Origin of the sequence: Actinokineospora xionganensis, assembly GCF_014323725.1 — a bacterium.
Classification (GTDB): Bacteria; Actinomycetota; Actinomycetes; order Mycobacteriales; family Pseudonocardiaceae; genus Actinokineospora; species Actinokineospora xionganensis.
In genome coordinates this window covers 109,172-224,514 of the sequence record NZ_JABVED010000012.1, presented here as the reverse complement: position 1 = coordinate 224,514, position 115,343 = coordinate 109,172, and the positions used below count along the sequence as shown (strand labels likewise).

Genomic DNA, 115,343 nt, shown 5'->3' with positions numbered 1-115,343 from the left:
TTTACGGGCACTGTGTTGCACGCCTCTGACTACCGCGAGCCGGCACCGTTCGCAGGGCAGCGGGTGGTCGTGGTCGGCGCGGCGAACTCGGCGGTGCAGATCGGCGCGGAACTCGCCGGTCATGCCACGGTCACTCTCGCCACCCGCAAGCCGGTGAAGTTCGCGCCGCAGCGCCCGCTGGGGCGCGATGTTCACTTCTGGTCGACGGTGACGGGCTTCGACGCCCTGCCGGTCGGCCACCTGCTGCGAACCCCGCCGCACATGCCGGTCAACGACGACGGCCGGTACCGCCGCGCCCTCGCGGCCGGGCGCCCGGACCAGCGGCGGATGTTCACCGGTGCCGATGGCTCGCGGCTCACGTGGCCGGACGGCGCCCGCGAGCACGTGGACACGATCATCCTGGCCACCGGCTACCGTCCGGACCTGTCGTACCTCGTCGACCTGGGCGCGTTGACCGTCGACGGCGCACCGAGGCACCGGCGCGGGCTGTCTGTCAGCCATCCCGGTCTTGGATTCGTCGGTCTGGAGTGGCAGCGCAGCTTCTCCTCGGCGACGTTGCGCGGTGTGGGGCGAGACGCCCGTCATGTGGTGCGGCACCTGCTCACCCGGCGTCGGTAGGGGCCCTGTGTGGGGCCTCGCCGCAGAGGCGCCGGCATGTGGTGCCCTCGGCAGGAGTCGACTCTGCATCAGCGGTACCCCATGCGCATGCTCTGAGCTGAGGTTCCTGCATCCAGGGCTCGAACCTGCGCGGTCGTCGGGTGCGCTGTCGGTAGATGAGTCTTTGGACTCCGTGTGTCCGCTACGTGCTTGCGTGCCAGGTCGACTTGGTGAACCAACGTCGGTAGTCGATGTGCGGGCGCTACGTGGCGGGCGTGCGGCCAGTGTTTTGACCTACGCCCAGCGCTCTCACGCGTTCGCCGATGCTCTCTGAGTGGATGTTGTCCGCTAGACAAGTGCGGTGGGAAATGATTGTGCTGCTCCCAGGACCATCGTTGCTGCGGATGTCGAGGACCAGGCCGTCTCCTGGTGCGCTGAGCGTCGTGAGTTGGCCGCAGAAGTCGCAGGGCCACTCAAAGCTCTCCAAGTCGGCTGGCCTGATGCTGAGTCGAACCCATGCGGGTGAATTCCAGCGGCGAACGTGTTGCACCACGGCGTCGATCTCGGTGCCGACCTTCGGGAACAGCGCCAGAAGGTCCTGGTCGACCCCGATCATCTCCCCGAACTGGGCGATCATGTCGATCGACGCGCCCACATCCTCGTGGCCGACAATCTGGACGATCACGCCCCAAGGATGATGGCTGGTGACCTTGGCGAGGACTCGTTGACCAGGGATGAGCGCCAAGGACGCTGTCTCGAATCGACGCATGTCGACCGAATCCTCTCGGGTCGGCCGAGGTCTGGCAAGAGGTGACGATACCCAACCCCGAACACCCAGCGGACGAACATCCACTTCTGGCGCTATACGTGGCGAGACTGCCTCGCAAACGGCACCACTCTGTATCAAGCCGTGGCCAGAGAGGAACCTGAGATAGACCCACGGGCGCGCTCGACCGGTAACTGTGCTGACGGGTAGGCGGCCCGCCTGCGGCCGAGGCAGAATCCGGAATGAACGGCAGCCCGTGCCCCGGCAGGACTCGGGCCTGTGGCCCAGTGTTCGGTGAAGACTCCTGCTGCGGAGCCGGTCCCGTCGTTGTAGTGCCCCCGGCAGGACTCGAACCTGCGGCCAAGAGCTTAGAAGGCTCCTGCTCTATCCGCTGAGCTACAGGGGCGTAGACGGTGACCCCGCCGGAGCAGGGTAACCGTCTCGATTGATCTGATCGTTCGGAACGGCTCGACTGTTTCCGGATCTCACCAGTCGAGTGACGAAGAAAACGCTGACGGGTCACATGGGGGCTGTCGACGCCCGTTCGACCAGGGTCACCGGCAGGGTCGTCGGCGGTCCGGGTCTCGTGCCGTCGAGCAGGCTTAGTGCCAGCTCAGCGGCCATGCGGCCCTTCTCGCCGAGGTCTTGCCGGACTGTTGTCAGCGGCGGGTCGGCCCACTGTGCGGCCGGGGTGTCGTCGAAGCCGACGATGGAAACATCTTCCGGCACCCGCAGCCCCAGATCGTGTGCCGCCCGGATCGCGCCGAGTGCCAGTTCGTCGGACAGGCAGAGCAGCGCGGTCGGTCTGGGGTCGAGCCCGAGCAGCCACAGGGCGCCTTCGCGGCCGTGGTCGCGTCTACAGCCCGGGGCCTCCCAGATGGGCACGTCCGTCTCTTCGAGACCGATCAGCGCGCCCTTCACCCGGTCGCGGGTCACCCGGAATCGCGCGTCGCGCAGTCGTTCGGGTGCCGCGGGTCCCTGTGCGCCGTCGGGGCCCAGCGCGAAGCTCAGGATCGCGACGCGGCGGTGTCCCAGGGCGCGCACGTGTCGGGCGGCCAGGGTCGCCCCCGTCTCGTCGGCGGTGTCGACCCGGGCGGAACCGGCCACCACGGGCTGGTCGATCACCACCAGCGGCAGCCCGCGCGCGGCGACCTGGGCCAGCGCGGGGGAGTCGTCGGGCAGGGAGTAGGCCACGGCGATATCGGCGTGCGCGCGGGCGACGCTGTCGGGTGTGGGGCCCGCGCCGGTGCCGGGCATCAGCAGCAGGCTGCGCTCGCTGTCCAGGGTGGACGCCATGCTGTCGAGCACGATCGACAGCGCCGGGTCCGAGAACGCCGCCGACAGCCCGCCGCCGAGCAGTACGGCCACGGCGCCGCCGCGCCGGGTCGCGAGGCTGCGGGCGACCGGGTCCGGGCCGGAGTACCCGAGCAGGTTCGCGGTCACGATGATGCGCTCGCGCAGCGCGGCGGAAAGCTGGTCAGGACGGTTGTAGGCGTTCGACACCGTCGCCCTGGACACGCCGACCTCCTGGGCCACGGTGTCCAGGGTCGGTCGCCTGACCCGGTCCTGTTTCACACGACCAGAGTAATCCGCGTCTCCCCGAGCCCAAATTCGATGGCGATCACTGAAGCGCTTCAGTTAGCGTTGTGGGTATCCGGGAGGGGAGTGGGCATGCTGGTGGGAGACCGGGCGGACATCAACGCCGTGCTTGTCGTGTTCGCCCTCAACGGGGTGATTTTCGGGTCGTGGGCGTCCCGGGTCCCGGCCCTGGCGACCCAGGTGGGCGCGGCCGAGGGCACGCTCGGCCTGGCCCTGGTCGGGGCCAGTGTCGGCATGATCTTCGCCGCGTCCCTGACCGGTCGCCTCGCCGCCCGCCACGGCGCCCGCGTGCTGGTGGCCTCCTCCGGCGTGGCGGCCTGCGTGGTAGTGCCGCTGCTGGGCCTGAGCCCGAACATCGCCGTGCTCGGCCTGACCCTGGCCCTGCTCGGCGCCAGTGTCGGCACGCTCGACGTGGCCATGAACATCGCCGCCGTCACCGTCGTCCGCCGCACCGACCGCCCCCTGATGCCGATCTTCCACGCCGCCTTCAGCTTCGGCGGCCTCTTCGGCGCGGCGGGCGCCGCCCTCGCCGCCTTCGCGGCCTGGCCACCCCTGCCGCATCTGGCCGTCGTCGCCGTGATCGTCACGCTGAGCCTGCTCGCGGTCATGCGCGCGGTGCCCGTGGAGGTCATCCCCGAAGACGCCCCCGCGGCCGCCGCGCGAACTCCGATCCGCCGCCCGGTCCTGTGGCTGCTCGCCGCCATCGCCCTGTGCTCCGCGGTCGCCGAGGGGGCCAGCGCCGACTGGTCAGCCCTGTTCGCCGTGGAGTACCGGGGGATGCACGAAGCGTCCGCGGCGTTCGTCTACGGCACGTTCTCGGTCGCCATGGCCCTCACGCGCCTGCTGGGCGAGAGCGCCGAGCGCCGCTTCGGCCCTGAGCGCCTCCTGATCGGCGGCGCCCTGGTCGCGGGCGGCGGTCTGCTGTTGGCCACGACGGTCCACACGACGTTCGCGGTCTTCGCGGGCTTCGCGCTCGCCGGCGTCGGCCTCGCCTACGCCTTTCCCATCGCCCTGAGCCTTGCGGGCGACGCGGGTCGCCGGGCCGACGGGACGGGTGGGGAGCGCGAGATCGGCTTCGTCACCACGATCGCCTACAGCGGCTTCCTCGCGGGTCCGCCGCTGATCGGCGGTATCGCCCACCTCACGGACCTGTCGGTGGCGCTGTCGCTGGCCGGTGTGGTCGCTGCCCTGATCGCCCCCGCGGCACTCGCGGCGGCAGCGGCGGGCAGGCGGGAACGCCGACTGGTTCCCGTGCGCGCCACTGGGCCAGGGTCACACTGAGATCAACACTGTTGCTCGGGATTACTGGTAATTCCGCCGCAACCAGACCCCGCGGGACGCCTACTAGGCTGTTGCTGTGTCCCAGGCCAGCCCCCCGGAAACCAACGCCCCCCGCCGCGCCGCGGGCATCGCGCCCCTGCTCATCGTCGGCGGCCTCCTGGCCGCGGTCGTGGCGGCCGCGCTTGTCGTCATAGCCGGGGGCGACCGATACGTCATCCTCGGCCTGCCCTCGCCGGACGCGTTCACCCAGCACGGCCTGACCGTCGTGCGCGTCCTGTCCGAGATCGGCGCCGTCGTCACCGTCGGCTCGCTGCTCTTCGCGGCCTTCCTGGTCCCGCCCCGCGACACCGGCGTCCTCGACGTCGGCGGGTACGCGGCGCTGCGCACGGCCGGGTGGGGCGCCGCCGCGTGGTTCGTCGGCGCGCTCCTGTCCGCCCCCTTCACCGCCGCCGACGCCGTCGGCAGGCCGATCGGCGACGTCCTCCCCGCCGACATTCTGATCACCCTCGTCGGGACGCTCTCGCAGGCGAAGGCCTGGCTGCTGACCGCCGCCATCGCGCTGCTCGTCCTCGTCGGCACCCGCATAGTCCTGACCTGGGGCTGGACCACGGTCCTGTTCGCCCTCGCGCTCGCGGGCATCGTGCCGGTCGCCGTCACCGGACACTCGTCGAGCGGCGGACAGCACGACCTGGCCACCAACAGCCTGCTGCTGCACCTGCTCGCCGCCGCACTCTGGGTCGGCGGCCTGGTCGCGCTGCTCGCGCACGGCCGCCGCCGCCACGACCACCTCGGTCTCGCCGCCTCCCGGTTCTCCCGGATCGCGCTGGTCTGCTGGATCGTCATGGCTGGATCCGGCGTGGTGAACGCCCTGGTCCGGCTGCCGCTGAGCGACCTGTTCAGCACGTCCTACGGCCTGCTCGTCGTGGCCAAGATCGTCGCGCTGCTCGTCCTCGGCGTCTTGGGCTACCTGCAGCGCGAACGCGGTGTGAAGGGGATCGTCGAACGCGGCACGGGCGCCCCGCTGCTTCGGCTGGCCGCGAGCGAAGTGTTGATCATGCTGGTCACCTTCGGCATCGCCGCGGGCCTGGCCCGCACACCCCCGCCGCAGACCGCCTACGTCGAGCCCGGCCGGGTCGAGCTGCAACTGGGCTACCCGATCGACGCCGCCCCCACGGCCATGCGGCTGCTCTTCGACGTCCGCTTCGACCTGATCTTCGGCACCCTCGCCCTGGTCATGGCGGCGCTCTACCTGAGGGGCGTTTTCCGCCTGCGCCGCCAGGGCGTCGCGTGGCCGGTCGGCCGGACGATCGCCTGGCTCGCGGGCTGCTTCGTCATCCTCTTCGCGACCTCGTCCGGCTTCGGCAAGTACTCGCCCGCCATGTTCAGCATCCACATGCAGACCCACATGATGCTGAGCATGCTGGCACCGGTCCTGCTGGTCCTCGGGGGTCCGATGACGCTGGCCCTCCGCGCGATCAAACCCGCGGGCAAAGACGCTCCTCCCGGTATGCGCGAATGGATCCTGGCGTTCGTGCACTCACCGATCTCCCGCGCGCTGACGAACCCCGTGGTCGCCCTTGTGCTGTTCGTCGGGTCGTTCTACGGCCTCTATCTTTCCGGCCTGTTCGACTCCGCAGTGCCCGAGCACTGGGCGCATCTGCTGATGAACGCCCATTTCCTGTTGGTCGGCTACATCTTCTACTGGCCGGTCCTCGGGGTCGACCCGTCGCCGCGCAAGCTGCCGTACCTGGCCCGACTCGGGCTGGTGTTCGCCTCGATGCCCTTCCACGCCTTCTTCGGCGTGATCCTGATGAGCATGCAAACGGTGGTGGGCCAACAGTTCTACCGGTCCCTCGCACTGCCGTGGAACACCGACCTGCTCGCCGACCAGCGCCTTGGCGGCGGCATCGCCTGGGCGTCCGGGGAGATCCCGCTGCTGCTCGTGCTGATCGCCCTGCTCGTGCAGTGGGCCCGCGCCGACGACCGCGAGGCCCGCCGCACCGACCGCCGCGTCGACAGCGGCGACAGCGACGACCTAGACGCCTACAACGCGATGCTCAAGCAACTGGCCGACCCGAAGCCCTAGGCGCTGGGCCGACATCGCCGGTGTTTGCCCCAACCGGGCTCCGGGCACTCCTTGGACTGCTCATGGAAGGAGTGCGGAACATGCCGAACCCGAGCATCAAGAACGAAAAGCTGTACCGCGAGCTGCGCGACGACGGCGAATCGAAGGAGAAGGCCGCCCGCATCGCCAACGCCTCCGCCAAGGAAGGCAAGTCCAAGGTCTCCTCCCGCGGCGGCAAGTCGAAGTCTTACGACGATTGGTCTGTCGACGACCTGCGCAAGCGCGCGAGCGAGGTCGGAATCGACGGGCGCTCGTCGATGTCGAAGGATGAGCTGGTCAAGGCCCTGCGGAACCACTGACTGGCGCTCCGGCGTCTCGGCCGAACGGCCCGGCTGACGGGTAACGGGGCGACCGCGCTCAGGCGCCGGAGGCGACCGCTCTACGATCGCGAGCATGGCCGAGTTCATCTACACCATGAAGAAGGTGCGCAAGGCGCACGGGGACAAGGTCATCCTTGATGACGTCACCCTCAACTTCCTGCCCGGCGCCAAAATCGGCGTCGTCGGTCCGAACGGCGCTGGTAAATCCAGTGTTTTGAAGATCATGGCGGGCCTCGATCAGCCGAACAACGGCGAGGCTTTCCTCTCGCCCGGCTACTCGGTGGGCATCCTGCAGCAGGAGCCGCCGCTGAACGAGGAGAAGACGGTCCTGGGCAACGTCCAGGAGGCCGTGGGCGAGATCAAGGGCAAGCTCGACCGGTTCAACGAGATCGCCGAACTCATGGCGACCGAGTACTCCGACGAGCTGATGGAGGAGATGGGCAAGCTCCAGGAGGAGCTCGACCACGCCGACGCGTGGGATCTCGACTCCCAGCTCGAACAGGCCATGGACGCGCTGCGGTGCCCGCCGCCGGACGCCGACGTCACGGTGCTCTCCGGTGGCGAGCGCCGCCGGGTCGCCCTGTGCAAGCTGCTGCTGTCCAAGCCCGATCTGCTGCTCCTCGACGAGCCCACCAACCACCTCGACGCCGAGAGTGTGCTGTGGCTCGAACAGCACCTCGCGCAGTACCCGGGCGCCGTCCTCGCCGTCACACACGACCGGTACTTCCTCGACAACCTCGCCGAGTGGATCCTCGAGATCGACCGCGGCCGCACCTACCCGTACGAAGGCAACTACTCCACCTACCTGGAGAAGAAGGCCGAGCGGCTCGCGGTGCAGGGCAAGAAGGACCAGAAGCTGCAGAAGCGGCTCAAGGACGAACTGGCGTGGGTGCGGTCCAACGCCAAGGCCCGGCAGACGAAGTCGCGTTCCCGACTCGACCGCTACGAGGAGATGGCGGCCGAAGCGGAGAAGACGCGCAAGCTCGACTTCGAGGAGATCCAGATCCCGCCCGGCCCGCGCCTGGGCAACATCGTCGTCGAGGTGAACAACCTCAAGAAGGGCTTCGACGACCGGGTCCTGATCGACGGCCTGTCCTTCGACCTGCCGCGCAACGGCATCATCGGCGTGATCGGGCCCAACGGCGTCGGCAAGACCACGCTGTTCAAGACCATCGTCGGCCTGGAGAAGCCGGACGCGGGCGAGGTCAAGGTCGGCGAGACCGTGCTGTTGTCCTACGTCGACCAGAACCGCGCGAACATCGACCCGAAGAAGACGGTGTTCGAGACCGTCTCCGGCGGGCTCGACTACCTCAAGGTCGGCCAGGTCGAGATGCCGTCGCGCGCGTACGTCAGCGCCTTCGGCTTCAAGGGGCCGGACCAGCAGAAGCCCGCGGGTGTGCTGTCCGGCGGTGAGCGCAACCGGCTCAACCTGGCGCTCACCCTCAAGCAGGGCGGAAACCTGATCCTGCTCGACGAACCGACAAACGACCTCGACGTCGAGACCCTCGGTTCGCTGGAGAACGCGCTCGAACAGTTCCCCGGCTGCGCCGTGGTCATCTCCCACGACCGGTGGTTCCTCGACCGGACGTGCACGCACATCCTGGCGTGGGAGGGAACCGACGAAGATCCTTCCAAGTGGTTCTGGTTCGAGGGTAACTTCGAAGGCTACGAGAAGAACAAAATCGAACGGATGGGTGCTGACGCCGCTCGACCGCACCGGGTGACTTACCGCAAACTGACCCGGGACTAGACGGAGGACCGGCGACGTGGCGGCTTGGAACGAGTTACCCGTGGACGGCGGCTCAGTCGAGTGCGACGCACTCGTCGAGGTGGCCGACCGGCTGCGGTGGAGCGCGCCTGAGCTGACTGTCCAGTTCGCGATGCGTGCCCTCAAGGCCGACGCGGAGCAGGCGGTCAGGACGCGGGCGCACTCGTTGCTCGCACCGTCACTCGTCACCCTCGGACGGCACGCCGAGGCCGTGGAACCGGCCTTGGTGGCACTGCGCGCCGCGACGGCGGGCGGCCAGATCGAACGGTCCGCCCGCCTTCGGGTCGCCATCGCGGCGTGCGCGCGCGCCCTTGGCGAGCCGTTGACCGGCTGCGAGATCCTGCGGCCGGTGCTGCAGACCAAGACGGCCAAGCCCGCCACGCGCGCGGTCGCCCTGGGCCAGTTCGTCACCTGTGCCGCGCACGTCGGTGGCCGCGACGATCTGGAGGACGCGCTCGCCGAGGCCGAGCGGCTGCTCGCCTCCGATGACGGGCTCTCCCAGGACGCCCGCCGCGTCGAGGGCGCCCTGCTCGCGGTGCGATCGGCGTCCTACCACCGCCGCCACGGCGATACGGAAGCCGCCGCGGACACGGCCCGCGCCGGGCTGGCCATGCTCACCAAGCTGCACGACCCGATCTCCGAGGGCGGGCGGGTGCGGGCCCGGCTCACCTTGGAACTGGTGTGCGCGCTGCTCGACGAAGGTCACCTGGACGAGGCCGTCCAGGCCGCTGAACCTGTTCTGTCCGAAGCGGTCCGCGCCGCCGCCGCGCCCGCCATCGGGCGGCTCCGGCTGGCGCTGGCCACTCGGGTCCACATCCCCGCGGGCCGCACCGACGTCGGCCGGACCTTGCTCTGCGACGTCGTCTACACCGCGGACCGGCACGGTCTCGACTCCCTGCTCGCCGACGCGTGGACGTTCCTCGCGCACGCCGACGAACAGGCCGACCACCCGACCGAGGCGCTGCACGCCCTGCGCTCCGCGCGCGCCGCCGAATACCGGCATATGCGGGCGGTCGACCTGGCCCGGCACCGGCTCAGCACCGAGTTCGGGCTGGAACAGCGGCCCGAGCGCATCGTCTCGCAGCTGCGCTCCATCGTCCGGTCCGGTGCGCCCACCCGCCCGCAGCCGGTGCACCTGCCCGAACAGGCCGCCCGCCGCCAGTCCGCCGAGGACAAGCAGCCGCGGACCACCCGGGGCGGCACGTTCGCGCTGACCCTGGTGAGCGTGGCGCCGGTCGGGACGGCGCCCGCCATCGAGCCGCCCGAGCCGCCGGTTCCCGTCGGCGGCGACGTCGCCCTCAACGCGCTGGCCTCCCACGTTCGCGATCTCGCGCCGGACAAGGCCGAACTGCTCCGCACCGACCTGGGGGAGTTCGCCGTCCTGCTGCCCCAGACCACCCACGCGGAGGCCGAACACCTCGCCGCGACCATCCGCGACCGGGCCATCGAATCCGCCTGGCTCGTCGACGACCAAGGGCGCGACCTCGCCATCCGAACCGGTGTGGCCACGCAGCCAGCGGCGGGCGACAGCCCACGAGACGGGGTGGACGCGCTCCTGGACGCGGCCAGGGACGCGCTGTCGCGCCCCTTCGCCCCGCGCACGGAGCCGTCGAACCCGGACGTGGCGGAGCCTGCCGACTCCGAGCATCCCGACTTCGAACGCCCGGGATCACCCCGGCTGGCTTCCGCCCGCGCTGACCTCGACCACCCGAACCCGCCGCCCGGCAGACCCGAGACCGAGTTCCCGGACTTCGGACTGCCCGATCTCGGGCTCCCCGACTTCGCCTTGGTCGACTTCCCGTTCGGCGAGTTCGGCAGCCGACCGTTCGCGGATACCCCGGCGTCGAGCCAGGACCAGACGCCTGAGCAGGTCAAGCCCGCCGCAACGCCCTCGGCGGCCGAGCCTGCGGTGTCCTCGGCTGCCACTTCCGAGCCTGCCGCACCCACGCCACCGGACCCCGCGGTTCCCGCGACGGCGGAGGAGCCGCAGGGTGTGAGCGCTCTCCTGGAGGCTGCCCGGTCGGGGATGCAGGAGCAGCTCAGCGAGGCCATCGCCCCCGACGCGCCGCTGCCTCGGCGCAGGCGCCGCGCCCCGGACCCGGAGCAGGAGGGAACCGACACCGCCCCGAACCGTTCCGCCCAAGCCACGTCCGGTCCCGCGACCGGGCTTCCCGAGAACCCCGCACCCTGGCCCGTGTCGGCTGACCTGGTCGCCGACGCGAAGGCCAAGCCCGAGTCGGCGGCGGAGAGCCCGGCCCCCAGTCGCCGCGACCGCGGCGCGGCGCGGTCCGAAAAGCCGGTCACCGCGCCGGTTTCCGACGCCCAGGCGCTGCTCAGCCGGTTCGGCATCGAGCCCCGCGGCGGTGGCGGCCGCCGCCGGGCCCCGGACGAAGACCCGTACGAGTCGATGTTCGACACCGACACGGCGACGACTCCGCCGATGCCCGAGCCGGACAACGTGCCGACCCCGCCCGAGGGCCCGAACATCCCGACCCCGCCCGAGCGCCCGCCGCTTCCGGTCGAGCCCAAACCCGCTCCGTCCCAGACCCCGACGCCCGACGAGGTGCCTTCGCCGGAGCCCGATCCGGACGTCGAACCGCCGCCGTCGACCGCCGACATGCTCGCCCGGCTCAGCGCACTGGTCGCGCCTGCCGCCGAGCCGTCGCGGGTGGACGCCGAGACGGCACAGTCGGGCGCCCTGCCACGCAGACGTGCGGCGCCCACCGAGCCCGCCGCGTCCCCGGCCGCCGACGGTCTTGCGGAGGAGGGTCTTGGCAGGCGCGGCCGTGCTCGGGCGGAAGCCGAGTCCGCCGCGTCCGCGACAGCCGGCAGTCCCGTGGAGGACCGTCCCGGCAGGCGCAGCCGTGCCCGTGCGGAAGCCGAGGCCGCCGCCGCGACCGGCCACGATGGCTCGGCCGTGGACACCGGCACCGCGCCGCCCGCGCCCACCCTGGCCACGCGGAGCGCCGAGGGGGAGCGGGAGCCCGCGACGCCCGACGTGTCCCGGCGTTCGAGACAGCAGACTCCCGAGCGGTCCACCGCGGGCGAAGCGGTCGCGGATGTCGTGCGCCCGCCTGCCGAAGTCCGCTTCCCCACCGCGGGCGAAGCGGCCGCCGGTGCCGAGCGTCCGCCCGCCGCACCCGACTTCCCCAGCGCGGACACCGGCCTCGCCGACGTTGAATCCGATGAGGAACGTGCCATCGCGGTCTCCAGCGAATGGCTCGGGTTCTCCGCGCTTCGCGGTGTCGGCCTCTCGGGCGGTGCGCAGCCAGGCGAGCGTGCCGGGACCGACCTGACGCCGGCGGAGTCGGTGGTCGCCCCCTTTCCGCCCGCCGACGCCACCGCGTCGGTTATCGCGCCCCCAAGCGGTGACCGTGCCGCCGAGACAGGTCCGCGCGGCGCAACCACCGGACCGGGCGCCGCGCCCAAGACGGAGCCTGCGGCTGCGGATCACCCAGCAGGCCCGGCCGTGGCCGACGCTTCGCCGACCACGCCGCTTACCCGACGTCCTGACACGTCTCCCGCTGCCCTTCCCGACACCGCCCCTCCCGCCGCTGCGCCCACTGCGCCTGCCGGAGTAGCCCCCGAGCCCGTGACACCGACCGGGCCGCCTAACACGACCGAGGACGCGGGCCGGTACACCGAGGCCTCCCGTTCGAGCGGGGTCTTCGACGTCCACGACTCGGGCGCCCCCCAGTCCACCGCGCCGGCAGGCAGGTCGGAGAGCGCCGCCTCAGCCGTCGTCGCGTCGTCGCGCGCGGCCCGCAGGGCGGCGGCCGACAGCGCAACCCCGTCCGAGGACCACTCCGCGATCGCCCACAACACGGGCGCCCTCGAACCGACCGCCTCCACCGCGAAACCGTCCCGCGCGCAGCGTCGGGCATCCGCCGAATCCGCTGGGCTGGACCCCACGTCCGATCAGGGGGACTCCAGCGGCTCGCGGGCGGAACCGTCCGTGCGATTGGCCCGCGAGGCGTCAGCGGAGCCGCTGGACCCCGCGCCGGAGGTGTCCAGGCGCTCGGACTCGCCCGACTCCACCGAACCCGCGGAGGCAGGCTCGACGGAGCCCGTCGGTCGGAGGTCGAGCGAAGAGACTTCCACCCGACCGGACCCCGCAGGCAGTCCTGCGGAGCAGGCTCCCGCACCGTCGGAAATGGTCGCGACCGCGCAGTCGCCTTCCCGGGCGTCCCGCCGCGCCGCCGACCCGCCCGTGGTCGACGCGCCGTCCGCCCCCGAACCCGCACGGGAGACGACGGCGGCGAACGCGCCAGCCGCCGTCACTCAGGATCCGCCCGCGGCCCAAGAGCCCGCCGCTGCCAGCGAACCCGCTGCCCGAGAATCCGCTGCACGGGAATCCGCTCGCGTGACCCAGGAGCTCGATGCCCCCCGGGAATCCGCTGCCCGGGAACCCGCTCGCGTGGCCCAAGAGCCCGCCGCGCCCGCCAAGGAACCCGCGGTAGCCAAGGAACCCGCACCCGTCGACGTGATCCCCGGAGCGGCTCGCTCCGCGGCCGCCGCCGCCTGGGCCCGGCGCACCGCGGGCAAGACCGACGAGGAACGCGCCCGCCGCCTCTCCGCCGTCGATGGCGGCAGCCAGGCCTCCGCGGTCCGCCGCACGGCCCGCCGCGAGCGGTCCTCCAGCGGTCTGGCCGAACTGCTCGCCGAAGCGATGGTGGCCTACCAGGAGACCACCCAGCCACCGCCGACCCCGTCGGGAACCTGGGCCGCCGACGCCCGCGCCGTCGACGACATCCCCGCCACGCCGCAAGAGCAGCCCGCGGGTGGCCGCCGCCGAGCTCCGGAGGACGCCCCGCCACCCGCGGCGGGCAACACCCGCTCCAACTTCCGCGGCAGGCACCGCTCGTCCGAATGGGCGCCTGCCGACATCGACAGCGGCTGAGCCTTACCGGGCACCCAGCCACACGCCGCTCTCCGCGAGTCGACAGCCCTCGGCGGAGCCGTCACGCTGTACTCACCGGTAAGCCCCCGGGCCTGCGACCGAACGGCCCACCCGTCCAAACCGGACACACCGACCCCGTGAAACCCACTATCGGCAACAACTTCCGACAGCATCCAACGACCGCCCCCGGTGCTGCCCGGCCCGCCCCACGGCGGCACTAGTGTGTGGGTTGCATGTGGCACACCGGCGTGCCACCTAGCGTGGAGTCGCCTGAAAATGACCTCGACTGGAATTTCGTCCCGCACCGACGGAGCCGTCAGCGTCGACGGTTCGGCGTCCGACGGACGGCCGGTCAGCCCCGAACAAATCCGAGACGACCTCATCGAGCGGGCGGCGGAGCAAGCGCCCGACATCGCTGACCTGATTCGCCTCTATTACCGGTACATCCCACCGGAAGAGGTGCTCGACGACGATCCCGTGGACCTCGTCGGCGCCGTGCGGTCGCACGCGCAGCTGGCTGAGAAGCGGGTCAAGGGCCGCCCTGCCGTGCGCATGGTGAACCCCGACTCCGGCCAGGACGGCTGGAGCACCCCCGGCTCCGTCGTGCAGCTCGTCACCGACGACATGCCCTACCTCGTGGAGTCCGTCTCCGCCGAGCTCGTGCGCAGCGGCGTGCAGGTTCAGCGGGTCGTGCACCCGATCGTCGTGGTCCGCCGCGATGTCGCGGGCGGGCTGCGGGAAGTCCTGCCCACCTGCGACCCGGACGACCCGCCGGAGGGCACTTTCGCCGAGTCGTGGATGTACATCGAGGTCGACCTCGTCTCCGACGCCGACCGCGCCCGCGACATCGAGAACAGCCTGCTGTCGGTGCTCAACGACGTCCGCGAGGTCGTCGAGGACACCGACCGGATGATCAGCACCGCCCGCGCGCTCGCCGACCAGCTGGAGGCCGACCCGCCGTCCCTGGAGGCCGAGCAGATCGCCGACGGCGCCGCGCTGCTGCGCTGGCTCGCCGACGGTCACTTCACCTTCCTCGGCTACCGGCACTACGAGCTGGTCGAAGCCGAGGGCGACCCGGCCCTGCGCGCCGTGCTGGCCACCGGGCTCGGTGTCCTGCGCCAGGACAGCCTCGCCTCCCGCAGCCTCACCGCCGGTCCCGACCGCGCGGAGCGGGCGCTGGCGCCGAGCCTGCTCGTCCTGACCGAGGCCAGCGCGCCGTCCACGGTGCACCGCTCCACGTACCCGTATTTCGTGGGCGTCAAGACCTTCGACGCCGACGGCAACGCCACCGGCGAGCACCGCTTCCTGGGTGTGTTCACCACGAACGCCCTGCACGAGGACGTCCTCGACATCCCCGTGGTCGAGCGCCGCGTCCGCGAGGTCATCCACCGCGCCGGCTTCCCGATGGAGTCGTACTCCGGCCAGCGCATGCTGGAGCTCATCCAGAACTGGCCGCGCGCCGAGCTGTTCTCCACCACAGCGGACTCGTTGTACTCGACCGCGACCGGTGTCATCGCGCTGGCCGACAGACGCAGGCTGCGCCTGTTCCTCCGCAAGGACCCGTACGGCCGCTTCTTCTCGTGCCTCGTCTTCCTCCCGCGTGACCGCTACACGACCACCACCCGGGTGGCGATGCAGGAAGTGCTCCTCGACGAGCTCAACGGCACCAACCTGGAGTTCAGCACCCGCGTCGGCGAGACCCCGCTCGCGCAGGTCTACTTCATCGTCCACACCGACCCGGGCAGCCAGGTCGACCCGGACGTCGCGCGCATCCAGGACCGGCTCACCGAGGCCGTCCGCAGCTGGGACGACCGGATGGTCGAGGCCGTCTTCAGCGAGGGCCGTGACAGCACCGACAGCGAGTCGCCCACCGAGCTGGGCCAGCGGTTCGCGAGCGTGTTCCCCGAGGCGTACAAGGAAGACTTCGACGCCACCGACGCCCTTGCCGACCTGCGCAAACTGCAGGGCCTGCGGGACGATCAAGACCTCGACATGTCGTTCTACGTCCCCGGGGACGCCGAGCCGGGGGAGCGCCGCTTCAAGCTCTACCTCGCCGGCGAGGGCGTGACCCTGTCGAAGGTGCTGCCGATGCTGCAGCAGATGGGCGTCGAGGTCATCGACGAGCGCCCGTACGAGTTGCACCGCGAGGACGGCGAGCGCTGGTGGATCTACGACTTCGGCCTGCGCATCGAGCCGAGCGTGCTGGCGAGCCGCACGGCCGAACAGATCGACGCGCTCAAGGTCGACTTCCAGGAGGCGTTCGCCGCCACCTGGCGTGGGGACGCCGAGTCCGACAACTTCAACGCCCTCGTCCTGCGCGGCGGTCTGACGTGGCGGCAGGCCTCGGTCCTGCGCGCCTACTCGCGCTACCTGCGCCAGGCGGGCACGCCCTACAGCCAGGAGTACATCGAGGACGCCGTCCTGGCCCACACGCAGGTCGCGACCGCGCTGGTCGGCCTGTTCGAGGCCAGCTTCGACCCGGCATCCCCGGAGGAGGAGCGGCGCACCCAGATCGAGCACCGGATCGCCGAGATCACCACCATGATCGACAGCGTGACCAGCCTCGACGAGGACCGGATCCTGCGCAGCCTGCTCACGCTGATCCGGGCCACCCTGCGCACGAACTACTTCGTCCGCGACGCCGAGGGCAGGCTCCGGTCGTACCTGGCGATCAAGCTGGAGCCCCGCGCGGTCCCCGAACTGCCCGAGCCGCGCCCGCGGTTTGAGATCTTCGTCTGCTCCCCGCGCGTCGAAGGTGTCCACCTGCGCTTCGGTTCCGTGGCTCGCGGTGGTCTGCGCTGGTCCGACCGGCGCGAGGACTTCCGCACCGAGGTGCTGGGCCTGGTCAAGGCGCAGGCGGTCAAGAACGCCGTGATCGTCCCGGTCGGCGCCAAGGGCGGCTTCTTCGTGAAGAAGCCCGCCGTGCCCACCGGCGACCCGGCGGCCGACCGCGAGGCCTTTATGGCCGAGGGCATCGCCTGCTACCGCATGTTCATCTCCGGCCTGCTCGACCTGACCGACAACCTGGAGACCGGCAAGGTCGTCCCCGCCAAGGACGTCGTCCGTTACGACGCCGACGACACGTACCTGGTCGTCGCCGCCGACAAGGGCACCGCGACGTTCTCCGACATCGCCAACGAGGTCGCCAAGAGCTACGGCTTCTGGCTCGGCGACGCGTTCGCCAGCGGCGGCTCGGTCGGCTACGACCACAAGGCCATGGGCATCACCGCCCGCGGCGCGTGGGAGAGCGTGAAGCGGCACTTCCGGGAGCTGGGCCTCGACACCCAGACCCAGCCGTTCACCGTGGTCGGCGTCGGCGACATGTCCGGCGACGTCTTCGGCAACGGCATGCTGCTCTCCGAGCACATCCGCCTGGTCGCCGCGTTCGACCACCGGCACATCTTCATCGACCCGGAACCCACCACGGCGGCGGCTTTCGCCGAGCGCAAGCGCCTGTTCGAGCTGCCGCGCTCGTCGTGGGACGACTACGACCGCACGCTGATCAGCGAGGGTGGCGGCGTGTGGCCGCGCAGCCTCAAGTCGATCCCGATCAGCCCGCAGGCGGCGCGCGCGCTGAGCCTGCCGGTGGGGGTCGAGAAGCTCTCGCCCCAAGAGCTGATGAACGCGATCCTGCTCGCCGAGGTCGATCTGCTGTGGAACGGTGGCATCGGCACCTACGTCAAGGCGTCCACGGAGTCGCACGCCGACGTGGGCGACAAGGCCAACGACGCCATCCGGGTCGACGGCTCCGCGCTGCGGGTCAAGGTTGTCGGTGAGGGCGGCAACCTGGGCCTGACCCAGCGCGGCCGCATCGAGTTCGCCCGGTCCGGCGGCAAGGTGAACACCGACGCCCTGGACAACTCGGCCGGAGTCGACTGCTCCGACCACGAGGTCAACATCAAGATCCTGCTCGACGAGCTGTGCCGCGACGACGATCTGGACGGCCGGCAGCGCAACGCCCTGCTGGCTGAGATGACCGACGAGGTCGCCGACCTGGTGCTGGCCGACAACTACCGGCAGAACGCGGTGCTCGGCGTCAGCCGCGCGCACGCCGCGCCGATGCTGTCGGTGCACGCGCGCCTGGTCGAGTCGCTGGAGCGCGATAGCGGCCTCGACCGCCGCCTGGAGGCGCTGCCCACGCGTGAGCAGTTCAAGGCGATGGACAAGGCGGGCGACGCGCTGAGCTCACCCGAACTGGCCACGCTGTTGGCGCATGTGAAGCTGTCGCTCAAGGAGAAGGTGCTCGCTTCCGAGCTGCCCGACCAGGACGTGTTCGCCCGCAGGCTGCCGGAGTACTTCCCGACCCAGCTGCGCGACCGGTTCGGCAAGGCGATCGGCAGCCACCCGCTGAGCAGGCAGATCACCACGACCCTGCTGGTGAACGAGGTCGTCGACGGCGCGGGCATCTCGTACGCCTACCGGCTCGCCGAGGAGATCAGCGCGAGTCCGACCGACGCGGTCCGGGCGTTCGCCGCCGCGACGCGGATCTATGACCTGCCCGCGGTGTGGGAGGAGATCGCGGCGCTCGACAACGTGGTCCCGACCGACATCGCCGACCAGATGGTCCTCGCCACCCGCCGCCTCCTCGACCGCGCGTCGCGCTGGCTGCTGACCAACCGGCCGCAGCCGCTCGCCGTGGGCGCGGAGATCATCCGCTTCCACGACGCTGTCGGCAGTTTGAGCCAGCATGTCAGCGGTTTGCTTCGCGGGAGCGCGCGCGAAGAGGCGGAGGCCGAAGCCGAGCAGATGATCGCCGGGGGAGCGCCCGCGGACCTCGCCAAGAGGATCTCGGCGATGCTCGACTGGTACTGCCTGCTCGACATCATCGAGGTGGCGGAGCTGGCGGAGCGCGACGAGGGCTACGACGAGCGAAGCGCGTTGGAGACGGCTGATCTCTACTTCGCCCTGTCGGACCACCTCAACATCGACGCGATGCTGACCGCCGTCAGCGCGTTGGAGCGGGGCAACCGCTGGCACGCGCTGGCACGGCTCGCGTTGCGGGACGACTTCTACGGTTCGCTGCGCGCGATCACGTTGGACGTCCTGCGCCAGAGCGACCCGGGCGACTCGGCCGACGCCAAGATCGCCGCCTGGGAACACGGGAACGCCTCGCGCCTGTCGCGGGCCCGCGCCTCCCTCGCGGAGATCTACAACTCGGGCACGTTCGACCTGGCCACCCTCTCGGTGGCCGCCCGCCAAATCCGCAGCATGGTCCGCTAACCCCCGCGCGAGTCCAACGTTCAGAACACTGAGTCCAACGTTCAAAACATCGAGATCAACGTTCCGGCAATCGTGAACGTCACCCATNCCGCAGCATGGTCCGCTAACCCCCGCGCGAGTCCAACGTTCAGAACACTGAGTCCAACGTTCAAAACATCGAGATCAACGTTCCGGCAATCGTGAACGTCACCCATGATGTTTTGAACGTTGGACTCAGTGTTCTGAACGTTGGACTCGCGACCGGGTTGGGTAGGGTTTGGGAGTTGGTGGCTGAGAGGGTGGCGCTGTGGGTGTGTTCGTCTCGGAGATCCGGCCGCGCTGGTCGGACATGGATGCCTTCGGGCACGTGAACCACGCGAGCACGGTGACGCTGCTCGAAGAGGCCCGAGTCGACTTGCTGTTCCACGAAGCGGGCCTGCGCGGCGCCAACGACATGGCCGCCGGGGTGGTCATCGCGAAGCTGTCGGTGGAGTACCACGCCCCGTTGTTCGCCACGGGTGGCTCGGTGCGGATCGAGTTGTCGGTCCGGGAGATCCGCGGCGCCTACTTCATCCTCGATTACGTGGTCCGCAGCGGCCCGAAGGAAACCGATCCCGTGGCGGTCACCGCGACCACCACACTCGCGCCTTATGACCTGGTGAACGGCAAGCCCCGCCGCATCACCGACGCGGAACGCGATTTCCTCGCCGCGTGGCACAACGGCGGCAACGGTGGAGTCCTGCATGTCTGAGCTTTCGTTCGCAGACCCGTCGGAACGCGCCGACCTCGGCGCCTTCGTGGCCCGCGCGGTCCGGTTGGACCCGCAGGCCGTGGTCCGGTTGAAGGGCCGCGAAGGCGGCCTGATCGACGCCTGGGTCGCCACCCCGTTCGACGTCCTGGCGACTCGCACCGCGCGTGGCTCCATCGAGCCCAACGACATGACGGTGTTCGGCAACGAACTCCTGGCGGGCCTGGCGGTTGTCCAGGGCGACCAGATCGACCCGGGCCCGTCCCGCGACATGCAGTGGCGCTCGGCGCTGCCGCCCACGCAGCACTGGCAGATCGTCGACCGGATCCCGGCCCGGCAGGTCTCGGAGTTGGCGGACAAGGGCTTGGCGGTCGCGCGCGACAACGTGGGCCCGCAAGGGACCCCACCGGCGTCGCTGCTGGACCAGCCGGTGCTCACGGTGAAGGGCGACGGCCTTGAGGTCAAGGTGCCGCTACGGTGCCTGTTCGCGCTGTCGGGAATGGGTTTCCTGGCGGAAGGCGATGAGGACAGCATCCGGGTGACGGCGACGGACGCCTGGATGCGTCTGGACGCTCGGTATGGGGCCGTGGTGCGCCGAAGGCACGCGTTGTTGCCGCTGTTGGTCTGACGGGCGTTTCAGGGGCCGGAACGGTGCGGCTGATCATGCGGTGGCCGGTGACGGTGTCCGCTGGTGAGATCGCAGGATGACGAAGCACGGCACAGCTCGTAATCGGGGTCTAGCGGCGGAACTCAAGGCCCTACGCGCCAGGGCGGAACTGACCACCCGCCAAGCAGCGAAACGCGTCGGCATGTCCATCGCGACCTTGAACCGCATCGAGAACGCGATACGGGAGATCACTCCCGAAGATGTCGCCGCGTTGTTGGCGGTCTATGGGGTCACGGGACCGGAACGGGCCAGAATCCTTGTGCTGGCAAGGAATGCGAACATCTCCGGCTGGCGCGAGACCGACGAAGGCCCGTTGCCTGTGCACCTGCGTGCACAGAGCGGCTTGGAATCGGAAGCCGTGCGGGTCATCGACGTGGCGATGTTCGCGGTCCCCGGCCTGCTGCAGACCGCCGACTACACCCGTTCTGTCCTGATCGCCATCAAGTTCCCCTCCACAACCCACAAGGCGATGGTCGAACAGCGCGCGCAGCGGCAGGCGATCCTGAGCCGTCCGGTTCCGCCGAACTATTTGGCGCTCATTGATGAATCGGTCTTCCGCCGGCCGACCGGCAGTCGTGAACTGATGGCACAGCAGTACCGGCATCTGGCCGCGATGGCTGAACGCCCCAACATCGACATCAGGATCATCCCGTTCGGGATGCATCTCGGCGTGCAGGGCAGCTATCAGCAGTTGGAATTCGCCAAGACCGGATCCATCGTCCACGTCGAGCTACCGCAGTCCTCGATGTTCCTCGATGCCGAACACGAGACCCGAGCGTTCCGCGATACGACGAACGGCCTCTTGGAGATCGCGATGAGCTCAGCCGATTCAGTGAAATATCTGTGCCGCCTTGTTTCAGAATCGGCGCTTTGTGAAACAAGATAGATCTTGGTCACGCACAGTGGGGTAATCATCTCCCCGCAATGGCTTGCGGGCGGTTACGGCGTCAAGCTCCTGATCACCATCGCGGCGGTTCGGTCCGCCCGCGAGCAGTCGGGAGCCGACGCACTGCGCGTCCGCACATCGTTGATCATGATCACGGCCTGGTCGGAGATCCCGAGGAACTCCTTGCACGCCCCGTGCTTCGCCTCCAGCTCCCCGTTGGCCCTGATCACCGGATACCCCTCCACCGAGTCGACCATCCACCCCTCGCACCGGGCAGCCTCGGAGGTGCCGCACTGGGCGGTCAAACCTTTCAACCCCGGCGTGGCCATGATCTGCACCCGCAGGAACTCCAGCGGCTTCTGTCCAGCCGTCCCCGCATGCAGGTCGCAGGCGGCCCGGCCGAGTTCGTCGTTCTTCTCGGCGGTGGGCAGCCCGAGTTCGGCGCGGTCCGCCTCGGTCAGCATGGCGCAGGGGTCGCCGGTGAATCCCTTGGTGTCCAAGGGTTTGGTCACCGAAGGAACATCCACTGTGGTGGGTGACGCGGGTGTCGCCGCAGGTGGGCTGGAGCAGCCGGCCACGAGCGCCAAGGCAGCGAAGAAGAGCGTTCCTTGCCGAATCCCCGCCATGCCCCGTCCTGATTCCTCGCAAGCGTGATCAACCAGGCTGACGCTATCCCAGCCCAAGTCCCCGCGCGCGGGGAGCGATCACACCAGCCAGACCGACGTCTCCGGCGGCAGCTGGTTCCCATCCATCGGCCCGCTGGACAGCAGGATCTCCCCAGGCGGCAACGGCACCGAAGCCGCCGACGTGTTCAGCGCGCAGATCAACCCGCCACCCTTGCGGCGGAACGCGAAGCACCCGGGCGGCGCGCCGTACCACTCAAGTTCGTCGCCGCCGAAGCCCTGGGCCGTCTTCCGGATCTCCAAAGCGTGCCGGTACAGCGACAGCATCGACTCAGGGTCCTCCAACTGCTTCTCCACCGTCAGCGCCCCCCACTGCGGCGGCATGGGCAGCCAGGCCGCCCCGGCGCGGGAGAAGCCGTACGACGGGATCTCGCCCTCCCACGGCAGCGGCACCCGGCACCCGTCCCGGCCGCGCTGGGTGTGGCCCGAGCGCTCCCAGGTCGGGTCCTGCAGCGCCCAGTCCGGCAAGTCGACGTTGGGCAGGCCCAACTCCTCGCCGTTGTAGATGTAGGTGGTCCCCGGCAGCGCCAGCTCCACCAGAGCCATCGCACGTGCCCGGCGCGTCCCCAGCTCGCCCCCGCCGTAGCGGGTCACATGACGCACCACGTCGTGGTTGGACAGCGTCCAGGTGGCCGGTGAACCGGTCGACTCCACAGCGGCCAGCGAACGGTCGATCGCCCGACGCACCGAGTCGGCGTCGAACTCCGCTTCCACCAGCTTGAAGTTGAAGCCCAGGTGCAGCTCGTCCGGGCGCACGTACGCGGCGAACCGCTCCTCCTGGTCGACCCAGATCTCGCCGACGGCCATGGTCCCCGGGTAGTCGTCGAGGACCTTGCGGATCAGCCGGTGGATGTCGTGCACCTCGTCGTTGTCGAAGCGCAGGTCGACGAAGTCGGGGGCGTTCGACCCCGCCATGATCGTGACCGCCCGCGGATCCATGTCGGGCAGCCCCGGGGGCTTGGCCATGCCGTGCGCGACGTCGATGCGGAATCCGTCGACACCCCGGTCGAGCCAGAACCGCAGGGTTTGCACGAGGTCGGCGCGCACATCGGGGTGTTCCCAGTGCAGGTCCGGCTGCTGCGGCGCGAACAGGTGCAGGTACCACTGGCCGTCGCGCACCCGCGTCCACGCGGGCCCGCCGAACACGCTGGTCCAGTTGTTCGGCGGCGTCGAGCCGTCCGGGCCGAGGCCGTCGCGGAAGTGGTAGCGCTCGCGCTCCCGGCTTCCCGGCCCGGCGCGCAGCGCCTCCTGGAACCACGGGTGCTGATCGCTGGTGTGGTTGGGCACCAGGTCGATCGTGATCTTCATCCCGTGGTTGTGGGTGTCGGCCACCAGCCGGTCGAACGCGGCGAGGTCGCCGAAGAGCGGGTCGACATCGCGCGGGTCGGCGACGTCGTAGCCGTGGTCGGCCATCGGGGAGCGGAAGAACGGGGTCAGCCAGAGAGCGTCCACGCCGAGCAGTTCGAGGTAGCCGAGTCTGGACCTGATGCCCTCCAGGTCGCCCACGCCGTCACCGTCGGAATCAGCGAAGGAACGGACGTAGACCTGGTAGAAGACCGCGTCCTGCCACCACGGGGACACCGGGGGACCAGCTTCGGGGGAGTCCGCGGTACGTCGCACGATCGTTCATCCTGCCATTCGCCAGTGTCGGACTCCGCCGTAATCGATCAGTCCGAGCCGTTGTCTTTCCGGGACCGGTCAGACCCAGCTGTTGAGCATGCTGTTCGCGGCCATCTCCAGGTACTGCCAGAGCTGGTCGCGGTGCTCGGGACGCAGCCCCGCCTCGTCCACGGCTACCCGCATGCACCGCAGCCAAGCGTCCCGTTCGATCGGGCCGATGGTGAAGGGCTGGTGACGCATCCGCAGCCGAGGGTGCCCGCGCTGTTCGGAATACGTGTGCGGGCCGCCCCAGTACTGCATGAGGAACAGCCGCAGCCGCTCCTCCGCGGGGCCGAGGTCCTTCTCCGGGTAGAGCGGGAGCAGCACCTCGTCCTTGGCGACCTCGGCGTAGAACCGGCCGACGATTTTGCGGAAGGTCTCCTCGCCACCGACGGCGTCGAAGAAGTTCTCGGGTGTGGCCACGGCTCCATCCTCGCTTACGGTCGGCTAGGCGGGGGACGGGGGGAACAGTCTGCCCAGCGGTGGCTGGATCCCGGCCTCCTCGACGGCGGCCATCGCGCGTGCGCGAAGCGCCCGCTGCACGGCGTACTGCCTGCCCGGACGCACTTTCACGGTCATCCGCATGGTGATGCTCTCCGGCGTGACCTTCTCCACACCGAGGACCTCTGGTGGCTCGATGACGTCCTTGGCGAACGTCTCGTCGGCTGCCACCTCGGCCGCGACCCGGCTCAGGATGGTCGTGACCTGGTCCACATCGGCGCTGTAGCCGACCGGCAGGTCGAGCACGGCGACCGCGAAGCCCTGGCTGGAGTTGCCGACGCGCAGGATCTCGCCGTTGCGCACGTACCAGACAGTGCCGTTGACGTCGCGCAGCGTGGTGACACGCAGGCCGACCGCCTCGATCGTGCCGATGGCCTCACCGAGGTTGACGTTGTCGCCGACCCCGTACTGGTCCTCCAACATCATGAAGATGCCGGACAGGAAGTCCTTGACCAGGTGCTGGGCACCGAAACCGAGCGCGACCCCGACGATGCCCGCCGAGGCGATGATCGGCGCCAGGTTCACCCCGAGTTCGCCGAGGATCAGGATGAACGCCAGGCCGTAGATGGCGAACGAGAGGATCGAGTTCAGCACCGATCCGATCGTCTTGGCGCGCTGCGCCCGCCGCTCGCTGAGCATGGTGAGCGCCTGGGGCGCCCGTTCGCGCAGCGGCCGCAGCAGCTTGGGCATGTTGCCGTTGCCCGAGGTCAGTCGCTCGATCAGGCGCCTGGCGATCAGCCGGATGACGAACGCGATGAGCAGGATCATCGCGATCTTGACCGGCTTGGCGATCAGCCAGTTCGCGGACGCGGCCAGCCACTGGTTCTCGGTCAGCTTGTACACCTGCGTGCACCAGGAGTCGTTCTCGAAGCACTTGGGCGGTTCGAGGGTGAAAGGCATCGGATTCATCGGCGCCGACGATAGCCACGATCGTGTGGTCCGTCGAAGGCGGTCCGGGTGGATCGTTCATCGCCTTTTCGCGTCGTGATGAGAGACACGTCATGTAACACACGTGCGTTCCAGGGTCGTTCTGTGGTCGACTTAGGGGGCACCGGTGGAGGTGGTCGAGTGCACGACCGACAACCGACTCCTATCGGCGCGTCACTGCACGCGCCGCGGACAACGCTGTGCCCGTCCAATACGGGCCCCGCGCTGGCTCCCGCGCGCGCGCCCACAGCGTCATTACCGTCGTGGGGCAGACGCCGAGTTCTCCTGCTCAACACCACTTTCGAGCCCCTCACCGCGCTCCCGCTGCGGCGCGCGGTGGTCCTCGTGGTGTGTGGCAAGGCGGAGGTCGTCCACGGCGACCCGGCGGGTCTGGTGGTGCACTCGGCGACGTCGAGCGTGATGGTTCCGTCGGTGATCCGGCTGAGCAACTACGTGCGCGTGCCCTACCGGGGGCGCGTTCCGCTCACCCGGGCCGGGCTGATGCACCGCGACCGCTACCGCTGCGCGTACTGCGGGGGACGGGCGGAGACGATCGACCACGTGATCCCACGGAGCCGGGGCGGCCCCCACACCTGGCAGAACTGCGTGGCCTCCTGCGCGAAGTGCAACCACAAGAAGGCTGACCGGCTGCTCAGCGAACTCGGCTGGCGCCTGCGGGTGGTGCCCAACGCGCCGCGAGGGACGCACTGGCGGCTGTTGGCCGGTGTCACCGACGCCGACCCGCTGTGGCTGCCCTACCTGGGCGAGCCCGCTGCCTAGAACTGCAGCGTAGAACGTTGGTGCGCGGAACCGCTGCGGAGAACTTGAGAAGACCGATCAGGCGCAGGTGACCCGGGTGCCACCGGTGACGCGAGTCCCGGAGGTGACCCGGGTCCCGCGCGTCACGCGGGTGCCACGGGTGACGCGGGTGCCACGTTCCTGAAGCGTCACGCGGGTGCCCCTGGTGACGCGGGTGCCACGGTGCTCGGCGGTGACGCGGGTGCCACGCGTCACGCGCGTTGCGCGGGTCACGCGAGTGCCGCGCTCCTGGCTGGTGACGCGGGTGCCCCTGGTGACTCGGGTTCCGCGGGTGACCCGGGTGCCCTGCTGCGCGGCTGTAACGCGGGTGACACGGGTTCCGCGCTCCTGGGCGGTGACTCGGGTGCCACGGGTGACACGGGTTCCGTGCTCCTGGGCGGTGACTCGGGTTCCGCGGGTGACGCGAGTGCCGCGCTCCTGGCTGGTGACCCGGGTGCCACGGGTGACGCGGGTTCCGTGCTCCTGGGCGGTGACTCGGGTTCCGCGGGTGACGCGAGTGCCGCGCTCCTGGCTGGTGACCCGGGTGCCACGAGTGACACGGGTTCCGTGCTCCTGGGCGGTGACTCGGGTTCCGCGGGTGACGCGAGTGCCGCGCTCCTGGCTGGTGACCCGGGTGCCACGAGTGACACGGGTTCCGTGCTCCTGGGCGGTGACTCGGGTTCCGCGGGTGACGCGAGTGCCGCGCTCCTGGCTGGTGACCCGGGTGCCACGAGTGACACGGGTTCCGTGCTCCTGGGCGGTGACTCGGGTTCCGCGGGTGACGCGAGTGCCGCGCTCCTGGCTGGTGACCCGGGTGCCACGAGTGACACGGGTTCCGTGCTCCTGGGCGGTGACTCGGGTTCCGCGGGTGACGCGAGTGCCGCGCTCCTGGCTGGTGACCCGGGTGCCACGAGTGACACGGGTTCCGTGCTCCTGGGCGGTGACTCGGGTTCCGCGGGTGACGCGAGTGCCGCGCTCCTGGCTGGTGACCCGGGTGCCACGAGTGACACGGGTTCCGTGCTCCTGGGCGGTGACTCGGGTTCCGCGGGTGACGCGAGTGCCGCGCTCCTGGCTGGTGACCCGGGTGCCACGAGTAACGCGGGTTCCGTGCTCCTGGGCGGTGACTCGGGTTCCGCGGGTGACGCGAGTGCCACGCTCTTCGGCCGTGACGCGGGTTCCACGCGTCACGCGGGTGCCCCTGGTGACTCGGGTTCCGCGGGTGACGCGAGTGCCACGCTCTTCGGCCGTGACGCGGGTTCCACGCGTCACGCGGGTGCCCCTGGTGACTCGGGTTCCGCGGGTGACCCGGGTGCCCCGCTCTTCGCTCGTCACTCGAGTGCCTCGGGTGACCCTCGTGCCCCTGGTCACGCGCGTTCCGCAATTGATCTCGTGCACAGGCTCATCCATTAGGGTGACCATGGTTGCGTGGACGAACGAAGAATTTGTGTACATGGAGTGTCCTCCCGGAGGCGGTCGCACTACAGAACGATGGTCGATCGACTGCGCAAGAGCCGTATAGGTGAAAGCTATGACCCTGCTGCGTAACCGACAAGACGTCAACCCGCTGGAAGCCGTCACATATCCCCAGTTGGGGCTGTTCGCTCCACTTCAATAGGCTCAACGAGCTAAGTGCTGGGACGTCACTCGGGGGATTGGCGTTACCAGGAGAGCACCAACCGCTCACACGGAGCAACATTCGCTATAGCGGACGCTCCATTGTGGGACACCTGACCGGGTATGGGAGTGGGCGGCGGAGCCACCCGGTCGTCGGATACCGTATCGCCCGTGACGCTTGTCGAGACACTTCTCGTCTTCGCGGGGATTCCGCTGGTCATCTACGGCGTGATCGCCCTGATGACGCTGCGCGAAAACTTCGCCAAGACGCCTCGTTACCGCCCCGGCCAGGAGTGGGAGCACCCCCCGGTCTGGTGGACGGCCAACCCGGCGGGCCTGCACGCGGGCCACACTTCCGCGGCCCCCGCCCACGACGACGACACCGCGCTCCGGCGCACGGCCAAGGGAGGTGCCCGTGGCAGCTGGTGAGCTCGTCCGGCAGGACAGCACTCAGATCGTCGAGGACGTCGACCACGGCTACGGCGCGGTCGTCACGAACTCCGGTCGGGTGTCCGTCGCCCGGGCCAAGGAACCCGCCGCCCCGGGCCTGCCGTTCACCCCGGTGCAGCTGACCCGCCTCGATGAGGCGCTCACGCTGTCCGCGCGCGCCACGGGCCTTGGCTTCAGCGTGTACCTCGGCGACCTTGGCGCGGACCCGCGCGCCCGCGCGGAGGAACTGCACACAGCCATCGGCGCCGCGTCCACCGACTCGGTCCTGATCGCCGCGTCGCCCGGGCAGCGCAAGGTCGAGATCGTCACCGGCGAGGAAGCCTCCCGGCGGGTCTCCGACCGCGGCTGCAACCTCGCGGTGATGAGCATGGTGGCGTCGTTCAAGGAGGGCGACCTCATCGGCGGCCTCGTCAGCGCCCTGCGCATGCTGAGCGACCAGGCAGGTCGCAAGCACTGAGCCAACACCGAAGAAGGCCCGGGCCAAGTGGTCCGGGCCTTTCTCATCTTGGCGGCAGCTTCGGCCACAGCAGCCCAGCGACCGCCTGCGCCGACGCACACGAGTCTCCGGATGACCAGACATCGACTCGCGCCTGCTCATGGCCGTTGGGGATCACCGCTGTGCCCAGCGACACATGCTCGGTGAGAACCGAGCACCCACCGTCCTGGATTTCCACCAGGGAGGTCCGGCCCGCGATGGTCGGCTGGCTCGGGTGGCCCGGTCGTAGAACCACGGACCTGTCCGCGGTGAACGAGACCATCAACCGCGAGTCTTCCGACCTACCGACCTGGCAGTGGTGACGAGACGGTTGGGATTGCGGTGTGCCGGTGACAGGCACAGCGGCGATCATGTCCGGCGTGATCAGCGTGCAGGGATCGATCGCGCGCACGGAGCCCTCCCCCTGATGGGCACGCGCCACCGGATTTCCGTGGCTGATCCGTTCCGCGATCGTTCGGGCGGTCGCCGCCCCCACCGTGCACGCCTTGCCGTCGAGCTGGTCAGGAAGTGTCACCGCGATCTGGATCGTCTCCCCGCCGACGAACCTCAGTAGGACGCCGCATTCCCGCTCGCCGGGCCGATACACCGCCATGTCCAGGCGCTTGGGAAGCTGGGTGGGCTTCCACTCGGCGAGCTGTTCCTGGGTGACCATGGTCAAGTAGCCGAACTCGACCAGCCCCTCGTCGAGCGTGTACGTGCAGCCGTCGAGCGCGTTGGGCGTGGTCCTGACCGGCGTCCCAAATGGCAGCAGGTCGGGTACGGACACCAGGTCGCAGGCGTCGAAGGTCGCAAGATTCCCGAGTGCCTGGGTCGCGGTGATCGGCTCGGACATAGCCGGGTCCGGCACGGGCGAACCCGCTTCGTGAACCGTGCAGCCCGCGAGGACCAAGGCGGCGGCCAGCGCTCGGACGGCGTTGGTGAGCATTCATCCCCCAGGATGCGGCGGCCGGAGCCGCGTGACGGCGGTCAGTCTCGCATTCACCGGACGGCGGTGGTCGGCCGGTGCCGGGCGAGTTTCACCGCCGAGAGCAGCAAGATCGCCGAAGTGCGCACCGCCCACGCCGTGCCCGATGAGGGCGGTGCCCAGGAAGACAGGCGGGCGCTGGGGCACCGGACAAAGAAGCGGCGGCGGCCATGAAGCCGCCGCCGCTCTCAAACCGAGACTACGAGCCGTCGAACTCCCGGGCGGCCAGGGCGCGGAGGATGCCCGCCCGACCTTCCGAGACCAGCCTGCGCAGCGCGGGCGGGTGCTCATCGGCCAGCCACGCGTCCGAGGCGTCCACTGTGGACTTGGTGACCGCCCACGCCGGGTACAGCCCCAGCGCGACCGACTGCGCGCGCTCGCTCGACCGCCGCGCCCACACGCCCGCCACGTCCGCGAAGTACCGCGCCGCGTATGGGGCGAGTAGCTCGCGCTGGGCCGGGTGGGAGAAGCCCCCGATGATGGCCTCGTTCACCGCGTTGGGCAGTTCGTCGTCGTGGACCGCGCGCCGCCAGGCCTCGTCCTTGGCCTCCGTGGTGGGCCGCAGCGCCATCGCGCGCTCGGCCTGCCGGTGACCGGTCGCGGTGGAGTCGGTCTTGAGCTCCGCTTCGATCTCCGAGTCGTCCGCCGCGCCGTGCGCGACGAGCGCGTGCAGCAGCCGCCAGCGCAGGTCGGTGTCGACGAGCAGACCCTCCAGCGGCGCCGACCCGTCGAACCAGCCGCGCAGGATCGCGACCTTGGCGTCGTCGAGGACCGACCCGGCCAGCGAGTTGACGAACGCCAGCTGGTGGTCCGAACCCGCCTCGGCGGACGTCGCCAGCTCCAGGATGCGGTCGGTGAACATGGCCCAGCCCTGCGGCACCCACGCGGTGTCGGCGTAGGACGCGATCGCGGTCTGCGCCTGCAGCAGCAGCCGCTGCACGACGCCGACTTCGCTCTCCGCGGCCAGGCCGTGGCACACCAGGCTGACGAAGTCGCGGGCCTTCAGCTCGGCCTCGCGGGTCATCTCCCAGGCCGCCGACCAGCACAGGGTGCGCGGCAGCGGCTCGGTGATGTCGCCGATCCGGTCGATCAGCGTGGTCAGCGACCCGGTGTCGAGCCGCATCGTGCAGTAGGTCAGGTCGTCGTCGTTGACGAGGACGAGCTTGCCCCGCGGCACACCGACCAGCTCGGGCACGACCGTGCGGTCGCCCTGGACGTCGATCTCCACCCGGTGCGTGCGCACGAGCTTGCCGTCGACGTCGTCGTACACCCCGATCGCGACCCGGTGGGTGCGCAGCTCGCCCTTGCCGGGCTTGGCGCCGCCCTGCATGACCGCGAACTCGGTGAACCTGCCGTCGGCGTCGACGTCGAAGCGGGGACGCAGCGAGTTGAGGCCGGTGGTCTCCAGCCACTGCGCGCTCCACCACGACAGGTCGCGCCCGGACGCCTGCTCCAGCGCTCCCAGCAGGTCGGCCAGCGTCGCGTTGCCCCACGCGTGCTTGTCGAAGTACACGCGCAGCCCGGACAGGAAATTATCCAGCCCGACGTAGGCCACGAGCTGCTTCAGGACGCTCGCGCCCTTGGCGTAGGTGATGCCGTCGAAGTTGACCTCGACCGCCTGCACGTCCGGGATGTCCGCAGCGACCGGGTGCGTCGACGGGAGCTGGTCCTGCCGGTACGCCCACGACTTCTCGATGTTGGCGAAGCTGGTCCACGCGTACTTGTACTCGGTGGCCTCGGCCTGCGCGAGCACCGACGCCCAGGTCGCGAACGACTCGTTGAGCCACAGGTCGTCCCACCAGCGCATGGTCACCAGGTCGCCGAACCACATGTGCGCCATCTCGTGCAGCACGGTCTCGCAGCGGCGTTCGTAGGCGTAGCGGGTGACGCGGCTGCGGAAGACGTAGTCCTCCAGGAACGTCACGCAGCCCGCGTTCTCCATGGCGCCCGCGTTGAACTCCGGCACGAAGCACTGGTCGTACTTGCCGAAGGGGTACGCCACACCGAAGTTGCGGTGGAAGAAGTCGAAGCCCTGCTTGGTCTCGACGAACAGCTTGTCGGCGTCCATGTGCTCGGCGAGCGAGGCGCGGCAGTAGATGCCGAGCGGGATGGTGCCCGACTCGTCGGTGAACTCGTCACGCCATTCCGCGTACGGCCCCGCGACCAGCGCGACCAGGTACGTCGACATCCGCTCGGTGGTGGTGAACACGTGCCGGACGGCGCCACCGGCGTCCTCGGTGGACTCGGCGGCGGCGTTGGAGATGACCTTCCAGTCGCGCGGCGCGGTCACGTCCATCGTGTAGACGGCCTTGAGGTCGGGCTGGTCGAAGCAGGCGAACATGCGCTTCGCGTCGGCCGTCTCGAACTGGGTGTAAACGTAGACGCCCTTGTCGACGGGGTCGACGAAGCGGTGCAGGCCCTCACCGGTGTTGGTGTAGGCGCACTTGGCGACGACGGTCAGCTCGTTGGACTCGGCGAGGTCGGTGAGCGCCAAGCCCTGCTCCTCGTCGAAGCCGGACACGTCCAGCGCGACACCATTCAGCTCGGCGGACTCGACGGAGCCGACGAGGTCGACGAACGTCGACGCGCCCACCTCCCGGCTGGTGAAGCGGACCGTCGAGCGTGACGCGAAGGTCGACTCGCCAGGCTGGCCGGTGCCGTCGGTGAGGTCCAGCTCGATGGAGTACGACTCCACCTCCAGCAGCGCTGCGCGCTGTTGGGCTTGGTCTCGGGTCAGGTTGGGCGCGGCCACTAAACACCTCGGTCGACTCGTTGGCGGGAACTGCGGAACTCGGCACTGACAATCGCATCCAATCACGCGGGACCGCGTCAAGGTGGCGAGGAGTGCACGGGAAGCTTTCCGGGTAGTGCTGTGTTGGAGCCGACGGGGGGCACCGTCCTCCGCCGAACAGGCGCTGACATCCGATGGGGAGATCCCGAATGAGTTCGACGAAGGTCGACTTCTACTTCGATCCCGCCTGCCCGTTCGCCTGGATCACCTCGCGGTGGATCCTCGAGGTCGAGCGGCAGCGCGAGATCGAGCTGAACTTCCGAGTGATGAGCCTCTCGGTCCTCAACGAGGGACGCGATCTCGAAGACTGGTACCGGGAACTGATGGGAAAGGCGTGGGGTCCCGTGCGCGTGCTCATCGCCGCCGCGCAGGCCCACGGGGACGGCGTCCTGCGCGACCTCTACACCGCGATGGGCAACCGCATCCACAACGAGGGCGAGTCCGACTACACCCTCGTCATCGCCGAGGCACTGGCCGAGGTCGGTCTCCCCGCCGAACTGGCGGCGGCGGCCACGAGCACCGATTACGACGAGGCGCTGCGGGCCAGCCACCACGAGGGCATGGACCCGGTCGGCGACGATGTCGGCACTCCCACGATCCACATCGACGGCGTCGCGTTCTTCGGCCCGGTGCTCAACTCGATCCCGCGCGGACAGGACGCCCTCGACGTGTTCGACGGCGCCCGCCTCCTCGCGGGCTACGCGGACTTCTTCGAGCTCAAGCGCACCCGTACGGGCAAGCTGAACTTTGACTGAGTCGCTGTTGTCGACCGGACCCGGCCACTAGTTTCACAGTGATACGAAAGGATCAACCGTGAAGCGAGTGGCCGGTTCTTTGTTCGGGTTGGCGTACGGTGACGCGCTCGGAAAGCCGACGGAGTTCATGACCGTCGAGGAGATAGACCGCGAGTACGGCCCCACCGGTCCTCGCGACCTGGTGGGCGACCCGGCGCTGGTCACCGACGACACCCAGATGGCTCTCGCCGTCGCCTGGGCGCTCCACGGTGTCGATCACCTCACGGCCGACGTGCTCGAGCCGCGGATCCGGGAGCGGTTCGTCGCGTGGTCGATGAGCCCGGAGAACAACCGGGCGCCGGGGATGACGTGCCTGCGGGCCGTCGCCGGGCTCGCCGACGACCGGCCGTGGGTCGAGGCGACGATGACCGGCTCGAAGGGGTGCGGCGCGAACATGCGCGTCACCCCGGTCGGCGTGCTGCCGGGCCTCGACCTGGACACCCTGGCCGCGGTCTCCCAGTTGCAGGCCGCGATGACCCACGGACACCCCACCGCGCTCGCCGCCTCAGAACTGACCGCTTACGCGACCCGCCTGCTTGTCAACGGAGAGCCGCCCGCGGCCCTGGTGGCTTCGCTGCGCGAGCGCTGCGACAGTCAGCGGACGGTCTATCGCACCGACTGGCTCGGCTCGCTCTGGCAGCAACCGGGCGCGACCGACGAGCGCGACTACCTCGCCCGCGGCTGGGACGAGTGCGCAGCGGTCCTCGACCGACTGGCCGCCGCGCTGACCGCGCCCGACGACGGCGGCGACGCGTGCCTGGCGACCGGCGCGGGCTGGATCGCGGAGGAAGCACTGGTCACCGCGCTGTACTGCTTTCTGCGGCACGTGGACGACCCGGTCGAGGCCATCGTCCGCGGCGCCCGCACGTCCGGCGACTCGGACTCCATCGCCGCGCTGGCGGGCGCCTTCGCGGGCGCGGCGCACGGGATGGACGCGTGGCCCGCGCACTGGGCCGACCGGATCGAGTACGGAGATCAGCTGTCCGAGTTGTCACAGCACTGGTCCGCGGCGGATGTGGAACAGTTGCGTTAAACGTGCCACGGCTTGGAGGACTCATGGCTGCACCTGTCACGACCCGCACTGGCCACGTCATCGGCGGCAGGCTCACCGAGGGCGCGGGCGAGCGGATCGACGTGGTCAACCCAGCCACCGAGGAGGTCATCGCCTCGGTGCCCGCGGGCACTGCCGCTGACGTCGACGCGGCGGTCGAGGCCGCGACCGCCGCGTTCGCCGCCTGGTCGGCGACCAGCCCGACCGACCGCGCCGCCGCCATCCGCCGGGTCTCCGAGGGCATCGCCGCCCGCCGCGACGAGCTTGCCGCGACGATCACCTCCGAGATGGGCTCGCCGCTGTCGTTCTCGACCAAGGTTCAGGCGAGCCTGCCCGCGGCCACGTCGGCGGGCATCGCGAGCCTGATCGAGGACGGCTACTCCTTCGCCGAGGAGATCGGCAACTCGCTGGTCCTGCGCGAGCCGGTCGGCGTCGTCGGCGCGATCACGCCGTGGAACTACCCGCTCCACCAGATCGTCGCCAAGGTCGCCCCCGCGCTCGCCGCTGGCAACACCGTGGTGCTCAAGCCGAGCGAGGTCGCCCCGCTCAACGCCAACCTGTTCTTGGAGATCCTCGCCGAGGCGGGCATCCCCGCGGGCGTCGTCAACCTCGTGCATGGGACGGGCCCCATCGTCGGCGAGGCGATCTCCCGGCACCCCGGCATCGACATGGTCTCGTTCACCGGATCGACGAACGCGGGCAAGCTGGTCACCCAGGCCGCGTCCGAGACGGTCAAGCGGGTCGCGCTGGAGCTGGGCGGCAAGTCCGCCAACGTGGTGCTCGACGACGCCGACCTGGCGCGCGCGGTCAAGATCGGTGTGGCCAACACCTACATCAACGGCGGCCAGACCTGTACCGCGTGGACCCGGATGCTCGTCCCGGCCGCCCTGCACGACCAGGCCGTCGAACTGGCCGCGGCCGCCGCCGCGAAGTACACCGTCGGCGACCCGCTGGACGCGGCGACCCGGGTCGGCCCGATGTCCTCCGCGGCCCAGCGTGACCGGGTCCTCGACTACATCAAGGTGGGTCAGGAGGAGGGCGCGACTCTCGCGTACTCGGCCGCGGACCTGCCCGAACGCGGCGCGTACGCCCCGCCGACGGTGTTCGCGGGAGTGCGGCAGGACATGCGGATCGCGCAGGAGGAGATCTTCGGCCCGGTGCTGTCGATCCTCCCGTACGCCGACGAGGACGAAGCCGTGTCCATCGCCAACTCCACCATCTACGGGCTGGCGGGCGCGGTGTTCTCCGGCGACCAGGACCGGGCCATCTCGGTGGCGAAGCGGCTGCGCACCGGCCAGGTCGACGTCAACGGCGGCGCGTTCAACGCACTGGCGCCCTTCGGCGGCTACAAGCAGTCCGGCAACGGGCGCGAGCTGGGCAAGTACGGCCTGGAGGAGTTCACCGAGGTGAAGTCGATCCAGCGATAACGGCGCGCTGGGCCACGACGAACCCGGCGTCCACCGGTTCGCCGTGGCCCGGCACCACCACGCGCGGGTTCAGGGCGAGCAGGACGTCGAGCGCGGCGGGCCAGTGCTCGGGATGGCTGTCGCTGCCCATCGACGGCGGCGCGCCTTCCTCGACCGTGTCGCCCGCGAAGACGACGGCGGCGTCGGGGATGTGGACGATAACGTCGTTGTCGGTGTGGCCGAGCCCCGGATGGATCAGCTCCGCGACCCGGCCGCCGAGGTCGACCGTGGTGTGGTCGCCGGTGTCGTGGTCGGGTAGGACCAGTCGCGCGCTCTCCAGCCGTTCGGCGAGTTCCGGCTTCCCCTGTTCGCGGTACTTCGCCGCCCACGACTCGACCTGCGCTCCCGTCGAGACGGCCATCTCGGTGCGGCAGCGGGCGTGCGCCCAGATCGGCGCGGGCAGGAACGGGCTGGTGCCGAGGAAGTGGTCCCAGTGCGCGTGGGTGATCACGATCGTCCACGGCAGGGGAGTGATCCGCCGGATCGCGGCGGACCACTCGAGGCCGTGCGTCTCGTCCGGGCCGGTGTCGATCACCAGGCAGCGCTCCTGGCCCACGACGAGACCCAGGGTCTGATCGAGTTCGGGGTAGCGCCGGGCGAAGACCCCGTCAGCGGTCTCGATCCACCTCATGACTCGAACACTCCCTCGACGAGCCGCGGGACGGTGGTGCTCACACCGTGTCGCGACGCCAGGTCCACATCGCCCGCGTGTCCGCCCGCGATCAGCTCACGGCCCGACGAGCACTCCCGCAGGATCGCGGGAAGGTCGTCGGCGAAGGCGAGGAACGCCGCCTCCGCCAGCCGCGCCTCCGGCGAGAGCGCCCCGCCCAGGGCGTGCGCGATGGCTCCGGCGCCGAGTTGGTCCTCCACGCACGGCCGAAGGGCGCCCACGTGCCCCCAGCGTTCGGCGGCGGCGATGATCCCGACCGGGCCGTTCGTCGCGGCCTTCGCGACTGCCGGGGCGTTGCGCAGGCAGCCCGCCAGCACGGGCACGCCGGTCTGCGCGGCGGCCGCGCTCAGGGTCGCGCCGTTAGGGGAGGGGAGGGCGAGGAATGTGCCGTCGGGCAGGTCGACCAGCGACGAGGGCCGCAGCGTCCACGGGCCGTCCCCGGGCAACGCCGCGCCCGCCGCCCGGGCCTGCGCCTCGGCGCGTTCGTCCCGGAACCGGACAGGGAGCACGCGGCCCCCGCGCGAGACCGCGATGTCCACGGAGGTGGAGAAGGACAGGACGTCGACGACCACCAGGACCGCGCATGTGCGGGCCAGCACGGCGACGCCGTCGAGTCCCCACTCCACGCGCACGTCGAAGCCGGCCTGGTCGAATGAGGGATCCGTCACCCGGTCAGCTTTCCAGACCGCCTCGACAGGGCCGAACGAGTGACGGGATGGCACACTTCCGCCCGTGCGTGTCTACCTGGGTTCAGACCATGCGGGCTTCGAGCTGAAGGCCCACCTCATCGACCACCTCACCGCCGCCGGGCACGACGTCACCGACGTCGGTCCGCATGAGTACGACGCGCAGGACGACTATCCGCCGTTCTGCATTGAGACCGCCCGACGCGTTGTCGCCGACGAGGGCAGCCTCGGCGTGGTGATCGGCGGGTCCGGCAACGGCGAGCAGATCGCGGCGAACAAGGTCAAGGGCTGCCGCGCGGCCCTGGCCTGGAGCGTCGACATCGCGAAGCTGTGCCGCGAGCACAACAACGCCCAGGTCATCGGCCTCGGCGCGCGTCAGCACAGCACCGAGGAGGCCACGGCGATCGTCGAGGCGTTCCTCGCGACGCCGTTCTCGACCGACGAGCGCCACGCCCGTCGCATCGGCCTGCTCGACGACTACGAGCGGACCGGCGAGCCGCCCGTCCTGCCGTAGTGCCCGAGGGCCACACGCTGCACCGCCTCGCACGGGCGCACCAGAAGCAGTTCGCCGGTGCGCCGGTCGAGGTGTCGAGTCCACAGGGGCGCTTCGCCGCCGGAGCGTCCCTTGTGGACGGACACGTCCTTGTCCGGGCCGAAGCCCACGGCAAGCACCTGTTCCACGTCTACGGACCCGAGACGATCGTGCACGTCCACCTCGGGCTGTACGGAACGTTCGACGGCGCGATGGTTCCGGCGCCGCCCCCGGTGGGTCAAGTGCGCCTGCGCCTTGTCGGCGCCACGCACTGGGCTGATCTTCGTGGCCCCAACACCTGCGAGATCCTGACCCGCGCCGAGGTGAGGGCCCTCCGCGACCGCCTGGGCCCAGACCCCCTGCGCCGCGACGCGAACCCGGACAAGGCTTGGGACCGGATCTCCCGCTCACGCACCCCGGTCGCGGTGGCGCTGATGGACCAGTCGGTGATCGCCGGCATCGGCAACGTCTACCGAGCGGAACTCCTCTTCCGCCACGGCCTCCACCCGATGACCCCGGGCCGGTCCCTGGACCGTGCACTGTGGACAGACATGTGGTCGGACCTGGTCACCCTGATGCGCCAAGGCGTCCGCCGCAACCGAATCGACACGGTCCGCGACGAGGACCTCCCCAAGGCCACCGGCCGGGCCCCGCGCAAGGACCGCCATGGCGGCGAGGTCTACGTCTACCGCCGCGCAGGCCAACCGTGCCTGGTGTGTGGGACAGAAGTTGCAGCCAAGGTCCTGGCCGCCCGGAACCTCTTCTGGTGCCCCACCTGCCAACCCACCTAACCCGCGAGTCGCCCGTTCCCGACACTGAGTTCACCGTTCAGGACGATGAGTTCGCAGTTCGCGACGTCCGACTGCCCTGAGGCAGATGCGATCACAGACAGTTGGCTGCCGCGAAACGAGAACTCGGTGTCCTGAACGGTGAACTCAGTGTCGGGAACGGGCGACTCGCGGGCTAGAAGTCGAAGCCGCCGCCCATGTCGCCGAAGCCGCCCATGTCGCCGCCACCGAAGTCGCCGCCCATGTCCCCACCGGCATCGCCGCCCATGTCACCCTCGCCGCCTCCACCCATGGCGTCCTCCTGCCCAGCGTCATACCCCGACTCCCACGCCTGAGCCCCCGCGATCCCAGCCATGCCGGAGAACATCGCGCTGAACAGCAACACCGAGCCCATGCCCCAAGCTCCCGCCACCAACGCGGGCTTCCACCAGGGCTCGCTGTACCAGCCCTGAGGCACCGGCCGCCCGACCACACGCCCACCCGGAAAGTAGTGCGGTGTGTTCCGCCCAGGCGCCGGAGAGGCCTCGTAGTCGTGCCCCTCCACACTCACCCGCCGGTCCTCGGTGACCTGCCCAGCGCGCTGAGCCTCCGGGTCCACCGGCAGCTCCGGCCCCGGGTCGAGCCCCATGGCCCCGCGAGCGGCGCGGACGTAGTACAAGCCTTCCAAAGCCGTCTTCGTGACCAGCCGACACTGCTCGACCGTCTTCGCCTGCTCCATCTGCGACCCGGCCGCCGTGTACCGCTCGGAGGCGTCCGCCATCGCCTGCTTCGACGGCTCGTTGGTGCCGGTCAGGTTCATCACCTGCCCGCCGAGGCGCTCCACCCAGCGCCGGGCGTCGGCCTGGGCGTCTTCCAGCTGGGTGCGGCGCGCGCCCGCGCGGCCACGCATGGAGAACAGCGCGACCGCCACGACCACGACGATGAGCAGCAGCAACACGGTCGATTCGGTCATCGCGACCCTCCAGGTGGCCTTGAACGCGTCTCACAAGGCTCAACGCCGGACGGTACCGCCGGGGTTCCCGCGGTGCCGCTCAGAACACCTCAAGGCACGCGGGCGGCCGCTCGGCCAGGAACGCCGTCGACAGCGCCGCCACCGTGCCCGGCGTGTGCTCCCGGACCCGGCCGGCCGCCGCCAGGGTGGCGATCCGCGTGCCGCCCAGGAAGGCCGCCGCGAGATCGGCGGAGCTCGTGGACACATCGGGCGAACCGGTGTCGCGCGTGACCTCCGCCGTGCCGTCGGTGTCCACAGTGAACCGCCAGCGGCCCGCGTTCCACGGGCAGAACTCGTCGGCCACGTCCAGGACGACATCCACCGCGCTCGCATACCCACGTGCGCACAACGCCCGGTCTAAGTCCACGAGCCGCATGTACAGACCGTCGAACCGGTGGCACAGCGCGGCCCGGGGTGTCTGCAGGAGCAGCGCCAGCGGCTCGTCGACGCCGCCGTTGATCTCCACCTGTCCGACGAGGTCGATGTCCAGCAGGTGCCGGATGATCGACGCGTAGGCCTGCGGCGTGGTCGCCACGAAGTCACGCACGACCACGCGGCCATCAGGCCCACGGTCCGACCATCCACCGCGCACCCGGTAGGCGACGTAACCGTCCGGGTGCACCGCGAACCGTAGCGACGACATGCCTCGACGCGCGTACGGAAGGTCGAGGTAGTGGTAATCCCAGTTCCCGTCCCCGCGACCCATCGCCCCGACCCGGCCCGCCGCGTACCGGTCGTAAATCGGCCGGATCAGCGGCATCGCCTCATCCCGCGCCACCTCGCGCACCCGGTCGTCGCCAAGATCCACGCCTGGCCGGAAGGGGGTCTTCGCGGTGATCTCATGCCGGATGTAGTCGGTGGCCAGGCCGTAGCCGAACCGTCCGTAGATCGCGGCCTCGCTGGCCCACAGCGCCGCGATCGGCTCCGCGCCCGACTCGTGCATGCCGTGCAGTTGCTCGCGCATGAGCCTGGTCAACACACCGCGCCTGCGATGATCTACCGCCACGCCGACAGAGGTGACCCCACCGACCGGTGTCTGCCCCCGACCCGGCACACAGACCGATCGCGTGAGGATCTGCCCGACACCGGCGAGTCGCCCGTCGGCGACCACCCCGGTCGCCCGCTCCGGCTCGAACACCGTGCGCTCGGCTTCCACCACGCTGTCGAAATCGTCGTCGGAGAGGAAGGCCTTGACGATCACCCGGGAGAACTCCGGGAGATCGTCTGCGGTCAGCTTGCGAACGGAGTAGTCGTCGTTGGCCACACCTTGGTGTCTACGCCGAACGCGCCCACCGCGCCACAGGATTTCCCTGCTGTCAGGCGAAGAACGGCTCGCTCACGTCGAGCCCGTGCTCGACCCGACGGCGAACGGACACTGGCACATCCAACTCGTCGAGCCGCTCCGGCTCGACCCACACCGCGTCCGCGCCGAGCCTGCCGCCCACCGGCCTGCCCCGGAAACAAAGCGCGAGTTGCTCGGCCGACGACGGATCGTCGTAGATCCCGACCAACCCGGTGATCTCGATATCCACCCCGGTCGCCTCCGCGACAACCCGGCTCGCGGCGTACACGACCGACTCGCCCGAGAACGCCGGGCCCTGCGGAAGGTGATATCTGACGGAGCCGGAGGAATCCCGGCGACTGAGCATCAGCAGCAGCCCGGCGTCGTCGAACACGACGGTGCTCGTCGCGACGACAGTGCGCTGAGCCGATGGCACGTCCTGAATGAAGTGGTAGCCGGATTGCGACATAGCTACTGGATACCGAGTCGATCATGGGAACGCCATGACCTGGCACCGAATGAGGGCCTATATCACCCAACTGGATGTGGTGCATGACACTCGCGAAAAATATTGCCACGAAGTATCGGGAAATGGTGCCCCATAAGGAAGTGGCGGCAAGATCCACGAGGACCTCACCGCCACCGAAACGAGCGGGCGACGGGAATCGAACCCGCGTAGCTAGTTTGGAAGACTAGGGCTCTACCATTGAGCTACGCCCGCACGTGCCGGGCGACCCGGCAACGATGACCAGCTTAGCGGTACGGCTAAGCTGATCGCGCACGACCCCGGGATGTGGCGCAGCTTGGTAGCGCATCCGCTTTGGGAGCGGAGGGTCGCAGGTTCAAATCCTGTCATCCCGACGAAGGCCCCGTCTCCACTGGTGACGGGGCCTTTTGCCGCCGAAGCGGTGGTCATCCCCGATCCACCGCTTCCCTCGGCTCCCTCGTCCCGCTGGACGAGGGAGCCTCCCGAGGTCTAGCAGTCCCGGAGTTCCGGGGACTGGTTCAGCAGTTGGCCGCGCGGCGAGATGAAGGCCCGGTAGCGCTCGCTGTCCACCGCCGACGGGGCGAAGCCGCCGACCCGGTGGCAGTTCTGGAAGGCCAGCTTCATCCCGAAGTGGCGCTCCAGCCCACCCCGGATCGAGTCGGACGCCAGAGCCCGCAGCAGCTGTCCGCGCTCGGCCTCACTCGGCGGCGGGACCTCGTGGTCGGCGAACCCGTCCACACTCTTCGACAACCCGTCCGCGACCGACGAGATCACCTCCCAGGCGTACGGAAGTGAGGTGCGCACGCACTCCACGAACTCGGCGTCGGCGACAGGGCCACGTTCGGCGGCGGCCAGCAGGTCGGCGGGCACATCGAGAGACATCGAACCTCCAAGTAGTGCGGTCCCTCCCTCCCTACCGGCGACTTGAACGCTGAACAAGAGAACCTGATCAACATCACCGATTCGGGTCAAATCGGGTCACCCGGACGCCGGTATCCACCGGCACACGCGCCAGGTAGAGCCATGAGGGGTGATCTTCGGACTGTTCATCCTCGCCCCCCGCTTCCCCCACCAGAGCGACCACGAATCACTCGACTGTGCCCATCGCGCGATCCTGGCCGCCGAACACGTCGGGTTCGACAGCGCGTGGATCGCCGAGCACCACTTCATGCCCTACGGCACGTGCCCGGACGCGCTGACCTTCGCCGCGCACGCGCTGGGCGCGACGACTCGGATCGCCGTGGGCACCGCCGTGAGCGTGCTCAGCACCGCCCACCCGGTCGCGCTGGGGGAGCGGACCCTGCTGCTCGACGCCCTGTCCGCGGGCCGCTTTCGTCTGGGCGTCGGCCGCGGCAGCCCGCTTGTCGACCTGGAGGTCTTCCAGGCGGGCCTGCCCCGCTACGAAGAGGGCTTCGCAGACGGCCTCGATCTGCTGCTCCGGACAATGACCGGCCCCGCGGTCTCCGGGGATCGCTGGTTGCCCTTCCGGGAGGTCCCGGTCGTCCCGGCGCCGACGACCAGACCGCACCCGCCGCTCACCGTCGCCGCCACGTCTCCCGCGACCGTCGACCTCGCCGCCGCCCGCGGCCTGCCGATGCTCCTCGGGATGCACATCGGCGACGACGACAAGCGGGCCATGGTCGAGCGCTACCGGCAGTCCGGCGGCCCCCGGGACGCCCCGCACGTGTCCGCCGTCGTCGCCCACATCGCCGAGAGCCGCGAGCAGGCCGTGGCCGAGGTCATGGCCGCCATGCCCGGCTGGCTCCGCGCGGGCCTCGCCGCGCACGTGCCGGTCGACGACCGGCCCCGCACGGGCCGCGATCCCGAGACCTACGCGCGGCTGCTGTGCGACCTGCACCCGGTGGGAGACCCGTTGTACTGCGCGGAAGTTTTAGACCGCAGTGCGCGCCGAACCGGGATCGGGCACGTCATCGCGATGGTGGAGGCGACCGGTGATCCGGAGCGCACCCTGAAGACCGTCGAACGCCTCGGCGTCGAGGTGCTGCCCGCACTGCGCACCCCGGCCGTCTCCGACCTGGGCAAGCTCGCCTAGACTCGGGGATCGACCCCGGCCGCCGTTTCGTGCCCGGGACGCATCAGCTGTCACAGTCGTCAAGGAGATCACGTTGAAGAGCACCGTCGAGCACCTGAGCCCGACGCGGGTACGGATCAACGTCGAGGTGCCGTTCGACGAGCTCAAGCCGAACTTCGACCGCGCATACCGCAAGCTCGCCAGCCAGGTCCGCATCCCGGGCTTCCGTCCGGGCAAGGCTCCCGCCAGGGTTATCGAGTCGCGCATCGGGCGCGCGCCGATCCTCGACGAGGTCGTCAACGAGGCCATCCCGGCCAAGTACATGGAAGCCCTCACCGCCGGTGAGGTGAAGGCGCTCGGTCAGCCGGACATCGAGGTCACCAAGCTCGAGGACGGCGACCACCTCGCCTTCACCGCCGAGGTCGACGTCCGCCCCGACCTCACCATCCCCGCCTTCGGCGAGTTCGCGGTCACCGTGGACGACCTGGAGCTCGCGGACAGCGAGGTCGACGAGCAGCTCGACGAGCTGCGCGCCCGCTTCGGCACCCTGACCGGCGCCGACCGTCCCGTCGAGACCGGCGACTTCGTCTCCATCGACCTGTCGGCCACCGTCGACGGCAAGGACGTCGACGAGGCCAAGACGAGCGGCCTGTCCTATGAGGTCGGCTCCGGCGAGCTGATCGAAGGCATCGACGAGGCCCTGCTCGGCGCGGCCGTCGGAGAGACCAAGCACTTCACCACCACCCTGGTCGCGGGCGAGTTCGCGGGCAAGGAAGCCGACGTCGCGGTCACCGTGCAGTCGGTCAAGGTGCGGGAGCTGCCCGCGGCCGACGACGACTTCGCCCAGCTGGCCAGCGAGTTCGACACCATCGAGGAGCTCCGCGCCGACCTGCGCGAGCGCCTCACCCGGGTCAAGAAGATGCAGCAGGGCGTGCAGGCCCGCGACAAGGTCCTTGAGGCTCTGCTCGAGACCGTCGATGTGCCGCTGCCGGAGAAGGTCGTCGAGGCCGAGGTCGACTCCCGCCAGCACGACGCGGTGCACTCGTTCGACCACGACCAGGACAAGCTCAACGAGTTCCTGGCCACCCAGGACCAGACCCGCGAGGACTTCGACACCGAGGTCCGCGCCGACGCCGAGAAGGCGGTCCGGACCCAGCTCATCCTGGACTCGATCGCCGAGTCCGAGCAGGTCCAGGTCAACGACGGCGAGCTGACCGAGCGGATCATCTACCAGGCGCAGCGCTTCGGCGTGAGCCCGGACGAGTACGTCCAGCGCGCGCAGCAGTCCGGCCAGCTCGGCGCCATCTTCGCCGACGTGCGCCGAGGAAAGGCGCTTGCCTCGGTCGTGCGCCAGGCCACGGTGACCGACGCCTCGGGCAACAAGGTCGATCTGGAAGAGCTCTTCGGCAAGGTCGAGGATGCGCCCGCCCCCGAGGTGGCCGCGGCCGAGTAGCCGAGGAAATAGCTTTGACGCTCTGAGCGAAAGTGGGCGGTGTCGGGAAGTCGGCGCCGCCCGCCTTCGTTAGTGTCGGTTACGAGATCACTGGTTCGTATGAATTTGGGAGAAGGCAGGCAGACGTGACGCAGCACCTCTCGCCCCACATGCGGTCCGCCACCGCGGGGCTCAACCTGAACGACTCGGTGTACGAGCGGCTGCTCCGTGAGCGCATCGTCTTCCTCGGCTCCGAGGTCGATGACGACATCGCCAACCGGATCACCGCGCAGCTGCTGCTGCTCGCGGCCGAGGACCCCGAGAAGGACATCACCTTCTACATCAACTCGCCGGGTGGATCGGTCACCGCGGGCATGGCGATCTACGACACGATGGAACTCATCGAGCCCGACGTGGCGACCTGGGGTATGGGCCTGGCGGCGTCCATGGGCCAGTTCCTGCTCGCCTCGGGCACCCCGGGCAAGCGCTACGCCCTGAAGCACGCGCGGATCATGATGCACCAGCCGTCCGCGGGTGTCGGCGGCACCGCGTCCGACATCGCGATCCGTGCGCAGGTCTACGCGAAGTGGAAGCACGAGATGGCGCTCATCACCGCGGAGCAGACGGGTCAGACCGTCGAGAAGATCACCGCCGACGCCGACCGTGACCGTTGGTTCACGGCCGAGGAGGCCAAGGAGTACGGCTTCATCGACCACGTGGTGTCCCGCGCGACGCAGGCCCCCAACACCAACTGACGGCCTCGCCGCGTGCCACGGCTGATGAGCCAAGACAGGAGCTACTTGTGAGTGGAATGCAGCTTCCCCAGTCCCGCTACGTGCTGCCGTCGTTCGTCGAGCGCACGAGCTACGGGGTCAAGGAGTCCAACCCGTACAACAAGCTGTTCGAAGAGCGGGTCATCTTCCTCGGCGTGCAGATCGACGACGCGTCGGCCAACGACGTCATGGCGCAGCTGATCTACCTGGAGTCGGCCGACCCCGACCGGGACATCACGATGTACATCAACTCCCCGGGTGGCTCGTTCACCTCGCTGATGGCCATCTACGACACCATGCAGTACGTCCGTCCCGACATCCAGACGTTCTGCCTGGGCCAGGCGGCCTCGGCGGCGGCGGTCCTGCTGGCGGCGGGCACCCCGGGCAAGCGGTTCGCGCTGCCCAACGCCCGCGTGATGATCCACCAGCCCTCGACCGAGGGTGTCTACGGTCAGGTCTCCGACCTGGAGATCCAGGCCGCCGAGATCCAGCGCGTGCGCCAGCTGCTGGAGATCACCCTGGCCCGCCACACCGGCAAGGACGAGGCCCAGGTCCGCTCCGACATCGAGCGCGACAAGATCCTCACCGCGGCCGAGGCGAAGGACTACGGCATCATCGATGAGGTCCTGCCGTACCGCAAGCTGTCGGCCAAGAGCTAGACCTTTCGACCCGGCGCGGACGAATTCAGCACGAAAGTGACCGACACGCGGGGCCTTCTGGGCTTACCGTAGATAGCTAGGACTTTCGATCGGAATCGGCCGCGCCGGGTGCGGGATCTCCCGCTCCGCGGGGGTTGGCAGGTACCGTCGAGGGCAACGGACGGGCATGGGCCCGCATATCGGGTGAACGAACCCGAGGTGCGGGGGGTTCCCAGGCGCGGACGCCACACAGCAGGCGCACTCACCTGAGTGGGCCGGAGGGGACAAAGGTCAGCGGTCATGGCACGTATCGGTGACGGCGGAGACCTGCTCAAGTGTTCTTTCTGCGGAAAGAGCCAGAAGCAGGTGAAGAAGCTCATCGCCGGCCCCGGCGTCTACATCTGTGACGAGTGCATAGACCTGTGCAACGAGATCATCGAAGAGGAGCTGGCCGAGGCCGGCGACGTCAAACTCGATGAGCTCCCCAAGCCTGCCGAGATCCACGACTTCCTCGACAGCTACGTCATCGGCCAGGACGACGCCAAGCGCTCGCTGGCCGTGGCGGTCTACAACCACTACAAGCGCATCCAGGCGGGCGACCGTGCCCGTCCCGAGGGCCGTGAGGGCCGGGAGTCGCGCGAGGACACCGTCGAGCTGGCGAAGTCCAACATCCTCATGCTCGGCCCCACCGGCTGCGGCAAGACCTACCTGGCCCAGACGCTGGCGAAGCTGCTGAACGTCCCGTTCGCCATCGCCGACGCCACGGCGCTGACCGAGGCGGGCTACGTGGGCGAGGATGTCGAGAACATCCTGCTCAAGCTGATCCAGGCCGCGGACTACGACGTCAAGCGCGCCGAGACCGGCATCATCTACATCGACGAGGTCGACAAGATCGCCCGCAAGAGCGAGAACCCGTCGATCACCCGCGATGTGTCCGGCGAGGGCGTGCAGCAGGCGCTGCTGAAGATCCTCGAGGGCACCACCGCCAGCGTCCCGCCGCAGGGCGGCCGCAAGCACCCGCACCAGGAGTTCATCCAGATCGACACGACGAACGTGCTGTTCATCGTGGCGGGCGCCTTCGCGGGCCTGGAGCGGATCATCCAGGACCGGGTGGGCAAGCGCGGCCTGGGCTTCGGCGCGGAGATCCGCTCGAAGGCCGACATCGACAACGCGGACTTCTTCTCCGACACGATGCCGGAAGACCTGATCAAGTTCGGCCTGATCCCCGAGTTCATCGGGCGTCTGCCGGTCCTGGCCAGCGTCACCAACCTCGACAAGGAGTCGCTGGTCCAGATCCTGACCGCGCCGCGAAACGCGCTGGTCAAGCAGTACCAGAAGCTCTTCGAGATGGACGGCGTCGAACTCGAGTTCACCCCCACCGCGCTTGAGGCGGTCGCCGACCAGGCGATCCTGCGCGGCACGGGCGCCCGAGGCCTGCGCGCGATCATGGAGGAGGTCCTGCAGTCGGTGATGTATGACATCCCGAGCCGCACGGACGTCGCCAAGGTCGTCATCACCGAGCAGACGGTCCGCGAGAACGTCAACCCGACCATCGTCTCCCGCCAACCTTCCCGACGGGAGCGCCGCGAGAAGTCCGCCTGACATGGGCGGCGACTGGCCCTATGTCCTGCTGCTGCACGGCCTCACCGGGTCGGGCCGCGGCCACTGGCAGGGCTGGCTCGCACACGAACTGGCCGACGCGGGCGCGTCGGTCGAGGTCCCGGTGTTCAGCGAACCCGACCACCCGTGTCTCGACACGTGGCTGGGCGAACTGAAACACCACCTCGAAGCCGCGCCCGCTGACACCAAGGTCGTCGTCATAGCGCAGGGCGTCGGCGCCGCGCTTTGGCTTCATCACGCCGCCCGGACGCCGCTGGACGACCACTCGCTGAGGGTGGACAACGTCCTGCTGGTAGCCCCACCCGGCGACTCCTGGCACGCCCCGGACGTCCGAGGCTTCACCCCGGTCCCGCTGGACCCAGCAGGCATCCGCCGCGCGGCCAGTTGGACCCAGTTGGCCACCGGCGAGAACGACGAGTGCCTACCGGTGGACGAAGCCGTGAAGATGGCGGCGGAACTCAAGATCGACCTGGACGTAATCCCAGCGGGCGGCGCTTTGGACACGAGGACCGGGTACGGCCCGTGGCCGTCGGTGTTGGAATGGGTCCGCAACCGCCACACCCGCCTCACCGCCGTAGAACCCGCCTCTTGACGAGCCCCTACGAACCACCCAAACCGGCGCCCGTCAACGAAACCAGCCAGGCGAACAGCAGCCAGGTGAACCAGCAGGTCAGGCCTTGCGACTCACAGCAGGCACATGCCGCCCCAAGAACCCCAAAACATCCGGCACAATGCGCCGATAAAACCCATCCCCATGCCCACCCGGCCCCGTGTACCCCACCTCGGGCGAAGCAAGCCGAATAAACTTCCGAGTCCCCTCGATAAAATGGTCCTCGGTCCCGCACCACACCCCAACAGGAACGCGACCCAGCTTCTCCACGTTCCGCAGCGGATCCAGCGAAGCCCATTCCTGGGTGTTCTTGAACGCCCGTCGAGTACTCATCTCACGCCAGGACATCAGCAACCCAGGCGAGATCGCCGCGACCGCCGACAACGGGGCCCGCATCTCCTCACGACGGCGGGCATAAAGCAAAGCCCCGAATCCACCCATCGACACTCCCGCACACGCGAACGGAGTGCCCGTGGCGTCCCCAAGCCCGCGGGCTCGCAGCCACCGGGGAACTTCCTCCAGCAGCATCGCCATCGCGTTGTCGCCGACCCGGTTCTCGTGCCAGTAGTTGTTGCCGCCGTCCACGGCGATGAAACCGAACGGCGGCAGCGTCCCGCGGGCGACCCCGCGGGACAGTGCGGCGGGTAGGCCGGTGGGAGCGGCGTGCCGAGCGCGTCCGTGCAGGCCATGCAGCAGCAAGCACATGGGCAGGTTTTTCGTCGGCAGTTGCGCGGGCAGGATGGTGACGACGTCGACGTCCTGGCCGCGGGCGGCGGAGTACACGCGGTCGGTGCGCACCAGGGGCTCCGGCGCGGCTCCGCTGGTCACCAGGTCCAGCCACGGCAGCGACCCCGAGACCACCCCGGTCGCCGCCAGTCCGGCGGCGCCCGCGATCAGCAGCGACCGGCGGCTGAGCCCTGGTCTTCCCCCGTCCCCCATGCGTCCCCCTCCGACGGAACAGCCTCTCCCCTAAGACGTACCAAGTCAGGCATTTGGTGGCCTGTCAGACGCCCTCGATCACCCCATCGTGAGGGTGAACTCGAACGTTTCTCGGTTCGTTGCGCCGAGCGTGTCCCAAGATCGCTACTGAGCGCGTCCAAACCAGGAACAAGATCGTTAACTGATCACCGACCGCGACCGCAGCGCGTCGACCTTCGAAGTCGGGTAGCCGAGCCAGTCGAGGACCGCGTCGGTGTGTTCTCCCAGCGTCGGAACGGGTGCCGGGTCCCAGGCCCAGGTGTCGGCGTCGACCGGTGGGCGCAGCATCGGCACCGAGCCGCCCGGCACCGGCACGCTGGACCAGCGTTCGCGGGCGACCAGCTGCGGGTGCGAAGTCAGTTCCGTCACACCCCGTGTCCGGGCGGCGGGGACGTCGGCGGCGTCGAGCGCGGCCAGCAGGGTGTCGGCGTCGAGGGCGTCGAAGGACGGCTGCAGCTCGGCGTGCAGGTCGGCTCGGTGCGCGACCCGGTCGGCCACGGTCCGGTACCGCGGGTGGTCGGCCAGTTCGGGCCGCCCGATGACCGACGCGCACAGCCGCCGCCACTGTCCGTCGTTCTGCACGGCCAGGTGGACCGCGCCGCCGTCCCCGCAGGCGAACGGCCCGTATGGCGCGATAGTGGGGTGGTGCGCGCCGTGCCTGCCCGGCGACGAGCCGGTGCCGTGCGCGTACAGCGCCGGCTGGTGCATCCATTCGGCGAGCGCCTCCATCAGCGTCAGCCGCAGCGTCGCCCCCTCGCCCGTCCGTCCCCGCCGGACCAGCGCCGCCAGCACCGCGGCGTGCAACTGAACGCCCGCGGCGATGTCGGCCACGGAGATGCCCGCCCGCGCCATCGACGGCCCGTCGCCGGTCGTCGCGACCAGGCCGGTCTCGGACTGGATGAGCGCGTCGAACGCCTTGCGCTCCCCGTACGGCCCGCCCTCGCCGTAGGACGACAGCTCGGCGGCGACCAGCCGCGGGTACCGCGACCGAACCGCGTCGGCGTCGAGCCCGAGGCGGCGGGCCGCGCCGGGGGAGAGGTTGCACATCACCACGTCGGCGCGCGAGATCAGCTCCTCGACGATCGCCAGCCCGTCGGCCTGCTTGAGATCGACCGCCACCGACTCCTTGCCGACGTTGGTCCACGCGAAGTAGCTGGACACGTCGCCGCACGAGCTGTCGTAGTCGCGCGCGAAGTCGCCGGATCCTGGCCGCTCGATCTTGATCACCCGCGCGCCCAGGTCGGCCAGCAACCGAGTCGCGTAGGGCACGGCCACCGCCTGCTCCAGGCTGACCACGACCATCCCGTCGAGCGGCTTCACCCGATCCGCCCGATTCCGGTGTAGACGTTTATGGCCGAGTCGCGCAGGAACCCGATCAGCGTCATCCCCTGCTCCTCGGCCAGGTCGGCCGCCAGCGACGACGGCGCCGACACCGCCGCGAGCACCGGCACCCCGGCCATCGCCGCCTTCTGCACCAGCTCGAACGACGTCCGCCCGGACACCATCAGCACCATCGCGCGCAGCGGCACCCGGTCGGCCAGCAGCGCCCACCCGAGCACCTTGTCGACGGCGTTGTGCCTGCCCACGTCCTCGCGGACCACCAGCGCCTCACCGGACGCGGTGAACAGCCCTGCCGCGTGCAGCCCGCCGGTGCTCTCGAAGACCTTCTGCTTCTCCCGCAGCAGCCCCGGCAGCGAGTGCAGCACTTCGGCGCTCACCGTCACGTCGTCCTCGGCGGGCGAGAAGCGCGTCCGCAGCCGCACCGCGTCCAGCGCCGCCTTCCCGCAGACCCCGCAGGACGACGTCGTGTAGAAGTTCCGCTCCACCCCGACCTCGGGCGCGGGCACCCCGTCGGCCAGGGCGATGTCCAGGACGTTGTAGGTGTTGCGCCCGTCCTCGTCGGCTCCGTCGCAGTACCGCGCGATGGACACGTCCTCCCGGTCGCCGAGCACGCCCTCGGTGAGCAGGAAGCCGTGCGCCAGCTCCACATCGTGCCCCGGCGTGCGCATCGTGACCGCCAGCGCGCGCCCCCCGACCCGAAGCTCCAGCGGCTCCTCCGCGGCCAGCGCGTCCGGCCGCGTGCGCCGCCCGTCGGCGCTCAGCCGCACCACAGACCGGCGCACCGTCACTCGTCCCATGCCCCCAGCCTAAGGAAGGCCATCTCCGACGCCTGCGCCCGTCGGGGATGGCCTTCCGGTGAGGACCCGCTCAGCTCACAGCCGCTGCCAGAGCGCCGGGACGTTGGGCGGTTCCCACCCGGGCTGGGACGTGTGTCCCTGCCAGCACTTGTAGCTCGCCCCGCCGTAGGTGACCTGGGCGCCCGCCGCGTACGCCACGTATGGGGCCCAGGTGCCGCCCGGGGGGACCGTGGTGGTGGTAGGCGAGGTCGTGCTGGTCGGCGGTGTGGTAGTGCTGGTCGGCGGGGTGCCGCCGGAGACCGTCAGCCGCAGGCCGTAGACGCTGAGGATCTCGTTGACCGGCTGGAAGTAGATCGTCCCGCCGGAGGTGCAGTTGCCCGAGCCGCCGGAGGTGACGCCCTGGGCCTGGTCGCCGGTGAGCCAGGAACCGCCGGAGTCGCCGGGTTCGGCGCAGGCGTTGGTCCTGGTGAGGCCGGTGATCGTGCCCTCGGGGTAGGTGACGGAGGCGTTCTTCTGCTGGATCGTGCCGCAGCGCCAGCCGGTGGTGGAGCCCGAGCGGCACACCGACGCGCCGACCGGAGCCTCGGTGGAGCCCGCGACCGGGACCGTGCCGGGGTAGCGGTTGACCAGCGGCCGCGGGGTGTTGCCCGCCGCCGCGCGCACCCAGGCGTAATCATTGCCTGGGAAGCTCGATCCGGCGACCGTGCCGGACGGGTTCGACGTGACGGTGCCCGTGCGCCCGCAGTGGCCCGCGGTGACGAAACCGCCCTCCACGGCGAAGCCGATCGAGCAGCGGCCGCTGCCGAAGGTGTAGGCGTTGCCGCCGATGATGTCGATCAACGGCTTGGGCGACTCCGTGGACGCCTCGACCCGGACCGCGTCGACGCCGTTCGCGCCCGCCCATTCCTTCGCCGCCTCTTGGCTGCCGTGCTTGGCCAGGACGACGACGGAGTTGGTGGCGACGTCGACGTACCAGCCGGGCACGCCCGCGGGCGCGGACTTCGCCGCCGTGTCGAGCCGGTCCTTGAGCGCGCCGAGTTGGGCCTCGCTGCGCGCGACCGTCTGCGGGATCGCGCCGAGCGCGCGGACCTGGTCGGCCTTGGCCTGGTCGGTCACCGCGACGGTGAAGCGGGTCGCGTCGCCGTTGAGCCACGCGCCGCCGAAGGACGCGCCGAGTCGGGCCCGCAGGGCGGCCTCGGTCTGGCTCGCGACCTTCTCCCGGCCGAGCCGCTGCCGCGCTTGCTCCGGGGTGATGTGCAGGTCTCGGGCGAGCGCGGCCTCCATCGACGTGTCCGCCGCGGCGGACGGTGTGCTGAGCGTGACGGCGGTGGTGAAGCCGGCCACGCTGAGTGCCGCCAACGCGGCGGCGGTGATCTTTCGGTTCATCCGATCTCCAAGGCAGGGTGAGGTGGGACCCTCCGAGCTAAGCCCGCCAACCCCCAAATTGGTACATACCAATCGGGTCATACCGTTAAAGTCCGAAGGGTGAACAGGGACAGCTACGACGTCGTCGTTGTCGGCGGTGGGCACAACGCGCTGGTCGCGGCCGCCTACCTGGCCAAAGCCGGGCGATCGGTGGTGGTGCTCGAACGCCTGGGCCACACCGGGGGCGCCGCGGTGAGCGCGAACCCGTTCCCAGGGGTGCGGCTCTCGCGCTACTCGTACCTGGTGAGCCTGCTGCCGGACCGGATCGTCGAGGACTTGGGTCTGCGGCTGGAGTTGCGTTCTCGCGCGGTGTCCTCGTACACCCCGACCGTCCGCGACGGCCGCGCCATGGGCCTGCTGGTGGAGCGAGACCCGGGGACGGCGACGGCCGAGTCGTTCCGCGCGCTGACCGGCTCCGACGTCGAATTCGGGCGCTGGCGGGAGTTCTACGGCGAACTCGTCCGGCTGGCAGACGTGCTGGCCCCGACCATGCTCGAACCGCTCCGGTCAAGGGCGGCCATGCGGGAACTGGTTGTCGGCGCGGCGGGTGAGCGGGTGTGGCGGCAGGTGTTCGAACGGCCGCTGGGTGAGGCGATCGAGGACACCTTCACCGACGACCTGGTGCGCGGCATCGTCGCCACCGACGCCCTCATCGGCACGCACACGTCGCTCGGTTCACCCGATCTGTTGGCCAACAGGTGTTTCCTCTACCACCTGATCGGCAACTCGACGGGGGAGTGGCGGGTGCCGGTCGGCGGCATGGGCGCGGTCACCGGGGAGTTGCTGCGGGCCGCCCGCGAGGCGGGCGCGGAGATCGTCACGAACGCGGAGGTGACCATGGTCGACGCGGACGGCGAGTCGGCGGAGGTCACGGTCGGGGACCGCGTGGTCGGCGCGGATTATGTCCTGTCCGGGGTGGCGCCCGCTGTGCTCGACCGGCTGCGGGGTCGCCCGGCGTCATCGCCTGTGGGTGCCCAGTTGAAGATCAACCTGCTGTTGGACCGGCTGCCCCGGCTGCGCTCCGGAGTCGACCCGAGGCAGGCGTTCGCGGGCACGTTCCACCTTGATGAGTCCTATGTGGAACTGGAGAGTGCCTACCAGCTCAGCCTTTCCGGGAAGGTCCCGGAGTTCCCGCCGGGCGAGATGTACTGCCACACACTCACCGACCCGTCCATCCTGGCGCCGGAACTCGCCGAGAGCGGGGCCCACACCCTGACGTTGTTCGGCCTGCACCTGCCAACCGCCCTGTTCACCGACGGCGCCTGGTGCGGCGAACTCGTCGACCGCTACGCGGCCGGACTCGACCGGCACCTCGTCGACCCCATCGCCGACTGCGTGGCCCGCGACGCCGACGGCAATCCCCGCCTTGAGGCGCGCACGCCGCTCGATCTCGAGGAGGAACTGCGGATGCCGGGCGGGAACATCTTCCACGGCGACCTGTCGTGGCCGTTCGCCGACGAGGGCGGCTGGGGCGTGGAGACGGACGTGCCGAACCTGTTCGTGTGCGGCAGCGGCGCCCGGCGCGGTGGCGGAGTGAGCGGAATCGGCGGCCACAACGCGGCTATGGCTGTACTTGGGCGTTGAGGCCCGCCAGTAGACGGCATGGGGTGCCGGACGGCCGTGGTCGTCGGCTGGAGCGATGGGTGTCTGTTCGGGTGATTCCGGGCAGGCGTCGTGCGTTGGCGGCCGGGACGCGGTGATGGCAGTGTTGTTCCGATGAGCAAGGCGACGGTTGCGGCACTGGCCTATCTGGCCTTCGTGGCGGCGGTGTGCGCCGTCACCGTGGTGGTCGCGGCGGTGGGGGACTCCGAATCCATGGTCGGTGTCTGGTGCGTCTTCGTGACGGCGCCGGTGTCGTTGTTGGTGGTGCAGGCCGCCAGTGCGATCGGCTACTGGCCGGTGGTGATCATCTCCGCGCTTGCCCAAGCCGTCCTGATCTGGGTTGTGGTGCGCGTCGTGACGAGTCGGTCGGCAGGCGCGTCGAGGTGAGCAGGCACAGTCCGGCCGCGATCAGTGAGCCGAGCAGGGCCAGCGCGGTGTCCGCGTGCGCGTCCCACATGTCGCCCTGTTGGCCGTTGTAGGCCTCGGCCGCCTCCGGGGACAGGGTGATCGCGATGCCCCACTCGAACAGTTCGTACAGCGCGCTTGTCGCCAGTACCGCCGTCACCGCGACCAGGGCGCGGTGCCGGGGGCGCCAGTCGCGCAAGTGCGCGAACACCACCGGTGCCGCGCAGAGGCCGTATGCCAGGTGCACGAGCCGGTCGAAGTGGTTGCGGCTCCAGCCGAACGACTCCGATGGCCGCACCCCCAGCGCCGCGTCCGCCCAGTCGTCGTAGGGGACGAACGAGTAGATCCACCGCGCGGCGATCGTGTGCAGCGTCAGGAAGGCGATGACCAGCACGAACGAGCTGGTCGGGAGCCTGCGGCCGCGCCACAGCAGCAGGGCGAGGCCGACGACCGTCAACGATCCGTGCAGCGCCTGTTCCAGCGGCCACCGCGGTGACCACCACGTCGCGGCGGTGACCAGCGCGAAGATCCCCAAGGCAGCCCACCGTGTTCTCCCCACGCGCGGAGGCTAGCGGTTCTCCGGCATTGCGGTGTGACCGGCGGCGCACCGGGAGCGGGCATTTTCGGGGCTGTGCCGTGGTTGACTCCAACGTCGCAAGGACCACGGGGAGAGGAACCCAACGATGTCGGCACCCAGCAAGCTCACCATGTACTCGACGACCTGGTGCGGGTACTGCCGCAGGCTCAAGACGCTGCTCGCCGCCGACGGCATCGAGTACGTCGAGGTCGACATCGAGGAGACCCCCGGCGCGGCCGACTTCGTGATGCGGGTCAACGGCGGCAACCAGACCGTCCCCACCCTGCACTTCCCGAACGGCGCCGCGCTGACCAACCCGAGCCTGGCGGAGGTCAAGGCGCAGCTGGCGGCGTAGCCCCCTCCAGCCGGATCACGACGGACTTCGACGTCGGCGTATTGGACACCTCGGCGGTGGAGTCCAGCGGCACCAGCGAGTTCGCCTCCGGGAAGTACGCCGCGGCACACCCTCGGGCCGTCGGGTAGGACACCACCCGGAACCGCTCCGCCCGGCGCTCCCGGTCGGGCCACTCGCCCACCAGATCGACCAGCTGACCGTCCTCGAATCCGAGGGCGGTCAGGTCGTCCGGGTTGACCAGGACCACGCGTCGGGCGTCCTTGATGCCGCGGTAGCGGTCGTCGAGACCGTAGATCGTGGTGTTGTACTGGTCGTGGCTGCGCAGCGTCTGCAGCAGCAGCCTGCCTTCGGGCACGAACGGCACGGTCAGCTCGTTCGCGGTGAACGCGGCCTTGCCCGTCTTCGTCCCGCTGAACTCGCGGCTGTCGCGCGGCGAGTGGGGCAGGACGAAGCCGTCGGGCTCGCGCACCTTGGCGTTGTAGGCGTCACAGCCGGGCACGACCCGGGAGATCCGGTCGCGGATCAGGTCGTAGTCGCGCGGGAAGTCCTTCCAGGGCACCGGATGCCCCGGGCCGAACAGCGCGTCGGCGATGCCGCATACGATGTCCACTTCGGACCGCAGCTGCTCGCTCGCGGGCTCCAGCCTGCCCTCGGACCGGTGCACGACCGACATTGAGTCCTCGACGGTGACGAACTGGTCGCCGGATTCCTGGGTGTCGCGCTCGGTGCGACCGCGCGTGGGCAGGATCAGGGCGGTCCGCCCGTGCACGACGTGCGACCGGTTCAGCTTGGTCGACACCTGCACGGTCAGGTCACACGAGCGCAGCGCGGCCTCGGTGACTTCGGTGTCCGGTGTGGCGGCGGCGAAGTTGCCCCCGACGGCGACGAACACCTTCGCCTTGCCATCGCGCATCGCGCGAATCGCGGCGACCGTGTCGTGGCCGTGCGCGCGCGGGACCTCGATGCCGAACTCGGTCTCCAGCGCCGACAGGAACTTCTCCGGCATCTTCTCCCAGATGCCCATCGTCCGGTCACCCTGCACGTTCGAGTGTCCGCGCACCGGGCACAGCCCCGCGCCCGGCTTGCCGATCATCCCGCGCAACAGCACCACGTTCGCGATCTCGCGGATCGTCGGCACCGAATGCTTGTGCTGGGTCAGCCCCATCGCCCAGCACACGATCGTGCGCTTCGAGTCGGCCATCATCCGGGCGACCTTCTCGATCTGCTCGCGCGCCATCCCGGTCGCCGCGGTGACGACGTCCCAGTCGAGTTCGCGGACGCTCTCGGCGTACTCGGCGAATCCAGTCGCGCGGTTGTCGATGAAGTCCTGGTCCACGACCGTGCCCGGGTTCGCGGCCTCCCAGGTGAGCAGCAGGTGTCCGACGGCCTGGAACAGCGCCTGGTCGCCGCCGATGCGGATCTGGCAGAACTCGTCGGCCAGTTCGGTGCCCTTGCCCAGCACCCCGCGCACGTTCTGCGGGTTCTTGAACCGCATCAGCCCGGCCTCGGGCAGCGGATTCACCGCGACGACCTTGGCCCCGGCGCGCTTGGCCTTCTCCAGGGCGGTCAGCATCCGGGGGTGGTTCGTGCCCGGGTTCTGGCCGACGACGATGATCAGGTCAGCCAGTTCGAAGTCGGCCAGCGACACCGAGCCCTTACCGATGCCGGTCGTCTGCGACAGCGCGGCGCCGGACGACTCGTGGCACATGTTCGAGCAGTCCGGCAGGTTGTTCGTGCCGAACGAGCGCACCAGCAGCTGGTAGAGGAACGCGGCCTCGTTGCTGGTGCGGCCGGAGGTGTAGAACACCGCCTCGTCTGGAGTGGACAGCGCGCGGAGGCGCTCGGCGATCAGGGCGAACGCGTCGTCCCAGGAGATCGGCTCGTAGTGTGTGCCGCCCTCCCGCAACACCATCGGGTGAGTCAGTCGGCCCTGCCCGCCGAGCCAGTAGTCGGTGCGCTCGGCCAGGTCCGCCACCGGGTGCTCAGCGAAGAACTCCGGCGCGGCCCGCCGCTTCGTGGCCTCCTCGGCGACCGCCTTCGCGCCGTTCTCGCAGAACTCGGCGGCATGCCGGTGACTGGGCTCCGGCCACGCGCACCCCGGGCAGTCGAACCCTTCGCGCTGGTTGAGCAGGCGCAGCGTCTTGGCCGTGCGGACCACACCCATCTGCTCGACGCTCCGCTTGAGCGACACGGCGACACCGGGGATCCCGGCGGCCCACCGCTTCGGGGTGGTCACGGACAGGTCGGACTCGTCGACGTCTTTGTCGGGGGACTGGCGCACCATGCGCCCATCCTCTGCCCCCTGGGGTACGGATGCCATACGGTCGGTGCGTAAGTCACGCGAGGAGGCGACGGATGCCCACTGCCGACGACCTGGCCGCCGCCCTGCGGCAGGCCCGCGAGGCGTTCGAGGCCGCCACCCGCGGTGGTGGCGCCGCTTGCGGGTCCGCGCCCGCCGCCGACGCCTACGCCGGGTTGCGGTCCGCGTTGCTCGCCGAGCTCGACGCCTGCCTCGCGGTCTTGGACGGTGCCCAGTGAGCGGACCGGTGCAGCTCACGTCGCTGGTGCGCAACCTCAACGACCTGGGCGCGATGCTCAACCCGGTCAAGCTGGTGAGCGTCGTGGCGGGCGTGGTCAACGAGATCAAGGAGCCCCCACCCGGCGACCCGGACGCCCTGGAGGCCCTCGCCGCCGCCTACCGGGCGGCAGGCGCATCGCTGACCCCGCTGGGGTCCCAGGTGGCCGCTCTGGGGACTGAACCGCTCCCCGCGACCGGCCGTGTCCTCGACCGGGTGGCGGCAACGCTGACCGCCACCGGCGACACCCTCGCCGACCTCGCCACCTCCGTGCGCGAACACCAGCGCAGGCACACCGAACTCCACCAGGCCCTCGCCGCGGCCGCGCACGACGCCACCCATGTCGGCTCCGTGCCGATGCCGGACCCGGTCGGGATCGCGCAGCTGGTCGGAGTCGTCGGCGACCTGATCAGCGGCTGCGTTGCCGTTTACACCGACGCCCTGACCGCCGCCGACCGCGCCGCGGGCAGGCTCAACGACCTGCGTGGCGCCGCCCGTGCCGCCGCCGCGGTCGAGGGCGGGCTGTCCCCGAGGGACGCGGTCGCACTGGCCGACATCGGGCTGGAGTCGGCCCGGTTCGACCCTGGCCTGTTCGGGCTGAGCCAGCTCGCCCGGTTGGGCGCGGCGAAGTCGGCGGAGGTGGCCGAGCTGCTGGCGTCGGCGTCCGCCGAGGCGGAGCGCGCGTGGCTGTTCAAGGCGGTCGGGGCGGGCCACGGCGTCGAGGTGCTGCGCGGGTTCGCCGAGGCCATCCGCGGCCGGGACGAGACCTGGCTGCGGTCGCACCTGTCGCTGGTCGACCGGGGCGACGAGGCCGCGCAGAGCCGGATGGGCGTCGCCGTGCGCCAGTACGAGGCCACGACCTGCGGCACCACGGTCCTCATCGTGGCCCGCGCGGAACATGACCCGGTGTACGCGCTGGCCCTCACCCGCGACGACTTCCAGCCCGCGTTCGCCGCCGAGCGCGCGGTGGTCCACAAGCAGACGAACGTCGTCTACCCGCGGGCGGTCGGCACCTCACCCAAGGGCGTCGCCGCCTACCTGACCCGACACCTCGGCACCCGGTACGACTGGCGGCTGGTCGACGACACCGACCGCCGCGAGATCTCCCGCACGCTGCGCGAGGTGTTGGCCGCGGTCGACCAGGGCCTGCCGGTGCCGCTGCTGGTCGGCGGGATCGTCCCGCGCCACTACGTCCTGGTCGTCGCGCACGAGCGCGGTGTGCTGCTGGTCTTCGAACCCACCGCGGGCCGCACGGTCGCCGTCCCGGAGCAGGCGTTCCTCGACGGCGATCTCAAGTCCGCCCTCGGTTTCGACCACGTCCAGTCCGCGATCCTCCCGCGAGTCCCCACCTCCCGACCGTGAGTTCCCAGTTCAGGCGGGAGCGAAATGGGAACTCACTGTCGGGAGGTGGGGACTCGCGGGTCAGGTGGGGCAGCCGCTCTCGGCGGGCAGGGGAGCGGTGGGGTCGAAGTAGGTGTCGCGGTCGCGGCGGGGGACCCGGTGGATCTTGTCGCCGTCGCGGAACGCCGGGGCGAGGAAGCCCTTCTTGTACTCCACGCACGAGATGGAATAGCCGTAGCCGCCGACGCCGCCGTACCAGAGGCCCTGGCTGCCCGCGGTCCACCGGCCACCGGTGCGCAGCACGTAGTCGACCTCCGCGCGGACCACGACGACCCGGTCCATCGGGTCGCTCGACTTGGGCCCGTCGAAGGCGTACGCGAAGACATAGTTGGTGTGCACCACCAGCTCACCCGGCCCACCGGCCTCGGCCCACATCCGGCCGTTGACCTTCGGCTCGACCGGCAGCAGCGGGCTGCCCTTCGACACCAGGCTCACCAGGGCCTGGGCCTGCGGCTCGTTGCCGGAGCCGAACAGCGGCGCCAGCTGCTTGCGCGCGTCCGGCGCGAGCAGGGACAGGTAGCGGGACGGGTCGTGCTCGACGAGCAGCCGGGGTTCGAGCCTGCTGGCCACCAGGGCGTCACGGACCAATGCGGTCGCCGAGGCGACCTGCTCCTTGGTGAACTCGCCGATCTGCATCGCGGGCGGCACCAGGATTCCCGCGCCGCCGTCGGCCCAGCCCGAGGCCGGGGTGTGGTCGAACGGTCGGTCGGAGTCGGCGATGAGACGGTCGGAGATGACCGGCGCGGCGGCTGCCGCGGTCGGGTCCTCGGTCTTGGCGAGCACCTTGTCGAACATGCCGACGCGCACCATCAGCATCAGCACGGCGACGATCGCCACGAGCACCATGGAGGTGACGAGCCAGCGCTCCAGCTTGCGCCTGCGGGTTGCCCGCACCATCGCCCGAACGTCGGCCCGAGCCGACGCCCGCACACGGTCGCGCCACTCGGCGTCTCTCAATGCCGCGTGATCGCCGAACTCCCGTTGATCCACCGGCCCCCCAAGGGCGCTCCAGCACCGTTCCCGGTCTGGGTCGACTGACGACTGTCTGTGCTCACCACATCGATGTGTCAACGGGTGGTGTTAGCAACGCGCCCACCAGCCGAACGTGCCTTGCGGTGAACGGCGGTCGAAGCCAGACCAGCGGTCATCGAGGGCAGGACGACTCGGATCCAATAGGCCGATCGGGGTCGAAGAGCGCGTCCGGAAGGCCCACTCCGCCCGTCATGGCGCTGACGCCGCTTGGGTGGCCGCATTCGGCCGGGTAGCCCTGGGTCTCGTTGAGCCAGACACCCCGGTCGGCCATGGGCCTGCCCTCGCCCACGACGGTGAGGTCCATGTCCAGGCGGGCGACCTGGACCTGCGGGCCGTCGTCGGTGTGCAGCGGGTAGACCACCACGAATCGGGTCTTGACCAGCAGCTTCCCGGTTCCGCCCGACTCCGCCCACATCCGGCCCCGAACCTTCGGCGGCACCGGCAGCAGGGTTGTGTCCGGGCCGAGCCGCACCACGAAGCGATCGACCCGCTCGGGGTCGGCCAGGACCGCGCGCAGGCTCTCCTGGTCGCCCGCGGCGAACAGCCGCAGGTAGGGCTCGTAGTCCACGCCCATGATCACCGCGGGTTCCAGCATCGCCGCCGCCACCACATCGCGGGCACGGGCGTAGGCGTCGGCGATCGCCTCGGTCGAGTGGGTGCCGACCGCCTCGACCGGGGGGATCACGATCCCGGCCTCGCCGTCGGCCCAGTCCTGGGCGGGGGTGCCGACGAAGGGTCGCGCGGGGTCGGCGGCCACGGTCTCGCGTGGGGCGCCGTCGCCGAACCAGCCCGCCAGGTTCGTCAGGATGAACATGAAGACCATGGCGCCGGCTAGCACCACCGCGCCGACCGGGACCCTCCGCATGGCGCGGACGCTAGACCGGCCGAAAGGCGTGGCGGTGACGTCGCAGTGCCGTCGAGATGACGTCCGGATGTAGGTACCGCTGATCGGCTCAATGCCCGCTTCGACCGGCCGTTACCGACATTCGTAGACTCTTGAACGTGACTCAGACCCCAGCCATGCAGACCACCGACCTCCCGCAGGCCTGGGAGCCTGCCGCGGTAGAGGCGGAGCTGTACCAGGGCTGGGTAGACGCCGGTTACTTCACCGCCGACGCCTCGAGCGACAAGCCGCCGTTCACGATCGTGCTGCCCCCGCCGAACGTCACCGGCAGCCTGCACATGGGCCACGCGCTCAACCACACGGTCATGGACGCGCTGACCCGCCGCAAGCGGATGCAGGGCTTCGAGGTGCTGTGGCTGCCCGGCATGGACCACGCGGGCATCGCGACGCAGAACGTCGTCGAGCGCCAGCTCGCGGGCGAGGGCCTCTCGCGGCACGACCTGGGCCGGGAGAAGTTCGTCGAGCGCGTGTGGGAGTGGAAGGCCGAGTACGGCGGCAAGATCCTCGACCAGATGCGCCGCCTCGGCGACGGCATCGACTGGACCCGTGAGCGGTTCACCATGGACGAGGGCCTGTCCCGCGCGGTGCAGACGATCTTCAAGAAGCTGTTCGAGGACGGCCTGATCTACCGGGCCGAGCGCATCATCAACTGGTGCCCGCGCTGCCGCACCGCACTGTCGGACATCGAGGTCGACCACTCCGACGACGAGGGCGAGCTGGTCTCGATCCGCTATGGCGAGGGCGACAACGCCATCGTCGTCGCGACCACCCGCGCGGAGACGATGCTCGGCGACACCGCCGTGGCCGTGCACCCCGAGGACGAGCGCTACAAGCACCTCATCGGCACCTACGTCGTGCTGCCGCTGACCGGGCGCGAGATCCCGATCGTCGGCGACGAGCACGTCGACCCGGAGTTCGGGACCGGCGCGGTCAAGGTCACCCCCGCGCACGACCCCAACGACTTCGAGATCGGGCAGCGGCACAGCCTGCCGTCCGTCACGATCATGGACGAGGCCGCGGTCATCACCGCGCACGGCCCGTTCCTGGGCCTCGATCGCTTCGAGGCGCGGCCCGCTGTCGTCGCCGCGCTGCGCGCCGAGGGACGGATCGTCGCTGAGAAGAGGCCGTACCTGCACTCGGTCGGCCACTGCTCGCGCTGCGACACGGTCGTCGAGCCGCGGCTGTCGATGCAGTGGTGGGTCAACGTCCAGCCGCTCGCGCAGGCCGCGGGCGACGCCGTGCGCGACGGCCGCACCGAGGTGCACCCGCCGGAGCTGGCCAAGCGCTACTTCGACTGGGTCGACAACATGCACGACTGGACGATCTCGCGCCAGCTGTGGTGGGGTCACCGCATCCCGGTTTGGTACGGCCCCAACGACAAGGTGGTCTGCGTCGGCCCCGACGAGGAGCCGCCCACCGGTGAGGGCTGGACGCAGGATCCCGACGTCCTCGACACCTGGTTCTCCTCGGCCCTGTGGCCGATCTCCACGCTCGGCTGGCCGGTGCAAACCTCGGATCTGGCGAAGTTCTATCCGACCAGCGTCCTGTCGACCGGCTACGACATCCTCTTCTTCTGGGTCGCCCGGATGATGATGTTCGGTCTGTACGCGATGGACGGCGTGCAGCCGTTCGACCACATCTACCTGCACGGATTGATCCGTGACGCGCAGGGCAAGAAGATGTCCAAGTCGCGCGGCAACGTCATCGACCCGCTCGACTGGCTCGACCGCTTCGGCGCCGACGCCACCCGCTTCACCCTGGCCCGCGGCGCGAACCCCGGCAGCGATATGGCGCTCGCCGAGGAGTGGGCGGGCGGTTCCCGCAACTTCTGCACGAAGCTGTGGAACGCCAGCCGCTTCGCCCTGATGAACGGCGCCACCACGGCGGTCGACGTGCCGGACCGGGCGGAGCTGACCGACGCCGACCGCTGGATCCTCGACGAGGTCGACGCCCTGGTGTCCGAAGTGGACACCCTGTTCGACGACTTCCAGTTCGCCAAGCTCTGCGACGCCCTCTACCACTTCACGTGGGACCTGTACTGCGACTGGTACCTGGAGCTGGCGAAGGTCCAGATCGCCGAGGGCGGCGCCCGCGCGGACGCGACCCGGGCGGTCCTCGGGCACGTGCTCGACAAGGTCCTGCGGCTGCTGCACCCGGTCATCCCGTTCGTCACCGAGGTCCTCTGGAAGTCGTTGACGGGCAAGGAATCCATCGTCATCACCGACTGGCCCACGACCTCCGGCGCCGCTCCGGACCCGGACGCCACCCGCCGGGTCGAGGGCGTGCAGAAGCTGATCACCGAGATCCGCCGCTTCCGCGCCGACCAGGGTCTCAAGCCCGGCCAGAAGGTCCCGGCCCGACTGTCCGGTGTGGACGGTGCGGGTCTGTCGGCGCACGCTGCCGCCGTGACGGCCCTGGCCCGCCTCGAAGCCCCGGGCGAGGCGTTCGAACCGAGCGCGTCCCTCGAGGTCCCGCTGCCGGGCGGCACGGTGACGGTGGAACTGGACCTGTCCGGCACGGTCGACCTGGCCGCGGAACGCAAGCGCCTCACCAAGGACCTGACGGCGGCGGAGAAGGAACTCGCCCAGTGCGAGGCCAAGCTCGGCAACCCCAAGTTCACGGACAAGGCGCCCGCGGACGTGGTGGCGAAGATCCAGGGGCGCCGGGATGTGGCGGCAGCGGAGATCGAGCGCATCACCGCCCGGATCGCCGCCCTGCCCGCGAGCTGACCCCACTGCTACGAACCACCCCACGATCGCCGCCGCGATCGTGGGGTGGTCCTGCGATGCCTCGTCAGCCAGATGCTCGACTTCTTCGGATGACCGGGGAGATCCGTTGATGGATGACCGACGTGCGGCCATGCTCCGCTCCGCCGGTCTTGAGCTCGTCGGCACCGCGGAGTCCGCGGGCGGCCTGCTGCCGGAGCAGGCCTGGCGCCGCGTCATCAACCTGGACGTGGTTCCCGCGGCCGAGATCGACGACGATGACCTGGACCGCGTCGACGCCGAGTGGCGCAGGCTCGCCGATGAGCATGGGCTGGTCTCCGACGACGGGTCGTTCCTCATCAGTCCTCCCGGTCCCGGCGCCCTGCGCTTGCCGTGGGTGCTGGTCCGGTTGACCGCCGCGACCAAGCTGGCCGAGCAGCTCCACGCCAGTCCCGGTCGGCCCGAGTTCGTCACGGCGGCGCTGGACGGGCACGTGGTGCTCGGGGTCACCAGCGAAGAGCATGGCGTGTGGGTGGTCCGGGGCTAGCGGCCCAGCGGGATCTCGAAGTGCACGGTCTGGAACCCGATCGGGTCGCCGTCCCTGTTGTCGTACACCTCCGTCGCCATCGACCGCCAGAACGCCTCCGCTCCGGGCACTCGTGTGTCCGTGTGCAGGTACAGCACCGAATACGTCGGCTCGTTCGCCACGAACTCCGTAGCCACCCGCACCAACTCCCGAGCCAGTCCGCACCGCCGGTGTTCCGGCCGCACGTAGACCCGGAACAGCTGCGCCGTCGCCCCGCCCGCGTAGCGCGCGGCCAGCCACCCCGGGTGCGGCGGGCTGGCGGGCGCGACCGCGCGGACCCCGGTGGTGGCAACGATCTCGTCGTCCTTCGCCGCGACGAAAAGGGCGTGCCGCACCGGTTGCAGGTACGCCGCCTTGAGGTCGACGGCGTCGGCGTGCCATTCGGGGCGGTAGCCGTAGCCGAACTCGCGGTAGAAGGTGTCGAACATGACGCCGCGGGCGCCGTCGAGGTCGGCTTCGCGGGCCTGGCGGATGTCGTAGGGGCTCACTTCTGCGCTTCCTTGATGGTGTGGCCGAGCAGGCCGATGGTCACGGGGTGCCGCGGGTCGCTCAGGACATCGTGGGCGTCGCCGTGTTCGACGACTTTCCCCTTGTCCAGCACGACGATCCGGTCGGCCAGTCGGGACACGACGCCGAGGTCGTGGCTGATCAGGACGACCGTGCAGGGTAAGCCCGCCAGCAGGTCGAGCAGGCCTGCTTGGGTGATGGTGTCCAGCCCGGAGGTGATCTCGTCGCACACCAGCACCTCCGGCCGGGCCAGCAGCGCCCGGACGAGCGCGGCCCGCTGCAGTTCGCCGCCGGACAGGCTCGCCGGTCGCCGTCGGGCGGTCTCCGAGCTGATCCCGACTTTCGCCAACTCCTCCAGCGCGAGAGCGGACGCCTCGGTCGTCGAAGCGCCCCGCAGCCGCACCGAAGTGCGGGCGATCTGGTCCAGCACCGTCCGGTGTTCGTCGAACGAAGCTCGCGCGTCCTGGAAGACGTACTGCACTCGCGTCAGCTGCGTGTGTCTCGGCGACAGGGGAGTGCCATCCAGGAGGATCGATCCGTCCCAAGTGGAATGCAGACCCGCCACGCACCGGGCGAGGGTGGTCTTCCCGCTGCCGGAACGCCCGACCACGCCGAGGCACTGGCCTGCCCCGGCGGCCACGCTCACCTCGTGCAGCACCTCGGCCGACCGGTGCCGGGCACTCAACTCCCGCACGTCGAGCCGAGGCTCCCGGTCCACGGCCGCCGGTGGCACCTGGATCTGGGGCTGGGCCTCGATCAGCGCCCGCGTGTAGTCGTCTCGCGGGGAGTTCAGCACCTCGTCGGTCGGACCCGCGGCGACCACCCGGCCCGCCCGCAGGACCACGATCTCGTCCGCCAGCGCCCGCACCACGTCGAGGTCGTGGGTCAGGATCACCACCGCCACACCCTGCCGCGCGACCTCCGCCAACTCGGCGACGATCTCCCCGCGGGTGATGGCGTCCTGGCCGGTCGTCGGCTCGTCGGCGATGATCACCGCTGGTTCACCCACCAGGACCTGCGCCAACACGACCCGCTGCTGCTGCCCGCCGGAAAGCTGGTGCGGGTACCGGTCGAGCAACTCCTCGGGCACCCGGGCCCGGCGCAACGCGGTGGCGATCGCCGCTTCGTCACCGATCTCGCGGAACACGGCGCCGATGCGCCGGACCGGGTTGAGCGCGGCCGACGGGTGCTGCGGCACGAACCCCGCGTTCCCGCGCACGGTCACGCTTCCACTGACCCGCACCCCGGCCGCGTGCTCGCCCAGCAGCGCCAGCCCGGTCGTCGTCTTCCCGCTGCCCGACTCGCCGACCAGCGCCAGCACCCGGCCGGCCGCCAGCGCGAAACTCACTTCGTCGACCAGAGTCCGGGTGTCCGTCTCGGCGCGCAGACCCTCCACATGCACGACGGTCACGTCCGCGCCTCCTTCCGCAAAGCCTTGTCGAACACCAGGTTCAGCCCGATCGACAGCGCCACGATCAGCAGTGCGGGCACCACGACAGCCAACGGCTGCAGGAACAGGCCCGTTCGGTTCCGGTCGACCATGACCGCCCAGTCCGCCGCGTCCGGCGCCACCCCGATCCCGAGGAAGCTCGCCGACGCCACCAGATAGAGCGCTCCGGTCAGCCGGACCCCGACATCGGCCGCCAGCGTCCGAACCATGGAGCGTCCGATGTAGACGATGGACTTCCGCCACCACGACTCGCCCTGCAGTCGCATGGCCTCCAGGGCGGACCTGCCTGCGATCTCCAGCGCCGCGGCCCGCGAGATCCGTGCGACGTCGGGAAAGTTGATCAGCGTCACGATCCCGACGATCACCGCGATACCTTGCCCGGCGATGGTGGCCAGCAGGATCAGGACCAGCAGCGACGGGATCGCCAGCAGCAGATCCAGCGGCCGCATCAGCAGTTCGTCCACGACCCGCACCCGCGATGTCGCCGCCAGCACGCCCCACGGCACGCCCACGACATACGCGCCCGCCGTGGCCAGCAGCGCCACCAGCACCACCGACTGGCCACCGGACAGCACCTGGTGCCACACGTCGCGCCCGACGAAGTCGGTGCCCAGGAAGTGGTCCGGCATGAACGGCGCGCCCCGGGTCTGCGCCCGCGGCACGAACAGCGGCCCGAGCAGCGCCAACAGGAGCGGGACCGCGATCAGCAGCCCGCCCACCCCGAACCGCCTCATCGGACCCCCACCGCCCGCGGCGAGAGCCGGAACGCGACAAGGTCGGCGATCAGGTTCACCGCGACCGTGGTCACCGCGAACACCACCGCGAGCCCTTGCACCACCGGCAGATCGCGGCTCGCCACCGCGTCCACCAGGGTCGTGCCGAGCCCTGGGATGACGAATACCGCCTCGACCACGATCACCCCGCCGAGCAGCCAGTCCGTGGTCCGCGCGACTTGCTGCACCGCGGGCGCGAGCGCGTTCGGCAGGGCGTGCGCGAAGCGGACCCGGCCGACGCTGAGCCCGAGCCTGCGCGCGTGCCGCACGTAGTCCGACGACAGCGCCTCGATCATGCCCGCGCGTACCAGCCTGCTGATCGAGCAGATCGGCCGGGCAAGCAGCACGACCAGTGGCAGCACCAGCACCTCAGGGTGTCCCAGGAGGTCTCCACCGACTCCCACAGCGGTCGGCGGCAGCCAGGCGAGCTGCACGCCGAACAGCGCGATCAACACGACCGCCAGGGCGAACTCCGGAATCGAGTGCAGCCCGACGCTGATCGAGGTGAGCGCCCGGTCCAGCCTGCTGCCTTCCCGCAGCGCCGCCAGCACCCCGACCATCACCGACAGCGGGACCAGCAGCACCAGGGTCAGCACCGCGAGCACCGCCGTCGGCGCGAGCCCGTCGGCGAGGAACGCCGAGACCGGCCTTCCGGACACGATCGACGTCCCGAAGTCGAGGTGCGCCAACCCCCACAGCCATGCGCCGAACCGTTCCAGCGGCGGCCGGTCGAGCCCCATCGACGTCCGGATCTGCTCGATCCGCTCCGGGTTCGGGTCGTCCCCGGCGAGCGCCACCGCCGCGTCCCCCGGCAGGGCCTGCACCAGGAGGAACACGACGGTGGCGACGGCGACGACCTGGACGACCCCGAAGGCCAGCCGGTTCAGCGCGTAGCGGCCAAGACTCACCCGAGCCACACCTTGTCGAACCGCGCCCAGTCCAGCGTGTTCGCCGGAGCCGTCGCCACGCCGTTCACGTTGCGGGCGGTGCCGACGATCCAGTCCGCGAAGCCCCACATCAGGTAGCCGCCCTCGGCGTGCAGCGAGCGCTGCATCTCCGCGTACACCTCGCCGCGGGCCTTGTCATCCACTGTGGACACGGCCTTCTGGTACAGCGCGTCGAACTCGGGCCGGGTCCACTTGGTGACGTTGGTGCCCGACGTGCTCAGCAGCCGCTGCGCGATGTGCGTCTCGATCGGCATCGCGCCGGACCGGTAGCTCGACATCGAGCCGTTCTTGAGCGTGTCGGCCCAGTAGGTGTCCTTGTTGCCGGTGACGACCTCGATCGTCAGCCCGGAACCCTTGACCTGGTCGGCGAAGATCGTGGCCGCCTCCACCATCCCGGCCGCGGCGGTGGAGGTGTCGAGCTTGATGGTCATACCCTCCGCGCCCGCCTTGCGGATCAGGTGCTTGGCCTTGTCCAGGTCGCGGGTGCGCTGCGGGATGTCACCGGCGTAGTACTGCGAGCCCTTGCCGAACAGGTCGTTGCCGATTTGCCCGCTGCCCGCCAAGGTCGACTCGACCAGCTGCGGGCGGTCGGCCAGCAGGAACATGGCTTCCCGCAGGTCGCGGTTGTCGAACGGGGCCCGGTCGAGCTTCATCGCAAACGCTTGCACCGCGCTGTTGGGGGAGCGGACGATCACCATCCGGTCGCTCGCGCCGTGCGCCCGCGCGGTGGTCGGGGTGAGGTCGTGGGCGTACTCGACCTGGCCGCCGAGCAGCGCGTTCGTCCGCGCCGACTCCTCGTTGGCGATCACGAAATGCAGCTCGTCGAGGTGCGGAGCGCCCTCCCAGTAGTTCGGGTTCTTCTTCAGCACCAGCGACTTGCCCGGCTCGAACGAGACGAAGCTGAACGCCCCCGAGCCGACCGGCTTGGTGAAGTCCTCGGTGCCCTCGGGAACGATGTAGGTGCCGAACGCGGCCAGCGCGTTGGGGAACTCGATGAAGGTCCGCTTGAGCGCGAACTCGACTGTGCGGTCGTCGATCGCTTTGCTGTTGGGCAGGTCGATCAGCGACAGGCTCGACTTCGCCCGGAACGCGCGCTTGGGGTCGAGGATGCGCGCGTAGCTGGCCAGCACGTCCTGCGCGCGCACCGGCTTGCCGTCGTGGAAGACGGCCGGGCGCAGGGTGATTCGCCAGCGGGTCAGGTCGGCGTTGGGTTCCCACCTCTCGGCCAGCCGGGGCTGTGCGGAGACGTCGGCGCCGAGGTCGGCGAGCTTGTCGAACATCGCCTTCGACCGGGCCGCCTCGACGAACAGGTTCGCCAGGTGCGGGTCGAGGACCTCCTTGGCGCCGCCGCCCGCGAACGCGGCGCGCAGCCGTCCGCCCGCTTTCGGCGCGGTCGGCGTCGCCGCCGGTGTCGAACAGCCCACGAGGGTGGCGGCGGAGAGCCCGGCGGTGATTGCGAGGAAGCCGCGGCGGCTGAGTTCGGGGAAGTGGGTCATGGGGGAGATCCCTTTCAGTGGTGCGGGCGCAGGCGCGCCACGACGTGCAGTCGGTCGCCGGACAGCGAGCCCCCGAGCTCGGCGTCCGGCGTCCAGGGTGTTTCCGTGCGGGGGCCGGGTTCGTCGAACAGGGCGAGCACGTCGAATCCGGCGAGGTCGAGCAGGAGGCGGATCTCCTGCGGGAACAGCAGCCGCCACGCGGAGCGCTGGACCAGCGGCTCGGCGCGGCCGGTCCAGGTCCAGTCGCGGCGGCGGCGCAGGAGTTGGGCGGCATGGTCGATCCAGAGGGTGGTGCGCGAGGTGTAGTCGACGCCTTGCCACGTCACGGTTCGGGTGCGGACGCCGTCGAGGAGTTCGGTGTTGCCCAGGAAGAAGGCGCCGTTGCGCATCTCGGCGATCAGCAGGCCGCCTGGGGTCAGGTGTTCGCGGCAGCGGGTGAGGAACGCGCTGAGGTCGGCGTTGGTGTGGCAGTAGAGGAACGCGCTGTCCAGGCAGGTGATGACGTCGAAGGCGCGGCCCAGCGCGAAGGAGCGCATGTCGCCGACGGCGAAGGCGACTTGCTCGTGGTGGTGGCGCGCGTGCTCGATCATCGCCGTGGAGCTGTCGAGTCCTGCTGTCTGGTAGCCGTTTCGGGCCAGGTAGCCTGCGTCGCGGCCGGTCCCGCAGCCGATGTCGAGGAGCTTGTCTTTACCGCCGAAGCGGGTGACGAGGTCGTGGACGAATCGGGCGGCGACGTGGTCGGGGTCGGGGAACTGCTGTTCGTAGAGTTCCGGGTTGTCGGTGAGCAGGTTCATCCGACGGGCTCTTTTGTGAGGGCGCCCCGGCGGTGCAGCACCAGGACGGCGCCCGCGCAGACCAGACCGATCGCGACACACACCAGCGACGCGAGGGTGTCGCTCACCTCGCTGGCCCAGCCGATGGCCGCGTTGCCCGCGGCCGCGACGATGCCCGAGGCGAGGTAGAACATGCCGAAGTAGGTGCCCGCCAGGTTTTCCCGGCCGAACGTGGGGATGAGTTCGTAGACGAACGGGTGCGTGATCATCACCCCGAACGCCAACGAGAGCGTCGCGACCAACACCCCGACGACTCCGAGATCGAGCGCCGTGGCCACGAACCCGCTACCCATCAGCGCGAGCCCCAACGCGATCGCCCGCCCCCGGGCCATCTTCGCGCCGAACAGTCGGGTGATTCGGACTTGGAACAGCAGACTGGCCACAGTGGACACCAGGAAGACCGCGGCGACACTGCTCGCACTGCCGGTCGCGCGCTTGGCTTCCATCGGCAGCACCAGGTAGAGCTGGTTCTGCAGCGCGAACATCCCCGTCAACGCGAGGGTGAAGGCGATGAACCGCCGGTTCGCCAGGCACTCCCGCCAGTCGCCGATGACCGTGCCCTCGTGCGCCTCCACCGCCCGCGCGGGCAACACCATCGCCTGGGCGACGGTCAACACGGCGAAGATCGCGGCGGCGACCAGCGCGGAAACCCGGAAGTCACCCCACAGCAGCAGGACGCTGCCCAACACCGGCCCGAGCAGCGCCCCCGCCTGCGCGAACACGTTGAACAGCGCGAACGCGCCGGCCTTGTCCTCAGCCTCGACCGCGATATAGGCACGAACCGCGGGGTTGAACAGCGCCCCGGCAAGTCCACTGAGGATGGATGCTGCGAGCAGGACAGCCAGCGACTCCCCGGCCGCGAACATCCCGAACCCGACCGTCCGAAGGGCACACCCCGCGATGATCACCCGCCGCGGCCCCAACCGATCAGACGCCGAGCCGCCGACGAGGAACATGCCTTGCTGACTCAGCGTGCGAACCCCGAGCACGATGCCGACCATGGCGACGGACATGCCGAGATCGTCGGTGAGGTGGGTGGCCAGGTAGGGGATGAGCAGGTAGAACCCGGTGTTGACGCCGAACTGGTTGACCAGCAACAACCGAACCGACAGCGGAAACTTCCTCACCGCGCGACCACCCCGAGGCCGGGCGCGTCCGTCAGGCGGAGAGTGCCGTCTTCGCCGCCGATGCCCTGCCACGGATCGCTCGCCAGCAACAAATGCCCGTCGAGGTCGATCCAGCGGGCCTGACCGCTGAGGTGCACCGCCGGGGCGATACCAAGCGAACTCGCCACCAGGCAGCCGAGCATGACGTCCATTCCGCCCGCACGCGCAGCGGTGATGATCTCCCGGGCGGCGGCGATGCCGCCGCACTTGGCGAGCTTGATGTTGATCCCCGCCACCGCCCCGGCGAGCGCGCGCACGTCGGCGACCGTCGCGGCGTCCTCGTCGGCGATCACCGGAACGGAGACCCGTGAGCTGATCCACGCCAATGACTCGATCTGCCCCGGCGCGATCGGCTGCTCCACGGCGTCGATTCGGTAGTCGGCCAACCGGTCCATGACCCGCACGGTGTGCTCGGCGCTCCACCCGCCATTCGGGTCGAGAAGCAACCGCGCGTCAGGAGCGACCGCCCGGATCGCGGACAGTACGGCCGAGTCGTGCTCCGAGCCCAGCTTCACCTTGAGCACCTGGAACCCCCGGGCCACCAGTGCCGCCGCTTGCCGCGCGGCTTCCGCCGGTGCCGAGATTCCGATCGTGTAGGCCGTGGGCGTGTCGACCCACTCCGGACCGACCAACCCCCACACCGGTACGCCGAGCCGTTGCCCGATCAGGTCGTGCAAGGCCGCGTCCACCGCCGCCGTCACCCCGGGGGCATCGACCGCGGGCAGCGCCGCCAGGAACTCCGCTGGGTCGGAGAAGTCAGCCGCCTGGAACTCCTTGAGCAGTGCGACGATCCGCGAAGCGTCGAGCCCGTAGTACACGCTGGTCACGACCTCGCCATGCCCCACGAGCCCATCGCACGTGACGGCCACCCGCACCGCGTCGCGGCGGGCCATGGTCGAGCGCGAGATGCGCAGGGGAGTGGTCAGCTCCAAGCCGTAGACGGTCCAGTCGAGCTTCACGCGGGCACCGCCAACCGGGCACTGGGCACGGTCACCGATTGGCACCGCGCCCAGCCCGTCACCTCGACCGACTCCGCGTGCCCGATCTCGACCGGACGGTCCGCCGCCTGGCCGAACAGGCCGCGGTCGCGGCAGAAGCCGTCGTCGAAGATCGTGCCCAGGTACCGGTGCGGCCCGTCCGGGAACACCGTGGCCACCACCGCACCGGCCTCGACCCGGGCCACCCACGCCGACACCAGCGCGACCGCGCCCGTGCTCCACCCACCGGTCACAAAGCAGTCCCGCGCGAGCCTGCGGCAGGCGTCGACCACTTCCACCGGCCCCACCCAGTGCACCTCGTCGAACTGGTCGTAGGCGACGTTGCGCGGGTAGATGCTGCTGCCCAGGCCGCGCATGACCCGGGCGCGCGCGGGCTGGCCGAAGATCGTCGAGCCGATCGTGTCCACTCCGACCAGCCGCACGTGCGGCCAATGCGTGCGCAGGGTCTCGATGATCCCGGCGCTGTGCCCGCCCGTGCCGACGCTGCACACCAGCACGTCGACCCGGTCGAGTTGCTCGACCAGCTCCCGCGCGAGCGTCGCGTACCCGGCCGGGTTGTCCGGGTTGTTGTACTGGTCCGGCCAGAACGCCCCCGGCAGCTCCCGGCGCACCGCGCGCAGCCGGTCGAGCCGGGCCCGCTGCCACCCGCCGGTCTCATGTGGATGGTCGACGACCTCCAGCCGCGCGCCGTGGGCGTGCAGCAGCGCCCGCATCGACGGCTCCAGCTCCGCGTCGACCACCAGCACGACAGGGTGGCCTAAAGCCTGGCAGGCGAACGCCAGCCCGACCCCCAGCGTCCCGCTGGTCGACTCGACCACCGCCGCTCCCGGCCGCAGCTCGCCGCGGGCCCGCGCGGCCAGCAGCATCGCCACCGCCGACCGGGCCTTCATCCCGCCCGCGCTCAGACATTCCAGCTTCGCCCAGAAGCCGCCGTGCCCGTGCGGCAGCGGTGTGTCGATATACGCGACCGGCGTCTTGCCTAAGAGGTCCAGCAGGTGCGCGTTCGCGCGGATCACTTCGGCTCCCCGCGGTAGAGGTGGATGGTGCTCGGCCCGCCGTCGAGCCAGAAGAACGGATACGGCTCGGCCGACACCGCCGACACCCCGCCGCCGATGAACCACGGCAGCACCGCGCTGCCGGTCTGCGCGAACAGCACGACCTGCTCCGCGCGCAGCAGTGGTTCGAGGCTGCCGTTGCCGAGCGTCATGCCAGAGGCCAGCACGATGTCGCAGCCGTCCAACGCGCGTTCGGCGTCGGTCACGACCTGCTCGTCCCACTCCGTCCGACCGCCCTTGAGATCGCACGGCACATACGGCAAACCGCGTGCGCGCAAGTGGTGAAGAAGCGAGTTGACGACACCGACGACCAGCACCCGCGAACCGGGACGCGCGTCGATCAGCTCGACGACGGCCGCCGCCCGGGCCATCGACTTGTCCAGCGAACTGCCCGCCGGGATCGCGACCTGCCGGGCACCGGAGGTTTCATGCGGGTGGGCGTGCATCAGATAGGCGTCGAGCGCGGCGATCCGGATCGCCGAATCGGGATGGTCGAGCAACTCGGCCACGCTCGCGCCGACGCAGTCGTAGATGTCGTCATCGGCGAGTGTGCCCGGCTCGACCGCGCACGACCCGACGGCCTGCCCGATCCGGAGGCTGACCACGCTGTTGCGGTACGACTGGTCTCGCGAGGCGTGCCGCACGCCCTGCTGGGTGCTGAACCCGACGCTGATCCGCTCACCGGCCGGGTCGGGGCCGAGTTTGCCCGCGCGGACGTGCTCGACCAGGTCGGCGAGGGTGGAGAACGCGGTCACGCGACGTCCTCCGCGTAGCGCACGTCCAACCCGTCCACGATCTTGTCGGCGGTGGCGCGCGCGCCCGGGCCGTCGTGGTCGACGACCATCACGTGCCCGAGGTATGTGTTGTTGCTGGTCGGCTCGCCTGCGCGGTGGCCGGGGCCCTTGAGCTTGCACTCGACGACCCCGGGCGCGTCCACCTCGCCGACGATCTCCGCGACGACACCGGTCCGCGGTGGCAGCAGGAACGAGATCGCCGCGCTGCGCACCCCGGTCTCCGCGCGCGTCAGGTCCGGCCGCTGTCCTACCGCGAGCTGCGCGTACACGGCGGGCAGGTCGATGCCGGTGACCCGGCGCACCAACTCGGTGATCTGGTTGCCCGCCGGACGCGGGTTGACCTCGATGAGCTTGGGCCCGGCCGAGGTCAGCTTGATCTCGGTGTGCGCGACGGTGTCGTCCAGCCCGAGCGCCTCGATCGCCGCGACAGCGACCGCCACCGCCCCGGCGCCGTCGAGGTCGGCGGGGAACATGTGCCCGCTCTCGACGAACCACGGCTCCCCGGCGACGCTCTTGTCCGTCACGCCGACGACGTGGGTGACGCCGCCCACGGTCACCGTCTCCACGCTCACCTCGGGCCCGTCGAGCAGCTCTTCGAGCAGCACGGTCGGCAGCCGGGGCTGGTCGCGCGCGTTGACCGGGAACGCCTCCAGCGCGGCGAACGCCTCACGCAGCTCGGCCTCACCCGCGACCTTGCGCACGAACATCCCGCCGCACAGGTCCACCGGCTTCACCACGAGCGGGTAGCCGACCGACCGCGCCGCGTCAGCGGTCCGCGGCCAGCCCGTGGCCAGGGCGAACCTCGGGCCGGGCACGCCCGCCGCGCCCAGCGTGGTCCGCGTCTGGTCCTTGCGGTTGGCGCGCTCGATGGCCGCCGGCGTCGGCCCGGGCAGCCCGAGGTGGGCGGCGACCTTGGCGACCGTCGCGAGGTAGTAGTCGCACGACGAGATGACGCCGTCGAACCGGAGCACGGCGTGCATTTGCTCCACATAGGACAGCAGAGCCGGGAGGTCGTTGGTCTCGGCGGTCAGCACGTTCTCCGCCGCCAGCAAGGGATGTGTGCCCTCGGTGGGCGCGGAGCGCAGGTAGTGGTGCAGGTCCCGGGTGAGGAAGGTGAAGCGGTGACCGGACTCGCGGATGGCCCGGGGGAGCAGCGTGCTCATCGCCCCGACCCAGCTCTCGATCATCAACAGATGCCCCACGCCACACTCCCTCGCCCCGCCGTCCGCAAACAAGGGAATGGTAATCATTTTCAGTAACTTGTCACTCCGGCAGGTAGGTGACGTGGGACACGTGGACGGTGACCGGGAGTGGCCGTTACGGGCGCGCGTAGACTCGCCAGGTCAAATGTCGGCAACCTCCGAGGAGAACGCGCGTGCCCAAGCTGGACCCCGGGGCGCTGGAGGAACTGCGGCAGGTCGAGTCCGAACTGGACACCCGCTGGCCCGAGACGAAGATCGAGCCCTCGCTCGACCGCATCTCCGCGCTCCTCGACGTGATCGCCCAGCCGCAGTTGGCCTACCCCGTGCTGCACATCGCCGGGACCAACGGCAAGAGCTCCACGACCCGCATGGTCGACGCGCTGCTCACCCGCATCGGCCTGCGCACCGGCCGGTTCACCAGCCCGCACCTGCAGTCGGTCACCGAGCGGATCAGCCTCGACAACGAGCCGATCACCCCGGAGCGCTACGTCGAGGTCTACCGCGACCTTGAGCCATACATCGCGATGGTCGACGCCAAGAACGACATCAAGCTGAGCAAGTTCGAGATCCTCACCGCGATGGCCTTCGCCGCCTTCGCCGACGCCCCCGTCGACGCGGCGGTGGTCGAGGTCGGCCTCGGCGGCAGCTGGGACGCGACGAACGTCGCCGACGCCCGCATCGCCGTGGTGTGTCCCATCGGCATCGACCACGTCGACTACCTCGGCCCGGACATCCTCGGCATCGCGCGCGAGAAGGCGGGCATCATCAAGCCCAACTCGATCGCCCTGCTCGCGGAGCAGACGAACGAGGTCGCCCGGGTCCTGATCGAGCGCGCCACGGAGGTCGACGCGGTCGTCGCCCGGCAGGGACTGGAGTTCGGCGTCCTGGAGCGCAGCGTCGCCATCGGCGGCCAGATGCTCAAGCTGCAGGGTCTCGGCGGCGTGTACGACGAGATCTTCCTGCCGCTGCACGGCGCCCACCAGGCCGCCAACGCGGCGCTCGCGCTGGCCGCCGTCGAAGCGTTCTTCGGCGCGGGCGTCGACCGGCAACTCGACGTCGACGCCATCCGCGAGGGCTTCGCGTCGGTCGTGATCCCAGGCCGCCTGGAGCGCCTGCGGTCCTCCCCGACCGTCTTCGTCGACGCCGCCCACAACCCGCACGGCGCCGCCGCGCTGGCGTCGGCGTTGGAGGACGAGTTCGGCTTCCGCAAGCTGGTGGGCGTCCTCGGCGTCATGGGCGACAAGGACGTCGCGGGCATCCTGACCGCGCTGGAACCGGTGCTCAGCGAGGTCGTCATCACCGCGAACTCGTCGCCCCGCGCCATGGACCCCGAACAGCTCGGCGCCGCGGCCATCGAGATCTTCGGCGAGGACCGGGTGACCGTCCACCACCGCCTCCTCGACGCGATCGACGCGGCCGTGACCCTCGCCGAGACGACCTCGGACCCCCGCGACTCGATGTCCGGCGGCGGTGTCGTGGCCACCGGCTCGGTCGTCACCGCGGGCGAGGTCCGCGCGATGTTCGGCAAGGAGCCCGCATGACCGCCCCAGACCCGATGAAGGGCTTCCGCGGCGTCATGTCCGCGATGCTCATCCTCGAAGCCATCGTCGTGATGCTCGCCCTGCTGGTCATCGCGAAGATGGACGGCGGCCTCGCCACCTGGCAGGGCTGGCTGGTCGGCTCACTCGGCGTCGCCCTGATCCTCGCCTGCGGCTTCGTCGGCAAACCGTGGGGCGTGTGGGTCGCGGTCGGCCTGCAGGGCGTGATGATCCTGTGCTTCTTCGCGCTGCCCACCCTGGGGGTCATCGGCCTGATCTTCGGCCTGGCCTGGGCCTGGATGCTGTGGCTGCGCAAGGACGTCGAGAAGCGGATGGCCGAGGGCAGGCTCACCAGCCAGCAGGAGTGACCTCCCAACCTGCACAATAGTTGGGGTACCTCTACTACAGTTGGGGTAGCCGCATAATAGTGCAGGTAGCGGTGGGGGGCGCTGGTGGACCTGAATAGGCCGTTGTCGTCGATAACGCCCACGCTCGACGGTGACGTCCTCACCGTGCTGGCCAATGCGGATGACATTTTCACCACTGGTCGATTGCACAGGCTTCTGCCACGTGCCTCGGAGCAGGGAATCCGCAAGGTCTTACAGCGACCGGTGGCGCATGGTCTCGTGCTGTCGAACCGCGTGGGCAACGCCTACATGTACCGATTCAACCGCGATCATCTTGCCGCGCAGCACATAATCGGGCTCGCCCAGATCAAGCAGAACTTGCTCGACCGCCTGGCCGATCGCTTGGAGTCCTGGGACGTTCCACCCATCTATGCCGCAGTGTTCGGGTCCACCGCGCGCGGATCGATGACGGTGGAGAGCGATTTGGATCTGTTACTTGTGCGCCCCGACAACGTTGATGACGACCAATGGGCTGCGCAAGTCGACAGCCTGGTCGCTGAGGTAACGCTATGGATAGGCAACGATGTCCGTGCCTTGGAGTTCGCGGCCAAGGAGATTGCCACCAGCGGCCATCGCGAACCAGTGTTGCGCGATGTGCTGGACGAAGGGCTCACCGTGGCAGGCAACCGTGCATGGCTGATCAAGCAACTGCGGAAAGGGAAGAACTGAAGTGCGGACACAGCCGTGTAACGCGAGTATTCAGCGAGGACGGCTCCGTAAAGCAGGCCAGTTCTTGGACGCGGCGGTCCTCATCCGGGAGATGGCGAACGAGAACGACGAAGTCGCCGACGCCTACGTGACCTTGTGCGTGCACGCCGGCATCGCTGTAGCGGACGTCATCTGCCGCATCTGGTTGAGCGAGCATGCTCAAGGTGAAAGCCATGGAGATGCCGTTGGCCTGCTGTCGAAGGCGAATAAGGACGCTGCTAAGCACCTCAATACATTGCTCAAGCTGAAGACGAATCCGGTTACAGCCACGTGACTGCGACGGCGGAAGATTTCAAGCGCGCGGGCAGGGCCGCCGAAACGCTGGTCGAGCAGGCCCACGCCGACTACGGCGCGTCGGAGCTAGCTGGACCGTAGATTCGCGAGACGCTCGGGTGACCAGGCGGCCGGCGGCAGGGTCAGCGTGCCGCCGGCGGGGTTCTTGGAATCACGGACGCGGACTGTGGCGGAGTAGGCCACCTCGACGCAGTCACCCGCGTGGTCGCTGAAGCTGGATTTCCGCCACGCTCCGTGCATCCTGTTTCATCCCCGCTCGTGATCGGCCGCCATCCTGGCCAGGAACTCCACCGAATCGAAGGAATCCAAGGCCACTCTCATCAGCCTACCGACCGTTTCCACGTAGCGGTCCGTGTCGACGGGCGCGTCCGGGAAGCCCGACGCATTGCCGTTCTCGACGTAGACAAGGCTCGGCAGTGTCGGGAACTCGAGAATCGAGAAGCTGGATGACAGTTCGTAGTAGCCGTGGCGGAACGGGATGACGTGGATAGTGATGTTGGGCTGGTTCGCCATGTCGATCAGCCAACGGATCTGCGTCGCCATGGCCGCCGACCCACCGATCGGCCTGCGAAGCACAGCTTCGTCCAGGATCAGCCGATAGCGCGGCCGGACGGGCTTGAACAGCACCTTTTGCCGCTCAAGTCGATGCGCGACCCTGCGTTCCACCTCCTCGGCATCGAATGGGCCTGCTCCGATGACCGCCCGGGCATAGTCGGCGGTCTGCAGGAAGCCTGGAACCAGGATCGATGAGTAGTGGATGAAGGACTCGGCCTGGGACTCGAAGTGGATCAGGGCTTCGAGGAGGTGTGCCCGCACCCCCAGGCCCCACCAGCCCGATTGCTCGTCGTTCTCCGTCAGGCTCATGATCCGCTTGCGTTCTGGCCCAGTCACTCCATAGATGGCCAGCAAAGCCGACACATCCGCCACCGACGCCATCCGTCTGCCGGTCTCCGACCGGTTCAGGCTCGCGATCGACGTCCCCAACCGCTTCGCCGCCGCCCGGGTCGTCAGCCCCGACCGCTCCCGCAACACCTTCAACTCCGCCGCCAACGCACGCGCCCGGGCCGGAACTCGATCGTTCATGACTCCATGAGATCAGGTGTTCCGACTGCCCATCATCACTCGAATAGCTGAGCCGTTTCACCTTGCGAAACCTCCCATCCCACCCACGTTGACCTCCGCCGCCTACAAACCAACCCATGACCATCAACCGCCGCACCCTCCTCCGCGCCGGAGGCATCACCGCCGCCGCCGGACTCGCCCTCCCCGGCATCGCCATCGCGGCTCCGCAAACCAGGCCCGTCCTGACCCACGGCATCCAAACCGGCGACGTCACCGCCGACGGCGCCATCGTCTGGACCCGCGCGGACCGCCCGTCCCGCATGCTCGTCGACGTCTCCACACACCCCGACTTCCGCAACGCCCGCCAGTTACGCGGCCCGATGCTCACCCCCGACACCGACGGCACCGGCAAACTCCGCCTCACCGGCCTCCCGCCCGGCCGTGAAATCCACTACCGCGTCCGCGCCGAAGACGACCGTTCCGCCAGCGAGCCGCTGACCGGCTCCTTCCGCACCGCCCCCATGGGCCGCGAGGACGTCCGCTTCACCTGGTCCGGCGACGTCGCGGGCCAGGGCTGGGGCATCAACCCCGACATCGGCGGCATGACCGCGTTCTCCGCCATGGCCGCGTGCCGCCCCGACTTCTTCATCAACAGCGGCGACACCGTCTACGCCGACGGCCCCCTCAAGGAATCCGTGACCCTCCCGGACGGTCGGATCTGGCGCAACCTCGTCACCCCCGAGAAGCTCAAAGTCGCCGAGACCCTCACCGAGTACCGCGGCCAGTTCGCCTACAACCTCCTCGACGACAACGTCCGCGCCTTCGCCGCACGCACTCCCTCGGTCGTCCAATGGGATGACCATGAGGTGGTCAACAACTGGTACCCCGGCGAGATCCTGACCTCCCCGCAGTACACCGAGAAGCGCGTCGACGTCCTCGCCGCCCGCGCCTTCCAGGCCTTCCACGAGTGGATGCCCGTCGACCCGCGCCGGGCCGTGGACGGGCGGATCTACCGCAGCTTCCGCTACGGCAAGCACCTTGAGGTCTTCGTCCTCGACATGCGCTCCTACAAGGACGCCAACACCTCACCCAAGGACGGCGTCGGCCGTGTCCTCGGCGAAGCGCAGGCGAAGTGGCTGGTCGACGGCCTGTCCACCAGCCGGGCAACGTGGAAGATCATCGCCGCGGATCTGCCCGTCGGCCTGATCGTCCCCGACGGCACCGACATCGAGGGCGTCGCCAACGGCCTGCCCGGCGCGCCCGGCGGCCGGGAGCACGAGATCGCCTGGGTCCTGCGTTCCCTCGCGCGCAACCGGGTGCGCAACGTCGTCTGGCTGACCGCCGACGTCCACTACACCGCCGCCCACCACTACTCCCCGGACCGCGCCGCCGTCGGCGACTTCGACCCGTTCTGGGAGTTCGTCTCCGGCCCCCTCAACGCGGGCGCGTTCGGCCCGAACACTCTCGACCCGACGTTCGGCCCCGAAGCCGTCTTCGTCCACGCTCCACCGGCCGCGAACACCTCGCCCATGGACGGCTTCCAGCACTTCGGCGAGGTCGAGATCGACGGCCCCACGGGCGACCTGACCGTCCACCTCCGCGACGGCGAGGGCACCGCACTTTGGACTAAGACCCTCACCCCGCAGCGCTGACACGAGCGGCAAGTACCCTCCGCGCGAAACATCTCTGGGGGGGAGCACCGAATGCACCACGACGCGTTATCCGACCACCCTGACCTCAACGACCAGGAGTGGCTGAAGAAGGCCACCAAGTCGGCGGAGAGAGACATCCGCCGACTGAGACGCAAGGGCAAGCGGCGCCGCCGCATGGTCTCCGCGCTGCTGGTGGTCGCGATCGCGGCAGCGGGTTACCTGATGTACCAGCGCGGGCTGTTCGCTCCTGGGCAGCCCGCGCCTGCCGCGTCCGCGCCTTCCACGACGGTCACGACGAAGGTGCCGGACGTGGTGGTGGACTTAAACCAGCCCTTCGTCGGCACTGCGGCGGCGGGCTGGGCGGACGGTGAGGCGGGGATCGTCGCGCCCGCCGCGCAGCCGATCGGCAAGCACACCGCCGAGCAGGTCGCCGACGCCTACGTCAAGGCCCGCCAAGTGGTGATCGCCGCCCGGCTCGACCGCAAGGTGGTCGAGGGACACGACATCGAGCGGATCCTCGACCTGCTCGCCCCGGGGGCCCGGGCCGAGACCCGCCCGATCTTGGCCGATCCGAGCAAATCCGATGCCTGGGCGACGCGTGTGGCCAACGGGTATCCACTGCTTCCCGTGGCGCCCAAAGTCAATGGGCACATGTCGGCCACGGTGGACGGGGACGGTGATTTGGTCGTGCATACCGACTACGTCTTCGCCTACGCGTTCCATACCGACCGCCCCAGGGATCTCCACGGCGCCATGGACATCGTCGCGATGACCCGCTGGAAGGCGGACTACCGGATGCTCGGGGCGACGTGGCCCAAGTCCCAGCGCGGTATCTGGCTCGGCCCCCACGATGGTTTCACCTATTCGATGGCCTGTGGCGCCGCGGCAAAGGGCATGCTTGCGCCCTGGTACTCCGAGTATCGCGTGTCCGCTCCGCCCGCGTCGCACGAGCCGGAGTTCTACTTCGACGTAACCAAGCCGATCACCGACGAGGACGGCTGCGTCACCTGAGTCAGGCCATGCTGAACTTCTCGGCGTGCACCTGCGTGTTCGGCACTCTGATCGCCCGGAGGCCTGCCAGCACCGACGAGGTCATGGCCGGTGGGCCGCAGACGTAGATGTCGCGTTCGGTGATGTCGGGGACCAGGGAACGGAGATTGTCCGGCTCGAACGGGCGCGCTCCGTCCCTGGTCCGCCCGGTGAGCAGGTGCAGCCTGCCGCCGCGGACCAGTTGGCGCACCTCGTTGAGCAGCACCGCGTCGCGTTCGTCGCGCACTCGGTAGAGGACGACGACGTCCTCGGTCGACCGTTCCTCCAGCAATGCGCGGATGGGCGTGATTCCGACACCGCCCGCGATCAGCAGCGTGCCGGGCCGAGTCCGCTGCAGGGAGGTGAACGCGCCATACGGTCCCTCCATGAACACGCGGGTCCCGGCCGGAACGTGCCGCAGGCCCGCGCTGGCGGTGCCGACCGCTTTGGCGGTCAGCCGCAGGAAACGGCCGTCAGGCGCCGCGGACAGCGAGAACGGGTTGGCCAGCCACCAGTGGTTGTGCCCGGGGAACCGCCAGATGAAGAACTGCCCGGCCTTGGCGGGCAGCCGGTCGAGGTGGCGGCCGGTGACGTAAACGGACACCGCGTTGTCGGACTCAGGCACCACGGCCTGAACCCGGAACTGGTGATAGGCGTTGCGCCACAGCGGCATGGCGATCCGCCCGACGAGCAGCGAGCCGAACGCGACGATCCACAGCGTCCACCAGTAGACGACGGCGAACGTGGAGGACTTGAACGTCGTCGTCTCAAGGAGTTGGTGGACGAACGCCAGCGCGATCGCCAGGTACACCATCAGGTGCAGACCGTGCCAGGTCTCGTATTGCAACCGACGTCGGAAGTGGCGGAGAGAGGTGACCGCGACCGCGATGATGGCGGCGGCGGCGAGCATGCCCAGCAGCGACGCGGGCACCCCGGCCAGGGCGAGGAAGGTGCGCGCCATCGACGCGCTGTCCAGCGTCGCGTAGCCGAGCACGACCAGCGTGGCGTGCGTGAGCACGGTCCAGAGGAGGGTGAAGCCGGTCCACCGGTGCCACACCGTCAGCCGGTCCATACCGATGCGGCGGTCCAGCCAGGGAAGCCGGGCGACCAACAGCAACTGGAACATCATCAGCAGGGCGGCGTGCAGGCCGACGAACTTGGCGACGGTGAGGATCGAGTTCTTGCCGGTGCCGCTGGTGAAGAACAGGATCTCGACAATCCCCACGTTGACCAGCACAAACGCCCAGAGCGCCCACCGCGCCTGAACAACCGGCGGCATAGAGCGCCTGCCTTGGACACCCGTCGCCATGGTCGCTGCCTCTCGTAGTCGTCGCGGTCAGTGTCACCGCCACGTCAATCCCTGCCTGCTTTACGCACGAACACAGCCCGGGGTTCACTCGCTTGGCAGCGCGGAGTTCGTCGACCGTCGCTTTGCGGGGCGCTGTCGCCCGACAAGCAGGACGAGCAGCTCACGCGCTCGGCTCCGCTTGTCAGCGCGCTTCGAGTAGAGCGCGGAGAGTCCAGCGAGCAGCAGCAGCACAGCGGTGACAGCAAGCACCCCGGCTCTCGCGACAAAGTAGATCTCGACTGACTCGGTGATCGCGTGCAACTCCATCGCGGTCTGCTCCCTCGCACCTGCTTGAGATTGCTTCGTGGGACCAGCTTGATGGCGCCCGATGGCGGGAAATCGCAAGTTGACCCGACAAACACGGACATTGACGAACGTGGTCCACACCGCCCCGTAAGATCAAGGCGAATTTGACGCTTCTTGACACCAGGGGTGGTCACCACGGCGGTGTCGATGCCGGACGATTTGCCGCGTGGGCCGCTCCGGGAACTGACCGAGGCGCTTCACGAGCTTTACCGTGCCGCGGGCACACCCGGACTTCGCATGATCGCGGACACGGTGACTGAGGACGACCGGTTTCGGGACACGGTCAGCCATCAGAAGGTGTCCGCGATGCTGCACGGTTCCGGGATGCCGAAGTGGTCGAAACTGGAACCGGTGGTGCGTGTGCTGGCTGAGTGGAGCACGCCTCAGCGCAGCTCGAGCGACGAGGCACGACGATTCAAGCAACTATGGGACGCGGTCAACGGTGGTGACGTGCCCGCCGCCCACCCGACCGATGAGCAGGATGGCAGAGTCCGTTCGGTCTTCGTCCTCGGTGGGGTCACTGGTGAGACGAACTATCCCGACTTCGAGAAGGCGGAGTTGGAACGGTTCAGCCAGCGGCTCGGCGCGACCGTCGCCCAATCCGGAGCGGATCTCATCGTCTGCAGTCCGTTTCCGGATTCGGTGGACTTTCACGCACTGCGCGGGTTCGTGGAAGCCAGGGCGGGTGGAACGGTGCACATGCACCGGCCGCGCCACCCGCACATTGAGAACAAATACACGCAGCTGCTCGCGATCTTGGACGCGGATGCCGGGGACCAGATCAAGAGTTGGTTCTATCCAGGCCCGGAGATAGATGATCCGGATTCGCTGGGCCAGGCTTGGCTGCTGTGTCAGCTGATGGCGATGGAACAGGCTGACGCGCTGATCACGGTTGGCGGGAAGCTTGGTAAGAGCGCCAACACGATTCTGCATCTCGCCGAGGCGCGTCAACAGCCGGTCGTCCCGTTCGCGTTCCTGGGTGGAGCGGCGGAGCGCGTGTTTCTGCGCCGAGACTGGGGGCGGTCACATCCATGGCTGGACCCGCGAAAGCTGATGGACAAGAACGCTGTGGGCGAGGCGATGGTCATCGCGAACCAGATGGTCACGGCCAGAGTCCGCGCGCTCGGTCTCCCACAACGCCCTGACACCGTGTTCGTGAGTCGAGCACGGTTGGACGTGGAGTACGCACGAGCGCTGGACGACTACTTGTCCTCAGCGGGACTGCGCGTGCTCTTCGGAGAGCGGGAGTTGCCTGCCGATCGCACGGTGGAATCAGCCATCGAAGACGCGGTGTTGCGTTCGGATCTGTTCATTGTCCTGTGGAGTCGCTCGTATGCGGCGAGTCGGTATTGCTACGACGAGATTCAACTCGCGTTGAAGCGCTATCGAGCGGGGGAGCTTCGGCTGTGGATCATCAACATTGATGGATCGGACATCGTGCCGCCGGGTGCTCGCGGCTTGCCGCAGTTGGCTGCGCGATCGCCTACGGCCGTCGTCAACGTGGTGCGTGACCTCCTCGCCGACGCTCGCTGACTGCGGATTATCGCGTCTGCCCGGCCATGTCGACCCCTAACTGTCTGCCAGCTCGCCTCGACCTGACGCATATCCGGTGAATAGTTCGCGCGAAGCCTTGGGCTGCTCGCGCGCGCGTCCTATGAACGATCTATGACCCGACTGCAACGACGGACCTTCCTCATCGGCGGTCTCGCAAGCGCCGGTGCCACCATCCTCTCCGCCAGTTCGGCGAGTGCCGCGCTGTATCCCTTCACCCTCGGCGTCGCCTCCGGTGAGCCCAGCGCCGACGGTTTCGTCTTATGGACCCGCCTGGCCCCCAGCCCGCTCAACGCCGACGGGCTCGGCGGCATGTCCAGTGCCAACGTCGCCGTGGAGTGGCAGGTCTCCACCGACCGGTACTTCACCACCCTCGCCGCGAGCGGCACCTTCACCGCGACCCAGAGCTGGGGCCACAGCGTCCACGTCGAGCTGACCGGCCTGCTGCCGGGACGCGAGTACTGGTACCGGTTCCGCGCCATGGGCCACATCTCCCCGGTCGGCCGCGCCCGCACCGCGCCCGCCGTGGGAACCAGCCCGTCGCTGACGATGCTCTTCGCCTCCTGCTCGCACTACGAAGCGGGTTACTTCACCGCGTACCGCAGGATGGCCGAGGAGAACCCCGACCTGATCCTGCATCTCGGCGACTACATCTACGAGGGCGGCGCGGGCTCCACGGGCGTGCGGACCCACCAGCCGTCGACCGAGATCAGCAACCTGGCGAGCTACCGCGTGCGCCACGCGCTCTACAAGCGCGACCCCGACCTGCAGGCCGCGCACGCCGCCGCGCCGTGGCTGGTCGTATGGGACGACCACGAGGTCGAGAACAACTACGCCGGCCTGATCCGCAACGACACCTCACCCGCCGGTGACTTCACCGCGCGTCGAGCCGCCGCCTACAAGGCCTACTACGAGCACATGCCGCTGCGGGCCGCGCAGGCTCCCTCCGGTGCGAATCTGCAGCTCTACCGCCGGTTGCGCTGGGGGAGCCTGGCCACCTTCCACATGCTCGACACCCGCCAGTACCGCGACGACCAGGCCTGCGGCGACGGCACCAAGCTCTGCCCGGCGGCCGACGACCCGGCGCGCACGCTCACCGGCGCGACCCAGGAATCGTGGCTGCTCAACGGGATGAGCCAGAAGCTGGGCACCTGGGACATCCTCGGCCAGCAGGTCTTCTTCGCCCAGCGTCTCGCCGCGGCGGACGGGTCGAAGAGCATGGACTCGTGGGACGGGTACACCGCGAACCGCGGTCGTATCCAGAACGGCTGGGACGCGCAGGGCAACAGGAGCACCGTCGTCCTCACCGGCGACGTCCACCGCTCGTGGGCCAGCAACCTCATGCAGAACTACGGCACCCAGAACCGGATCATCGGCACCGAGCTGGTCACCACGTCGATCACGTCGGGCGGCGACGGCAACGCCACCGACAACGGGCTTTCGAACCTCAACCCGCACGTGAAGTTCTACAAGAACCTGCGCGGCTACGTCCGAACCGTCACCACGCCCACGCAGATGACCGTGGACTTCCGCGCGCTCGACCGGGTCACCGTGCGCGACTACCCGGTCAAGACCATCAAGAGCTACGTGATCCAGGCGGGCAACCCCGGCCTGCAGACACCGTGAAGGGCCCAACCATGCGCACCTCTCTGACGATCACCGGGCTGGCACTGGCCGCGACCCTCGTGGGCACGGGCATCGCGCACGCCGACGGCACGCTCACCTGGACCGTCGCGAACAGCGTCGCCACCGGCGACCAGGACAACGCCGCCGTCGCGTCGGTCCGCACCGGTTACACCGCCGTCGTCTGGGAAGACGACCGCGACTCCACGAACCCGACCGACAACCTGCACAGTGAGATCTTCCTTCGCCTTTACCGCGATGGTGTCTCTCTCTACGAGAAGAAGTTGTCCGCGGTGGGCACCGGGAACTGGCGGCACATCCAGCCCGATGTCGCGCTGCACGAGGACGGCAGCGCCGTCGTCGTCTGGGCCGACGACAAGGACGGCAACGGGTACTTCCAGATCGCGGTCCGCGCGGTGAACACGGCGGGCACCGTCACCGGGTCCGCGACCGCCAATGGGACCTCGGCCGGTCAGCAGACCCACCCGGCCGTGGCCGCCGACCCGGACGGCCCGGGGTTCGCGGTCGCCTTCGAGGACAAGCAGACCACGACCGCGCCGACCGTGCGGGTCTCCGGATTCGCGTCCGTCACCGCCAAGACCTATGAGGTGCAGGCGCACGCCACCGGCGGCACCCACCAGCGTCCCGATATAGCTATGGGCGCCGCGCAGAACGCGATCGTGGTCTGGGACGAGGACGGCGACGGGAACGGGTGGTTCAACATCGCCCGCAAGAGCTTCACCTCATCGGGTGCGGTCAAGCTCGCCCAGGCGGTGGTCAACGTGAACGCGGGCGGCCAGCAAAGGCACCCGGCCGTGGCGGCGAACTTCAACGGCGACTTCGTCGTCGGCTGGGAGACCGACCACACGGGCGTCGCGCAGATCGGCGTCCGGTCGTTCTCGGCCACCGGCGCCGCCTCGGCAGGCGACACGCTGGTCCCCGGTGCCGACCCCCAGGTCGGCATCGACGACCAGCGCGCCGCGGTCGTCAACTGGGCCGAGGCCTCGGACGTGTACGCCCAGGGCCTCAACCCCGACGGCACCACCGCCGGGCGGCTGCCCCGGCAGCGGCTGAACACGACCGTCGCCGGGCGGCAGGACGAGCCCGCGGTGGCGGTCGACCCGTGGGGGCTGATCACCCTGGCCTACACCGACGACAACGACGGCAACGGTTTCGACCAGGTCTACCTCGGCACCGGACTGGTCAACAGCACCTGGTGAGGCGGGTGGCCCGGCCTCCCCGGCCGGGCCACTCCACTACAGGAACCGCGAGATGTTGTCCGCGAACCGCTGCCACACCGCGCGCGCCGCGCCGCCGGACACCGTGAGCGAGGCCGAGAGTGTCCACGGCCCCCAGGCCTCGACGTCGAGTTCGTAGCCGAAGCGGCCGTACAGGAAGCGGAAGGTGATGTACCGGTCGGCGCCCTCGGTGTGCCCCGGCAGCGAACGGAACGTCCAGCTCGTTGGGGTCCGGTCGACCACCATCACCGGGTTCGTCGTCCCGAACAGGGGGAAGCCCGGCACCGAGTACAGCTCGCAGCGCTGCCCGACCTGCGGCAGGTACGTGCAGTTGCTGTCGAACGGGAAGTACGCGGTCAGCCTGCCCGCGACGGTCGAGGCCAGGTGCTCGGGGTTGTAGGCGGTCTCGACCCACAGGTCGTATCTGTAGTGGTACGACAGGTCCGAGGGGTCGGCTTGCTCGGCGGACGCGGGGGCGGCGGTCACCCCGGCGAACAGGGCCACGATGAGGGCGACGATCGAGACGACACGTCGGGTAATCACGTTTGCACTCTCCGTTCGGTCCATGCGCTCACCGTGGCCTGGCGAACGGGAGCGCGGCAAGTGCTGCCAGCCGACCGGGTTACCCGGCTCACACGCTCGTGCGTTCGCGCCGCGGCCACCGCCATGAAGGAGTACGGAATGCTGTGACGTGCTCCGGGGGCGCACAGTCGAAAACGGCTACGCCAGGGATCTCCCGGAGGTTGCGGGGCGGCCGGCGCTCCCGTGTGTGTTCTCCGCGGCGCCGGTGGCTACGCTGACCGCGTCCTCGACAATCCGGGGAAACAAATCTGATCTGTATGAGGAGCTAGCGTGAGCGAGCGCAGCCTGGTCCTGGTTAAGCCGGACGGTGTGAGCCGTGGTCTGGTCGGCGAGGTGATTTCGCGGATCGAGCGGAAGGGCCTCAAGCTCGTCGCGCTTGAACTGCGCAACGTCGACCGCTCGCTGGCGGAGCAGCACTACGCCGAGCACGCCGAGCGTCCGTTCTTCGGCGACCTCCTGGAGTTCATCACCTCCGGTCCCGTCGTGGCGCTCGTCGTCGAGGGCCCGCGCGCGGCTGCGGCCTTCCGTCAGCTCGCAGGCGGCACCGACCCCGTCGAGAAGGCGGCCCCCGGAAGCATCCGCGCCGATTTCGGCCTCGAGGTCCAGTTCAACCTGGTGCACGGATCGGACTCCCCGGAGTCCGCCGAGCGTGAGGTCAAGCTCTGGTTCCCCGACCTCTGATCGCGGCAAGCAACGCTTGACCCGTCGAAGACGTGGTCAAGCACGGTGTGGTTGCCACCCCGTGACAGCGGGGTGGCAACCACACCGGCGGCGGCACGGCATGATGACGGCGTGCAACTCAGAGAACTGGACACGCTGTTGGTGTCCCTGCTCAGCCAGGAACACCCTGAGATCTTGAGCGCCGTGGCTCTGAACAAGGAACACTCTCGGCACAGTCGCGTCCGCGTGGAGTTCGCTTCGGGGGCACGCGCGACCATTCAGGTCCGCTCGGTCGAGGGCCCGAAGGTGCCCGCGCACAAGCCGTATGAGATCCCGGCCGAGGCGGTCTGATGTGGCGTGAACGATTCGTCGAACATGTCCGCACGCTGCTCACCGAGTGCGGTCACCCCGGCATCGCGGGCGTCGACACCTACCGGGTCGACGACTCCGTGACCGATCTCCAGATCACCTGCACCGACGGCCGCGTGATCAAGCTGAACATCGTGCGCAGCTCCCCGCCCGCGGGTGACAACTACGCGCAGCCCGAGCCGATCGTCACGAAGGCGCCGAGCGACGCCTGAGGTCGAGGGAGACGTCCGCCCGGACTTAAATCCCTCGAAACTGTCTGACCCCACGTCTAGGGTTCGGCGCGTGGGTGGGAATGGCGCGCTGGTGCGCGCGGACGGGCTGACCAAGCGCTTCGGGGAGTTCGAGGCGGTCCGCGGGATCGACCTCGATGTGCGGCCGGGGGAGGCCTTCGGCTTCCTCGGGCCCAACGGCGCGGGCAAATCCTCGACGATGCGGATGATCTCCTGCGTGTCCCCGCGCAGCGGCGGTGAGCTGACCGTTCTCGGCATGGACCCGGACCGTCAGGGCCCGCGGATCCGCGCCCGCCTCGGGGTGGTGCCGCAGCTCGACAATCTCGACAACGACCTCTCGGTCCGGCAGAACCTGCACATCTACGGTCGCTACTTCGGCCTCGGCAAAGCCCACCTGCGGGACAAGGCCGCCGAGCTTCTCGACTTCGCCCAGCTCACCGAGCGCGCAGACGACCCGGTCGAGCCGCTCTCCGGCGGCATGAAGCGGCGGCTGACCATCGCGCGCTCGCTGATCAACGACCCGGAGCTGCTGCTGCTCGACGAGCCCACCACCGGGCTCGACCCGCAGGCTCGGCATCTGTTGTGGGACAAGCTGTTCCGGCTCAAGCAGGACGGCGTGACGCTGATCGTCACCACGCACTACATGGATGAGGCTGAGCAGTTGTGCGACCGCCTCGTGGTCATGGACAACGGCCGGATCGCCGCCGAGGGCAGCCCCGGTGAGCTGATCGCCAAGTACTCCACCCGCGAAGTCCTCGAACTGCGCTTCGCCCCGGGAACACAGCAGGACATCGAGCCGCTCGTCGCCGACCTGGCCGACCGGGTCGAGGTCCTGCCCGACCGTCTGCTTCTCTACACCGCCGACGGCGAGGCGGCCCTGGCCGCGGCGCACTCGCGCGGGGTCCAGCCGCTGTCGAGCCTGGTTCGCCGCAGCACCCTGGAGGACGTCTTCCTCCGCCTCACCGGCCGGACGCTGGTCGACTGATGACCACCGTCCTCGCCCGGCAGGCCACCGGCCGTGTCCTGAGCCCGACGAGAGCGTCGTTGCTCGTCGTCGGCGGCCTGTGGACCTGGTACCGCCGCAACTGGCGCGCCTCGGTCACGTCCGGGTTCCTGCAGCCCGTGCTCTACTTGGTCGCCCTCGGGTTCGGCTTCGGCTCGCAGGTGACGGCGAGTCCGGCCACCCTGGGCCTGCCGTACGTGCAGTACCTGGCGCCCGCGCTGCTCGCCGCGTCCCTCATGCAGGTCGCCGCGTTCGAGTCGACCTACCCGATCCTGGCCGCTTTCCGCTGGCAGCGCACCTACCTGGCGATCGCGTCCACGCCGATCACCCCGAGCCAGGTTTTGGCGGGGCAACTCGGCTGGATCGCGATCCGCCTGAGCTTCACCGCCGTCGCGTTCACGCTGGTCGCGGCCGTGTTGGGTGCGGTCACCGGGCCGGGGATCATCCTGGCGGTCCTGATCAGCGTGCTGACCGGCATGGCCGTGAGCGCCCCGATCGTGGCGTACGCCGCGACCCTCGAGAACGAGGGTCAGGGGTTCAACGTGATCTTCCGGTTCATCATCCTCCCGATGACGCTGTTCGCCGGCACGTTCTTCCCGGTCGACCAGTTGCCCGGCTGGGCGCACCCGCTGGTGTGGATCACCCCGCTCTGGCACGGCACCGAACTCTCCCGCGACGCGGCCTTCGGCACCCTGGAGCTGTGGCCCACGCTCGGCCACCTCACCTACCTCGCAGCGGTGGTCGGCGTCGGCGTTTACCTCGGCAGGCGCGTGTTCAACCGAAGGTTGGCGGTCTAGATGACCCAGACCATGATGCGTTCGGAGCTTGAGCCCGCGGGCCTGATGTTCCGCGTGTTGCCCACGGGGATGTACGCGGGCCGCTCGTCGGTGCTCGTCGAACGGTCCTACCTGGTCAACAAGCGGGCCTGGCTGATCATCTTCTCGGGGTTCTTCGAGACCCTGTTCTTCCTCTTCGGCCTGGGTTTCGGCTTCGGCAGGATGGTGGGGGAGGTCGCGGGCCCCGGCGGCACCCCGATCAGCTACGTCGCCTTCATCGCCCCGGCCCTGCTCGCCGCGTCCGCCATGAACGGCTCGGTCTACGACGCCACGTTCAACATCTTCTTCAAGTTCAAATACAGCCGCCTCTACGACGCCATGCTCGCCACCCCGCTCGGCCCGCTCGACATCGCCATCGGCGAGATCACCTGGGCCCTGATCCGCGGGGCGCTCTACGCGGGCGGCTTCCTCGCGGTGATGCTGGGGATGGGCCTGCTGACGTCCCACTGGGCACTGCTGGCCCTGCCCGCCGCGATCCTGATCTCGTTCGGCTTCGCCGCGGTGGGGATGGCGTGCACGACGTTCATGCGGTCGTGGCAGGACTTCGACTACGTGCAACTCGCGCTGATGCCGATGTTCCTGTTCTCATCGACGTTCTTCCCCCTGAGCGTCTACCCGGAACCCCTGCAGTTCGCCATCAAGTGCTTCCCGCTCTACCACGCGATCGAAATCATGCGCGGCTTGTGCACGGGTTTCGTGGATCTGTCGATGCTCGGCCACCTCGGCTACTTCGCCGCCATGGTCGCCATCGGCGTCACCGTCGCCGCCAAACGTCTGGGCAAACTCCTGCTCTCGTAGAAGAGACTTGATCGTGCGGAGCAGTCGCCCCTTGGTCCAATTGGATGTCGAACGGCGAAGGTGACACGCGACGACCGAGAACCGCCGATCCGACCTATCCTGGCTCGGTGAGTCACCGAGCGCTCCACCGCGCCTTGACCGCGTCCGACACCCTCAGGCCGCTCCCACGAGAGGTTGAGGAATTTTTGACCGACCTGGCCTCCCCGCCACGGCTGGGCGCCCACCTGCGCGCGGTGCACGACGTGGCAGCGCAGCTCGTCGACTGGGTCGCGCGGCACCACCCCACCATCGAGTTCGACCGCGAAGCCGTCCTCTTCGGCGCCGCCACCCACGACATCGGCAAGACCCTCCACCCCGAAGAGCTCTCCGGCCCCGGCTCCGCCCACGAGCAGGCGGGCTACGACCTGCTCCGTGCCCGCGGCGTCGACGAGCGGCTCGCCAGGTTCGCCCGCGATCACGCCTCCTGGGCCGGACCCGGCATCGGCTTCGAAGACCTGCTGGTCAGCCTGGCCGACAAGGTCTGGAAGGCCAAACGTGTCCCCGACCTGGAGCAACGCGTGGTCGAGCATCTCGCGGCCGCCGCCGGGCAGGAGCCGTGGGAGGCGTTCATGGCGCTCGACGACTTCCTCGACGCCCTCGCCGCGGACGCCGACAGCAGGCTGGCGTTCCAGGCGAGCCACCCCGTCGCCGTCTGACCCGATTCCGAACGGGTTACCCTGGTGCGTTGTGAGCGTCGAGTCAGTCTTCCCCCAGCTTGAGCCCCTGCTGCCCAGGGTCTCCAAGCCCGTCCAGTACGTCGGCGGGGAGCTCAACGCCACCGTCAAGCCCTGGGACAGCGCCAACGTCCGCTGGGCGCTGATGTACCCCGACGCCTATGAGGTCGGGCTGCCCAACCAGGGCGTCATGATCCTCTACGAGGTGCTCAACGAGCAGCCCGACATCCTGGCCGAGCGCACCTACGCGGTCTGGCCGGACCTCGAGAAGCTGATGCGGGAGCACAACGTCCCCCAGTTCACCGTCGACGGCCACCGTCCACTCGGCGCGTTCGACATCCTCGGCGTGAGCTTCTCCACCGAGCTCGGCTACACGAACATGCTCACCGCGCTCGACCTCGCGGGCATCCCGCTGCACGCCATGGACCGGACCGAGGACCACCCCGTCGTGCTCGCGGGCGGGCACGCGTCGTTCAACCCGGAGCCGATCGCGGACTTCATCGACGCGGCCGTGCTGGGTGACGGCGAAGAGGCCGTCCTCGAGATCTCCAACATCATCCGGCAGTGGAAGGCCGAGGGTCGCCCCGGAGGCCGCGACGAGCTGCTGACCCGCATGGCCGAGACCGGCGGCGTCTACATCCCGCGCTTCTACGACGTCACCTACGCCGCCGACGGTTCGCTCGGCGCGGCCAAGCCCAACCGCGACCGCATCCCCGAGACCATCGCCAAGCGCACCACGATGGACCTCGACGCGTGGCCGTACCCGAAGCAGCCGCTGGTGCCGCTCGCCGAGAGCGTGCACGAGCGGATGAGCGTCGAGATCTTCCGCGGCTGCACCCGCGGCTGCCGCTTCTGCCAGGCGGGCATGATCACCCGCCCGGTGCGCGAGCGCTCCATCGAGGGCATCGGCGCGATGATCCAGAAGGGGCTGGAGGCCAGCGGGTTCGAGGAAGTCGGCCTGCTCTCGCTCTCCAGCGCCGACCACTCCGAGATCGGCGAGATCACCAAGCAGCTCGCCGACCGCTACGAAGGCACCAACACCGGCCTGTCGCTGCCCAGCACCCGGGTCGACGCGTTCAACATCGACCTGGCGAACGAGCTGTCCCGCAACGGAAGGCGCTCGGGTCTGACCTTCGCGCCCGAGGGCGGCAGCGAGCGCATCCGGCGCGTCATCAACAAGATGGTCTCCGAAGAGGACCTCATCAAGACCGTCAGCGCCGCCTATGCCAACGGCTGGCGCCAGGTGAAGCTGTACTTCATGTGCGGGCTTCCCACCGAGACCGACGACGACGTCCTGCAGATCGCCGAGATGGCCAAGAATGTCATCCGCGCGGGCCGGGAAGCCAGTGGCCGCAAGGACATCCGCTGCACCATCTCCATCGGCGGGTTCGTCCCCAAGCCGCACACCCCGTTCCAGTGGGCCGCCCAGTGCGATCCGGACACTGTGGACAGTCGACTGCGGAAACTGCGTGAGGCGGTCAACTCCGACCGCGACCGCAGCCTGGGCCGCAACATCGGCATGCGCTACCACGACGGCAAGCCCAGCCTCATCGAAGGCCTGCTCTCGCGTGGAGACCGCCGAGTCGGCCGAGTCATCGAACGAGTCTGGCGCGACGGCGGTCGCTTCGACGGCTGGAGCGAACACTTCTCCTACGAACGCTGGGTTTCCTCGGCGGCGGCGGAACTGGAGCCACTGGGCGTCGACCTGGCGTGGTTCACCACCCGCGAACGTACCGAGGCGGAAGTCCTGCCCTGGGACCACCTCGACTCGGGCCTCGACAAGGAATGGCTCTGGGACGACTGGCAGGACGCCCTGGATTCCCGCGAGCAGGACGACTGCCGCTGGACCCCCTGCTTCGACTGCGGCGTCTGCCCGGCGATGGGCACGGACATCGAGATCGGACCGACCGGCCGCAAGCTGCTGCCGATCAGCCCGGTCGGCATCGGATCCCCGGTCCAGAACCCGGCCCTGACCTCCCCCTAACCGTCCGCCGCGCCACCGACGCCGACCTGGCGTCGGTGGCGCGACTGCGCGGGCTGTGGACGGACGAGGACAACTGCCCCCGACGATCAGAACTTCGCCCGCGTGGTCCTGGCCCCTCAAAGCGATCGTTCCCGTTCTGCCGCCGTGCAGGCTTCACCGACGCCGGAGCCACACTCCCTCACGAATTGCCCACCTGCTGACCTGCGACCCTCAGCAAGGTCCCGGTCGTGCGGTTCAGCCCTGCCCACTCCCCATCCGACTGGCACGACACGCAAACGCGCGCTACCCCTTGACAGCAGCCAAAGCGTCGACCAGCCCGTGTCCGTGGAAGCTGTTGTAAGGCGCGTACCCAGAGCAGTAGGCGTCTTGTCCGCCTGCCCCATCAAGGTCATAGTCCGCCGGACAAGGAACCGCCCGTGCCTGCCCGGTCAGCAGCCTGCTCAACGCCTGTGGACTCGCCCCCCGATGCGTGCCGGCCAACAGCGCCGCGACCCCCGACACATGCGGGGTGGCCATCGAGGTCCCACAAGACTCCGCGTACCCGCCAGGCACTGTCGACAACACGCAGTCGTCGCGATCCCCACCAGGCGCGGTCACGTCGACCACCCCAAGCCCGTACGCGCTGTACCCGGCCTTGAGCTCGGAAGGACCCACCGCCGACACCGCCACCACGCCACGCAACCCGGCAGGCAGCACCTTGCAGCTGTCATCCAAAGTCCGCCGCGAGCCCTTCGCGTCCACCGTCTGTCCGTGCGGCCGGGCCAAGTCGATGTTCTCGTTCGAAGCCGCCGCCACCACGAGCACGCCCCGCCGGGTCACATAGTCCACCGCGCGGCGCACCGCTTCGGAGACCACGCGTTCGCCGTCGCGGTCGCAGGTCTGCAACCAGGGGTCGACGAAGTAGCTGTTGTTCGCCACCGCCATGCCCTGCGCGGCCGACCACATCAGGCCGCACACCACCGCCTCCGGGAACACGAACCCGGCGTCGTCGACCACCTTCACCGAGGCCAGCCGCACGCCGGGAGCGACCCCGGTGATGCCGCGGCCGTCGTCCGCGGCGGCGATGATCCCGGCGACGTGCGTGCCGTGCGTGGACTCCGTCGGATGCCAGGCGTCAGGCGTCGAGTCGGGTTTGCCGCTCAGGCAGCCCGCGGACCGGTCGGGGTCGACAGCGGGTGCGAGGTCAGGGTGGGTCGAGTCGACTCCGGAGTCGAGCACCCCGACGACCACGTCGGAGCTTCCCGGGTTGATCGCGCGGGCCCGGTCTGCCCCGATCATGGCCATGTCCCACTGCTCGGCGGTCCGGTCGGCCTTGGGCACGTCGTACGCCGTCCGGGTGACATCGACCTGCTTGGACCGGCCGACCGCGTTCTGCGCGCTGAACACGCGGTCACGGCCCATCATCGCGGGGAATCGCCGGTCACTCGAGGTGACGACGCCCACACCGATCTGTGGGTAGTAGGCGACCGTGGACCCGCACTTCGACGACGCTTCATCGGCGGCGTCGTCGGCGCTGGTCCAGGGCTCGTAGAGCACGATGAACCGCACGTCGACGTGGTGGTCTCCGCAGGTGACGACACCTGGCTCCATGGGCACGGCGAACGCGGGCTCGGTGCTCACGAGCATCGTCGCGACCGCCGCGACACTGACCACTGCCGCCTGTGTTCGGCGCAGCAGAGGCACGGGCGACCTCCAGTACTGGCCTGCCGGATTCCTCGGGTCGTGCTGACCACTCGCTGCGGACGGTAGCCACGACCCGCCCGGGAAACAACCTGGACGGCTGAATTGGCCGCGGGCCGGTCGCGAGTGCTGCCAACCGGAGTAATTCAGTGGGCGGATCGCGTCACGGTACGGTTCCCCCTGCAGGCAGATCGACCGTCGGACACATCCCCTAGGAGTAATCCTGAGTCGCCAGGATCAGCCCAACCCGTCGGCCGCGCCGGTGCAGAAGCTGCGCCTGCGCTACGCCAAGCGGGGAAGGCTCCGCTTCACCTCGCACCGCGACGTGGCCCGCACGTTCGAGCGCGCGCTGCGCCGGGCGGGTGTGCCGATGGCCTACTCCCAGGGATTCAGCCCGCACCCGAAGATCTCGTGGATCGGCGCGGCCCCGACGGGCGTGGCCAGCGAGGCCGAGTACGTCGAGATCTCAGTCGTCGAGGCGGTCGACCCCGCCAGGCTGGCCGCGGCGCTCGACGAGGCGCTGCCGCCGGGCATCGACGTCCTGGAGTCGGTCGTGGCCGGTCCGGGCGGGCTCGCGGAGCGGATGGAGGCCAGCCGCTGGCGCATCGAGCTGCCGGGCGTGCCGGTCGGCGAGCTGCGCGCCGCGGTGGTGAAGCTGCTGGCCGAGGAACACGTCGAAGTGGAGCGGCTCACCAAGGACGGCAGGCGGCTGATCGACGCCCGACCTGCGGTTATCCGCGCCGAAGTGCTCGACTCCGCCGACGCGCTGTCCGGTGTGGGCATCGACATGCCAGTGGATTCGCCACCGTATGGGATACTGATGACGGTCGTTCGGCAGACAACACCAGCCGTTCGGCCCGACGACGTACTGAGCGCGTTGCGCGTCGTCGCCGCTCTGGAACCGCCCGTGCCCGCGAAGGCGACGCGGATGGCCCAGGGACGGCTTGACGACGATGGCGTTCTGTCCGACCCGCTGGCCCTCGATCGGGCGGCGACAGCCGGATAGTCCGCCTGGGAGACGCAAAGCCTCACCGTGGTCGAACGACCTGCCGTCAGCCGGTGTCGGTCCCATGACCGGCATCGAGACGGCGAGAGGCGAGGATTCCCGCCGCCTTGCGCGGTGGAAACACAACTAGGCCCCTGAGCGGCCGCGTCTGCAGGGACGCGCCCGGGGGCGGAGGAGTTACATGTCGGATATGTCGAACCCTGCCGGAAGCACCGGCGGGGCTACCACCACAGCTACCCAAGCGGCGCTGGCGGAACTTCCCGCCAAGGTTCGGGTGCACGCCCTCGCGAAGCTGCTGGAAGTCAGCAGCAAGGACGTCATCAGCGCCCTCACCGACCTCGGTGAAGAGGTGCGCGGCGCGCAGTCCAGCGTCAGCCGCGATCTGGCCATCAAGGTCGCCGAGGCCCTGACCAGTGACAACAGTGTCGAGGAGTCGGTCGAGACCGTCGTGGCGCCGGTCGAGCCGGAGCCCGTGGCTCCGCGCAAGGCCCGGATACCGCCGACGCCGGTGTTCGCGTCCGCGTCGCCGCTGTTCCTCCCGCCCGAGCCGGTCGCTGCCCCCGCGCCGGTCAAGCGGCGCGAGGAGCGCGACGAGGAGCCGGTCGAGGAGATCGCCCCCAAGTCCGCGCCGAAGGCCGCCGCTCCCAAGGCCGCCGAGCCCGCCGACGACTCGCACGACGATGACGACGAGGACGGTGGCGCCAGCCGTCGCCGCCGCCGTGGCCGCCGTGGCCGCGGTCGCGGCAAGGGCGCGAACGACGAGCCCGAGTCGACCGACACCCGGTCCGACGTCCGCACCGATTCGGACGACACCGCCGAGGCCGAAGAGCCCGCGCAGGACGAGCCGTCCACGCAGGACGACGAGGCCGGAGACGCCGCCAGCCGCCGTCGCCGCCGTCGCCGCCGTCGCAAGGGCGGGGACGACGGCGACTACTCGGCCACCGAGACCACCCCGGACGACCCGCCCAACACCGTGGTCCACGTCCGCGAGGTGCGCGACGAGAAGACCGAGGCCGCCGACGCCCGCAACGAGGTGCGCAGCGTGCGCGGCTCTACGCGGCTCGAGGCCAAGCGCCAGCGTCGCCGCGACGGCCGCGAGGCCGGTCGCAGGCGCGCTCCGATCCTGTCCGAGGCCGAGTTCCTCGCCCGCCGCGAGGCCGTCGACCGCGCGATGATCGTGCGGGAGAACCCCGACCGCACGCAGATCGCGGTCCTGGAGGACGGTGTGCTCGTCGAGCACTTCGTCACCTCGACCGGTACCGGCTCCCTGGTCGGCAACGTCTACCTGGGCCGGGTCCAGAACGTGCTGCCCAGCATGGAAGCCGCCTTCGTCGACATCGGCCGCGGCCGCAACGCGGTGCTCTACGCCGGTGAGGTCGACTGGGACGCAGCCGGCCTGGAAGGCAAGGCCCGCAAGATCGAGCAGGCCCTGTCCACCGGCGACAGCGTGCTCGTCCAGGTCACCAAGGACCCGATCGGTCACAAGGGCGCCCGGCTCACCACCCAGATCTCGCTGCCCGGCCGCTTCCTGGTCTATGTGCCCGGCGGCGGTGCCACCGGCATCTCACGCAAGCTGCCGGAGAACGAGCGGCGCAGGCTCAAGGACGTCCTCAAGCGGATCGTCCCCGAGGACGCGGGCGTCATCATCCGCACCGCCTCGGAGGGCATCAGCGAGGAAGAGCTGGGCCGCGATGTCCGCCGTCTGCAGGCGCAGTGGCAGGTCATCAAGGACAAGTCCGAAGGCACCAACGGTGTCAAGAAGGCCGGATCCCCCTCGCTGCTCTACGAGGAGCCCGATCTGCTGGTGAAGGTCGTCCGCGACCTGTTCACCGAGGACTTCTCCACGCTCGCGGTCCAGGGTGAGACGGCGTGGGAGACGATCGACTCCTACGTCCGGCACGTGGCCCCCGAGCTGCTCGACCGGGTTCGCCGCCACGTCGGGCCGAAAGATGTCTTCGCGGAGACGCGGGTCGACGAGCAGCTGCTCAAGGCGCTCGACCGCAAGGTCTGGCTGCCCTCGGGCGGCTACCTGATCATCGACCGCACCGAGGCGATGACGGTCATCGACGTCAACACGGGCAAGTTCACCGGATCCGGTGGCAACCTCGAGGAGACGGTGACCCGCAACAATCTCGAGTCGGCCGAGGAGATCGTGCGCCAGCTCCGGCTGCGCGACATCGGCGGCATCATCGTCATCGACTTCATCGACATGGTGCTCGAGTCCAACCGGGACCTGGTCCTGCGCAGGCTCACCGAGTGCCTTGGCCGTGACCGCACGCGCCACCAGGTCGCCGAGGTCACCTCCCTTGGTCTCGTGCAGATGACCCGCAAGCGGGTCGGCACGGGCTTGCTGGAGGCCTTCAGCAACACCTGCGAGCACTGCAAGGGCCGTGGCGTGGTGGTCAGCACCGAGACCGCCAAGGCCGCTCCCGCGCCGCAACCGCAGCAGCAGCCCGCTCCGCAGAAGGAGAAGGAACCGGAGCAGACCGGCGGCGGCAGGCGCCGCGGCCGGGACCGCGACCGGGACAAGGGCAAGGACCAGCAGCAGCCGGTCGTCAAGGACGAGCCGGTGCGCGACGACGTGAAGAACGCCGTCGCCACCATCGCCAAGGCGACGGTCAAGCACGGCGACGACGGCCACGACACCGAGCCGGTGCCCGCCAAGGCCGCCGCGCCCGCCGCTGAGCCTGTCGCCAAGGCCCCTGAGCCCGCCGCCGAGGCGCCCGAGGCCCCGGCCAAGGGTGACTTCTCCGGCGACGGTCACGCGGAGCACGACAACGTCAGCAACGGCCGCGCGCCGGAGCCCGTCGTCGAAGCGCCCGCGGCACCCGTCGCACCCGTGGCGGCGCCCGCCGCCTCAGCCCCCCGCAGGCGCAGCCGACGGACCGCTTCGCGGCCTGCAGGCCCGCCGGTCAACGCAGGTCAGGAGGGCTGATGGCGAGCATCACCATCACCATTGGCCACCCCGGTTTGACCTCGATTCCCGCAGGCACGTAACCTGTGACACGGCCCGCCGTTCGGTGGGCCGTGTCATGCGAAGCCCAGCTCGGTGTGGTTCTTCCGGAGCCAGGGCACCCATGACCCCCATTGTCTAGTAAGCAGGAGCCTTCCCGATGTACGCGATCGTCAAGACCGGCGGCAAGCAGTACAAGGTGGCTGTCGGCGACGTCGTCGAGGTCGAGAAGCTTGTCGGCACGCCCGGCACCGAGCTGAGCCTCGCCGCGGTGCTCGTTGTCGACGGCACCGACGTCACCACCGACGCGGACGCCCTGGCGAAGGTTTCGGTGACCGGCAAGGTCGTCGAGCAGACCAAGGGCCCCAAGATTCGTATCCACAAGTTCAAGAACAAGACCGGCTACCACAAGCGTCAGGGTCACCGTCAGAAGTTGACCCGCGTCGAGGTCACCGGCATCACGGTTAAGTGAGGACCTGAGCAGCCATGGCACACAAAAAGGGTGCATCCAGCTCGCGTAACGGGCGTGACTCCAACGCCCAGTACCTCGGCGTGAAGCGCTACGGCGGCCAGGTCGTCAAGTCCGGCGAAATCCTGCTCCGTCAGCGCGGCACCAAGTTCCACCCCGGTGTGAACGTCGGCCGCGGTAAGGACGACACGCTGTTCGCCCTGGCCGCGGGCGCGGTCCAGTTCGGCGAGAAGCGCGGTCGCAAGACCGTCAACATCGTCCCCGTCGAAGCGGCTGCGTAAGCCGGTTCGATAGCAAGACTCCGACGAGGGGTGGGCTGGATCGCATCCGGCTCACCCCTCGTCTTTTGTTCGTTCTCGAGAGGAAATTCCAGTGTCCCGATTCGTCGACCGAGTGGTCATCCATGTTGCCGCGGGCAGCGGCGGCAACGGCTGTTCGTCGGTGCACCGGGAGAAGTTCAAGCCTCTCGGCGGACCGGACGGCGGCAACGGCGGCAACGGCGGTGACGTCGTCCTCGTCGTGGACAGCAACGTCCACACCCTGCTCGACTTCCACTTCCGCCCGCACGCCGACGCGGGCAGCGGCAAGCAGGGCGGCGGCGCCAACCGCGACGGCGCCACCGGTGAGACCGTGGAGTGGAAGGTGCCCGACGGCACCGTCGTGCTCACGCCGGAAGGCGAGATCGTCGTCGACCTGGTCGGTCACGGCACCCGCTTCGTCGCCGCGCAAGGCGGCCGGGGTGGTCTCGGCAACGCGGCGCTGGCCTCCAGGGCCCGCCGCGCGCCCGGGTTCGCCCTGCTTGGCGAGCCGGGGGAGACCCGTGACCTGGTCCTGGAGCTGCGCTCGGTCGCCGACGCGGGCCTGCTCGGCTTCCCGTCCGCGGGCAAGTCGTCGCTCATCGCGGTGATGTCCTCGGCCAAGCCGAAGATCGCCGACTACCCGTTCACCACCCTGGTCCCGAACCTCGGCGTGGTCACGGCGGGGGAGTCGGTCTACACGATCGCCGACGTCCCGGGCCTGATCCCGGGGGCGAGCCAGGGCAAGGGCCTCGGCCTGGACTTCCTGCGCCACATCGAGCGCTGCTCGGTGCTGGTCCACGTCGTCGACTGCGCCACGTTCGAAGCCGACCGCGACCCGATCTCCGACATCGACGCCCTCGAGCAGGAGCTGTCGCTCTACACCCCGTCGCTGGGCGGCGACCTCGCCGACCGGCCGCGGATCGTGGTGCTCAACAAGATCGACGTGCCCGAGGCGCGCGAGCTGGCCGAGCTGGTCCGGCCCGAGATCGAAGCCCGTGGGCTGCCCGTGTTCGAGGTCTCGACCGCCACCCGCGAAGGGCTGCGTGAGCTGAGCTTCGCGCTGGCGAAGATCATCGAAGAGGACCGGGCGAGCAAGCCCACGCCCGAGGCCACCCGGACGGTCCTGCGGCCCACCGCGGTCGACGACGCCGGTTTCCGTATCGAGCCGGACCCGGACGAAGAGGGCGGCTTCATCGTCCACGGCGAGCGCCCGCAGCGGTGGGTGCGCCAGACCGACTTCACCAACACCGAGGCCGTCGGGTACCTCGGCGACCGTCTGGCCCGACTGGGTGTCGAGGAGGCGCTGGCCAAGGCCGGTGCCCGCCCCGGCTGCCCGGTCACCATCGGCACGCACACCTTCGACTGGGAGCCGTCGACCCCGGCGGGCGTCGCGATGATGATGCACGGACGCGGTAGCGACCCCCGTCTCGACCAGCCGGAGCGCATCGGCGCGGCGGAGCGCAAGGTCGCCAAGCAGGCCCGCCGCGCCCGCAAGGACGAGGACGACGACGAGTGACCCTGCGCTCGGCCACCCGCGAGGCGGTGACCTCGGCGCGGCTCATCGTGGTGAAGGTCGGCTCGTCGTCGCTGACGACGGCCGAGGGCGGCCTGGACCCGGCCCGGCTCGACGCCCTGGTCGACGCTGTCGCCGCCCGGCGGGCGGCGGGCAGCCAGGTCGTCCTGGTGTCCTCGGGTGCCATCGCCGCGGGTCTCGCCCCGATGGGCATCCCGCGGCGCCCGCGTGACCTGGCGACCCAGCAGGCCGCCGCGAGCGTCGGGCAACTGGTGCTCGGGCACGCCTACGTGGCCTCTTTCGCGCGCTACTCGCTGACCGTCGGCCAAGTCCTCCTCACCGCTGACGACGTCGTCCGGCGTTCCCACTACCGCAATGCCCAGCGGACCCTGTCCCGCCTGCTGGCGTTGGGGATCGTCCCCGTGGTGAACGAGAACGACACCGTGGCGACCGAGGAAATCCGCTTCGGCGACAACGACCGCCTGGCGGCCCTGGTGGCCCACCTGATCGGCGCTGACGCGCTGGTGCTGCTGTCCGATGTGGATGCTTTGTACGACGGCGACCCCCGGCGGGGTGCCGCACGTCGCATCGATGAGGTGGTCGACGCGTCCGATGTGGACGGTGTGGTGGCGGGTGCGACCGGCGCGTCCGGCCTCGGAACCGGTGGTATGGCGTCGAAACTCGCCGCCGCCCGCCTCGCCGCGGCGGCAGGCATTCCCGTGCTGTTGGCCTCCTCGGCACAAGCGCCCGAAGCGATGAGCTCGGCGAGCGTCGGCACAGCGTTCGCCTCCGGGGGGCGCAGGCTCACCGCCCGCCGCTTCTGGCTGGCCTACGCCGCCGAGTCCGCGGGCAGGTTGGTGCTCGACGACGGCGCCGTCGCCGCTGTCGTCGTGCGCAGGCGATCGCTGCTGGCTGCGGGCATCACTTCGGCGTCCGGCGATTTCGGTCCGGGTGACGTCGTGGAACTCGCCGACTCGGCGGGCAAGGTCGTCGCGCGTGGTGTGGTGAACTTCGACTCGACGGAACTACCCGCTCTGATCGGGATGTCCACGCACCACCTCCCCAACGACCAACGCCGCGAGGTAGTCCACGCCGACGACCTGGTCCCCTTAAGGCACTAGTGGCCCGCCCGCGAAGCCGGCCACGCTTCCGGCCGCCGCCCCAGCCCTCGCATTCCGAGGGGGCGGACTGATTCAGGTTGTTGTGGCGAGGGTGAAGGGGAGTACGCCGTCCGCGCCGGCGTCGCGGAGGGCCGCGGCGGCCACGGTCATGGTCCAGCCGGAGTCGATCTTGTCGTCCACCACCAGCACTGGTCCGTCCACTTCGGACACTGCCGCCGCCAGATCCTCTGGCACGCGAACCGAGCCCCACAAATGCGCCAATCTGTGCGCGCTGTTCGCCCGCGCGCTCGGACCGCCGGTGCGCACCTCACCGAGCAGCGGCAGCCGCCCGATGGTCGCGATCCGAGCGCCGAAACTTGAGATCAGCTGCGGCCTGCTGCCGGACGCGATGGTCACCACGCCCACCGGCCGCTGCTCCCAGTCCCACGCCGACAACACCTTCACACACGCGTCGAACACGTCGTCGGGGATCGGGCCGTCCACGCCCGCGAAGACATCCCGCAAACGATTGCCCCAGCCGATGTCGGTGAGCCTGCCGAGCGCGCGTCCGGCTGCCGCTTTGTGACCCGCCTTGATGTTCCCCGACAGCGATACGCCCAGCGTCGCCATGCCTGTCGGCCACTGCTTCTTCGGGGTGATCTCCACACCCGGCCTGCGCAGCCGTTCCCGCGCGGCGTCGACATTGGCGCCTGAGACCTCGTCGCTCCAGCGCTCACCCGTGCAGTTGTCACACCGGCCGCACGGCGCCGCGTGCGGGTCGTCCAGCTCGCGCAGGAGGAACTCCATCCGGCAGCCGTCGGTGTCCTGGTAGTCCAAGATCGCGCGCTGCTCGGACTCCCGCGCGGTCGCGATCCGCGAGTAGCGCTCCTCGTCGTACTCCCATGGCTGCCCGGTCGACTCCCAACCGCCGCGCACCCGCCGGACCGCGCCATCGACATCAAGCACCTTCAGGACCATTTCCAGCCTGCCCCTGGCCAGGTCGACCCTCGGTTCGAGCGCCTGTGTGGACAGCGCCTTGCCCGCGTCGTCCAACGCGGCCAGCACCTCCCGCACTACTCGCTCCGGGGGGAACGCGAGCGACGCGAAATAGGACCAGATGTCCTTGTCCTCGCGCCCGGGCAGGAGCACCACGTCCGCGCGCTTCACACCACGGCCCGCGCGGCCGATCTGCTGGTAGTACGAGATGGGCGACTGCGGCGCGCCCACGTGCACGACGAAACCCAGGTCCGGCTTGTCGAACCCCATGCCCAGCGCCGACGTCGCCACCAGCGCCTTCACCCGGTTGGCGAGCAGGTCTTCCTCGGCCTGCTGCCGTTCGGCGGTGTCCGTGCGGCCCGTGTACGCCGCCACCTCGAATCCGCGGTCGCGCAGGAACGACGCCAGTTCGTCGGCCGCGGCCACGGTGAGCGTGTAGATGATGCCGGACCCGGTGAACCGCTCCAGGTTCTCCGCCAGCCACGCCAACCGGGCCTGCGCGGTCGGCAGCCGCAGCACGCCCAGCCGCAGGCTTTCCCGGTCGAGCGCGCCGCGCAGGACCATGGAGTCGTCGGTCAACCCGAGTTGTTGCGCGACGTCCTGGACCACTCGGTTGTTCGCCGTGGCGGTCGTCGCGAGCACCGGCACGCCCTGTGGCAGCTCGGCGATAAGCGTCCGCAGCCTGCGGTAGTCGGGCCGGAAGTCGTGCCCCCAGTCGGAGATGCAGTGGGCTTCGTCGACGACCAGCAGCCCCGCCGACGCGGTCAGCTTCGGCAGCACGGCGTCGCGGAAGTCCGGGTTGTTGAGCCGCTCCGGGCTCACCAGCAGCACGTCGACACTGCCATCGGCGACGGCCTCGTGCACCGTCTCCCAGTCCTGCATGTTGGCCGAGTTGATCGTCGCGGCGTGCACCCCGGCGCGCGCGGCCGCGTCGACCTGGTTGCGCATGAGGGCGAGCAGCGGCGACACGATCACCGTCGGCCCCTCGCCCAGCTCACGCAGCAGCGCGGTCGCCACGAAGTACACCGCTGACTTGCCCCACCCGGTCCGCTGCACCACCAGCGCGCGCCCGCGGTCGGCGACCAGACCGCGGATCGCGGTCCACTGGTCCTCCCGCAGTCGGGCGTCCGGACCCGCGAGGGCCCGGAGCCGCTCCTCGGCTGATGCGCGCAATGCCTGCTCGTCCACGTCCCCTGCATACCCCATTCGGCCGACAGAACCGAACTCAGCTCCCCAGCCTGTCCTGGAGCTGTGGATAGCCCACGGCTGTCGTCGCCGGAGTCTCGCCCGTCCGAGCGCAGTCGGCGACCGCCAGCGCCGCGGCCAAGGCGTGCCGGTAGAGCGCCGACCCGGTGCTGATTCGCGCGACACCCGGTGTTGTCTCCAGGCCGGGCTGCCACAGGACGTTCAGCGGAAGCCCGACCCGCTCGGCCACCGTCGCGATCTCGCCCGAATCGGACAGGCCGGGCACGAACACGCCGGAGGCGCCCGCGTCCCGGTACGCGAGCAAGCGGGGGATCGTCTCGTCCCGCCGCCCGATGTCAAGCCAGTATGTGTCGGTCCGCGCGTTGATGAACAGGTCCGGTGCGGCGTCCGCGACCGCGCGGACGATCGAGGCGTGCACTTCCACGGGTCGCGTGCCGTCTTCGAGGTTGATCCCGGCCACGCCGAGGTCGGCCAGCTCCGCCGCCAGTGCCGCGACCGCGTCCGGGTCCTCGGAGTAGCCGCCTTCGAGGTCGACGGTCAGCGGGACGGTCAACCTGCCGACCAGGGCCCGGGCCAACCCCATCGTCAGGTCGGGGCTGGTGTTCGTGCCGTCCGGCAGGCCCGCCGCCGCGGTCACTCCGAGGCTCGTCGTGCCGATCGCGGCGAAGCCCGCGTCGGCCAGCAGCAGCCCGGAGGCGACATCCCAGGCGTTCGGGAGGATGAGCGGCCGAGGGCCGCGGTGCAGGTCGGCGAAGGTCATCGGGTCCTCACGATCAGTCGGGCGGGCAGGCGCAGGTTCGGCCGAGGTTCGTATTCGACATCCACGACGCCGACCTCGCCGAGCGCGTCCAGCACTCCCTGAGCCAGTGTGGTGGCCAACGCGGAACCAGGGCAGGCGTGGCGGCCCGCACCGAACGTGCCGGTCTCCGCGAGCGACACCCACAGCGCGCTACCGGGGGGCAGGACTACACCGCCGATAGCCGTGTTCGCGACCGTACGGCGCTGCGTGCGGTGCACGGGCGCGCTGCGCACGGCCTGCTCGACGCCGCCCTCCAGCACCGCCGCGGCGATGAGCGCCGCTGTCGCGTCGTGGGCTTGAAACAGCACGCTGACAGCGGCCGGGTCGGGGAGCAGCGCCGCCAACGGGAGGTACGCCTCGTCGGACCGCGACTCGCACAGTTCGCGGGTCAGCCGCACGGCCGCGGCGACCTCTTCGACGCCCAGCGCGGCGGCCAGCACCGCGACCGGCACGTCGAGGGCGATCGGCATGAGATCGAACTCCCCACGCGGGGTCCCTGTCCGTGCCGCGGCGGCCGATCTCAGACCCGACACCTCAGGCAGCACGGCTTCGACCTGGGCGCGCCCCCGCGCGTGGCGGGCGCCGTCGGAAAACCGTGGCATCCGGCCGACCAGCCCGCTCGGCCCCGCGACGCTCAGCGCGTCGAGCGCGACCGCCGCATCAGCGGGCCGGTCGACCAGCCAGGTCCCGTCCGTGGATTTCCGCATGCCGCCACGCTAGGGCGACATCCGTTCGGCGCACGCCGAACAGTCAGACGCGGACCATCACCTGGTCGAGGTCCTTGCGCACCAGGTCGGGGACGACCGCGTCCGCGGCCGGGTAGCCGACCGGGATCACCGCGAACGCCTTCTCGTTGCGCGGCCTGTTCAACACCTCGGAGAGGAACTTCATCGGGCTCGGTGTGTGTGTCAGCGCCGCGAGGCCGGACAGGTGCAGGGCCGTCAGCAGCATGCCCACGGCGATGCCCACCGACTCGTCGACGTAGTAGTGCTTGTGCTGCTTGTCGCCGTCGAGGTAGTACCGCTGCTCGAACACCACGATCAGGTAGGGCGCGTCGGTCAGGTGCGGCTTGTGCTCGTCGGTGCCCAGCGGACGCAGGGCCGAGAGCCACTCGTCGCCGAGCCTGCCGTCATACGAGATCCGTTCCTCCTCCTCGGCCGCCTCGCGGATCCGCGCGCGGACCTCAGGGTCGGTGACCACGACGAACGTCCACGGCTGCTGGTGGGCGCCCGACGGCGCGGTCGCGGCGACCGCGATCGCGTCGATGATCACCTGCTCCGGGACGGGGTCGGAGGAGAACGCCCGCACAGTCCGCCGCGTCTGCATCTTCTCGCGCATGGACGCGGCCGTGCGCAGCGCTTCATCGGCACTGGTCCGCTCCGGCCGGTAGGGGACGGGGGTGTACGGGAAATCGTGAATCGGAGCCCAAGCCATGGCCCTGAGTCTGCCTGCCCGGCCGTGTCGGCGGTCATACCGGAAAGGTCATCTAAACCGCGTCATGGCTCGGCCCGGTGCGCGTTTCACCAGTGCGCGGCCGCCGCAGGGGAGCGGGCCGCGTCGGTGGGAGACCCCCAGCCCCGCCGGTCCCCACAGTTGTGCGGCGGCGTCTCACGACCCCCCCCTCGCGAGACGCCGCCCACACATCTCAGGACTTTCCCGATACCTGTCCGTACGCTGATCAGCTATGTCGCGGCGAATCGGGATCATGGGCGGGACGTTCGATCCCATCCACCACGGCCACTTGGTCGCGGCCAGCGAAGTCCAGTCCCGGTTCGACCTGGACGAAGTGATTTTCGTGCCGACCGGCCACCCGTGGCAGAAGAGCGACCGCGAGGTCAGCGCCGCCGAAGACCGCTATCTGATGACGGTCGTCGCCACCGCGTCCAATCCCCGGTTCTCGGTCAGCCGCGTGGACATAGACCGCGCGGGCGTGACCTACACCGTCGACACCCTGCGCGACCTGCGCGCGAAATACCCCGACGACGAGCTGTTCTTCATCACCGGCGCCGACGCCATGCAGCAGATCCTGTCGTGGCGTGACGCGGACGAGCTGTTCCGGCTCGCGCACTTCGTGGGGGTCACGCGACCCGGCTACCACCTTGAGGACACCCACCTGCCGTCCGGCTCGGTCAGCCTCATCGAAGTCCCGGCCATGGCGATCTCGTCGACCGACTGCCGCACGCGTGTGGCCGACGGCGAGCCGGTCTGGTACCTCGTGCCCGACGGGGTAGTGCAGTACATCTCGAAACGCCACCTCTACGTCGCGGGGGCCTGAGCGGCTCCAGGTACCCTCGACGGGTTGTAGTACCCGTTATCACTTGAGGGAGAAACGTGACAGCCACGCACGCCGCACGCGAGTTGGCACTGGTCGCGGCCACCGCGGCCGCGGACAAGAAGGCCAGCGACGTGATCGTGCTGGACGTGTCCGACCAGCTCGTCATCACCGACTGCTTCGTGATCGCCTCCGCGGCGAACGAACGCCAGGTCGGCGCGATCGTCGAGAACATCGAGGAGAAGATGCGCGAGGCGGGCACCAAGCCCGTCCGCCGCGAGGGCGCCCGCGAGGGCCGCTGGGTGCTGCTCGACTTCGTCGACGTCGTCGTGCACGTCCAGCACACCGAGGAGCGGGTCTTCTACGGTCTCGAGGGGCTGTGGAAAGACTGCCCGCGGATCGAATTCGACGCGGCCCCACCCGCCGACGAGGACGGGGACACGTGAGTCTGCGGACTCTCGTGCTCTGGCGGCACGGAGAGACCGATTACAACGCCTCCGGCCGGATGCAAGGCCATCTCGACTCATATCTGACCGAGGTCGGGTGGAACCAGGCCCGATTCGCGGTGCCCGCGCTGGCCCGGTTCTCCCCGGACATCATCGTTGCCTCCGACCTGCGTCGCGCCACCGACACCGCCACGGTGTTCAGCGAGGCCATGGGCATCCCGCTGCGGATCGACAAGCGGCTCCGGGAGACCAACCTCGGCCTCTGGCAGGGCAAGACCAGCGTCGAGGTCGACGACGGCTGGCCGGGCGTGCGCGGGCGCTGGCAGACCGACGCGACGGTCACCCCGCCCGGTGGTGAGACCCGGGTCGAGGTGGCCGCCCGCGCGGCCGAGGTCGTCGCCGAACTCGACACCGGCACCGAGGAGACGGCCGTCCTGTGCGCCCACGGTGGCCTGATCACGGCGCTGACCGGCAGGTTGCTCGACCTCCCGGTGGCCAACTGGTCTCAACTCGGCGGCATCAGCAACTGCCACTGGACCGTCCTCGCGCGCCGCGAGACCAGCGGCCTGTCCTGGCGCCTGATCGCGTACAACGCGGGCATCACCGGATAGCGCCATGCCCACCGTGCTGATGTTCGGCGACTCGCTGAGCTTCCACGGCCCGGATGGTCCCCATCCGGCCGACGACCCGCGCATCTGGCCCAATGTGGCCGCCGCGGCCATGGGTGGCCACACCGAACTCTTCGCAGGCTTCGGCTGGACCGCGCGTGACGCCTACTGGTCTCTTACCGGCGACCCGAGGGTATGGGCGCAACTGCCCAAGGCCGACGTACTGGTCCTCGCCGTCGGCGGGATGGACACCCTGCCCTCGCCGCTGCCGACCTACTTGCGTCAGGGGATCCGCTACCTGCGCCCCGACGGTCTCCGCCGGGGTGTGCGCAAGGGGTACAGCGCCGCCCAGCCCATTCTCGCGCGGCTCACCAGGGGACGACCGGTAGCGCTTCCGCCCGCCCTGACAGTTCGCTACCTCGACCTGATCGTCGTGGCGATCCGGGCCCTGCGGCCGGACATCCCGGTGATCGCGCTACTCCCGGGTTTTCACCGCGCGCCGTCCTACGGTTTCGTCCATACCGGTCGCGAGGCCGCGGTTCGCGCGATGCGGCAGTGGGCCGAGGATGCCGGGGTGAGCGTGCTGGACTCCGCTGAGCTCGTCGGCGCCCACGTGCTAGACGGCCACGGCAACCCCGACGGCATGCATTGGGGCTGGTCCGGGCACGCGGACGTGGGCAAGGCCCTGGGTGCGCTCGTCGCGTCGCTGGTCGAGCCGGACTCGCACTGAGCCTTTCGCCCAGTCGGCCTAGCGCCGCGCAGCGGTTGTCGTAGGTTCGAGCGGTCCGTCCGATTAGGCTCCCGTGTCGTGCCGTTCGCCGTTGTCACCGACTCGACCGCCTACCTGCCTGAGGGTTTCGCGGACCGGCACGCGGTCCACGTGGTGCCGTTGTTCGTCCACATCGACGACAGCGAAGGCCGCGACGGCATCGACATCGGGCCCGCCGAACTCGCCGCCGCGCTCAAGGAACACCGCGTCGTCACTACCTCCAGACCGAGCCCAGCCGAGTTCGCCGCCGAATACCGCAGGCTGCTCGACGAAGGGGCGGACGGCGTGCTGTCGGTCCACTTGTCCAGCGAACTCTCCGGGACGTGGGAATCCGCGCGCCTCGCCGCCGAGGAGGTCGCCCCGGACCGCATCCGCGTCGTCGACTCCCGCACCACGGCGATGGGCCTGGGCTTCGCCGCCCTGCGCGCCGCCGCCGTCGCCGCGGAAGGCGGGGACGGAGCCGCGGTCGAGGCCGCCGCCGTCGAAGCCGCCGCGCACACGAAGAGCTTCATGTTCGTCGAGACCCTCGACTACCTCCGCCGGGGCGGCCGGATCGGCGCCGCGGCGGCCCTGCTGGGGACCGCGCTGTCGGTCAAGCCGATCCTGCACGTCCACGACGGTCAGATCGTCCCCCTGGAGAAGGTCAGGACGACCAGCCGAGCCCTTGCCCGGCTTGTCGACCTCGCCGCCGAGGCCGCCGGGGACCAGCCGGTGCAGCTCGCCGTCCACCATCTCGCCACACCCGACCGCGCCGCCGAACTGGCCACCCGCCTCGACGAGCGAATCGGCTCGTCCTCCGGGTGCGTGGTCTCCGAACTCGGCGCGGTCATCGGCGCCCACACCGGTCCCGGCGTGCTCGGTGTCGTGATCTGCCCCGGTCGGCTGTAAACCACCCAACATCGCACACGAGCCCGACGATTCGGTCCGCGGCGACCGGTTCATCCACAGCCTCCGGTGCGGTGCCCACAGCTCAGCCGCGGGGGCTGCCGAAGCCGAGGCCGCCTCCCTAGCGTCGAATCCATGTTCGACACCAAGCAATCCCGGCCATCCCGCACCGACCACATCGACGACGTCCTGCACCGCCTCACCGCGGCCGCGGACCGGCCATGGGACACACCCGCGGGCCCAGAGCCCGCCGCGGCCGACTACCGCGTCGTCTCCGACGAACCGGAACCCGCCGAGAACCCCACTCCCCGGCATCGCCGCGCGGACCCATCGTGGTGGCGCTCGGGCAGACTCGGCCGCCTGATCACCCACTGGACCAGTGCGGCCGGATCCCCTTGGTGGCGCAGGCCCGCCATCCGCGACTTCAGTCCCGGCGAACGCCCACCCCGGCGCGTCCCGATCGCCATGATGATCGCCGCCGTGCTCGTCGGCGGGGTGATCAGTGCGTTCGTCGCGTTCTCGGGCAGCCCCAAGGCCGAGGTGCCCCCGGACCTTCCGGTCGCCGCCGCCGTCGACCGCGTGAGCAGTCCGGCCAAGCCGGGAGTGGTGGTCGACGTCGTCGGCAAAGTCGTCGCGCCCGGGCTGTTGAACCTGCCGGAGGGGTCGCGTGTCGCCGACGCCCTGCGGGCCAGCGGCGGCACGCTGCCGGGCACCGATGTGACCGCGCTCAATCTCGCCCGCCGGCTGGTCGACGGCGAACAGATCCATGTCGGAGTCCCGATCCCGCCCGCCGCCGCGGCCCAGCAGAACCAACCTGGACCGGTCGACCTGAACACGGCCTCACCCATCCAACTCGACACCCTGCCCGGCGTCGGGTCGGTCACCGCCCAGCGCATCGTCGAGTGGCGCGCGAAACACGGCCGGTTCGCCAAGATCGACCAGCTTCGGGAGGTGGAAGGAATCGGTCCGGCCAAATACGAGTCCCTCCGCGAACTCGTCACCGTCAGGTAGCGGGAAGCGATCAGATGCTGCCGCCGACGCCCGTCCGTCCACCCGCGACACACGACTGGAGGCTGATCCTCGCCGCGCTGGCACTGTGGCTGAGTGCCGCGCTCGGCTTGTTGGTCCACTGGGTCTGCGCGGTGGTCGTCGGCTGCGTGATGCTCTTGGCGGCCATCGTGGTCCTTCGGGCGGTCCCGAAAGCAAGGCCGCAGGTCTCGCCCGATGGCGGGGCGCCGGTGCGAGCGTCGGTGGCGTACGGGTGGCCTGTTCGCCTGGCGGCGTGGCCATTGTTGTTCTGCGCGGTGCTCGCCCTGTGGCCGGTCGCGGGACAGATCCACGACGCCGCAACGGATCCCTTGCGCGAACTGGCCGCGCGGGGTCAGGCCGTCGTGCTCCAGGTCGAGGTGCGGGAGCGCCCCAAGCCGGTGCGGACCGCGGGATTCGGCGGCATGCAGCCGGGAATCGGGTCGGTGGTCATCCCCGCGACGGTCGTCGCCGTGGAGGGCATCGACAGTCACGCGCAGGTGCTGCTCCTGGCCCCGGTCGAACCGTGGTCACACCTGCTGCCGGGCCAGACCCTCACCGCCCGGGGAACACTCGCCCCCGCCGCGTCCGGTCAGCTGACGGTGGCGGTCCTGCGGGTGCGTGGTCCGCCGACGTCGGCGGGCGCCGCACCCGGGTGGCAGCAGACCGCCGATTCGCTGCGGGCCGGGCTGCGGCAGGCCGCGGGTGTGCTCGACGCGGAAGCCGCCGGTTTGCTGCCCGCGCTCATCGTCGGGGACACCGACGGGCTCTCACCGACCGTGGTCGACGAGTTCCGGGTGGCCGGGCTGTCCCACCTGCTCGCTGTCAGCGGGGCGAACCTGGCGATCGTGTGCCTGACGATTCTGTTCCTCCTGCGGGCGGTGCGGGCGGGCCCGTACGGGTCGGCGGCAGGCGCGCTGCTCGGGCTGGTCGGGTTCGTGGTCCTGGCCGGACCGGAACCGAGCGTCCTGCGCGCGGGTGTCATGGGCGCGGTCGGCCTGCTGGCCCTCGCGCTGGGCCGGGACCGGTCGGCGCTGCCCGCGCTCGGGACCGCCGTGATCGTCCTGGTCGCGGTCGACCCGGGCATGGCCACGGCGTTCGGCTTCGTGCTGTCGGTGCTGGCCACGGGCGCCTTGGTGCTGCTGGCGCCACGCTGGGCGGACGCGCTGGCTCGGCGGCGGATCCCGCGCGGGCTGGCCGAAGCCCTTGCCGTGCCCGCGGCCGCGCATGTGGTGACGGCGCCGGTGGTGGTGGGGATGAGCGGTCAGCTCAGCCTGATCGCGGTCGCGGCGAACCTGCTGGTCGCGCCGGTGATCGCCCCCGCCACGGTGCTCGGTGTGCTGGCCGCGGTGGTGATGCCCGTGTGGCCGTGGGCGGCGCAATGGTGTGTCCGGCTGGCGGGCCCGGAAGTGGACTGGGTGATCACGGTCGCCAGGCACGCGGCGGACTTCCCCGGCGCGGCGGTGGCGTGGCCTGCCGGCTGGTGGGGTGGCGCCCTGCTGGTGGTCGTCGTGATCGCGATCGCCGTGGCCTGGCGTTCCCGGCGCGGCCGGACGGTGCTGGCCCTGGCACTAGTGGGGGTCCTGGTCGTGGTGGTCCCGGTCCGCGTCCTCGTGCCCGCCTGGCCGCCTGCGGACTGGGCGGCCGTCGCCTGCGATGTGGGCCAGGGAGACGCCCTCGCGCTGGCGGTGGGGGAGTCCGACCGCGCGGTCGTGGTCGACACCGGTCCGGAGGCGGGCCCGGTGGACGACTGCCTCGACCGGCTCGGGGTCACTCGGGTGCCGCTCGTGATCCTGAGTCACCTCCACGCCGACCATGTCGGCGGCCTGGCGGGCGTTCTCTCGGGAAGATCGGTCGGCGCCATTGCCGTCGGACCGGGTCGAACCCCG

General features: G+C 69.8%; 104 protein-coding genes, 3 tRNA genes and 1 pseudogene (2 of these 108 running past the window's edge). 62 read left to right on the top strand and 46 right to left on the bottom strand.

All coding sequences use genetic code 11. The annotated features are described in order from the left end of the window. Window positions 1-618 carry the 3' portion of a flavin-containing monooxygenase gene (locus GPZ80_RS21715; protein WP_187222820.1) on the top strand. The gene continues 432 nt to the left of window position 1, outside the view, so only the last 618 of its 1,050 coding nucleotides appear in the window; its start codon lies off the left edge, out of view; its stop codon occupies window positions 616-618. A gap of 241 nt (window positions 619-859) precedes the next feature. On the opposite strand, the gene GPZ80_RS21710 is transcribed toward GPZ80_RS21715, so the two are convergent. The 3 genes from GPZ80_RS21710 to GPZ80_RS21700 form a co-directional block, all read right to left on the bottom strand. Next, window positions 860-1,282 carry a hypothetical protein gene (locus GPZ80_RS21710; protein WP_222719636.1) on the bottom strand — a complete coding sequence of 141 codons (423 nt, stop codon included), beginning with the start codon at window positions 1,280-1,282 and terminating at the stop codon, window positions 860-862. Window positions 1,283-1,696: 414 nt separating this feature from the next. Then, window positions 1,697-1,769: transfer RNA gene (locus GPZ80_RS21705), tRNA-Arg, on the bottom strand. 113 nt (window positions 1,770-1,882) lie between these two features. Next, window positions 1,883-2,938, bottom strand: coding sequence for a LacI family DNA-binding transcriptional regulator (locus GPZ80_RS21700; RefSeq protein ID WP_187222818.1), 1,056 nt, complete (start codon window positions 2,936-2,938; stop codon window positions 1,883-1,885). 96 nt (window positions 2,939-3,034) lie between these two features. Between GPZ80_RS21700 and GPZ80_RS21695 the strand changes: the two genes are divergently transcribed. The 9 genes from GPZ80_RS21695 to GPZ80_RS21655 all read left to right on the top strand — a co-directional run bounded on the left by GPZ80_RS21695 (window position 3,035) and on the right by GPZ80_RS21655 (window position 20,856). After that, the gene (locus GPZ80_RS21695; protein ID WP_187222817.1) at window positions 3,035-4,243 is read left to right on the top strand and encodes an MFS transporter; all 1,209 of its coding nucleotides are present in this window, start codon (window positions 3,035-3,037) and stop codon (window positions 4,241-4,243) included. A 76-nt stretch (window positions 4,244-4,319) separates the two neighbouring features. Further along, a complete protein-coding gene (locus GPZ80_RS21690) occupies window positions 4,320-6,329 on the top strand; it encodes a bifunctional copper resistance protein CopD/cytochrome c oxidase assembly protein (protein WP_312880488.1) in 2,010 nt (669 codons plus the stop codon). An 80-nt stretch (window positions 6,330-6,409) separates the two neighbouring features. Continuing rightward, on the top strand, window positions 6,410-6,667 hold the full coding sequence (locus GPZ80_RS21685; RefSeq protein WP_187222816.1) for an Ish1 domain-containing protein: 258 nt from the start codon (window positions 6,410-6,412) through the stop codon (window positions 6,665-6,667). Window positions 6,668-6,761: 94 nt separating this feature from the next. Next, window positions 6,762-8,438: an energy-dependent translational throttle protein EttA gene (gene ettA, locus GPZ80_RS21680; RefSeq protein WP_187222815.1), complete on the top strand. Its 1,677-nt coding sequence runs from the start codon at window positions 6,762-6,764 to the stop codon at window positions 8,436-8,438. A gap of 40 nt (window positions 8,439-8,478) precedes the next feature. Beyond that, window positions 8,479-13,356 (top strand): hypothetical protein, encoded by a 4,878-nt coding sequence (locus tag GPZ80_RS21675; protein WP_187222814.1) that lies wholly within the window; start codon window positions 8,479-8,481, stop codon window positions 13,354-13,356. A 276-nt stretch (window positions 13,357-13,632) separates the two neighbouring features. Next, on the top strand, window positions 13,633-18,576 hold the full coding sequence (locus tag GPZ80_RS21670) for an NAD-glutamate dehydrogenase (RefSeq protein WP_187222813.1): 4,944 nt from the start codon (window positions 13,633-13,635) through the stop codon (window positions 18,574-18,576). A gap of 286 nt (window positions 18,577-18,862) precedes the next feature. Beyond that, window positions 18,863-19,306: an acyl-CoA thioesterase gene (locus GPZ80_RS21665; protein WP_187222812.1), complete on the top strand. Its 444-nt coding sequence runs from the start codon at window positions 18,863-18,865 to the stop codon at window positions 19,304-19,306. Next, window positions 19,299-19,931 carry a DUF8010 domain-containing protein gene (locus tag GPZ80_RS21660; protein ID WP_187222811.1) on the top strand — a complete coding sequence of 211 codons (633 nt, stop codon included), beginning with the start codon at window positions 19,299-19,301 and terminating at the stop codon, window positions 19,929-19,931. The genes GPZ80_RS21665 and GPZ80_RS21660 overlap by 8 nt, the downstream gene beginning before the upstream one ends. Before the next feature lie 76 nt (window positions 19,932-20,007). Next, on the top strand, window positions 20,008-20,856 hold the full coding sequence (locus GPZ80_RS21655; RefSeq protein WP_187222810.1) for a helix-turn-helix domain-containing protein: 849 nt from the start codon (window positions 20,008-20,010) through the stop codon (window positions 20,854-20,856). A 53-nt stretch (window positions 20,857-20,909) separates the two neighbouring features. On the opposite strand, the gene GPZ80_RS21650 is transcribed toward GPZ80_RS21655, so the two are convergent. From GPZ80_RS21650 to GPZ80_RS21635, 4 genes are all read right to left on the bottom strand, one after another. Continuing rightward, window positions 20,910-21,482, bottom strand: coding sequence for a DUF3558 family protein (locus tag GPZ80_RS21650; protein WP_187222809.1), 573 nt, complete (start codon window positions 21,480-21,482; stop codon window positions 20,910-20,912). Between the two features lie 78 nt (window positions 21,483-21,560). Continuing rightward, on the bottom strand, window positions 21,561-23,159 hold the full coding sequence (locus GPZ80_RS21645) for a glycoside hydrolase family 13 protein (protein WP_187222808.1): 1,599 nt from the start codon (window positions 23,157-23,159) through the stop codon (window positions 21,561-21,563). A gap of 78 nt (window positions 23,160-23,237) precedes the next feature. Then, entirely contained in the window at window positions 23,238-23,621 is a 384-nt protein-coding gene (locus GPZ80_RS21640) for a globin (RefSeq protein ID WP_187222807.1), read from the bottom strand. Window positions 23,622-23,645: 24 nt separating this feature from the next. Beyond that, window positions 23,646-24,608, bottom strand: a complete 963-nt coding sequence (locus GPZ80_RS21635; RefSeq protein ID WP_246477315.1) for a mechanosensitive ion channel family protein — start codon at window positions 24,606-24,608, stop codon at window positions 23,646-23,648. Window positions 24,609-24,767: 159 nt separating this feature from the next. Between GPZ80_RS21635 and GPZ80_RS21630 the strand changes: the two genes are divergently transcribed. Further along, entirely contained in the window at window positions 24,768-25,406 is a 639-nt protein-coding gene (locus GPZ80_RS21630) for an HNH endonuclease (protein ID WP_376771705.1), read from the top strand. 57 nt (window positions 25,407-25,463) lie between these two features. On the opposite strand, the pseudogene GPZ80_RS33775 reads toward GPZ80_RS21630, so the two are convergent. Continuing rightward, window positions 25,464-25,793, bottom strand: a pseudogene (locus GPZ80_RS33775) (hypothetical protein); the annotation flags it as partial. 1,416 nt (window positions 25,794-27,209) lie between these two features. Between GPZ80_RS33775 and ctaJ the strand changes: the two are divergent. Further along, window positions 27,210-27,467, top strand: coding sequence for an aa3-type cytochrome oxidase subunit CtaJ (gene ctaJ / locus GPZ80_RS21610; protein WP_187222806.1), 258 nt, complete (start codon window positions 27,210-27,212; stop codon window positions 27,465-27,467). Next, window positions 27,454-27,945 (top strand): DUF5130 family protein, encoded by a 492-nt coding sequence (locus GPZ80_RS21605; protein ID WP_187222805.1) that lies wholly within the window; start codon window positions 27,454-27,456, stop codon window positions 27,943-27,945. Before ctaJ ends, GPZ80_RS21605 begins: the two co-directional genes overlap by 14 nt. 43 nt (window positions 27,946-27,988) lie before the next feature. On the opposite strand, the gene GPZ80_RS21600 is transcribed toward GPZ80_RS21605, so the two are convergent. Both GPZ80_RS21600 and pepN read right to left on the bottom strand, forming a co-directional pair. Further along, the gene (locus GPZ80_RS21600; RefSeq protein ID WP_187222804.1) at window positions 27,989-28,909 is read right to left on the bottom strand and encodes a hypothetical protein; all 921 of its coding nucleotides are present in this window, start codon (window positions 28,907-28,909) and stop codon (window positions 27,989-27,991) included. 238 nt (window positions 28,910-29,147) lie between these two features. After that, window positions 29,148-31,700 carry an aminopeptidase N gene (gene pepN, locus GPZ80_RS21595; RefSeq protein WP_187222803.1) on the bottom strand — a complete coding sequence of 851 codons (2,553 nt, stop codon included), beginning with the start codon at window positions 31,698-31,700 and terminating at the stop codon, window positions 29,148-29,150. Window positions 31,701-31,888: 188 nt separating this feature from the next. Here pepN and GPZ80_RS21590 point away from each other — a divergent pair, with 188 nt between their 5' ends. From GPZ80_RS21590 to GPZ80_RS21580, 3 genes are read left to right on the top strand one after another with little or no spacing between them, the layout of a single operon-like run. After that, window positions 31,889-32,494, top strand: coding sequence for a mycothiol-dependent nitroreductase Rv2466c family protein (locus GPZ80_RS21590; protein ID WP_246477313.1), 606 nt, complete (start codon window positions 31,889-31,891; stop codon window positions 32,492-32,494). Window positions 32,495-32,552: 58 nt separating this feature from the next. Then, on the top strand, window positions 32,553-33,566 hold the full coding sequence (locus GPZ80_RS21585; RefSeq protein ID WP_312880487.1) for an ADP-ribosylglycohydrolase family protein: 1,014 nt from the start codon (window positions 32,553-32,555) through the stop codon (window positions 33,564-33,566). Window positions 33,567-33,589: 23 nt separating this feature from the next. Further along, window positions 33,590-35,011: an aldehyde dehydrogenase family protein gene (locus tag GPZ80_RS21580; RefSeq protein ID WP_187222799.1), complete on the top strand. Its 1,422-nt coding sequence runs from the start codon at window positions 33,590-33,592 to the stop codon at window positions 35,009-35,011. Here the strand turns inward: GPZ80_RS21580 and GPZ80_RS21575 are convergent. Both GPZ80_RS21575 and GPZ80_RS21570 read right to left on the bottom strand, forming a co-directional pair. After that, a complete protein-coding gene (locus GPZ80_RS21575; RefSeq protein WP_187222797.1) occupies window positions 34,983-35,681 on the bottom strand; it encodes an MBL fold metallo-hydrolase in 699 nt (232 codons plus the stop codon). The genes GPZ80_RS21580 and GPZ80_RS21575 overlap by 29 nt on opposite strands. Beyond that, window positions 35,678-36,388 carry a 2-phosphosulfolactate phosphatase gene (locus GPZ80_RS21570; RefSeq protein ID WP_312880486.1) on the bottom strand — a complete coding sequence of 237 codons (711 nt, stop codon included), beginning with the start codon at window positions 36,386-36,388 and terminating at the stop codon, window positions 35,678-35,680. The genes GPZ80_RS21575 and GPZ80_RS21570 overlap by 4 nt, the downstream gene beginning before the upstream one ends. Before the next feature lie 64 nt (window positions 36,389-36,452). On the opposite strand from GPZ80_RS21570, the gene GPZ80_RS21565 reads away from it, so the two are divergent. Both GPZ80_RS21565 and GPZ80_RS21560 read left to right on the top strand, forming a co-directional pair. After that, window positions 36,453-36,920, top strand: coding sequence for a ribose-5-phosphate isomerase (locus tag GPZ80_RS21565; protein ID WP_187222795.1), 468 nt, complete (start codon window positions 36,453-36,455; stop codon window positions 36,918-36,920). Then, on the top strand, window positions 36,920-37,729 hold the full coding sequence (locus GPZ80_RS21560) for an Fpg/Nei family DNA glycosylase (RefSeq protein WP_187222793.1): 810 nt from the start codon (window positions 36,920-36,922) through the stop codon (window positions 37,727-37,729). The genes GPZ80_RS21565 and GPZ80_RS21560 overlap by 1 nt, the downstream gene beginning before the upstream one ends. A gap of 172 nt (window positions 37,730-37,901) precedes the next feature. Here GPZ80_RS21560 and GPZ80_RS21555 read toward each other — a convergent pair whose 3' ends face one another. From GPZ80_RS21555 to GPZ80_RS21540, 4 genes are all read right to left on the bottom strand, one after another. Beyond that, a complete protein-coding gene (locus GPZ80_RS21555; RefSeq protein WP_187222791.1) occupies window positions 37,902-38,678 on the bottom strand; it encodes a hypothetical protein in 777 nt (258 codons plus the stop codon). A 79-nt stretch (window positions 38,679-38,757) separates the two neighbouring features. Next, window positions 38,758-39,981 carry a GNAT family N-acetyltransferase gene (locus GPZ80_RS21550; protein WP_187222789.1) on the bottom strand — a complete coding sequence of 408 codons (1,224 nt, stop codon included), beginning with the start codon at window positions 39,979-39,981 and terminating at the stop codon, window positions 38,758-38,760. 52 nt (window positions 39,982-40,033) lie between these two features. Next, on the bottom strand, window positions 40,034-40,468 hold the full coding sequence (locus GPZ80_RS21545) for an NUDIX hydrolase (RefSeq protein WP_187222787.1): 435 nt from the start codon (window positions 40,466-40,468) through the stop codon (window positions 40,034-40,036). Window positions 40,469-40,649: 181 nt separating this feature from the next. Beyond that, window positions 40,650-40,720: transfer RNA gene (locus GPZ80_RS21540), tRNA-Gly, on the bottom strand. 66 nt (window positions 40,721-40,786) lie between these two features. On the opposite strand from GPZ80_RS21540, the gene GPZ80_RS21535 reads away from it, so the two are divergent. After that, a tRNA-Pro gene (locus GPZ80_RS21535) sits at window positions 40,787-40,860 on the top strand. Between the two features lie 115 nt (window positions 40,861-40,975). Here GPZ80_RS21535 and GPZ80_RS21530 read toward each other — a convergent pair. Then, a complete protein-coding gene (locus GPZ80_RS21530) occupies window positions 40,976-41,368 on the bottom strand; it encodes an SCO5389 family protein (RefSeq protein ID WP_091372685.1) in 393 nt (130 codons plus the stop codon). Window positions 41,369-41,516: 148 nt separating this feature from the next. On the opposite strand from GPZ80_RS21530, the gene GPZ80_RS21525 reads away from it, so the two are divergent. The 6 genes from GPZ80_RS21525 to GPZ80_RS21500 all read left to right on the top strand — a co-directional run bounded on the left by GPZ80_RS21525 (window position 41,517) and on the right by GPZ80_RS21500 (window position 47,573). After that, window positions 41,517-42,539 (top strand): LLM class flavin-dependent oxidoreductase, encoded by a 1,023-nt coding sequence (locus GPZ80_RS21525; RefSeq protein ID WP_187222785.1) that lies wholly within the window; start codon window positions 41,517-41,519, stop codon window positions 42,537-42,539. Between the two features lie 73 nt (window positions 42,540-42,612). Further along, window positions 42,613-43,971 (top strand): trigger factor, encoded by a 1,359-nt coding sequence (gene tig / locus GPZ80_RS21520; protein WP_187222783.1) that lies wholly within the window; start codon window positions 42,613-42,615, stop codon window positions 43,969-43,971. A gap of 125 nt (window positions 43,972-44,096) precedes the next feature. Beyond that, the gene (locus GPZ80_RS21515) at window positions 44,097-44,705 is read left to right on the top strand and encodes an ATP-dependent Clp protease proteolytic subunit (protein WP_187222781.1); all 609 of its coding nucleotides are present in this window, start codon (window positions 44,097-44,099) and stop codon (window positions 44,703-44,705) included. 56 nt (window positions 44,706-44,761) lie between these two features. Then, window positions 44,762-45,382: an ATP-dependent Clp protease proteolytic subunit gene (locus GPZ80_RS21510; protein ID WP_187222857.1), complete on the top strand. Its 621-nt coding sequence runs from the start codon at window positions 44,762-44,764 to the stop codon at window positions 45,380-45,382. Window positions 45,383-45,661: 279 nt separating this feature from the next. Further along, entirely contained in the window at window positions 45,662-46,963 is a 1,302-nt protein-coding gene (gene clpX / locus GPZ80_RS21505; protein WP_187222779.1) for an ATP-dependent Clp protease ATP-binding subunit ClpX, read from the top strand. A 1-nt stretch (window position 46,964) separates the two neighbouring features. Then, the gene (locus GPZ80_RS21500; RefSeq protein ID WP_187222777.1) at window positions 46,965-47,573 is read left to right on the top strand and encodes an RBBP9/YdeN family alpha/beta hydrolase; all 609 of its coding nucleotides are present in this window, start codon (window positions 46,965-46,967) and stop codon (window positions 47,571-47,573) included. Between the two features lie 78 nt (window positions 47,574-47,651). Here the strand turns inward: GPZ80_RS21500 and GPZ80_RS21495 are convergent, their stop codons facing one another. The 4 genes from GPZ80_RS21495 to GPZ80_RS21480 form a co-directional block, all read right to left on the bottom strand. Next, window positions 47,652-48,530, bottom strand: coding sequence for an alpha/beta hydrolase (locus GPZ80_RS21495; RefSeq protein WP_187222775.1), 879 nt, complete (start codon window positions 48,528-48,530; stop codon window positions 47,652-47,654). A gap of 177 nt (window positions 48,531-48,707) precedes the next feature. Further along, complete coding sequence (locus GPZ80_RS21490; RefSeq protein WP_312880485.1) at window positions 48,708-49,889, bottom strand: CaiB/BaiF CoA transferase family protein; 1,182 nt, start codon at window positions 49,887-49,889, stop codon at window positions 48,708-48,710. Next, the gene (gene fdhD / locus GPZ80_RS21485; RefSeq protein ID WP_187222773.1) at window positions 49,886-50,707 is read right to left on the bottom strand and encodes a formate dehydrogenase accessory sulfurtransferase FdhD; all 822 of its coding nucleotides are present in this window, start codon (window positions 50,705-50,707) and stop codon (window positions 49,886-49,888) included. The genes GPZ80_RS21490 and fdhD overlap by 4 nt, the downstream gene beginning before the upstream one ends. A 75-nt stretch (window positions 50,708-50,782) precedes the next feature. Further along, entirely contained in the window at window positions 50,783-52,093 is a 1,311-nt protein-coding gene (locus tag GPZ80_RS21480) for an alpha-lytic protease prodomain-containing protein (RefSeq protein WP_187222771.1), read from the bottom strand. A gap of 99 nt (window positions 52,094-52,192) precedes the next feature. On the opposite strand from GPZ80_RS21480, the gene GPZ80_RS21475 reads away from it, so the two are divergent. Then, entirely contained in the window at window positions 52,193-53,716 is a 1,524-nt protein-coding gene (locus tag GPZ80_RS21475) for a phytoene desaturase family protein (protein WP_187222769.1), read from the top strand. A gap of 132 nt (window positions 53,717-53,848) precedes the next feature. Then, the gene (locus tag GPZ80_RS21470) at window positions 53,849-54,121 is read left to right on the top strand and encodes an SCO4225 family membrane protein (RefSeq protein WP_187222767.1); all 273 of its coding nucleotides are present in this window, start codon (window positions 53,849-53,851) and stop codon (window positions 54,119-54,121) included. On the opposite strand, the gene GPZ80_RS21465 is transcribed toward GPZ80_RS21470, so the two are convergent. After that, window positions 54,039-54,698, bottom strand: coding sequence for a DUF2238 domain-containing protein (locus GPZ80_RS21465; protein ID WP_187222765.1), 660 nt, complete (start codon window positions 54,696-54,698; stop codon window positions 54,039-54,041). The two genes, GPZ80_RS21470 and GPZ80_RS21465, sit on opposite strands and share 83 nt — an antisense overlap. A 124-nt stretch (window positions 54,699-54,822) precedes the next feature. Between GPZ80_RS21465 and GPZ80_RS21460 the strand changes: the two genes are divergently transcribed. Then, a complete protein-coding gene (locus GPZ80_RS21460; protein WP_187222763.1) occupies window positions 54,823-55,071 on the top strand; it encodes a mycoredoxin in 249 nt (82 codons plus the stop codon). Here the strand turns inward: GPZ80_RS21460 and GPZ80_RS21455 are convergent. Continuing rightward, window positions 55,049-57,355 carry an FdhF/YdeP family oxidoreductase gene (locus GPZ80_RS21455; RefSeq protein ID WP_187222761.1) on the bottom strand — a complete coding sequence of 769 codons (2,307 nt, stop codon included), beginning with the start codon at window positions 57,353-57,355 and terminating at the stop codon, window positions 55,049-55,051. The two genes, GPZ80_RS21460 and GPZ80_RS21455, sit on opposite strands and share 23 nt — an antisense overlap. A gap of 71 nt (window positions 57,356-57,426) precedes the next feature. Between GPZ80_RS21455 and GPZ80_RS21450 the strand changes: the two genes are divergently transcribed. Continuing rightward, window positions 57,427-57,609 carry a hypothetical protein gene (locus GPZ80_RS21450; protein WP_187222760.1) on the top strand — a complete coding sequence of 61 codons (183 nt, stop codon included), beginning with the start codon at window positions 57,427-57,429 and terminating at the stop codon, window positions 57,607-57,609. Then, window positions 57,606-59,009: a hypothetical protein gene (locus GPZ80_RS21445; protein ID WP_187222758.1), complete on the top strand. Its 1,404-nt coding sequence runs from the start codon at window positions 57,606-57,608 to the stop codon at window positions 59,007-59,009. The genes GPZ80_RS21450 and GPZ80_RS21445 overlap by 4 nt, the downstream gene beginning before the upstream one ends. 60 nt (window positions 59,010-59,069) lie before the next feature. Here the strand turns inward: GPZ80_RS21445 and GPZ80_RS21440 are convergent, their stop codons facing one another. Both GPZ80_RS21440 and GPZ80_RS21435 read right to left on the bottom strand, forming a co-directional pair. Continuing rightward, window positions 59,070-59,945, bottom strand: a complete 876-nt coding sequence (locus GPZ80_RS21440; RefSeq protein ID WP_187222756.1) for a hypothetical protein — start codon at window positions 59,943-59,945, stop codon at window positions 59,070-59,072. Between the two features lie 247 nt (window positions 59,946-60,192). Then, window positions 60,193-60,945, bottom strand: coding sequence for a hypothetical protein (locus GPZ80_RS21435; protein WP_187222754.1), 753 nt, complete (start codon window positions 60,943-60,945; stop codon window positions 60,193-60,195). Window positions 60,946-61,100: 155 nt separating this feature from the next. On the opposite strand from GPZ80_RS21435, the gene GPZ80_RS21430 reads away from it, so the two are divergent. Next, window positions 61,101-63,713, top strand: coding sequence for a valine--tRNA ligase (locus tag GPZ80_RS21430; RefSeq protein WP_187222855.1), 2,613 nt, complete (start codon window positions 61,101-61,103; stop codon window positions 63,711-63,713). Between the two features lie 109 nt (window positions 63,714-63,822). Continuing rightward, window positions 63,823-64,236: a hypothetical protein gene (locus GPZ80_RS21425; RefSeq protein WP_187222752.1), complete on the top strand. Its 414-nt coding sequence runs from the start codon at window positions 63,823-63,825 to the stop codon at window positions 64,234-64,236. Here the strand turns inward: GPZ80_RS21425 and GPZ80_RS21420 are convergent. The 11 genes from GPZ80_RS21420 to GPZ80_RS21370 are packed head-to-tail and all read right to left on the bottom strand — an operon-like array spanning window position 64,233 to window position 75,496. Then, window positions 64,233-64,763, bottom strand: coding sequence for a GNAT family N-acetyltransferase (locus tag GPZ80_RS21420; protein WP_312880484.1), 531 nt, complete (start codon window positions 64,761-64,763; stop codon window positions 64,233-64,235). The two genes, GPZ80_RS21425 and GPZ80_RS21420, sit on opposite strands and share 4 nt — an antisense overlap. Next, window positions 64,760-66,193 (bottom strand): ABC transporter ATP-binding protein, encoded by a 1,434-nt coding sequence (locus tag GPZ80_RS21415; protein ID WP_187222751.1) that lies wholly within the window; start codon window positions 66,191-66,193, stop codon window positions 64,760-64,762. Before GPZ80_RS21415 ends, GPZ80_RS21420 begins: the two co-directional genes overlap by 4 nt. Beyond that, window positions 66,190-66,966 carry an ABC transporter permease gene (locus tag GPZ80_RS21410; protein ID WP_187222749.1) on the bottom strand — a complete coding sequence of 259 codons (777 nt, stop codon included), beginning with the start codon at window positions 66,964-66,966 and terminating at the stop codon, window positions 66,190-66,192. The genes GPZ80_RS21415 and GPZ80_RS21410 overlap by 4 nt, the downstream gene beginning before the upstream one ends. Beyond that, a complete protein-coding gene (locus GPZ80_RS21405; protein ID WP_187222747.1) occupies window positions 66,963-67,913 on the bottom strand; it encodes an ABC transporter permease in 951 nt (316 codons plus the stop codon). The genes GPZ80_RS21410 and GPZ80_RS21405 overlap by 4 nt, the downstream gene beginning before the upstream one ends. Then, window positions 67,910-69,448, bottom strand: coding sequence for an ABC transporter substrate-binding protein (locus GPZ80_RS21400; RefSeq protein WP_187222745.1), 1,539 nt, complete (start codon window positions 69,446-69,448; stop codon window positions 67,910-67,912). The genes GPZ80_RS21405 and GPZ80_RS21400 overlap by 4 nt, the downstream gene beginning before the upstream one ends. Before the next feature lie 14 nt (window positions 69,449-69,462). Beyond that, window positions 69,463-70,242, bottom strand: coding sequence for a class I SAM-dependent methyltransferase (locus tag GPZ80_RS21395; RefSeq protein WP_187222744.1), 780 nt, complete (start codon window positions 70,240-70,242; stop codon window positions 69,463-69,465). Next, window positions 70,239-71,408: an MFS transporter gene (locus tag GPZ80_RS21390; protein ID WP_187222742.1), complete on the bottom strand. Its 1,170-nt coding sequence runs from the start codon at window positions 71,406-71,408 to the stop codon at window positions 70,239-70,241. Before GPZ80_RS21390 ends, GPZ80_RS21395 begins: the two co-directional genes overlap by 4 nt. Further along, the gene (locus tag GPZ80_RS21385) at window positions 71,405-72,406 is read right to left on the bottom strand and encodes a dipeptide epimerase (protein WP_312880482.1); all 1,002 of its coding nucleotides are present in this window, start codon (window positions 72,404-72,406) and stop codon (window positions 71,405-71,407) included. The genes GPZ80_RS21390 and GPZ80_RS21385 overlap by 4 nt, the downstream gene beginning before the upstream one ends. Further along, on the bottom strand, window positions 72,403-73,461 hold the full coding sequence (locus GPZ80_RS21380) for a PLP-dependent cysteine synthase family protein (protein ID WP_312880481.1): 1,059 nt from the start codon (window positions 73,459-73,461) through the stop codon (window positions 72,403-72,405). Before GPZ80_RS21380 ends, GPZ80_RS21385 begins: the two co-directional genes overlap by 4 nt. Continuing rightward, window positions 73,458-74,255 (bottom strand): Rossmann-like domain-containing protein, encoded by a 798-nt coding sequence (locus tag GPZ80_RS21375; protein WP_187222740.1) that lies wholly within the window; start codon window positions 74,253-74,255, stop codon window positions 73,458-73,460. The genes GPZ80_RS21380 and GPZ80_RS21375 overlap by 4 nt, the downstream gene beginning before the upstream one ends. Continuing rightward, window positions 74,252-75,496 (bottom strand): ATP-grasp domain-containing protein, encoded by a 1,245-nt coding sequence (locus tag GPZ80_RS21370; RefSeq protein ID WP_187222738.1) that lies wholly within the window; start codon window positions 75,494-75,496, stop codon window positions 74,252-74,254. The genes GPZ80_RS21375 and GPZ80_RS21370 overlap by 4 nt, the downstream gene beginning before the upstream one ends. Before the next feature lie 173 nt (window positions 75,497-75,669). On the opposite strand from GPZ80_RS21370, the gene folC reads away from it, so the two are divergent. The 4 genes from folC (at window position 75,670) to GPZ80_RS21350 (ending at window position 78,423) form a co-directional block, all read left to right on the top strand. Continuing rightward, a complete protein-coding gene (gene folC, locus GPZ80_RS21365) occupies window positions 75,670-77,037 on the top strand; it encodes a bifunctional tetrahydrofolate synthase/dihydrofolate synthase (RefSeq protein WP_187222736.1) in 1,368 nt (455 codons plus the stop codon). Continuing rightward, a complete protein-coding gene (locus GPZ80_RS21360; protein WP_187222734.1) occupies window positions 77,034-77,402 on the top strand; it encodes a DUF4233 domain-containing protein in 369 nt (122 codons plus the stop codon). Before folC ends, GPZ80_RS21360 begins: the two co-directional genes overlap by 4 nt. An 84-nt stretch (window positions 77,403-77,486) precedes the next feature. Next, window positions 77,487-78,110 carry a nucleotidyltransferase domain-containing protein gene (locus GPZ80_RS21355; protein WP_187222732.1) on the top strand — a complete coding sequence of 208 codons (624 nt, stop codon included), beginning with the start codon at window positions 77,487-77,489 and terminating at the stop codon, window positions 78,108-78,110. 64 nt (window positions 78,111-78,174) lie between these two features. Further along, a complete protein-coding gene (locus GPZ80_RS21350) occupies window positions 78,175-78,423 on the top strand; it encodes a hypothetical protein (RefSeq protein WP_222719633.1) in 249 nt (82 codons plus the stop codon). Window positions 78,424-78,509: 86 nt separating this feature from the next. Here GPZ80_RS21350 and GPZ80_RS21345 read toward each other — a convergent pair whose 3' ends face one another. Further along, window positions 78,510-78,683: a DUF397 domain-containing protein gene (locus GPZ80_RS21345; protein WP_187222730.1), complete on the bottom strand. Its 174-nt coding sequence runs from the start codon at window positions 78,681-78,683 to the stop codon at window positions 78,510-78,512. A gap of 6 nt (window positions 78,684-78,689) precedes the next feature. Then, window positions 78,690-79,493 (bottom strand): helix-turn-helix domain-containing protein, encoded by an 804-nt coding sequence (locus GPZ80_RS21340; protein WP_222719632.1) that lies wholly within the window; start codon window positions 79,491-79,493, stop codon window positions 78,690-78,692. Between the two features lie 149 nt (window positions 79,494-79,642). On the opposite strand from GPZ80_RS21340, the gene GPZ80_RS21335 reads away from it, so the two are divergent. Both GPZ80_RS21335 and GPZ80_RS21330 read left to right on the top strand, forming a co-directional pair. Continuing rightward, entirely contained in the window at window positions 79,643-81,157 is a 1,515-nt protein-coding gene (locus tag GPZ80_RS21335) for an alkaline phosphatase D family protein (RefSeq protein ID WP_187222726.1), read from the top strand. A 51-nt stretch (window positions 81,158-81,208) separates the two neighbouring features. Then, window positions 81,209-82,168, top strand: a complete 960-nt coding sequence (locus GPZ80_RS21330; protein ID WP_187222724.1) for a hypothetical protein — start codon at window positions 81,209-81,211, stop codon at window positions 82,166-82,168. A gap of 1 nt (window position 82,169) precedes the next feature. On the opposite strand, the gene GPZ80_RS21325 is transcribed toward GPZ80_RS21330, so the two are convergent. Next, on the bottom strand, window positions 82,170-83,495 hold the full coding sequence (locus tag GPZ80_RS21325; RefSeq protein WP_187222722.1) for a ferredoxin reductase family protein: 1,326 nt from the start codon (window positions 83,493-83,495) through the stop codon (window positions 82,170-82,172). A gap of 84 nt (window positions 83,496-83,579) precedes the next feature. Continuing rightward, entirely contained in the window at window positions 83,580-83,801 is a 222-nt protein-coding gene (locus GPZ80_RS21320) for a hypothetical protein (protein ID WP_187222721.1), read from the bottom strand. A 165-nt stretch (window positions 83,802-83,966) separates the two neighbouring features. On the opposite strand from GPZ80_RS21320, the gene GPZ80_RS33770 reads away from it, so the two are divergent. The 3 genes from GPZ80_RS33770 to GPZ80_RS21305 all read left to right on the top strand — a co-directional run bounded on the left by GPZ80_RS33770 (window position 83,967) and on the right by GPZ80_RS21305 (window position 88,234). Beyond that, window positions 83,967-85,373 (top strand): toll/interleukin-1 receptor domain-containing protein, encoded by a 1,407-nt coding sequence (locus GPZ80_RS33770; protein ID WP_222719631.1) that lies wholly within the window; start codon window positions 83,967-83,969, stop codon window positions 85,371-85,373. Between the two features lie 132 nt (window positions 85,374-85,505). Continuing rightward, window positions 85,506-87,017 (top strand): alkaline phosphatase D family protein, encoded by a 1,512-nt coding sequence (locus GPZ80_RS21310; RefSeq protein ID WP_187222719.1) that lies wholly within the window; start codon window positions 85,506-85,508, stop codon window positions 87,015-87,017. A gap of 11 nt (window positions 87,018-87,028) precedes the next feature. Next, window positions 87,029-88,234, top strand: coding sequence for a hypothetical protein (locus GPZ80_RS21305; RefSeq protein ID WP_187222717.1), 1,206 nt, complete (start codon window positions 87,029-87,031; stop codon window positions 88,232-88,234). A 36-nt stretch (window positions 88,235-88,270) separates the two neighbouring features. On the opposite strand, the gene GPZ80_RS21300 is transcribed toward GPZ80_RS21305, so the two are convergent. Then, entirely contained in the window at window positions 88,271-88,795 is a 525-nt protein-coding gene (locus GPZ80_RS21300; protein ID WP_187222715.1) for a hypothetical protein, read from the bottom strand. Between the two features lie 309 nt (window positions 88,796-89,104). Here GPZ80_RS21300 and ndk point away from each other — a divergent pair, with 309 nt between their 5' ends. The 8 genes from ndk (at window position 89,105) to GPZ80_RS21260 (ending at window position 95,427) form a co-directional block, all read left to right on the top strand. Then, entirely contained in the window at window positions 89,105-89,515 is a 411-nt protein-coding gene (gene ndk / locus GPZ80_RS21295) for a nucleoside-diphosphate kinase (RefSeq protein ID WP_187222713.1), read from the top strand. 111 nt (window positions 89,516-89,626) lie between these two features. Beyond that, window positions 89,627-89,845 (top strand): hypothetical protein, encoded by a 219-nt coding sequence (locus tag GPZ80_RS21290; protein WP_187222711.1) that lies wholly within the window; start codon window positions 89,627-89,629, stop codon window positions 89,843-89,845. Next, window positions 89,845-90,075, top strand: a complete 231-nt coding sequence (locus GPZ80_RS21285; protein WP_187222709.1) for a hypothetical protein — start codon at window positions 89,845-89,847, stop codon at window positions 90,073-90,075. The genes GPZ80_RS21290 and GPZ80_RS21285 overlap by 1 nt, the downstream gene beginning before the upstream one ends. A gap of 70 nt (window positions 90,076-90,145) precedes the next feature. Beyond that, entirely contained in the window at window positions 90,146-91,078 is a 933-nt protein-coding gene (locus GPZ80_RS21280; protein ID WP_187222707.1) for an ABC transporter ATP-binding protein, read from the top strand. After that, the gene (locus GPZ80_RS21275; RefSeq protein WP_187222705.1) at window positions 91,078-91,893 is read left to right on the top strand and encodes an ABC transporter permease; all 816 of its coding nucleotides are present in this window, start codon (window positions 91,078-91,080) and stop codon (window positions 91,891-91,893) included. Before GPZ80_RS21280 ends, GPZ80_RS21275 begins: the two co-directional genes overlap by 1 nt. Further along, a complete protein-coding gene (locus tag GPZ80_RS21270; RefSeq protein WP_187222703.1) occupies window positions 91,894-92,730 on the top strand; it encodes an ABC transporter permease in 837 nt (278 codons plus the stop codon). 185 nt (window positions 92,731-92,915) lie between these two features. Next, window positions 92,916-93,425, top strand: a complete 510-nt coding sequence (locus GPZ80_RS21265; protein ID WP_246477312.1) for an HD domain-containing protein — start codon at window positions 92,916-92,918, stop codon at window positions 93,423-93,425. A 31-nt stretch (window positions 93,426-93,456) separates the two neighbouring features. Then, window positions 93,457-95,427: a TIGR03960 family B12-binding radical SAM protein gene (locus GPZ80_RS21260; protein ID WP_187222699.1), complete on the top strand. Its 1,971-nt coding sequence runs from the start codon at window positions 93,457-93,459 to the stop codon at window positions 95,425-95,427. Between the two features lie 282 nt (window positions 95,428-95,709). Here GPZ80_RS21260 and GPZ80_RS21255 read toward each other — a convergent pair whose 3' ends face one another. After that, entirely contained in the window at window positions 95,710-97,110 is a 1,401-nt protein-coding gene (locus GPZ80_RS21255; RefSeq protein WP_312880480.1) for a S8 family peptidase, read from the bottom strand. Window positions 97,111-97,369: 259 nt separating this feature from the next. On the opposite strand from GPZ80_RS21255, the gene GPZ80_RS21250 reads away from it, so the two are divergent. The 6 genes from GPZ80_RS21250 to proB all read left to right on the top strand — a co-directional run bounded on the left by GPZ80_RS21250 (window position 97,370) and on the right by proB (window position 104,468). Next, the gene (locus tag GPZ80_RS21250) at window positions 97,370-98,113 is read left to right on the top strand and encodes a TIGR03936 family radical SAM-associated protein (protein ID WP_187222697.1); all 744 of its coding nucleotides are present in this window, start codon (window positions 97,370-97,372) and stop codon (window positions 98,111-98,113) included. A gap of 181 nt (window positions 98,114-98,294) precedes the next feature. Then, complete coding sequence (locus GPZ80_RS21245; protein ID WP_187222695.1) at window positions 98,295-101,048, top strand: translation initiation factor IF-2 N-terminal domain-containing protein; 2,754 nt, start codon at window positions 98,295-98,297, stop codon at window positions 101,046-101,048. Window positions 101,049-101,226: 178 nt separating this feature from the next. Beyond that, window positions 101,227-101,538: a 50S ribosomal protein L21 gene (rplU, locus tag GPZ80_RS21240; protein ID WP_091372430.1), complete on the top strand. Its 312-nt coding sequence runs from the start codon at window positions 101,227-101,229 to the stop codon at window positions 101,536-101,538. 14 nt (window positions 101,539-101,552) lie between these two features. Beyond that, window positions 101,553-101,816, top strand: a complete 264-nt coding sequence (rpmA, locus tag GPZ80_RS21235) for a 50S ribosomal protein L27 (protein ID WP_187222694.1) — start codon at window positions 101,553-101,555, stop codon at window positions 101,814-101,816. Between the two features lie 91 nt (window positions 101,817-101,907). Continuing rightward, window positions 101,908-103,350 carry a GTPase ObgE gene (gene obgE / locus GPZ80_RS21230; protein ID WP_187222692.1) on the top strand — a complete coding sequence of 481 codons (1,443 nt, stop codon included), beginning with the start codon at window positions 101,908-101,910 and terminating at the stop codon, window positions 103,348-103,350. Further along, the gene (gene proB, locus GPZ80_RS21225) at window positions 103,347-104,468 is read left to right on the top strand and encodes a glutamate 5-kinase (protein WP_187222690.1); all 1,122 of its coding nucleotides are present in this window, start codon (window positions 103,347-103,349) and stop codon (window positions 104,466-104,468) included. The genes obgE and proB overlap by 4 nt, the downstream gene beginning before the upstream one ends. A 72-nt stretch (window positions 104,469-104,540) precedes the next feature. Here proB and GPZ80_RS21220 read toward each other — a convergent pair whose 3' ends face one another. Genes GPZ80_RS21220 through GPZ80_RS21205 form a run of 4 tightly spaced genes read right to left on the bottom strand, consistent with a single transcriptional unit; the run spans window position 104,541 to window position 108,882 of the window. After that, complete coding sequence (locus tag GPZ80_RS21220) at window positions 104,541-106,649, bottom strand: RecQ family ATP-dependent DNA helicase (RefSeq protein ID WP_187222688.1); 2,109 nt, start codon at window positions 106,647-106,649, stop codon at window positions 104,541-104,543. 19 nt (window positions 106,650-106,668) lie between these two features. Next, complete coding sequence (locus GPZ80_RS21215; protein WP_187222686.1) at window positions 106,669-107,409, bottom strand: isocitrate lyase/PEP mutase family protein; 741 nt, start codon at window positions 107,407-107,409, stop codon at window positions 106,669-106,671. Continuing rightward, window positions 107,406-108,155, bottom strand: coding sequence for a cytochrome P450 family protein (locus GPZ80_RS21210; protein WP_187222684.1), 750 nt, complete (start codon window positions 108,153-108,155; stop codon window positions 107,406-107,408). Before GPZ80_RS21210 ends, GPZ80_RS21215 begins: the two co-directional genes overlap by 4 nt. A 43-nt stretch (window positions 108,156-108,198) precedes the next feature. Beyond that, complete coding sequence (locus tag GPZ80_RS21205) at window positions 108,199-108,882, bottom strand: nitroreductase family protein (RefSeq protein ID WP_187222682.1); 684 nt, start codon at window positions 108,880-108,882, stop codon at window positions 108,199-108,201. A 250-nt stretch (window positions 108,883-109,132) separates the two neighbouring features. Between GPZ80_RS21205 and nadD the strand changes: the two genes are divergently transcribed. The 7 genes from nadD to GPZ80_RS21170 form a co-directional block, all read left to right on the top strand. Continuing rightward, entirely contained in the window at window positions 109,133-109,723 is a 591-nt protein-coding gene (nadD, locus tag GPZ80_RS21200; protein ID WP_187222680.1) for a nicotinate-nucleotide adenylyltransferase, read from the top strand. Between the two features lie 56 nt (window positions 109,724-109,779). Next, window positions 109,780-110,166: a ribosome silencing factor gene (gene rsfS, locus GPZ80_RS21195; protein ID WP_187222678.1), complete on the top strand. Its 387-nt coding sequence runs from the start codon at window positions 109,780-109,782 to the stop codon at window positions 110,164-110,166. After that, window positions 110,163-110,777, top strand: a complete 615-nt coding sequence (locus GPZ80_RS21190; RefSeq protein WP_187222676.1) for a histidine phosphatase family protein — start codon at window positions 110,163-110,165, stop codon at window positions 110,775-110,777. Before rsfS ends, GPZ80_RS21190 begins: the two co-directional genes overlap by 4 nt. A 4-nt stretch (window positions 110,778-110,781) precedes the next feature. Next, the gene (octT, locus tag GPZ80_RS21185; protein WP_187222674.1) at window positions 110,782-111,504 is read left to right on the top strand and encodes a diglucosylglycerate octanoyltransferase; all 723 of its coding nucleotides are present in this window, start codon (window positions 110,782-110,784) and stop codon (window positions 111,502-111,504) included. A gap of 78 nt (window positions 111,505-111,582) precedes the next feature. Then, the gene (locus tag GPZ80_RS21180) at window positions 111,583-112,431 is read left to right on the top strand and encodes a DegV family protein (protein ID WP_187222672.1); all 849 of its coding nucleotides are present in this window, start codon (window positions 111,583-111,585) and stop codon (window positions 112,429-112,431) included. Between the two features lie 132 nt (window positions 112,432-112,563). Next, a complete protein-coding gene (locus tag GPZ80_RS32875; RefSeq protein ID WP_246477311.1) occupies window positions 112,564-113,439 on the top strand; it encodes a ComEA family DNA-binding protein in 876 nt (291 codons plus the stop codon). Between the two features lie 14 nt (window positions 113,440-113,453). After that, a protein-coding gene (locus tag GPZ80_RS21170; protein WP_187222670.1) for a ComEC/Rec2 family competence protein crosses the window boundary here: on the top strand, window positions 113,454-115,343 show its 5' portion. The gene runs 528 nt beyond the window's last position; only the first 1,890 of its 2,418 coding nucleotides appear in the window; its start codon is at window positions 113,454-113,456; its stop codon lies beyond the right edge, outside the window.

Bases quoted from the DNA above. Each gene is read 5' to 3' on its own strand.
- GPZ80_RS21695 (WP_187222817.1), top strand. From the start codon at position 3,035: ATGCTGGTGGGAGACCGGGCGGACATCAACGCCGTGCTTGTCGTGTTC.
- GPZ80_RS21685 (WP_187222816.1), top strand. From the start codon at position 6,410: ATGCCGAACCCGAGCATCAAGAACGAAAAGCTGTACCGCGAGCTGCGC.
- ettA (WP_187222815.1), top strand. From the start codon at position 6,762: ATGGCCGAGTTCATCTACACCATGAAGAAGGTGCGCAAGGCGCACGGG.
- GPZ80_RS21670 (WP_187222813.1), top strand. From the start codon at position 13,633: ATGACCTCGACTGGAATTTCGTCCCGCACCGACGGAGCCGTCAGCGTC.
- GPZ80_RS21660 (WP_187222811.1), top strand. From the start codon at position 19,299: ATGTCTGAGCTTTCGTTCGCAGACCCGTCGGAACGCGCCGACCTCGGC.
- GPZ80_RS21655 (WP_187222810.1), top strand. From the start codon at position 20,008: ATGACGAAGCACGGCACAGCTCGTAATCGGGGTCTAGCGGCGGAACTC.
- GPZ80_RS21650 (WP_187222809.1), bottom strand. From the start codon at position 21,482: ATGGCGGGGATTCGGCAAGGAACGCTCTTCTTCGCTGCCTTGGCGCTC.
- GPZ80_RS21635 (WP_246477315.1), bottom strand. From the start codon at position 24,608: ATGAATCCGATGCCTTTCACCCTCGAACCGCCCAAGTGCTTCGAGAAC.
- GPZ80_RS21600 (WP_187222804.1), bottom strand. From the start codon at position 28,909: ATGCTCACCAACGCCGTCCGAGCGCTGGCCGCCGCCTTGGTCCTCGCG.
- GPZ80_RS21590 (WP_246477313.1), top strand. From the start codon at position 31,889: ATGAGTTCGACGAAGGTCGACTTCTACTTCGATCCCGCCTGCCCGTTC.
- GPZ80_RS21580 (WP_187222799.1), top strand. From the start codon at position 33,590: ATGGCTGCACCTGTCACGACCCGCACTGGCCACGTCATCGGCGGCAGG.
- GPZ80_RS21575 (WP_187222797.1), bottom strand. From the start codon at position 35,681: ATGAGGTGGATCGAGACCGCTGACGGGGTCTTCGCCCGGCGCTACCCC.
- GPZ80_RS21555 (WP_187222791.1), bottom strand. From the start codon at position 38,678: ATGACCGAATCGACCGTGTTGCTGCTGCTCATCGTCGTGGTCGTGGCG.
- GPZ80_RS21545 (WP_187222787.1), bottom strand. From the start codon at position 40,468: ATGTCGCAATCCGGCTACCACTTCATTCAGGACGTGCCATCGGCTCAG.
- GPZ80_RS21530 (WP_091372685.1), bottom strand. From the start codon at position 41,368: ATGTCTCTCGATGTGCCCGCCGACCTGCTGGCCGCCGCCGAACGTGGC.
- GPZ80_RS21510 (WP_187222857.1), top strand. From the start codon at position 44,762: ATGCAGCTTCCCCAGTCCCGCTACGTGCTGCCGTCGTTCGTCGAGCGC.
- clpX (WP_187222779.1), top strand. From the start codon at position 45,662: ATGGCACGTATCGGTGACGGCGGAGACCTGCTCAAGTGTTCTTTCTGC.
- GPZ80_RS21500 (WP_187222777.1), top strand. From the start codon at position 46,965: ATGGGCGGCGACTGGCCCTATGTCCTGCTGCTGCACGGCCTCACCGGG.
- GPZ80_RS21495 (WP_187222775.1), bottom strand. From the start codon at position 48,530: ATGGGGGACGGGGGAAGACCAGGGCTCAGCCGCCGGTCGCTGCTGATC.
- fdhD (WP_187222773.1), bottom strand. From the start codon at position 50,707: ATGGGACGAGTGACGGTGCGCCGGTCTGTGGTGCGGCTGAGCGCCGAC.
- GPZ80_RS21480 (WP_187222771.1), bottom strand. From the start codon at position 52,093: ATGAACCGAAAGATCACCGCCGCCGCGTTGGCGGCACTCAGCGTGGCC.
- GPZ80_RS21470 (WP_187222767.1), top strand. From the start codon at position 53,849: ATGAGCAAGGCGACGGTTGCGGCACTGGCCTATCTGGCCTTCGTGGCG.
- GPZ80_RS21460 (WP_187222763.1), top strand. From the start codon at position 54,823: ATGTCGGCACCCAGCAAGCTCACCATGTACTCGACGACCTGGTGCGGG.
- GPZ80_RS21455 (WP_187222761.1), bottom strand. From the start codon at position 57,355: ATGGTGCGCCAGTCCCCCGACAAAGACGTCGACGAGTCCGACCTGTCC.
- GPZ80_RS21450 (WP_187222760.1), top strand. From the start codon at position 57,427: ATGCCCACTGCCGACGACCTGGCCGCCGCCCTGCGGCAGGCCCGCGAG.
- GPZ80_RS21440 (WP_187222756.1), bottom strand. From the start codon at position 59,945: ATGGTGCGGGCAACCCGCAGGCGCAAGCTGGAGCGCTGGCTCGTCACC.
- GPZ80_RS21435 (WP_187222754.1), bottom strand. From the start codon at position 60,945: ATGCGGAGGGTCCCGGTCGGCGCGGTGGTGCTAGCCGGCGCCATGGTC.
- GPZ80_RS21430 (WP_187222855.1), top strand. From the start codon at position 61,101: ATGCAGACCACCGACCTCCCGCAGGCCTGGGAGCCTGCCGCGGTAGAG.
- GPZ80_RS21425 (WP_187222752.1), top strand. From the start codon at position 63,823: ATGGATGACCGACGTGCGGCCATGCTCCGCTCCGCCGGTCTTGAGCTC.
- GPZ80_RS21410 (WP_187222749.1), bottom strand. From the start codon at position 66,966: ATGAGGCGGTTCGGGGTGGGCGGGCTGCTGATCGCGGTCCCGCTCCTG.
- GPZ80_RS21400 (WP_187222745.1), bottom strand. From the start codon at position 69,448: ATGACCCACTTCCCCGAACTCAGCCGCCGCGGCTTCCTCGCAATCACC.
- GPZ80_RS21395 (WP_187222744.1), bottom strand. From the start codon at position 70,242: ATGAACCTGCTCACCGACAACCCGGAACTCTACGAACAGCAGTTCCCC.
- GPZ80_RS21360 (WP_187222734.1), top strand. From the start codon at position 77,034: ATGACCGCCCCAGACCCGATGAAGGGCTTCCGCGGCGTCATGTCCGCG.
- GPZ80_RS21345 (WP_187222730.1), bottom strand. From the start codon at position 78,683: ATGCACGGAGCGTGGCGGAAATCCAGCTTCAGCGACCACGCGGGTGAC.
- GPZ80_RS21335 (WP_187222726.1), top strand. From the start codon at position 79,643: ATGACCATCAACCGCCGCACCCTCCTCCGCGCCGGAGGCATCACCGCC.
- GPZ80_RS21330 (WP_187222724.1), top strand. From the start codon at position 81,209: ATGCACCACGACGCGTTATCCGACCACCCTGACCTCAACGACCAGGAG.
- GPZ80_RS21325 (WP_187222722.1), bottom strand. From the start codon at position 83,495: ATGGCGACGGGTGTCCAAGGCAGGCGCTCTATGCCGCCGGTTGTTCAG.
- GPZ80_RS21320 (WP_187222721.1), bottom strand. From the start codon at position 83,801: ATGGAGTTGCACGCGATCACCGAGTCAGTCGAGATCTACTTTGTCGCG.
- GPZ80_RS21310 (WP_187222719.1), top strand. From the start codon at position 85,506: ATGACCCGACTGCAACGACGGACCTTCCTCATCGGCGGTCTCGCAAGC.
- GPZ80_RS21305 (WP_187222717.1), top strand. From the start codon at position 87,029: ATGCGCACCTCTCTGACGATCACCGGGCTGGCACTGGCCGCGACCCTC.
- GPZ80_RS21285 (WP_187222709.1), top strand. From the start codon at position 89,845: ATGTGGCGTGAACGATTCGTCGAACATGTCCGCACGCTGCTCACCGAG.
- GPZ80_RS21275 (WP_187222705.1), top strand. From the start codon at position 91,078: ATGACCACCGTCCTCGCCCGGCAGGCCACCGGCCGTGTCCTGAGCCCG.
- GPZ80_RS21270 (WP_187222703.1), top strand. From the start codon at position 91,894: ATGACCCAGACCATGATGCGTTCGGAGCTTGAGCCCGCGGGCCTGATG.
- GPZ80_RS21245 (WP_187222695.1), top strand. From the start codon at position 98,295: ATGTCGGATATGTCGAACCCTGCCGGAAGCACCGGCGGGGCTACCACC.
- rplU (WP_091372430.1), top strand. From the start codon at position 101,227: ATGTACGCGATCGTCAAGACCGGCGGCAAGCAGTACAAGGTGGCTGTC.
- rpmA (WP_187222694.1), top strand. From the start codon at position 101,553: ATGGCACACAAAAAGGGTGCATCCAGCTCGCGTAACGGGCGTGACTCC.
- GPZ80_RS21220 (WP_187222688.1), bottom strand. From the start codon at position 106,649: ATGGGGTATGCAGGGGACGTGGACGAGCAGGCATTGCGCGCATCAGCC.
- GPZ80_RS21215 (WP_187222686.1), bottom strand. From the start codon at position 107,409: ATGACCTTCGCCGACCTGCACCGCGGCCCTCGGCCGCTCATCCTCCCG.
- GPZ80_RS21210 (WP_187222684.1), bottom strand. From the start codon at position 108,155: ATGCGGAAATCCACGGACGGGACCTGGCTGGTCGACCGGCCCGCTGAT.
- GPZ80_RS21205 (WP_187222682.1), bottom strand. From the start codon at position 108,882: ATGGCTTGGGCTCCGATTCACGATTTCCCGTACACCCCCGTCCCCTAC.
- nadD (WP_187222680.1), top strand. From the start codon at position 109,133: ATGTCGCGGCGAATCGGGATCATGGGCGGGACGTTCGATCCCATCCAC.
- octT (WP_187222674.1), top strand. From the start codon at position 110,782: ATGCCCACCGTGCTGATGTTCGGCGACTCGCTGAGCTTCCACGGCCCG.
- GPZ80_RS32875 (WP_246477311.1), top strand. From the start codon at position 112,564: ATGTTCGACACCAAGCAATCCCGGCCATCCCGCACCGACCACATCGAC.